Genomic DNA, 113,954 nt, shown 5'->3' on the forward strand with positions numbered 1-113,954 from the left:
ATGTATCTGCGCAAGGCGCGCGAGACAGGCATCGTCAACATCTCGACCTCGACGCAGCTCTTCACGGACGACGTCATGGCGCGTAGGCTGGAAGATGCCCTGAAGCTCGACGCCGTCTGGATCGCGCCTGAGAACGCCTATCTCGCCGACCCCTCGACCGATATCGCGGTGCTGGCGGCAAGCGTTTTCCTGGAACTCGTCGGGAAAGGCGACCGCATCGGCGTCGCCTGGGGCCGCACCGTCTACACCATCGCCGACATCATGTCCTATGCCGACCTGCAGGACGTCACCGTGGTGCAGCTCTGTGGCAATCTCGGCGCACCCTATTCCTACCGGCCCGATCAATGCACTATGGAAATCGCGCGCCGGCTCAATGCCAAGGGCCTCAACTTCTACGCGCCCCTGGTGCTGTCGACCGAGGAACTGGCGCAAGGCCTGCGCGCCGAACCTGTGATCCGCGACCAGCTTGCCGGGATCAGCGACTGCGATCTTGCGCTCTACTCCATCGGCGCGGTCGATGCCGACAGCCATCTGGTGAAGTGCGGCGCGCTGACGGCAGCCGAGATGGCGGCGCTGCGCAGGGAAGGTGCCGCGGGTGTCATTGCCGGGCAGATCATCGATGCCCGTGGCGAGTTGCTCGACTGCAGCTACAACCGGCGGGTCATCTCGGCGGGGCTTGCTTCACTGCGCGTCATCGGTAAGCGGCTGATGGTCGTGCAGGAAGACAGCAAGTTCGAGCCGCTGCTCGCCGCGATCGCCGGCGGCCTCTGCACGCATCTGGTGGTCGGCGCGCATATGGCGCAGCGGCTGCTCGATCATGCCGGAACGTCAGCAGAAAAGGCGTCCTGAAAACCAATCCTTTGCCGACGCATTTGTCATCAAGGCGTCGCGGCATTCCTGTTCACCATCAAAGACAGCAACTGGACGAAGCGAACATGAAGAATCTGTGGAACGACGACGTGGCCGAACAACTCGTTGCCGACTATGCGAAGAAGGGCGTCGGCCGCGATCTGGCGTTGCGTGTCTACACGACGCGGCTTCTGGGCGGAGTGCCGCAACTGGTCCTGCATGGCGGCGGCAACACCTCCTGCAAGATCAAGGCAACCGATCTCGTCGGCGACGAATGGGACGTGCTGTGCGTCAAGGGCAGCGGCTGGGACATGGCCGTCATCGAGCCGCAGGGCCTGCCGGCGGTCAAGATGGGCGCCCTGCTCAAGGCGCGCAAGCTTGACAGGCTTTCCGACGAGAACATGGTCGCATTGCAGCGGGCCAACCTGATCGACCCCGCCTCGCCCAACCCTTCGGTCGAGACCCTGCTGCATGCCTTCCTGCCGCACAAGTTCGTCGACCATACCCACTCGACCGCCATCCTGGCCATCGTCGACCAGGAAGACAGCAAGCCGCTGGTGGCAAAGGTGTTCGGAGCAAAAATGGGCTATGTGCCCTACATCATGCCGGGCTTCGATCTCGCCAAGGCGGCGGCCGATGTCTTCGACGCCGACCCGACGGTAGAAGGCCTGATCCTCGACAAGCACGGCATCTTCACTTTCGGCGAGGATGCCAGGCAGGCCTATGACCGGATGATCCACTATGTGAACGTCGCCGAGGATTATGTGGCCGAGCATGCCAAGCCGAAAGCTGCAAAGACAGCGCTGCCGGCAAGACTAGCGTCACCAGCGGCGATCGCGCCCATGCTGCGCGGCGCTGTAGCGGCCCCACGCGGCGAAGGCCGCTTCGACCGCATGATCTCTGACTTCCGCACCTCGGACGCGATTGTCGATTTCATCAATTCCGCAGAGATCGCCGACTATGCCGGACGTGGCGTGTCGACGCCGGATCTGTCGATCCGGATCAAGACCGGACCGATGGCCGTGCCAGCGCCCGATGCCGACAAGATCGGCGACTACAAGGCCGTAATCCGGAACCATGTCGACGCTTTCGCCAAGGATTACCGCGCCTATTTCGAGACCAATGACGCGCTCGACGACGTCAAGCGCACCATGCTCGATCCGATGCCCCGGCTGACGCTGGTGCCGGGGCTCGGCATGTTCGGCCATGGCCGCACGCTGAAGGATGCCAGGATCGCCTCGGACGTTGGCGAGATGTGGATCGAGGCCGTGCGCGGCGCCGAGGCCGTCGGGCGTTTCCACCCGCTATCCAAGGCCGACCTGTTCCCGCTCGAATACTGGTCGCTGGAACAGGCCAAGCTCGCCTCCAACAAGCCGAAGCCGCTGACCGGCCAAGTGGTGCTGATCACCGGCGGTGCCGGTGCGATTGGTGCGGCGACCGCAAAACTGTTCGCCGACAATGGCGCTCATGCCGTCGTCGTCGATCTCGACGCCGAAAAGGCCGCCGATGCCGCCAGGAAAGCTGGCAACAATTCGATTGGCGTCGGCGCCGACATCACCGACCCGGACCAGATGCGTGCCGCCTTCGACAAGGCGGTCGCCGTCTTCGGCGGCGTCGACATATTGGTGTCCAATGCGGGTGCTGCCTGGGAAGGCCGCATCGGCGAGCTTGACGATACGCTGCTGCGCAAGAGCTTCGAGCTCAATTTCTTCGCTCACCAGTCGGCGGCGCAGAACGCCGTGCGCATCATGCTGGAACAAGGTACAGGTGGGGCGCTGTTGTTCAACACCTCCAAGCAGGCGGTCAATCCGGGTCCGAAATTCGGCGCCTATGGCGTGCCGAAAGCGGCGACGCTGTTCCTGTCAAGGCAATACGCGCTCGACTACGGCGCCCATGGCATCCGTTCCAACGCCGTCAACGCCGACCGCATCCGCTCCGGGCTTTTGACCGACGCCATGATCGCCAGCCGCTCGGGCGCACGCGGCGTGTCGGAGAAGGAATACATGTCCGGCAATCTGCTCGGCCAGGAAGTGACCGCGCAGGACGTGGCGCAGGCCTTCCTGCACCATGCCCTGGCCGACCGGACGACCGCCGATGTGACGACGGTCGACGGTGGCAACATCGCGGCGGCGCTGCGATAAGGCAATCTCTGCTATCCTTTTAGCGCCAGGCAGGATCGAGACGAAGACTAGTAAACATTGTTAGTCCTTGTGAGGTGCGCTATATATAGTCGGTATGAAAGCTGAACCTATGCGCACCCTGACCATATCGCTTACGCCGCAGCAGGTCGCCCGCCTGCAGAGCGCCGTCGAGGGCGGAGGATACGCCTCGAACAGTGAAATCGTCCGCGAAGCCTTGCGCCTTTGGGAGCAGCGCGAGCAATTGCGTGCCCTGGAACTGGATCAGTTGAAACGGGCCTACGCCGACGGCATGGCCAGCGGCAACCCAGTCGAAGTCGAACCCGTCGAGTTCATTCGGGGCCTGAATGCAGAACGCCGCGCCGGTGGCTAAATACAGGCTTACTCCGCGCGCCTCGCAGGATTTGCGCGACATCTGGCACACCATCGCAATCGACAATGAAAAGGCAGCCGATAAGCTGCTGATGCGCATTTTCGACAAGATGGAACTGGCGGCAGGGCATCCCAAGATGGGTTCGGCCCGGCCGGAATTGAGCGCGACGGCCCGCGTGCTCATCGAAGGCCGCTATATCGTCATCTATGAACCACAGCCGGACGGTGTACTGGTCGTAGCGATCGTTCATGGAATGCGCGATCCGGAACACTGGTTGTAACCGGAAGGCTGAACATCGATACGAAAGGGCGGTTCATAGCCGCCCTTTCGCTTTCCTATTGGTGCCGCGCTACTTCGCGTTCGGGTTCGGCATCCATGTCGGCATGGCGACATCGGCATGGGCGAACTGCGGCAGCTTGGCCGACAAGTCTTCCATGTTCTTGATGTCCTTGTCGATCAGCTCCTTCTGGGTGATCAGCGTCGGCGGCACGATGACGTTGTGGCCGGGATCTTCGCCGGCGAGCAGTTGCGCCAGGGCGCGCACCGAGACCTGGCCGACGACTGCCGGGTTGGTCGCCGCCGTAGCCGCCCAGGCACTGTCGGGCTCGCGCATCGCCGCGATGTCGGATGTCGAAATGTCGGCCGAATAGATCTTGATCTTCTTGTTCAGGCCGGCTTCGTCGACGGCGATCTTCACGCCCTTGGCGAACTCGTCATAGGGCGCGAACATCACGTTGATGTCGGGGTGCGCCGACAGCACCGAGCGCGCCTGGTTGGCGACGGAGTTGGCGATCGGATTGTCGAGCGTGCCGAACATGGCGGCCTCCTTTATGCCTGCATATTTTTTCTTGACGTCGACCCAGGTCTCGTTGCGGCGGTCGAGCGGAGCGATGCCGGCGACATAGACATAGCCGGCGTTCCAGCTTTCGCCATTGTCCTTGACTGCCTGTTCGAGCGCCAGCCGTGCCAGATCTTTGTCCGACTGTTCGATTTGCGGGATCTTGGGGTTTTCGACATTGACGTCGAATGCCACCACCTTGATGCCGGCGTCGACGGCGCGCTGGGCGGCGTCCTTCATCGATTCCGTCAGGCCGTGCTGGATGATGATGCCCTGCACGCCGAGCGCGATGGCCTGGTCGACCATGTCGGATTGAAGGGCGGCGTCCTGGCGGCTGTCGAGCACGCGCAGGTCGATACCGAGCGCCTTCGACTGCGCCTCGACGCCCGACAGATACGCCTGGAAGAAGTCGCCGGTCGAGAGATAGCGAACCAGTGCGATCTTGACGCCGGGTTTGTCGAACGGCGCCGGCTTGTCGGCGGCAAATGCCCCCTGCATCAGCATGGTTGCGCCGGCGAGCCCGAGCGCCACTTTCCCCAGAAGTCTTCTAGTGATGTTCACCTTGTTTTCCTCCACTTTTGTTGAACCCAAAATCCTATCCGGCCGAATGCTAGTTCCTGCCCCTGCCCGAAAGGGCAAAGGTGAAGACAAGGGCGACGACCAGAACCACGCCCTTGACGAAATCCTGCGTGTAGTAAGGCGCGTTCATCATTGTCAGGCCTTGCAGCAAGATGCCGACGAACAGCGCGCCGATGGCGGTGCCAAAGGCGTTCGGCTTGGCGGCGCCGAGCACCGCGTAGCCGATCAGCGCCGCGGCAACCGCATCGAGCAGCAGATTATTACCCGAGGCGATGTCGCCGCGTCCAAGCCGGGCCGCGAGCAAAATGCCGCCGATCGAGGCAAAAACGCCTGAAATAACGTAGGCCCAGATCTTGTATGCCTTGACAGGCGCGCCAGCGAGTTCGGCGGCGCGCTCATTGCTGCCGACCGCATACATCATGCGGCCGAAGCGGGTGTATTCGAGGAAGAACCAGATCAGCACGGCCAGCACCAGAAGCACGACGACCGAGACCGGGATGAGGTTTGGGATGAAGAAGTCGAAGCGGTGGCGGCCGAGCGCCAGGAAGGCATCGGAGAACTTGCCGCTGGCGACCGAGCCATCGGGCATGGTCATGCCGGTGGCGATCGAGCGGCCTTCCGTGGGGATGCGCTGCAGGCCGACCAGCAGGAACATCATCCCGAGCGTCGCCAGCAGATCGGGTACACGCATGTAGACGATCAGCCAGCCATTGATCAGGCCGACAATGGCGCCAATCAACAGGCAGACGATGACCGCCACGAACGCGTTTTGCTCCAGCACCACCATCACATAGGCCGCAGCCATCATGGCAGAGGTTGCGACCGAACCGATCGACAGGTCGAAGCCGCCGACGACAAGCGTGGCGGTAACACCGAGCGCCAGCACACCGGTGATGGCGACAGACTGGAAGATGAAGACGGCACTTTGCGGCGAAACGAACCCGTCGGCGGCGATCGCGAAATAGGCGACCAATCCGAACAGCAGCACGATGAACCCATAGCGGATGGCGTAGTCGCGCAGCGTCATTCGGCGCACCCCGGCGCCGCTGCCCCATTTACCCAACTCGCAGCCATGGTCTCTCCATTCTAATTCCATCGGCCGCCACGCTCAGGCAGCGCTGTGCAGCGGTCCACCGGCAACCTCGGCCAGCAGGCGGTCGAGGTCGACATCGGCATTGCGGTGTTCGCCGACGATCGTGTGCTCCGACATCACCAGGATGCGGTCTGCCGTCTCCAGCGCTTCGTCGAGTTCGGTGACGAACAGAAGCGTGGCGCGGCCATTGGCGCTGGCCCTCAGCTTGGCGGCGATGTCGCGCCGGGCCGAAATGTCGACGCCCTGGAACGGCTCGTCGAGGATGAACAGCGCGGCATTCTGCGCCATCCAGCGGGCGACCATCACCTTCTGCTGGTTGCCGCCCGACAGCGCCGACATCTCGTCCTTCTCGGAGCGGCAGACGATGCCCAGTTGCTCGATCTGCCTGCGCGCGGTGGCGCGTTCGAGGCGGCGCCTGAGCACGCTCAGACTGGACATGCGCTTCAGAAACGGCAGGCTGACATTGCGCTCGATGTTGAAGCCGTCGACGATGCCGCTGGTCGCACGATCCTTGGCGACGAGGAACACGCCGGCGGCGATCGCGTCGCCCGCCGAGCGCGGCGCATAAGGCTTGCCGTTCATCGTCATGGTGCCGTCGAGCGGCCGGCGCACACCGAACAGCGTCTCGGCAAGCGCGGTCTTGCCGACGCCGACGAGGCCGGTGATGGCGACGACCTCGCCATCGCCGAGTGTCAGCGACATCGGCTTGGCGCCCTGCGCGATGCGCAGGCCTTCGACGCTCAGGACCGCCCTGGCGGAACTCCTGGCCACGATCCGGTCGAGATGGATCTTGCGGCCGAGCATGGCGTTGACCGCGCCTTCATAATCGAGCGGCTTGGCATCGAAGGCGCCCGAGACGACACCGTCGCGCATCGAGACGATGCGGTCGGCGAGCCGCCTGATGTCCGACATGCGATGCGAGATGTAGAGGATCGCCACGCCCTGCTCGCGCAGACGGTCGACCAGCGCGAACAGCCTGTCGGCCTCGGCACTGGAGAGCGACGAGGTCGGCTCATCGAGGATCAGCACTTTCGGCTGGTGCGCCAGCGCCCGGGCAATCGCCACCATCTGGCGGTCGGCCAGCGAAAGATCGCTGACGCGCGCCTTCAAATCGATGGCCAGCCCCATGCGGTCGGCGACCGCCTTGGCCTCACGGCGCACGCGAGCGGGATTGAACAGGGTCGGCACGCCCCGGCCGCTCAGCCGGTCGAGCGTAAGATTGGTGGCGACATCGAGATCGGCGACCACGCCGTCATTGATGTTCTGGTGCACGGTGACGACACCCGCGCGGATCGCTTCCGCCGGCGTGTTCGGCGCGAACTCCGCACCGGCGAGGGTCATAGAGCCGCCGCCACGCTCGTAGACGCCGCTGATGATCTTGACGAGGGTGGATTTGCCGGCGCCGTTGGCGCCCATCAGCACGGTCACTTCGCCGGCATGGAGGTCCAGCGCGATGCCGCCAAGCACCTCGTTGCGGCCAAAGGATTTCCTCAGTCCCTCTACGCGGAACACGGCATCGCCGACCATGCGTTCCTCCCTGGTCATGACGCTATGGTCAATGTAGGCAATTGTCAACACGATTGACAATTGCCAGACAGCTTCCTAGCTTGGCCCCGCCGCTTGGGCTCCTTATGATCGGAGCACATAGGCGGGAGGAACAAGGATGACTGGGAACTTGCCGTTCGAAGCATTGTCGGTGGAGACGCTCGCAACCCGTCTCGGCACGAACGAAGCGCTGTGCGCGAAGATCGGCAAGGATGCGAGCGCCTGGAAAGTTCGCGAGGTTGGCGACGGCAATCTGAACCTGGTGTTCATCGTCGAAGGCGCCAGTGGCGGCGCCATCGTCAAGCAGGCCCTGCCCTATGTCCGCCTGGTCGGCGACAGCTGGCCGCTGCCGCTAAAACGTTCCTTCTTCGAATACCACGCACTGACCCGGCAAGAGGCGCGCGCGCCGGGCTCGGTGCCGGAGATCTACTACTTCGACGAGGTCCAGGCGCTGATCATCATGGAGTATCTGGCGCCGCCACACATCATTCTCAGGCGCGCCCTGATCGACGGGCGCCGACTGCCGAACATTGCCAGGGATATCGGCCTGTTCATGGCCCGCACGCTGTTTCGCGGTTCGGACCTGTCGATGGTGACCAAGGAGCGCAAGGCGGATTTGGCGCTGTTCGCCGACAATGTCGAGCTTTGCGACATCACCGAGAACCTGGTGTTTTCCGACCCCTATTTCGACGCCAAGATGAACCGCCACACCAGTCCGCAGCTCGATAGGCTGGTGGCGGAACTGCGGGCCGACCGCGACCTCAAGGTGGAGGCGCAGCGGCTGAAGCATATGTTCGCCGCCAATGCCGAGACGCTTTTGCATGGCGACCTGCATTCCGGCTCGATCATGGTCACCGATCAGGAAACGCGGATGATCGATCCGGAGTTCGCCTTCTACGGCCCGATGGCCTTCGACGTCGGCATGCTGCTCGCCAATTTCTGGATGTCCTTCTTCTCGCAGCGCGGGCATGAGCAGAACGGCAGGCGCGATGCCATGCGTGCCTATCTGCTCGGCGTCACGGCTGAAACCTGGGCCGTGTTCCGCGCCGAGTTCTCGCTGTTATGGCGGACGGAGCGCACCGGCATGCTCTATCAAAAAAGCCTGTTCGAGGATCAGGGCGACCGGCTGGGCGCCGAGCAGGCGCTCGATAATGTCCTGCACCAGATATGGGACGATCTGCTCGGCTTCGCCGGCATCGAGGTGCACCGGCGCATCCTCGGTCTCGCCCACAATGCCGACTTCGAGACCATTGCCGATGAAGATCTGCGCGCCAGTTGTGAGGCGAAGGCACTGAAATTCGGCCGTCACATCGCCGTCAACCGGCGCCAGATCCACAGCATCGACGAGGTCAACAATCTGGCCGCGCTGATCGAACAGGAGAACAGCATTTGAACGTCGGTGACCGCCACTTTCGGACCATCTGGCTGAGCGACGACGGCCGCTCAGTTGATATCATCGACCAGCGCTGGCTGCCGCATGAGTTCCGCATCGAGAAGCTCGGCACGGTCGCCAGCGTCGCCACCGCGATCCGCGACATGTGGGTGCGTGGCGCACCGTTGATCGGGGTCACCGCGGCCTATGGCGTCGCCATGCAGATGACGGATGATGCATCCGACGAAGCGCTCGACACTGTGTGGGAGGTACTGCACGATACCAGGCCGACGGCAATCAACCTGCGCTGGGCGCTCGACGAGATGCGGCGCACCCTGCGGCCACTGCCGCTTGGTGAACGCGCCGCGGCCGCCTACCGGCGTGCCAATCAGATCGCCGACGAGGATGTCGGGCTCAACCGCGCCATCGGCGAGAACGGTCTCGCCATCATCAAGGATATCGCGGCGCGCAAGCAGCCGGGCGAGACGGTCAATATCCTCACCCACTGCAATGCCGGCTGGCTGGCGACGGTCGACTACGGGACAGCCACTTCACCGATCTACCTCGCTGTCGAAGCCGGCATTCCGGTCCATGTCTATGTCGATGAAACACGCCCACGCAACCAGGGCGCCCAGCTCACCGCCTGGGAGATGGCTGGCCACGGCGTGCCGCATACGCTGATCGTCGACAATGCCGGCGGCCATCTGATGCAGCGCGGCGCAATCGACATGGTCATCGTCGGCACCGACCGCACCACCGCCGACGGTGACGTCTGCAACAAGATCGGCACCTATCTGAAGGCGCTCGCCGCCGCAGACAACGACGTGCCGTTCTACGTTGCGCTGCCTTCGCCGACCATCGACTGGACGGTGGGCGACGGACTTGCCGAAATCCCGATCGAGGAACGTTCCGGCGACGAGGTTTCGCTGGTGTGGGGCAAGACCGCGAGCGGCGAGATCGCCCAGGTACGCGTCTCGCCCGAAGCAACGCCTGCGGCAAACCCCGCCTTCGACGTGACGCCGGCGCGGCTGGTGACCGGGCTGATCACTGAGCGCGGCGTCGCCAAGGCGTCGCGCGAGGGGCTGAAGGCGATGTTCCCCGAGCGGGGATAGGCGGGCCGCGCTCAGAACTCGGCATTGTCCAGCGCGTTCACGAATTCCAGCGAGCGCCGCAAGGCGCCGCGAATGGTCGCGATGTCGACGGGTGTATTGCGCCGCTGGGGATCACGGCGTCGCGAGCGCTGCAGCCGCAACGGCAGTTCGATGCTGACTGGCAGCGTGGCGGGCAGCACGGCCCAGTAGGATGCATAGTCGACAGAGCCGTCGCCGATGGCGCAGAAGGCCCATCCCTCGCCGGTGCTGACGACATCCTTCAGATGAGCATGTCCAACCGTATCGATGGCATCGGCGATATCTTGCGCCGGCTGCATCGTCTCGCCGCTGTAAGTGAAGATGTTGCCGGCATCGTGGTTCAGGCGGACGTACGGCGATCCGATGTCGCGGACGAAGCTTTCCCCCGATCGCGCGCTGCCGAGCAGATCGCCACTGCCATGTCCGGGGTTTTCTAGCGCCAGAACCATGCCGGCCTCCTCCAGCCTCGGCAGGAGAGCGTCGATCGTCGCGCGGATCGCCGCGCTGTTTCTCGCCGGGCCGGCATTGGTGATCAGGAACGACGCGCCGAGACCGGCGGCAAAGCCGATGCGCCGGGACAAGGCGTCGGCGGCATCGGCCCCCGACAGGTCGAGATGAGCCGACACGGCGTTGATGCCCAGCCCGGCATGTTCCGCTGCCCGGCGCAGCTTCGCGGCGTGCGCAGCCGCAAACAGACCCTCGTCGAAATCGACATAGCCGCTGATAAAGGCCGGCTCGACATGGGCGGCACCCACAGCGGCAATCTCCTCGACGGCCAATTCCATGGAATAGCCGTCGAAGAGAGCGGTCGATACCGACATGATCCGCGAAGGCAGGGCTCAGGCTCCCTTGCCGTAGACGATCAATTCCGAGGCTTCCTTCACCTTGGCCGGCGACAGTGCCTCGCGCCAGTCGTCACGGACCACGACGCCCTTGGCGAAGCGCATCAGGCGCAGTGCGGCGTCGGACGGCACTTTCGGCGAGAAACCGAACCACATGGCGATCTCGACATTCAGATGACCGATCAGGAAGTCGAGCGCGGCTTGCCTTGGAATGCCATATTTGCGCTCGCACTCCTCGACGGCCTCGACCATCGTGTCGACGAAGGGCATGGCAACCATCTCGGACAGGCCAGGCTCCAGGATCGCCAATTGTTCGACCGTGACGCGATGGCTGTCGATGATCGGCGACCACATCGCCTTGCAGACCTCCTCGCCAAGCGCGTAGTCCTCTTCAGGTCCCTGCATCAGGGCGCAGACGATCGACTGCCTGGCGATGCCGCCATGATAGTCGCGACGCGCGGCCCACTCCGTCTCGTCACCGAACAAGGGCGGGTGGCAGGGATGACCGACGAAATAGGTGAGATCCGGTCGATCGCCGGGCAGGTCGCCGGCATAGGGTGCGGCCGCATCCAGAACGAGGATCATGGTGCCCTTGGCAAGCATCGGCGAGATTTGCCGCGTCACCTGGCCGATGATGTTGTCCGGCAGAGCCATCACCACGACCTTGGCGCCGGGAATGCCTTCCTCCATGGCGACGGCGGCGATATCGGCTTCTCCCAACCGCTTGCGGCCGGCCTCGCCGATCTCCACGGCGCGGACATCGTAACCTGCTTCGATCAGCTTGCGTGTCACGCGGAAGCCCATCTTCCCTCCGGCTCCAAGCACCGCCACGGATGTCGTCATTTGCTTCTCTCCCATTTCCTCTTGATGGCGCGCCGATGGCGCAGATTCAGCCGAACGCTTGCAGCGCGGCCTCGAGCTCCGGATGCGTGGCGGCGTAGTCGCGCGCGGGAATGCCTGCCGCCGCGGCTTCGAAAGCATCGTGCAGGCTTTGAACGCCGGCGGCCGGACCGCCGGGATGCGCCATGATCCCGCCGCCGCAGCAATAGATGAAATCGTTCGTGCCGAGCCTTCCATAGGTCTCGCCCGCCTGCACCGCGGTCTGTCCGGACGAAAACACCGGCATCACCGTATCGGGCCGGTCGGCCCGGCCGAACATCGGAGTGAGGCAGGCGTGGGCGGATGCCATCACCGAATCGTCGGGCTCGCAGAACTTGTTGGACAGCCCGTTGACGTGCATGTGGTCGATGCCGGCCAGGCGCCAGAATTTCTGGTAGGCGAGATAGCTCATGCCGACATCAGGAGAACGGCTGAAGAGACCCCAGCCCGCCCGATGGCCGTGCAGCGCGACGGCGGAATGCCGGCGCATCTTGACGACACCCGACAGGCCGACGGAATTGAGGACAAGCATGGCGCAGGTGCCGCCACGGCGCTCGATCAGGTCAAGCTGGCGGCGCATGGCGTCGATGTCGCCGGAAATGTTGGCCGCGTACATGACCTTGCGCCCAGTCCTGTCGGCGTGCCGGTCGATGACAGCCATGACCGCCTCGAACCGCTGTTCGAACGGCGAATGCGGGGGATCTCCCATCAGTTCGTCGTCCTTGATGAAGTCGAGGCCGGCTGAGATCAGCGTATCGGCCAGGGTCGCGGTCTCCCGCGGCGTAAGGCCGACGCTCGGTTTGACGATGGTGCCGATCAGCGGCCGTCCCGTGACGCCGGTCAGACGACGCGTGCCTTCGACAGCGAAAGCCGGCCCCGGATAGGCATCAGCGAAGACATCGGGAAAGCTGACGTCGAGCAGACGCATGGCCGAGAAATGATGCAGCTCGAACAGATTGCCGAGCACCGTCGACCAGACCGAAGCCAGCACGGTGCCCATGTTCTCGATGTTCCAGGAAAGACCCACTTTGGCCCGGCGCGGCCTGACGGCCGCCGCATCTCCGGGCGCGCGCGAAAACGGCAACGCCTCGCCATCGACCTCGCCAAGATCCTCGATGAATTCGACGCGCGCGCCAAATCTGAGCAGCAGTTCCGGCGTCTCCCCAGGGATCGGACGGAATGTCCCGCTCGATTGCTCACCCGCCATCGCGGCCGCGGCGACCTCCATGGGATAGCGGGTTTCGATCAGGTAGGTGGCGTTAAGACGACCGGTCAATGCAGGCTTCCCGGCTGGAATGAACTTCATAACGGGAGCGATAGCATCAAAATGATATCATGTCATCACATGAGTTTTCCCGGTCAAAAAATTTGCGACTGTCAGTCCCCGCCGTCGTTGCCCGCCAGTTTCGAATAGAGTTCGTTGGCGCGGCCTATATGGTCCGCCATGGCGGCGCTGGCGCCTTCGGCGTCGCCGCTGGCGATCGCCTTGTAGATGCGTTCGTGTTCCTCGACCGTCAGACGCTCGGCGCCTTTCACGGCCACGAGATCGCGCTTGAAGCGCGACAGCCATTCGAGCATGCCCTTGGCCACGGCCGCGATCATCGAATTGCCGCTCATTTCCGCTATGACGGCGTGGAATTCCATGTCGGCGGTTACGAACCGAGCCTGGTCGCCCTTCGCCTCGCGTAGGTGGCGCAAGGTCCCGGCAAGCCGTTCCAGGCTCTTGGCCGTGGCGCGTCGCGTGGCGATCCGAACCAGGCCCGTTTCCAGCAAGAGCCTGACTTCTTTGAGTTCTTCGAGGCCGCGCGAATTCGTCGCCAGCATCATGACCATTGCCGCGGAGACCTGATCGACGATCACCTCCGGCGTCGGGTTGATGACGCGCGCCCGTTCGCCGTGCGATATCCGGATGAGCCCCATCTGCTGCAGCGTCAGCATCGCTTCCCGGATCGACGGCCGCCCGACGCCGATCATCGTCATCAGTTCCTTTTCCGACGGCAATTGGGAACCGGGCGGAAATTCGGATGTCGAGATCGCCGCCATCAGCCGATCGAGCACCTCGACATACAACTTCTTCTTCTGGACCGGTTCCATCCGCATCTCTCCTGATCGTTTCCCGGGGGCAATCGATCCCGAGTCGCACCAACAGGCAAGGTCCCCGCTAATAATTGACATTACATATATGATGACCTAGCGTCCAGTGTGGCCAGTCTCAACGCGGCGCGTGACGGCAAACATAGTGTCGGCATGGCCCGACTGGCCAGGGATGAGACGGAGAACCCGGCGGGCGCGTTGCTCCCGTGGACGCGGTCAAATGAGGTTCCGAGTGGCTTGCCTATTTGGTATGCTGGTATAACATGTAGCTGGTATGGTGTCCTTCGGAAGAGACACCTTTACGGAGTGACAGACGAGCCGATCAGGTCGGCCGATTTTTGGGAGGAGAGATCATGAAGTTTTCAATTGTGGCGGCGCTTGCCGGCGCCGCGCTGGCCAGTGCTTCTGTTTTGCCGGCGATCGCATCGTCGGACAAACCGGTGATCGCGCTCGCCAACGCCTATTACGGCAACACCTGGCGCCACCAGATGGTGGAGGCGTTCGAGGCCTCGGCCAAGGAAGCCAAGGCGGGTGGCCAGATCGCCGATTACATCATCATGAACGGTGACGGCTCGGTGGCGCAGCAGAACAGCCAGATCGCCGAGCTGATCCTCAAGAAGGTCGATGTGCTCGCCGTCGACGCCGCCTCGGAGACCGCGGTCAACGGCATCATCGAAAAGGCCTGCAAGGCCGGCATCATCGTCGTTTCCTTCGATTCGGTTGCTTCGGCGCCCTGCAACTACCAGCTCAACTTCGACTTCAAGGGCTACAAGGCGGCCCAGGCCGAAGCCGTCTTCAAGATGATCGGCGGCAAGGGCAACGTCATCCAGGTGCGCGGCGTGAAGGGCTCTGCGCCCGACAACGACATGTTCAATGCGCAGCAGTCGGTGCTGGCGAAATATCCCGACATCAAGGTTGTCGCCACCGTTTACGGCCAGGCGACCGCCTCGGTCGCGCAGGCGGCGATCGCCAACGTCCTGCCCTCGCTGCCACATGTCGACGCCGTGCTCGGCCAGGGCGGCAGCGATGATGTCGGCATCGCCCAGGCCTTCGTCCAGTTTGGCGGCGATTATGCCGGCAAGATGCCGATCATCGAAGGCGGCGGCGGCACCGACTTCGTCAAATGGTGGGCCGAAGAGAATGCCAAGAATGGCTACCAGACCGTCTCGATGAACACCACGCCGGGCATTGGCGGCGCCGCGTTCTGGCTCGGCCTTTCGCTGCTCAAGGGCGGCAAGGCACCGAAGCTGATGATCATGCCGGTGGCGACGGTCGATGCCAGCAATCTCAAGGAGTATGCGAAGCTGCCGGGCGGCCAGATCATCAGCCCTACCTATTCGCTCGACTGGGTCAAGCAGAACCTGCTCAGCAAGTAGGGCTGCCATTGCCAGGGACCGGGCGCCGCCAAACGGCCGCGCCCGGTCCCTGCCCGTAAGAATCGGAGGACGAATGTCCCATCTTGCCGTAACCGATCCGGAGGGCGCTGCCGCTACGGTGCCCGACACCATGCCAAACGTCGTCTCGCTGTCGCGGATCACCAAGAGCTTCGGGCCGACGCTGGCGAATGCGCAAATCGACCTCGCCGTCTCGGCCGGCGAAATCATCGGCCTGGTCGGTGGCAATGGCGCCGGCAAATCGACGCTGATGCGCATCCTGTGCGGGGCGACGCCACCGACCCTCGGCTCGATTTCGTTCACCGGCCAGGATGTGGGCTTCGCCGACTACGACACGGCGGAGGCGCAAAGGCGCGGCATCCGCATGGTGCATCAGGAACTGTCGCTGTGCGCCAACCTTTCCGTGGCCGAGAACTTCTTCCTGGAGACGCCAGGCGACGCAGGCAACCGGCCGGGCTGGCGCGTGCTCTATCGAGCCCGCGCCCGGGCGGCGCTGGACGCCGTCTTTCCCGCCAACGGCATCGATGTGAACGCCGAAGTCGGCCATCTCTCCATCGCCGAGCGGCAGATGGTCGAGATCGCGCGCGCCGCCGCCACGCCGGGTGTCAAGCTGATCGTGCTCGACGAGCCGACCTCCTCGCTCGACCTCGACCGCTCGAGGCAGTTGCGGGCCTTCATCCGCGAACGAGCCAAATCCGGCCTTGCCTTCATCTTCATCAGCCACAAGCTGCAGGAAATCATCGACATCGCCACGCAGGTGATGGTGCTGCGCAACGGGCGCACCGCCTGGCGCGGCGATGTCGCCGGCACTTCGATTGGCCAACTTGTGCAGCTCATGGGCGGCGACGCCAATTCGATCCACCAGCACAGCGCGACTGCCGCCAGCAGCGGCGAGGCGCTGGTCAAACTGTCCGGCTTCCTGACTGCCGGGCTCGGCCGCGACATCGAGATCGGCCGCGGCGAGATCATCGGACTGGCAGGGCTCGAGGGCAGCGGACAGAAGGAGTTGCTGCACGCCATTTTCGAGCCGGATTCCGCCAGAGGGGCCGCGGTGACCCGGAGCGGCGATGCCGGTTTCATTGCCGGCGACCGCCAGAAGGAAGGCGTGTTCCCGCTGTGGAGCGTGCTTGGAAACATCAGCATTGGCAGCCTTGCCCGCCGTCCGGCACTGGGGCTGGTTTCGCAGCGTGCCAACCGCGAGGCGGCGGCCGAAGCGGCCGGCCGGCTGCGGCTCGACGACAAGCGCTTCGGCTCCAACATCCTCGAACTCAGCGGCGGCAACCAGCAGAAGGCGCTGGTTGCCCGGGCGCTCGTCGCCGACACGCCGATCCTGCTGCTCGACGATCCGACGCGCGGCGTCGATATCGCCACCAAGCAGGACTTCTACAGGCTCTGCAACGAGATCGCGCGCAGCGGGCGCACGCTGGTGTGGCACACCACCGAAGATGCCGAACTCTTGGCCTGCGACCGCGTGCTGGTGTTTTCCGGCGGCCGCATCGTCAAGGAATTGGCCGGCGAGGCGATCACGGAATCAGCCATCGTTGGAGCGTCCTTTGCCCAGCAGGCGGACAAAGCCATCGGCGCCGGTCGCAGCGGCTCTGCCGGCGCCGGGCTTGCCCGCCGGCTGGTGAACGCGGCTCCCTTCATCGGCCTCGCCGCCGTGCTGGCGGTGATGATCTCGGCCAACCCGGCGGTCGCTTCGATCTTCGGGCTCGACCTGCTCCTGATGCCGGCGCTGTCGCTGGTGCTAGTGACGGCGGCGCAGATGTTCATCGTCGGCGGCAGCGAGATCGATCTCGGCGTCGGCGCCTTTGCCGGCCTGGTCAGCGTGCTTTCCGCCACGCTGCTCTACGATCAGCCATGGCTCGGCGCGCTGGCGCTGGTGGCGGCGGTCGCCGCCTATGCCGGGCTTGGCGGCCTGATCCAGGCACGCAAGATCCCAGCCATCGTCGTCACGCTTGGCGCCTCTTTCATCTGGATGGGACTGGGCTACGCGCTGCAGCCGACGCCGGGCGGCGCCAGCCCCGAATGGCTGTCGGCGATGTTCAGCTGGTCACTGGGTTTCCTGCCCACCTCCATCATCTTAATCGCCGCGGTCGCGCTGGTGGTGCTGGTGATCGACCGGCTGCCGCTCGGCGTGGTGCTGCGCGGCTTCGGCAACAATCCGACCGCCATGATCCGCTCCGGCTGGTCGCCGACGCGCTATGCGCTGGTGCGCTACCTCGTCGCCGGACTGTTCGCGGCTGCCGCCGGCCTGTCGCTGACCGCGATCAACACGGCAAGCGATATCAATTCCGGCAATTCGTTCACGCTGCTCAGCGTCGCCGCCGTGGTGATGGGCGGCTGCTCGCTGCTGGGCGGCGTCATCTCGCCGGTCGGCGCCGTCGCCGGGGCGGTCACGCTGGCCTTGATCGGCGCCTTGCTCGGCACGCTGAACGTGAGCAGCGACTTCAACGCGGCAACGCAAGGGCTGATCCTCATCGCCCTGCTGACGCTGCGCAGCCTGACCGCCGACCGCAGGAGCGAACAATGAACGGCCTCGCCGCCTTCAGCCTGTGGGCGCAGAAGAACCGCTGGGTCTGGTCGGCGATCGGCGTGCTCGTGCTTTGGCTGGTGCTGTCCATCGTCACCAACCGGTTCAGCCTCTCCAGCCTGTCGGGCATCATTCTATCGGCGTCGTTCCTGACCGTTGTCGGCATAGGCCAGATGTTCGTCGTCACCACCGGGCGCGGCAATATCGACCTTTCGGTGGCGTCGGTGATCACGCTCAGCGCCTTCGTGGCGCTGCTCACCATCAAGGGCCAGGATGCCAACCTCGCCATCGGCGTGGGTGCGGCGATCCTGCTCGGCCTTGCGGTCGGCGGCTTGAACTCGCTGCTCGTCGTCGGGCTGAACATACCAGCCATCATCGCCACGCTGGCGACGGGTTATGTGCTGGCGACGGCAACGCTGCTGTCGAACCGCGCCATATCGGGTTTCGCCGTCAGCCCGCTCTTGAAGACGCTGGCGACGGGCCGCGTCTCCGGCGTGCCGATCATGGCCGTCATCGCCATTGTCGGCGTGGCCGCGACCGCGTTCGTGCTGCGCTACACGGTGTTCGGACAGTTGCTGTCGGCGGTCGGCCAGAATCGCACCGCCGCGCGACTGGCGGCGATCCGCAACAACCGGATCATCGCGTCGGCGTTCATCATCTCGGCGGTGCTGGCTTCGCTCAACGGGCTGCTGCTCGGCGCTTATATAGGCGGCGCCTTCCTCGAAATGGGCCAGCCCTATCTCCTGCAGTCGATCGCTGCGGTGGTTCTGGGCGGGACGCTGATCTTCGGCGGCTCGGCCAGCGCCGTCGGCACGCTGTTCGCCAGCATCCTTTTGATCCTCATCGTCACCACCATGCAGATCGTCGGCCTGCCGCCAGGTGCGCAGGACATCGTGCAAGGCATCGTCGTCATCTTCGTTCTGGCGCTGGCCGGCCGCCAGGTGCTGTCGAGGCGAGCCGCCGTCGACCGCGCAGGCGACGACGGCACGCTGAAATCCGAGTGATGATTTCTCTTGCCAAGCTGTGGTAGAGTGATCATACCAGTAGATAAGGTGACGATCGGCAATGCCGGCGTCCGCGACCAAGGAGCAAGGGCTAGATGACGACGATTGCGCTGTTCGGTGCCGGTGGCAAAATGGGCTACCGCCTTTCGACCAATTTCCGCGGTTCGCCCTATACAATCCGCCATGTCGAGGTCAGCGAGGCCGGGCGCGAGCGGCTGAAGACCGGACTGGGCTTCGACACGGTCAGCGCCGACGAGGCGCTGGAAGGCGCCGACGTGGTGATCCTGGCCGTGCCGGACACCCATATCGGCAAGGTCGCGGCCGGCATCGAGAGCAAGCTTGCGCCGGGCACGATGGTCATCGTGCTCGATGCCGCCGCACCGTTTGCCGGCCATCTGCCTAATCGTCCCGACCTGACCTACTTCGTCACCCATCCCTGTCATCCGCCGATCTTCAACGACGAGACCGACATGGCGGCCAAGAAGGATTATTTCGGCGGCGTCAAGGCCAAGCAGCACATGGTCAGCGCACTGATGCAGGGACCGGAGGCCGACTACGCCAAGGGGGAGGCTATCGCCAAGATCATCTGGGCGCCGGTAATGCGCTCGCACCGCGTTTCCGTCGAACAGATGGCGCTGCTCGAGCCGGGACTTTCGGAAACGGTGTGCGCCTCGCTGCTGGTCGTCATGAAGGAAGCGGTCGACGAGGTGGTGGCGCGCGGCGTCGACCAGCAGGCGGCACTCGACTTCCTGCTTGGCCACATGAACGTGCTCGGCGCCGTCATCTTCGGCGAAACCAAGGGGGTGTTCTCGGATGCCTGCAACAAGGCGATCGAGTTTGGCAAGCCGGTGCTGATGCGCGACGACTGGAAGCGCGTCTTCGAGCCCGAAGAGATCGCGGCCAGCATCCAGCGGATCACTTGAGCGTCTCTAGGTTGCCTTAGGTACAGATCACCTGAATTTGTGGTTGACTCATCATACCAGTTAGCTAAGCTAATGTTCGCTCGGATCACGCTTCGCCGGGAGTTCGATGCTGAGACGGGTGGAGGATGGGGGAATAGGAACTTGCCTTGGCGGAGCTGGTGGGCTTGAGCCCGGGCGTTCCGCAACCTTCACACGCTGACGAATTCAAACACAGACAAGTGGCTCGAACGATCGAGACACAGGCTTTTCAAACGGGAGGACTTCATGAAACTGACACGCAGAATGACGCTTGCCGCCTTCGCCGGCGTGCTGGCGCTCGGCACGGCGATGCCCGCCTACGCGGCGGACCTCATCGCCATCATCACCCCATCGCACGACAATCCGTTCTTCAAGGCGGAAGCCGTCGGCGCCGAGGCCAAGGCCAAGGAACTCGGCTACGAGGCGCTGGTGCTGGTGCATGACGACGACGCCAACAAGCAGTCCGAGCTGATCGATACCGCGATCGGCCGCGGCGCCAAGGCGATCATCCTCGACAATGCCGGCGCCGACGCGACCGTCGCCGCCGTGCAGAAGGCCAAGGACGCCGGCATTCCCTCCTTCCTGATCGATCGCGAGATCAACGCCACAGGCGTTGCCGTGGCGCAGATCGTCTCCAACAACTACCAGGGCGCCCAGCTCGGCGCGCAGGAGTTCGTCAAGCTGATGGGCGAAAAGGGTAATTTCGTCGAGCTGGTCGGCAAGGAATCCGACACCAATGCCGGCATCCGCTCCAAGGGCTACCATGACGTCATCGACGATTATCCGGACCTGAAAATGGTCGCGCAGCAATCGGCCAACTGGAGCCAGACCGAGGCCTATTCCAAGATGGAATCGATCCTGCAGGCCAACCCCGACATCAAGGGCGTCATCTCCGGCAACGACACGATGGCGATGGGCGCCTATGCGGCGCTCGCGGCGGCGAACCGCAAGGATGTCATCGTCGTCGGCTTCGACGGTTCGAACGACGTGCGCGATTCCATCACCTCGGGCGGCATCAAGGCGACGGTGCTGCAGCCGGCCTACGCCCAGGCGCAGATGGCGGTGGAACAGGCCAACGACTTCATCAAGAACAAGAAGTCACCCGAGAAGGAAAAGCAGCTGATGGACTGCGTGCTCATCAATGGCGACAATGCCGCCAAGCTGGAAACCTTCGCGCTGAAGAACTGAGCCGGCACGATATAATTGCGAGGGGCGGACACGCGTTCGCCCCTCAGTGCTTTATTTTGATGCAATTCCGGACGGGAAACCGTTTCACAGTTTTCCTGGAATTGCTCTAATTTCACGTTCCGGGTGCTTTTGACCGCCATGCCGAAGACATTGACCTGGCTAACCCCTTTTAGTTGGCTGACGCTTGTCGCGCTCGCGGGCCTTGGCCTCGGCGGTTGCAAAATCCTGCCGACGCCGGTGGCGCAGAGTGAAAACAGCGCGTCTGCCTTTAACCCGGACAAGATGGTCGAGGACATCTGGGCCCCGAAGGTCATCCCCTACCTCAGGCAGAAGGCTGGGCCGTTCGCCGAGGTCCATGCCTTGGCGAAAACCGATCCGGCGGCGGCCGGCGCCAAATACGGCAATCCAAGGAAGCAGGCGAATTCGCCATGGACCTTCGCGGTCCGCGTCGAGGGCAAGATCGTCGCCGCCAACACGCAGTCGCGCGCGGCAACGATGGATGTCGACGTGGACGGCGACGACAAGGCCGATGCGCGCGTCCAGATCGGGCCGGCGATACGCGGCACTGCACTTAGAGACAGCCTCGATTTCGTCCAGTTCAACGACTTCACCAATCAGATCGACTTCGCCCAGTTCGGCAAGGCCTTCAACGCCTATGCCGGTAAGACCGTGCTGTCCAAACTGCCTCGCGAGGCGCTTGAGGGCCGCACCGCCAAGGTGATCGGCGCTTATACGATCGAAGGCGGCCAGGACCTGCCGCTGGTGACCCCGGCGGAGGCCGAGATCGGGCCGAAGCCATGAGCCCCGCTCACGAGGTTATCCTCAAGCTGGAGGACGTCTCGAAGGTTTATGCCGGCACGGTCGCGGTCAAGCAGGCGAACTTCGAGGTGCACAAGGGGGCCGTCAACGTGCTGGTCGGCGAAAACGGCGCCGGCAAGTCGACGCTGATGAAGATCATCGCCGGCGTCGAGCAGCCGACCCTCGGCCGTATCCTGCTCGAAGGCGAAGAGGTTTCCTTCTCCTCGTCGGGAGACGCGGTCGCGCGCGGCATCGGCATGGTGTTCCAGGAGCTGAACCTGTTCGGCAATATGACCGTGGCCGAGAACATCTTCGCCACACGCGAGATCACCAACCGGCTGGGCAAGATCGACCGCAAGGCACAGGAAAAACGGGCGCGCGAATTCCTCGACCGGCTAGAAGCCGGGATCCGGCCCGAGATGCTGGTCGAGGACTTGCGCATCGGCCAGCAGCAGCTGGTCGAGATCGCCAAGGCGGTTTCGCTCGACGCCAAGATCCTGATCATGGATGAGCCGACCTCGGCGCTGAGTGCTACGGAAGTCGAAATACTTTTCAAGGTGATCGCCGACCTCAAGGCGCGCGGCGTCGCCATCGTCTACATCTCGCACCGGCTGGAAGAACTGATCCGCATCGGCGACACCGTCACCGTGCTGCGCGACGGCCGCATCACCGGCCAGGAGGAAATGAAGAACGTCGACACGCAGTGGATCGTGCGGCAGATGATCGGCTCGGATGCCAAGGATTTCGCCAAGGCCGACGGCCACCAGCCAGGCGAGGAAATCTTCCGCGCCGAGGAGATCTGCCTGCCGCGCGTTACCGGCGGACTGGCGGTCGACCATGTCTCGCTGTCGCTGCGCGCCGGCGAAATCCTCGGCATATACGGGCTGATGGGCGCCGGGCGGAGCGAGCTGTTCGACTGCATCATGGGTCGCCACGGCCATGCCAGCGGCAAGATCTTCATCGCCGGAAGGCAAGTGAAGGAGCGCGACACGACGCGCCGTATCCAGCGCGGGCTTGCACTGATCCCCGAGGACCGCCAGCGCGAAGGGCTGGTGTCGATCCTCTCGGTGGCCAGCAACCTGACGCTGGCGAGCCTGTCGCGTTTCGTGCGCTTGTTCCACATCCGCGGCGGCGCCGAGCGGCGGGCCGTGATGCAGATGGTGCGGGAACTCGCAATTAAGGTAGCCGACCCGGCGCAGGAAGTCTCGTCCCTGTCGGGCGGCAACCAGCAGAAGGTGGTGATCGGCAAGGCGCTGCTCACCGGACCGAAAGTGCTTCTGATGGACGAGCCCAGTCGTGGCATCGATGTCGGCGCCAAGGCCGATGTCTTCCGCACCATGCGCAAGCTTTCGCGCGACGGGCTGGGCATCCTGTTCGCCACCTCCGACCTCGACGAGGTGATGGCGTTGTCCGACCGCATCGCGGTGATGAGCAATGGCAGATTGACCGGCATGTTCGACCGCGCCGAAGCGACGGAGGCGGCGATCGTCGCCGCGTCGGCGCTGGGCCACGGACCGGCCGCACATGGGGAGCAAAGCTGATGACTGACATTCCGGCCAAGGCGGCCGCTCCTTCCGCTACCAGCGGCTCGGCGCTGCTGACGCTGATGAAGCTCAGGACCTTCATCGCGCTGATCGCGGTCCTGGTGTTCTTCTCGATCGCCGCGCCGAACTTCCTGTCGGCGGCGAACCTGATCCTGATGGCCAAGCACGTGGCGCTCAACGCCTTCCTGGCCATGGGCATGACCTTCGTCATCATCACCGGCGGCATTGATCTTTCGGTCGGCTCGATCGTCGGCCTGTGCGGCATGGTGGCCGGCTATCTCGTGCTCAACGGCATCGACCTGCAGATCGGCTACACCATCTATTTCAACGTCGTCGAGATCGCCCTGATCACGCTTCTGGTCGGCATAGCGATCGGCGCCGTCAACGGGCTGCTGATCACCAGGCTCAACGTCGCGCCCTTTATCGCCACGCTCGGTGTGCTCTATGTCGCGCGCGGTTTCGCGCTGCTGTCCTCCGACGGCCGCACCTTCCCCAACCTGGTCGGCAAGCCGGAACTCGGTACCACCGGCTTCGGCTTCCTCGGCGCCGGCCGGCTGCTCGGCCTGCCGGTGTCGATCTGGATTCTGATCGTGGTGGCGCTGGGGGCTGCCTATCTCGCGCGCTACACCCCGCTCGGCCGGCACATCTTCGCCGTCGGCGGCAATGAGCGGGCGGCGCGGATCTCGGGCGTGCGCGTCAACATGGTCAAGATGTTCGTCTACATGTTTTCCGGCTTCTGCGCGGCGATCGTCGGCCTGATCATCTCCTCGGAGCTGATGGCCTCGCATCCGGCGACGGGCGAGAGCTTCGAATTGAACGCCATCGCCGCGGCGGTGCTCGGCGGCACCTCGATGTCGGGCGGGCGCGGCACGATCGGCGGCACCATCGTCGGCGCCTTCGTCATCGGCATCCTGTCGGACGGGCTGGTGATGATGGGCGTAAGTTCGTTCTGGCAGATGGTGATCAAGGGGCTGGTCATCATCGTCGCCGTCGTCGTCGACCAGGCGCAGCGCCGGCTGCAGCAGCGCGTCACCCTGATGCAGATGGCCAAGGCGGGTTGAGCATGGCGAGCTTAAGTGGAGCGCTGATCGGCTGCGGCTTCTTCGCCGTCAACCAGATGCATGCCTGGCACGACATAGAGGGCGCTTCGATCGTCGCTATCTGCGACCGCGATCCCGAGCGGCTCAAGATAGTCGGCGACCAGTTCGGCGTGACGCGGCGCTACAGCGACGCGGCGGAACTTTTCACCGCCGAGACGCTCGACTTCGTCGACATTGCCACCACGGTCGGCAGCCATCGGCCGCTGGTCGAGATGGCGGCCGCGCACGGCGTTCCCGTGATCTGCCAGAAACCATTCGCGCCAACGCTTGGCGATGCCAAGGCGATGGTGAAGGCCTGCGCGGATGCCGGCGTGCCGCTGATGGTGCACGAGAATTTCCGCTGGCAATCGCCGATCCAGGCGGTGCGCGCGGTGCTCGACAGCGGCGAGATCGGCACGCCCTTCTTCGGACGCATCTCCTTCCGCTCCGGCTATGACGTGTTTTCCGGCCAGCCCTATCTCGCGACGGGCAAGCGCTTCATCATCGAGGACCTCGGCATCCACATCCTCGATATCGCCCGCTTCCTGCTCGGCGATGTGTCGAGCCTGACCGCGCGAACCAAACGCATCAACCCGGCCATCGCCGGCGAGGATGTCGCCACGATCCTCATGGACCACGCTGGCGGCGCCACCTCGGTGGTCGATTGCAGTTATGCGACCAAGCTTGCCGCGGAGCCGTTCCCGGAGACGCTCATCGAACTCGATGGCAGCGACGGCACGATCCGGCTGGCGCAAGGCTACCGGCTGACCGTCACCGGCAAGAGCGGAACCAGGGTGAGCGACGTCTCGCCGCCGCTGCTGCCCTGGGCCTCGCGGCCCTGGCACAACATCCAGGAAAGCGTGCTGGCCATCCAGCGGCACTGGGTCGACTGCCTTGCATCAGGCCAGGAACCGGCGACGTCAGGCGCGGACAATCTGAGGACATTCGCCCTGGTCGAGGCCGCCTATGCGGGTGCCGCCAGCCGAGAACCGGTGCAGATCGAAGCCTTGCTGAGATGACGGCAGACGCTTTCCAGCTCTACGGCACGCGCGCGGCCGAGCCCAAGCCGGTCACGCTGCATGCGGGCGCATTGAGCGCGGAACTGGTCAACGGCAATCTGCGCACCATCCGCCACGGCGGCACCGAAGTGCTGCGCGCCATCGCCTATATCGTGCGCGACCGCGACTGGGGCACCTATGAGCCCGACCTGACGGACCTGACCATCGACCAGACGGACGACCGTTTCTCCGTCAGCTACGCGGCAAGCTGCCTCGGTCCGGACGGCAGCCGGCTCGGCTTCCACGCGACGATCGAAGGGTCCGCCGACGGCAGGCTGGTCTTCGATGTGACCGCGCTCCCCGAGAGCGATTTCGAAACCAACCGCTGCGGCTTCTGCATCCTGCACCCGATCGCCGGCCTCGCCGGCAGCCCGATGACCGTCGAGCACACCGACGGCAGCGTGGTCGAGACGGAACTCCCCGATCTGATCGACCCCTGGCAGCCGTTCAAGGATTTGCGCGCCATCACGCATCAGGTGCGGCCCGGCGTTGTCGCGCAATGCCGGATGGAAGGCGACGCATTCGAGATGGAGGACCAGCGCAACTGGTCCGACGCCTCGTACAAAACCTATGTGCGGCCGCTGGCGCTGCCATGGCCGTATGTGCTGCCAGCCGGCGAACCGATGCGCCAGACGATCAGCCTGCGCATCACCGGCGATGCCAATGTGCCTGCCTCGGCGGCGCCGGCCGAACCGGTCCGCGTCGAGCTCGGGCAAGCCGGCGCGAAGCTGCCCGATATCGGCATCGTGGTCTATCCCGAGGAGATCGAGGCGGCATTTGCCGACCTGCCGTTGCTGCGAGGGCTCGGTCCCCGGCAACTGCTTTTCCACTTCGACCCGACGCGTGGTCACGGCCTCGAGGCGCTGCGCGCCCATGCCCGGCTGGCGGCCGCCTATCCTGTTTCGACGACGCTGGAGTGCGTGGTCGCTTGTGACGGCGATCTGGACGCCGAACTTTCCGAGATCGCCGACATGGTGCGCCGGGCAGGCCTGCGGCTCGACGCCATCGCGGTGTCGCCTGCGGTCGACCGGCAATCGACGCCGCCGGGCAGTGCCTGGCCGGCATGCCCACCGCTCGAGGACGTCTACGCGGCCGCCCGCCGGGGCTTTCCCGGCCTCCGCCTCGGCGGCGGCATGTTCAGCTATTTCACCGAACTCAACCGCAAGCGCGTTCCAGCCGGCCAGCTCGATTTCATCACCCACTGCACCAATCCGATCGTGCACGCCGCCGACGATCTCAGCGTGATGCAATCGCTGGAGGCGCTGCCCTTCATCACCCGGTCCACGCGGGCGATCTTCGGGACAAAGCCGTACCGGATCGGACCATCGACGATCGCCATGCGCCAGAACCCTTATGGCGGCGCGACCAAGGACAATCCTCAGGGACAGCGCATCGCCATGGCGAACCGCGACCCGCGCCACGCCGCGCAGTTCGCCGCCGCATGGACGATCGGCTATGCCGCGCGGGTCGCGCCGGCGGGACTGGAGATGCTGACTCTGTCCAGTTTCGCTGGACCGTTCGGCGTGGTCGCGGGATCGGGCGAATCCGCCGCAGAGGGATCGCCGCGGCCGATTTTCCAGGCCATTGAAGGGCTTTGTGAGTTGGCCGGGCTGACGCATGTTTCCGCCACGACGAGCGACGAGACGCGGGTCCTGGCGCTGGCCGGCCGCTCCGCGTCGGGCGAGACCATCGTCTGGCTGGCGAACCTGACACCGAACGACATGCGGGTCGACGCTTCCGCGCTTGGCCGGGGCGATCTCGTGATGTCTCCCTATGCGATTACCAGGATCGGTTACTTCTCGGAATTCATCACATAGAGCGCACGCGAGCGCTCGAGGTGCTTGATCATCGCCTTCTCGGCGCCGTCGGCATCCCCGTGCTCGATGCGGTCGATGATCTCTTCGTGCTCGGTCAGCGTGTATTTTTCCTTGCCGGTCCAGATCAGCATTTCGGTGTGGTATTCCTTCAGCCAGCCCAGTGTGGCTTCGCTGACCGCGACATAGATCGGATTGCCTGAAATGGACGCGATCTGGGTATGGAATTTCATGTCGGCGGAGATGAAGGCTTCGGAATCGCCGCGCGCGGCGCGCTGCTCGGCCACGGTCGCCTTCAGCAATTGCACATCCTCTGATTTGGCCCTTTCCGCGGCTTCCCTGACCATGCCGCGCTCGAAGAAGATGCGCGCGGTCTTCAGGTGCTCCAGCGTGTCCCGGGACGAGGACAGGATGATCTTGGCCGCACCGTCGACCTGCTTGATGATCGACTTGGCGGTGAGTTGCAGCACCTTGGCGCGCTCGCCATGCGAGATGGCGACCAACCCCATATTGCTCAGCGCCTGCATGGCCTCGCGTATCGCCGGCCGGCCGACCTCGAAGCGCTCCATCAACTCGCGCTCGGACGGCATGTCGTCGCCCGGCTGCAGTTCGCCGCTGGTGATCAGCCGCTTCAGTCTTGCAAAGACTTCGTCGGAAAGTTTGCGCCGGACGATCGGCTCCGAACGGTTCATCGCGACGAATCACTCCCTGGCCCGATTCCTGTTTAGCATTCCCGGCAGGATTACCGGAATGCCCGCGCCTGGAGCGGGTTCGCTCCAGCTTTGCCGCAGCCCACCGCTCTTGTCGAGGCGCGGATATTTCTTGCAATACTTATGTACTCATTATACCAGATTTCCTGCGCGACGAAACTTTTTTCGAACCCTTTTCGAGCGGCCGACCGACCATGATCACGCTTACCTATCGCATCGAAACCCCTGGCAGCATCGAGGCGCTGGCCGCCAAGATCGCCAGCGACCAGTCGACCGGCACCTTCGTCGCGCTGCCGGGCGAGACCGAGGAGCTGAAGGCGCGCGTGGCGGCGCGCGTGCTGGCGATCCGGCACCTGCCGGATGCCACGCAACCCTCTCTCCCGGGATCCGGCAGCGGGCCCTTCCGGCGCGCCGATGCCGACATCGCCTTCCCCTTCGACGCCATCGGCACCGACCTGTCGGCACTGATGACCATTGCCATTGGTGGCACCTATTCGATCAGGGGCCTGTCCGGCATCCGCCTCATCGACATGAAGCTGCCGGAACAATACCGGGGTGCCCATCCGGGTCCACAGTTCGGCGTTGCGGGCAGCCGCGGGCTGACCGGTGTCGAGGGCCGCCCGATCATCGGTACCATCGTCAAGCCGGCGCTTGGTCTCAGGCCGCACGAGACGGCCGCGATGGTGGGCGAACTGATCGAGGCCGGCGTCGATTTCATCAAGGACGACGAGAAGCTGATGAGCCCTGCCTATTCGCCGCTGGCGGAGCGGGTGAAGGCGATCATGCCAGGGATTCTCGACCATGAGCAGAAGACCGGCAAGAAGGTGATGTATGCCTTCGGCATCTCGCATGCCGATCCCGACGAGATGATGCGCAACCACGATCTTGTGCTCCAAGCCGGCGGCAATTGCGCGGTCGTCAACATCAACTCGATCGGCTTCGGTGGCATGGCTTTTCTGCGGAAGCGTTCCGGCTTGGTGCTGCATGCCCATCGCAATGGCTGGGACATTCTCACACGCCACCCCGGCCTCGGCATGGACTTCAAGGTCTGGCAGCAATTCTGGCGGCTGCTCGGCGTCGACCAGTTCCAGATCAACGGCATCGGCTCGAAATATTGGGAGCCGGACGATTCCTTCATCCGCTCCTTCGAGGCAGTGACGACGCCGCTGTTTTCATCAGACGATTGCGCGCTGCCCGTGGCCTGCTCGGGCCAATGGGGCGGCCAGGCACCCGAAACCTATGAGCGCACCGGCCGCACGGTCGACCTCCTCTACCTCTGCGGCGGCGGCATCGTCAGCCATCCGGACGGACCCGGTGCCGGCGTGCGGGCCGTGCTGCAGGCCTGGCAGGCGGCGGTCGAGGGCATTGCGCTGGCGGACTATGCCCGCGATCACATCGAACTGGCCCGATCGATCGAAAAGTTCGGCGACGGCAAGGCAGCATGAGCATGGCCGCGCAAAACCTGCTCCTCAGTTATTATGGCGACGACCTCACCGGCTCGACGGACGTCATGGAGGCGCTTGAGCTCGGCGGCGTGCCAACGGTGCTGTTCATGCACCAGCCCGATCCTTCCTTGCTGGCGCGATTTTCGCATTGCCGCGCGGTTGGATTGGCGGGCACCAGCCGAAGCGAAACGCCGCAATGGATGGAGGAAAACCTGACGCCGGCCTTCGAATGGCTGAAAGGCCTCGGGGCGGCGATCTGCCACTACAAGATCTGCTCTACCTTCGATTCCAGCCCGGCGGTCGGCAGCATTGGCCGCGCCACCGAAATCGGCAGGCGTATTTTCGGCGGGGCGAGCGTGCCGATGGTGGTCGGGGCGCCGCAGCTCAAGCGCTACACCGCCTTCGGCAATCTTTTCGCGGCGTTCCGTGGCGAGTATTTCCGCATCGACAGGCATCCTGTGATGAGCAGGCATCCGGTGACGCCGATGAACGAAGCAGACCTGCTCGCGCATCTCTCGCATCAGACCAGTCTCAGCGCCGGCCTTGTCGACCTGGCGGCATTGCAGGCCGACGATGTTGCGCAAACGGTCGACCAGGCGATGAAAAACAGGGCGATCGTCCTGTTCGATGTTGAAAGCCGCCAGACACAGAGACGCGTCGGCGAGCAGATCTGGCGCATCCACGATCAAGGCCATGGCTTCGTTGTCGGATCCTCGGGCGTCGAATATGCCTTGCTTGCCGAATGGGCCGGCAAAGGCATCGTCTCCGGGCACGCGTCGTTCGCGCCGCCCGGCCCGGTGGACCGCCTCGCGGTCGTCTCGGGCAGCGTTTCGCCTACCACCGAGAAACAAATCCGCTTTGCGCTCGCCCACGGTTTTGACGGCGTCGAAATGGATGCGATGCGACTGGTCTCGGAGGGCGCCGGCGACGCGATCGAGCAGGCGGTCGCCACCGGGCTGGCAAGTCTGGCCAAGGGCCGCAGCGTCATCCTCTACACCGCGCTTGGCCCGCAGGCCGACCGGGGCGCCGAGATCGACAGGATCGAAGGCGCGCGAAACACGCTCGGGCGAGCGCTGGGGACCATCCTGCGCCGGCTGATCGTGGAACAGAAACTCAAGCGCGCGGTGATCGCCGGTGGCGATACGTCCAGCCACGCGCTCGGACAATTGGCCATCGACGCGCTGACCGTGCGCATGCCTTTGCCGCAATCGCCGGGATCTCCGCTCTGCGTCGCCCATGGCGGCGGTGAGATCGATGGCCTCGAAATAGCGCTGAAAGGCGGCCAGGTCGGCACCGACGCCTATTTCGAGACGATCCGGCTGGGAAGCTAAGCGACGAGCCAGGTCGTTCAATACAACGGCTTGCCCATGTGCTTCGGCGTCGGCCACTGCGCCGTGATGCCGGGTTGCACCGGCCGTTCGAGATAGGTCGCCAGAACCACGTAGCTGCGCGTCGAGGTGACGCCTGGTGTTTCGTAGAGACGCAACAGCAGGCCTTCGAGCGCCTTGGTGTCCTCGGTGCGCACCTTGAGTAGTACGCATGTATCGCCGGCGACGGTGTGGATCTCCTCGACCTCGGGATATTCCGAGATCGCCATCAGTTCAGGGGTCTTGCCCCAGCCGCTGGTGTCTATGTGAACGAAGGTGAGCAGCGGTTTTCTCACCGCGTTGGGATCGATGATGGCGGCCGTATTGCGAATGGCGCCGCTGCGCCGAAGCCGCTTGACGCGCTCGTGCGCTGCCGGCGGCGACAAGCCGACGCGATCGCCGAGTTCGGCATAGCTGACGGTCGCGTCTTCGACGAGAACGCCTAATATTTTTCGGTCGGTCGCGTCGACATCCCGGGCCGCCGGCCTGTTCCGCGGAATGCCATCTGTTTCTTCATCCATAGCGGTATTCCCGATTGTCACGGAATTTAATACGGCCATTATGATGATATGTCGAACAACGATCAAGCTACAGCCTTGGGCGCGGACACCAGGCTGCCCATCCCGGCCCTCGCCTATCTGCTGACCGGATGCATCGCCGTGATCGGCTCGAATTCGCTGGTGCTGGGCCCGATCGCTCCGGCAGTGGCCGTGTCGTTCTCGACCAGCGTCCCCATGGTGATGATGGCGGCGGCCGCGTTCGGCCTCGGCACATCGGCGAGCGCCCTGTTCCTGGCACGCCATATCGACCGGCTCGGCGCGCGCCGGATGTTGCGGGCGGCCTTGCTGCTGCTGGCATTGGCCTTGGTCGCCAGCGCGGCCGCGCCGACGGTGAGCGCGCTGGTTGCCGCGCAGCTTATCGCTGGGATCGCGGCCGGCGTCGCCATGCCGGCAATCTATGCCAGTGCCGCGGCCATCGCCCCGCCCGGGCGGGAAAGCGGCACGATCGGCGTGGTGCTGACCGGGTGGACGCTCAGCATGGTGGCCGGCGTTTCGCTGTCGGCGGTGCTTGCCGATCTCGTGCACTGGCGCGCCGTCTTTGTCGCCGTGGCCGTGCTGGCGACGCTGGCGCTTGGCGGCCTCAGCGCATCGTCGCTCCCGGATGTCCGGAAGGCCGGACCGGCGCCCGCCCCGCTGGCGGCGTTGAACATCCCCGGCATTGTGCCCCTCCTGGTTGCCTGCAGTGCTTTCATGACCGCCTTCTACGGTGTCTATGGCTATCTTGGCGACCACCTCCACAGCGGGCTGGGGCAGCCGGTCAGCGCCAACGGGCTGGCGGCCCTCGCCTATGGCGCGGGATTTGGCACGGCGGCGCTCTTCGACGGCATCATCGACCGGCTGGGCGCCGGGCGTGTCATGCCTTTCGCCTATCTTCTCGTGGCCATCGTCTACGTGGCGATCGCCGCGACCAGCGGCAGCTATGGCTTGACGCTCGCCATGGTCGCCGCCTGGGGGCTTGCCAATCATTTCGGGCTGAACGTGCTGGTGATGCGCCTGTCGGCGCTCGATCCGTCGCGGCGGGGCACGATCATGGGGCTGAACAGCGCGGTGACCTACCTCGCGGTGTTCGTCGGCACCACCGGCTTCGGGCCGCTCTATTCCGGCTTCGGCTTCGCCACATGCGCGGCAGTTGCGGCCTTGCTGATGCTGATTGCCGCTGGCGCGGCGGCATGGCGCACACGCTAGAACTTTCCTCCCGTCGCATTGCTCCAGTCGGCACAACGTGATTGGCCAGCGGCCTGTCGCGTAGTTGACAGCGGCCCCACCATCCTTCCATACAAAACGCGTTAATGTTCTCAGGGCGGGGTGAAAGTCCCCACCGGCGGTAACGGCTTCGGCCCAAGCCCGCGAGCGCTTTCCGCTATCGGAGAGGTCAGCAGATCCGGTGTGATTCCGGAGCCGACGGTTACAGTCCGGATGAAAGAGAACGAAACGGAAGACGGACCGCCCCGGCGGGCCGCATTTCGTATCGTGCGTCCTGATTCTGGTTCGAAACGGAAGGATGGACCCATGAATCAGCATTCCCACAAAGACTATGAAACAATCCGCGTCGCCGTCATCAGGGCGCGCTGGCATGCCGACATCGTCGACCAGTGCGTGCAAGCCTTTGGGGCGGAACTGGCCGAGATTGGCGGCGGACGCTTTGCCGTCGACATCTTCGACGTGCCCGGCGCCTACGAAATTCCGCTCCATGCCAAGACGCTTGCCGGGACCGGCCGCTACGCCGCGATCCTCGGCACGGCATTCGTCGTCAATGGCGGCATCTACCGGCACGACTTCGTCGCCAACGCCGTTATCGACGGCATGATGAACGTGCAGTTGTCGACCGGCGTGCCCGTGCTTTCGGCGGTGCTCACGCCCCACAATTTCCACGACAGCACCGAGCATCATCGCTTCTTCTTCGAGCATTTCACGGTCAAGGGGAAGGAAGCGGCAAACGCCTGTGTGCAGATACTCGCCGCGCGGGAAAAGATCGCGGCCTGAAGCGGCGCTGCCGGGGTGGAAATCCCGGTAACGGGCTGTAGTATCCCGGAAAATACTGAGTTCGGGAGGATGCCGGTGCAGACCAAGAAGATCATCAATGACGGCAACCGTGCCGTCGACGAAATGCTCGAAGGGATCCTCGCCGCGCATCCTCGCCATCTCGGGAGCGTGGACGGCAGTCCGCGCTCGATCATCGCCCGCGATGGACCGAGGCCCGGCAAGGTCGGGCTGGTGATCGGCGGCGGCTCCGGCCACGAGCCGACCTTTCTCGGCTTTGTCGGCAAGGGGCTGGCGGACGCGGCGGCTGTCGGCAACGTCTTTGCCTCGCCGCCGCCCGATCCGATCCTCGAATGCACCAAGGCGATCAGCGGCGGCGCCGGCGTGCTGTTCATGTACGGCAACTATGCCGGCGACGTGATGAATTTCGACATGGCGGCCGAGATGGCCGCCATGGACGACATCGAGGTGCGCACGGTGCTGACCACCGACGACGTCGCCTCGGCGCCGCGTGACCAGCGGCGGAAGCGCCGTGGTGTCGCGGGTAATTTCTTCATCTTCAAGGCGGCCGGTGCCGCCTGCGACCTGATGCTCTCCCTCGACGAATGCGAGCGCGTCGCGCGCAAGGCCAACGACCGCACCTTCACGATGGGCGTGGCACTGTCGCCCTGCTCGCTGCCGCAGACCCGGCGGCCGAATTTCGAGATCGGCACGGACGAGATGGAAATCGGGATGGGCATCCATGGCGAACCCGGCATCGCCCGCGGCAAGCTCGGGACCGCCGACGAAATCACCGACGAGATGCTGGACAAGATTTTCGCCGAGATGGCGCCGAAGCGCGGCGACAAGGTCGCGGTGCTGGTCAATTCGCTGGGTTCGACGCCGCTGATGGAGCTCTACATCATGAACCGCCGGGTCAAGCAGAGGCTCGACGCCATCGGCGTTTCGGTCCACGCGACCTGGGTCGGCAACTACTGCACGTCGCTGGAAATGGCCGGCGCTTCGGTGACGCTTTTCCATCTCGACGAAGAATTGCAGGCGATGCTCGACCACCCCTGCGACTGCGCCATGTTCCGTGCCGGCTGAGGAGCGCTCCATGACCATCGCCGCGTTCGACCTGAAAAGAATGTTCGATGCGATCGCCGTGGCGATGGAAGCCGACAGGGACCGGCTTTGCCAGCTCGACGGCGTCATCGGCGACGCCGACCACGGCATTGCCATGGCGCTCGGGTTCAACGCCGCGCGCGATGCTCTGGCATCGCTCGACCTTACGGCGGCCGAGCCGACCGCGCTCCTCAACGCCGCGGCGAAATCGTTTCTCAATGCCGTCGGCGCGTCCTGCGGCCCGCTCTATGCCACCGCCTTCATGCGCGCCGCCGCCGCCGTCAAGGGCAAGGCGACGCTGGCGGATGCCGATGTCGTCGCGCTGCTGCAGGCCATGGCGCAAGGCATCAAGGATCGCGGCAAGGCCGAAACCGGCGAAAAGACAATGGTCGACGCCTGGCAACCGGCGGCGGAAGCGGCCGGCGCCAGCAATGCAGCAGGAAAAAACCTTGCCGAAAGCCTCCAGGCCGCTTTTGCCGCCGCCGAGCGCGGCGCGGAATCGACCAAGGACATGATCGCCGCCAAGGGCCGCTCGTCGCGGCTCGGCGAGCGCTCGCTCGGCCATATCGATCCCGGTGCGGCTTCGGCCGTCACCGTCATCGGTGCGATGCGCGACAGTCTCGCTTAGCCCTTCGCCGCGTCGAGCTTGTCGATCGCCTGGACGTTGCCGGCCGACGGTCCCTTCTCGTCGAACTCCGAGGCCAGCCAGGTATCGACAATGGCCTTGGCGAGTTCCGGGCCGATGACGCGGGCGCCCATGGTGATGATCTGGGCGTTATTGGATTTCGCCGCGCGTTCGGCCGAATAGGTGTCGTGGGTGAGTGCGGCGCGGATGCCCGGCACCTTGTTGGCCGAGATCGAGACGCCGATGCCGGTGCCGCAGAACAGGATGCCGCGATCGTTCTCGCCGTCGATGATCGTCTGGGCAAGTTTCCGCGACAGATCGGCATAGAAGCCGGCCTGGCTGAGGTCGCTGACGGTGAGCCCCGGCTTGGTCGCCAGATGCGCTGATATGACGTCGAGCAGCGGCTTGCCGGCGCTGTCGGCTCCAATGGCTATTTTCATTTTTTGTCCTTTCCAGTTCGATGATTCAGATGGCGGCCGACGCGCGGCGCAGGATGTCGATGTAGCCTTCGGCCTGCCAGGCCGAGCGGCCGATGAACAAGCCGTCGATGTTGGGCTGGGCGATCAGTTCCGCGGCATTGCCGGGATTGACGCTGCCGCCATAGAGCACCGGCGGCACGGACGGCAGCAGGCCGCCGGCGACCGTCTTGATCAGCGCCTGCTGCCTGTCGGCATAGTCGGAACTGGCCGGAATGCCCTTGTCGCCAATCGCCCAGACCGGCTCGTAGGCGAACAGGATTTTTGCTCCCCTCGCCTCGCCCTCGAGGAATTGCAGTGCACCCTCGACCTGGCTGGTCAGCACCGCATCGGCCTTGCCGCCTTCGCGCTCGGCCAGCGTCTCGCCGACGCAGATCAGCGGTATCAGTGCGTGCTTGACCGCCGCCGCCGTCTTCAGCCCAACCGTGCGGTCGGTCTCGCCGAAGTGCTCGCGCCTTTCGCTGTGGCCGAGTTCGACCAGGTCTAGGCCACAATCGTTCAGCATCACCGGCGAAATCTCGCCGGTCCAGGCGCCGGCGTCGGCCCAATGCATGTTCTGCGCGCCGACCTTGACGCGCGTCGTCGACAGCGCCTGCCCGACCTCGCGCACCGCCGTGAAAGGCGGGACGACGAAAGGCTGGATGCGATCGTCGAAACCCGCCACGAAGCCGGCCAGTGCGCCTGCAAAGTCAAGCGCCTCCGCGAGCGTCTTGTTCATCTTCCAGCTTGTACCGACCCAGTAAACCACGCGTACACCCCTTGATCATCAATCCTTGTCGGCGACCACCGTCAGCGAGACGCCGGCCGCATCCAGCGTGTCGCGCATTCCGGGCTCCGGCCCGCGCCCGGTGAAGACGGCGTCGAATGCCTTGAGATCGGCCAGGAAATGCAGCGCGCTGCGGCCAAACTTGCCGTGATCCACCAGCAGATATGTGCGTGTCGCCGCGGCCATCATCAGTCGCTTGGCCTGCACCACTTCCTGGTCCTGATGGAAGGCGGAGGCGCCATGGATGGCGGACGACGACAGGAAGGCGACATCGGCGCGCAGCGACCGCAGCGAAGCCTCGGCGAGCAGGCCGAAGAAGCCGTGGAATTTCTTCGAGTACTGGCCGCCAAGCGCGATCAGGTTGATGCCTGCGGCACCGGCCAGATCCTGGATGACGGCGAGATTGTTGGTGATCACCGTCAGCGGCCTGAGATCGGCGAGATACCGCGCGATACCGCCCGCGGTCGAACCGTCGTCGATGATGACCGTCTGGCCGGGTTCGATCATGGCCACGGCCGCCGCCGCAAGGCGCTGTTTTTCCCCGATCGCCTGCTTCTGCCGGTAGCGGAAATCGCTTTCAAACAGACTGCTCGGCTGGATCGAGGCGCCGCCGCGCACCTTGCGCAGCAAACCGCTCTCCTCGAGCTCGTCGAGGTCGCGATGCACGGTCATCCTGGAGACGCCAAAGCGGGAGGCAAGATCGTCGACGCTCGCCGCGCCGGCATCCACCAGGAAGTCCATGATGCCTTGGCGTCTGTTGTCGCTCTTCATTCTCGCCGACCCGCCAACGCAGAAGCCTGGCTCCTTGATCGAACGAAGATATAACAGATATGATCGCATAGGTATCATGATTTTTGTGATAATGGGATATTTTTGTGGGATATTTCGCCGGCTTTTATCGCGCCGCTGTAACAAGAATTGCTGCCGGGACGGTCTGTCACGGTTGCGGTTGCGCGGGATTCCGGCCAGAAGCATCGGTGGGCTGAACGATGCGCGGGCGGCCCGCAACCACAGGTTCGAAACCAGATACGGGAGACTAATCGTTGGCTCGCATCACACTGAGACAATTGCTCGATCACGCCGCCGAATACGGCTATGGCGTGCCGGCCTTCAACATGAACAACATGGAACAGGGCCTCGCCATCATGGAGGCTGCCGAGGAGACCAAGTCCCCGGTCATCCTGCAGGCGAGCCGCGGCGCGCGCGCCTATGCCAATGACGTGGTGCTGGCCAAGCTGATCGACGCGCTGGTCGAAATCCATCCCGACATCCCGGTCTGCATGCATCTCGACCATGGCAACAACGAAGCCACCTGCGTCACCGCGATCCAGCACGGCTTCACCTCGGTGATGATGGACGGCTCACTCAAGGAAGACGGCAAGTCGCCGGCCGACTATGCCTATAATTCCGGCATCACCAAGCGCGTCGTCGATATGGCGCATTGGGGCGGCGTGTCGGTGGAAGGCGAGATCGGCGTGCTGGGCTCGCTCGAGAGCGGCGGCGGCGAGCAGGAAGACGGCCACGGCGTCGAAGGCGCGATCAGCCACGACCAGCTCCTGACCGATCCGGTGCAGGCCGAGCAGTTCGTGCGCGACACCCATGTCGATGCGCTGGCGGTGGCCATGGGCACCAGCCACGGCGCCTATAAATTCTCGCGCAAGCCCGACGGCGCGGTGCTGGCGATGAACGTGATCGAGGAGATCCACCGCCGCTTGCCGAACATGCATCTGGTCATGCACGGCTCGTCCTCGGTGCCGGAGGACTTGCAGGAGATCATCAACAAATATGGTGGCCAGATGAAGCCGACCTGGGGCGTCCCGGTGGAAGAGATCCAGCGCGGCATCAAGCATGGCGTGCGCAAGATCAACATCGACACCGACAACCGCATGGCGCTGACCGGCGCGATCCGCAAGGTGCTGACCGAAAATCCCAGCGAGTTCGACCCGCGCAAATTTCTGACGCCGGCGATGGCGGCGATGAGGAAGCTCTGCAAGGAGCGCTTCGAGCAGTTCGGCACCGCCGGCAATGCGCCGAAGATCAAGCCGCTGCCGGTTTCGGAAATGGCCAAGCGCTACAAGTCGGGCAGCCTCGACCCGAAATTCGCCTGAGCTCGATCCGGTTGCATTTTATGGACAGGAGCCGCATCGGCTCCTGTCCGATTTCTATCCGGCCTTCGGCGAAATCCCCGCCCTGCCGGCGTCGATGAACGGTGCCCAATAATCGACCGACTCGCGGATCATGGCGACCACCTGATGGTCGACCGGCTCGCGCTCGCGGAAGGATAGTTCGAGGCAGATTTCGTTGTCGGTGCCGCCGCCGCGTCGTACCGTCTCCAGCAGCTTCTCAGGCGTGATGCGGCCGTCCTTGTTGTGGGCCGCGGTGAATGGCCAATGGCCACCCTTGTTCATCGACGATTGCTTGATGTGGATGATCGGCGACTTCAGGGGAAAAGCTTCGGCCCAGGCATAGGGATCGACGTCGGCCGGATTGGAGGAAGTGACGTCGCCATGGTCGATGTCGACCATCATCTCCAGCGGAATGGCCATGCCGGCCGCGTCGATCGCGTCCTGCAGCATCCGGCAATTCTCGATCGTGTGACCGAATTCGCGACCGACCGACATCGGCTCCCAGAACAGATAGGTCAGGCCTGCCGCTCGGGCGTGCTCGGCGACCTCGCGCCAGCAGTCCAGCGCGATGTCGAACAGTCTGGCGCGACGGGCGGGATCGTCATAGTCCCGATGCGTGAAGATGGCGAACTGCGTGCCCATGCCGCCGGCGCCAAGCTCGGCCGAGATATCGGCGAAGGTCTTGAACCAGTCGACATAGTAGCGGCGCACATCGGCATCCGGATGGCCGAAATGGTTCAGCCGGCCATAGGGGCCGGTCATGCCGGAGGTGACGCGCACGCCGGTGCGATCCAAGGCGTTGCGGAACAGGCGGACGAACTTGACGATCGTCGCCGCCGGCCAGCCTGGGTTGACGAATTCATGCGTGAGCTGAACGTCGCGAATGCCGATCTCATAGGCGACGGTATCGATCAGATCGTCCGGCTCGGCGAAGCGGTTGACCAGCGGATTGGTGTTGAGGGAGAGCGTGAAAGCCAAGGTCGCGATCCCGTCAACGCCGGCGCAGAACAGGGGCGATGAGCGCCATCAGCCTGCCCTCGCCTGCCGGCTCGCGCACCAATGCTCGAAGGCCGACTTCTCCTCGGCGGACAAATGCAGGCCATGCTTGGTGCGCCGTTCGAGAATGTCGGCCGCGTCTTCCGCCCATTCCTGTTCAAAGAGGTAGTTCGCCTCGCGCTCGAAGAAATCCTTGCCGAAGCACCGCCCCAGTGCGGCGAGCGATCGGGCGCCGCCGACCACGGACCGCGTCCTGGTGCCGTAGAGCCGGCCGTAATGCTTGAGCAGCGATGCCGGCATCCATGGATACTCGCTTGCGAGGTTGCCAAGAAATTGTTCGAAGTCGGCATTGGCGATGTCGCCGCCGGGCAGATGCGCCCTCGCGGTCCAGGCTTTGCCCATGCTGGGAAAGAACGGTGCGATCCTGTCCAGCGCATGCTCGGCCAGTTTGCGGAAGGTGGTGATCTTGCCGCCGAAGACGGAGAGCAGCGGCGCCTGCGCGTCCGGCGCGTCGAGTTCGAAAATATAGTCGCGCGTCACCGCGCTCGGATTGTCGGCGTTGTCGTCATAGAGCGGCCGGACACCGGAGAACGAATGGACCACGTCGCCCCGCGCAAGGCCGCGCTTGAAATAGCGGTTGACCACCTTGATGAGGTAATCGATCTCGCTCTCATCCGCCCTCACATCCTCGGGCCGGCCCTCGTAGGGGATGTCGGTGGTTCCGATCAAGGCTAGATCGTTCTGGTAGGGATTGATGAAGATGACGCGCTTGTCGTTGTTCTGGACGAGATAAGCCTGCCTTCCCTCCCAGAATTTGGGCACGACGATATGGCTGCCCTTGACGAGGCGGACGTTGCGCCTGGAATTCTGGCCGGCAACGCGGCTGACGATGTCGTTGACCCAAGGGCCGGCGGCATTGATCAGCGCGCGGGCCCGTACGCTGGTCTTGATGCCGGTCCTGACGTCGCGCATCTCGACAACCCAGAGGCCGCCCTCGCGGCGGGCCGCGGTGCAGGCGGTACGGGTGAGGACCTTCGCTCCCCGTTCGGCGGCGTCGAGCGCATTGATGACGACGAGGCGGGCATCGTCGACCCAGCAGTCGGAATATTCGAAGCCGCGCTTGAAACTGTCCTTGATCGGCGCGCCCTCGGGCGCGGTGCGCAGGTCGAGCGTCCGCGTGGCGGGCAGCCGCTTGCGGCCGCCGAGGTGGTCGTAGAGGAAGAGGCCGAGCCGCACCAGCCATGCCGGCCGGTCGTCCGGGCTGTGCGGCAGCACGAAGCGCATCGGCCAGATGATGTGCGGCGCCGATTCCAGCAGCACCTCGCGCTCGATCAGCGCCTCGCGCACGAGGCGGAACTCGTAGTATTCGAGGTAGCGCAGACCGCCATGGACGAGCTTGCCCGAGCGTGAGCTGGTGCCTTCGGCGAGATCGTCCTTTTCGCACAGGATGACGGAAAGCCCGCGGCCGGCGGCGTCGCGCGCGATGCCGGCGCCATTGATGCCGCCGCCAATGACGAAGAGGTCGACTATGTCAGGGCCGACGCTCATCTTGCCGTCGCCCCACTGCCTGATTTTCGCATCATGGCCATCGCTCTCAGCACGGATTGACCGGAGGCAGGCCGGCCAGGTAGCGGCGCACTTCCTCGGCGGCCTGCTCGGCGGCATAGGTCACGGTGCGCACCGAAGCGCCGGCGATATGCGGCGTCAGCGTCACGTTGGGCAGCTGCAGCAAGGGCCAGTCCGAGGGCACCGGTTCGACCGCGAAGGTTTCCAGCATGGCGCTGGCGATCTGCCCTGAAACCAGCGCCTCGTAGAGTGCGTCGTAGTCGACCAGCGGGCCACGCGCCGTATTGACGAAGATCACGCCCGGCTTCATCCGCGCGATGGTGTCCTTGCCGATCAGACCGCGTGTCTCCTGCGTCACCCGCGAATGCAGCGTGACCACATCGGAGCGCGACAGGAGGTCGTCGAGCGCAACCAGTTCGACGCCAGCGTTGCGATCCTCGGCGCTCAGTTGCACATAGGGATCGCTGACCAGGACGTGGCAGCCGAAGGCGCGCAGCAGGCGCACCACCTTCGTGCCGATATTGCCGTAGCCGACCACGCCGACGGTCATTTCGCCGAGCTCGCGGCCGGTGCGGTCGGCGCGGTAGAGATCGCCGCGCCATTCCCCCTTGCGCAAGGCCTCGTGGCCGACCCGGATCAGCCGCGTCTCGGCCAGGATGGCGCCGATGGTAAACTCAGCCACGGCAGTGGCGTTGCGGCCGGGCACATTGACCACGGTGATGCCGTGCACCCTGGCCGCTTCCATGTCGATGTTGATCGGGCCGCCGCGCGACACCGCGACCAGCTTGAGCCCCGGCAGGCGCCGCATCATGCCCTCCGACAGGGGCGCAAGCTGGGTGACGAGGATTTCGGCATCGCCGATGAAGTCGACGACCTCGTCGGGATGGCCGAAATATTCCTTGACCTTGTCGAGGCCGAGCGCGGCGTTGCCGAACTCCATCGGCTCGTCGGGCCAGGCCGTCTGCAATGTCCTGATATCGAGGTCGCCACTGGCGACCTTCTCGATTTTGGCGCGAAACACCTCCGGCAGCATGAAGTTGTCGCCAATGATCGCTATTTTCCTCAGCATACTCGACTTCTCAATTTTCCTGCGATGTCGCCATGGCACGCCAGACCGGCCGCAGGGCCTGGTGCGCCAGCATGTAGGACGGGGTCATCCTGTCGTAGATCGCGGCGAGATCCGGGTCGCTCGGCTCGGCCTCGCCGAGCAGCGGCGTCACCCATTCGCCGACGCATTCGTCCATGGAGGCGTATTGGCCGACGCAGACCGCCGCGATCATTGCGGCACCGGCCGCACCGGCCTCCTCGCGCGCGCTGGTGCGCGTGTCGGCACCAATGGCCGCACCCAGGATCTTGCGCAGCGCCGGGCTTCTGGCGGCGCCGCCGGTCAGGCGAATTTCGCGTGGCAGCGGGCCCATGGCGGCGTAGCAATCGCGCGCCGCGAAGGCCAAGCCTTCGAAGACGGCGCGCACCAGATCGGCGTAGCCGTGGCGCGACGAAATGCCGACGAAGCCTGCCCTGGCATTGGCATCGACGAACGGTCCGCGCTCGCCGGCTTCCGACACGTAGGGCTGGTAGAGGAGCGAAGCCGGCTGCGAGGCCGCGATCCAGGCATCGACCAGCGCGATCATCTCGCCATTGCTGCGGGTTATGCCTTGCGAGGCGAGAATGCCCGAAGCGAGGCCAAGCACCCAGTCGATGTTGAGCGTCGCCGCCATGTTGGACTGCATCTGCGCGAAGACACCCGGCGCCGGCATCGCCATCGTATAACCGGTCGCCGCTTCGTTGAGCTGCACATCATCAGGGGTCTCGGCCAGCCGCATGTGCATGCCGGTGGAACCGATGATCGAGCAGCCGGGCTTGCGCTCGCGGTCGAGGAGGCCGGCGCCGAGCGCGGTGCAGACGACGTCGACATAACCGAGCACGACGGGTGTGCCGGCAAGCATGCCGGTGACTTCGGCGGCGGCCGGCGACAGTCCGGCGCTGTGGCTCGTGCCGTCGACGATCGGCGGCAGCAGGTGCCTGAGATCGGCGACGCCGAGGACGTCGAGCACGTCCCCACTGTAGTCACGGGTGCGGAAGTCGCCGAAAGTGAAGGTCCCTTCGGACGGATCGGTGGCGCGTTCGCCGGTCAGCTTGAAATAGAGCCAATCCTTGCAGTGGAACGCGGTCGCCGCCTTGCCGAGCATTTCGGGCATGGTGCGTTTCATGAAGGCGAACTGCGAGCCTTGCTGGCAGGCGGCGAGCCCGCTGCCGGTCTTCTCGAAGCGCAGCCGGTCATCGGGCCGCGCACGGATTTCCTCGACGACGCCGGCGGCGCGCGCGTCGAGCCAGAGCCAACCCTTGGCCACCGGCTCGCCCTTGCCGTCGATCAGCCAGGTGCCGTCGCCCTGCCCGGTCACCGCGATGGCGACGGTCCGGCTGGCGAGATCGGGCACCTTGTCGGCAAGCTGGCGCAAGGTGGTGGCGGCATCGGCCCATGTGCGGGCCAGATCCTGTTCGGCGCCGCCGCCCGGCAGCGTCTCGTAATGGTTCGGCGTTGCCGCGGCCGCGATCTGGCGGCCCTTCGTGTCGAAAGCGATGGACTTGATGACGGAAGTGCCGGCATCGATGCCGATCAGTACGTCACGCATCACGCGATCTCCATGCCGTGCGAGATCGCCTTGCCGCTCGCCTGGTCGAAGACGTGCAGGTTTTTGGGATCGATGCTGACGTTGATGGGCGCGCCGAGGTCGAGCCGGGTGCGGTCATGCTCCACCAGGACCAGCGAGCCGCCGGCGAAGTCGGCGGCGATGTGGGTCTGGTCGCCGAGCCATTGGTTGGCCGAGACCCTGGCCGGAACTCCTTCCTTCGAACGCCGGACCGCGTAGGGCCTGATGCCGATGACCACCCGCTCGCGGCTGAGCAGCTGGTCGCGAACCGGAGCGCTGAAGGCGTCCTTGTCGTAGTCGAGCGACAGACCGTCGGGCAGCCTGAGACTGATGCGGCCGGCGGTCGTGCCGACAAAGGCCTCGAAGACGTTCATCGGCGGCTCGCCGACGAAGGTGCCGGTGAACAGGTTGGCCGGGCGCTCCTTGATCCGGTCCGGCGTGTCGAACTGCTGCAGCACGCCGCCCTCCATCACCGCGATGCGGTCGGCCAGCGCATTCGCCTCGGTCTGGTCGTGGGTGACCAGGATCGCGGTCAGGCCACGCTCCTTGATGAAGTGCTTGATACGGCCGCGCAACACGGCGCGAAGCTGCGGCTCGAGCTGGCCCATCGGCTCGTCCAGCAGATGCAGGTCGGCTTCCCGGATCAGCGCCCGGCCAAGGCTGGCGCGCTGCTGCTGGCCACCCGAAATGGAGCTAGGATAGCGCTCCAATATGTCCTCGATCTCCAGCAGCTTTGCGATGCTGGCGACCTTGGCGTCGACCTCGCTCCTGGGCAGCCTTGCGGCCTTGAGCGCAAAGGCCATGTTCTCGCGCACGGTGAGCGGCGGATAGAGCGAATAGCCCTCGAAGGCCATTGCCACATTGCGTTTGACCGGCGGCAAGGTGTGTACCTTGCGGCCGGCGACCGCGATCGCGCCACGCGACACCTCCTCGAAGCCGGCAACCATGCGCAAGGTCGAAGTCTTGCCGCAGCCCGACGAGCCGAGCAGCGCCACGATCTCACCCTTGCCGATATCCATCGTCAGGTTCTTGACGGCGTGAACGCCCCTGTCGATCGGGCCATAGAATTTGTCGACGCCTGATATGGTGAGCGCGCTCGGGCTCATGCCGCTTCTCCGTTGCGCAGTTTGACGACATTCCTGGCGCCGATGCGCTCGCCGCTCGCCCGATCGAACAGCAGGGCGCTCTTGCCGTCGACGGCGATATGCGCCTTGCCTTCGCTGCGCCCCGGCGTTCCGGCCGGGCGCGAGACCAGGATTTCACGGCCGCGCACGGTGCGCACCAGGGTGACGATCTTTTCGTTGAGCGGCGTCTCCGCCTCGACCTTTACCGGAATGGCGCCGGGTTCGTTTTCGCCAACGAAATGCAGGGCCTCGGGTCTCAGCCCGATGATGCAGTCGCGGCCGATGGCGGCCTCCGGAGCATCGGCGAGATGGACCTGTACGTTGGACAGGCCGACATAGACCCCCCGGGCATCGCGCGCGGGCTTGACGTCGAGCAGGTTGATGGTCGGATCGCCGAACAGCCGCGCGATCTCGATGTTGGCCGGCTCACGATAGATCTGCTCGGGCGTACCAAGCTGCCTGATGACGCCTTGCGACATCACCGCGATGCGGTCGCCGAGCGCCATGGCTTCCTTGTAGTCCTGGGTAACGTAAACGACGGTGGCGCCGCGATCGGCGAGCAGCCGCGGCAGTTCGAGCCGCATCTCGAAACGCAGCTTGGCGTCGACATTGCGCAAGGGATCGTCGAGCAGAAGGAGCGGCGGCGAACCGACCAAAGCGCGGGCAAGGGCCGTGCGCTGCTTCTGGCCGTTGGAGAGCGCGCGCGGCTTGTGGGAAAGCACATGGCCGATCTTCAACAATTTGGCGACGCTCTCGACACCGGCCTTGATCGCGCTCTGCGACGAGCGCTTGGCCGCCAGCGGCGTCGCGATATTGTCGAAAGCGCTCATATGCGGAAACAGCGCGAAATTCTGGAACGCCATGCCGACGCCGCGGAATTCCGCGTCGACATCGGTCATGTCCTCGCCGCCGATGAGGATCTTGCCTTCGTCCGGATCGATGACGCCGGCGACCAGCCGCAACAGCACCGTCTTGCCGGCGCCCGAGGGACCAAACAGCACCAGCGTTTCGCCATCGGCGACGGTCAGCGACAGATTGTCGAGGACGGTCTGGCTCTTGTAGCGCTTGACGACGTTTCTGAGTTCGAGGCTGGCCATTTCTATCCTTTCACCGCGCCGAGCGACAGGCCCTCGACCAGATAGCGCTGTGCGTAAAGGGCGAGCGCCAGCGTCGGCGTGATCGACAAGACTATGGCCGCCGAAATCTGGCCGTACTGGATGCCCGATGAAGTGATGAAGGCCAACGCGCCGACCGTCACCGGCTGCTTGTCGGCCGAAGCCAACACCAGCGCGAAAACGAAATTGTTCCAGGCGAAGATGAAGGCGAGCAGGCCGGCCGCCGCGATGCCAGGGCCGGCGAGCGGCAGCGCGATCTTGCGGAAGGTGGCGAACCAGGAATGGCCGCCGATGCGGTAAGCATATTCGATGTCGGCCGGAATATCCTCGAAATAGCCGCGCACGATCCACAGGATCAGCGGCAGGCAGATCAACTGGTAGACCCAGATCAGCCCGATATAGGTGTTGGCCAGGCCGAGCTTCTGGAAATAGAGGGTCAGCGGCAGCAGCACCAGAAGTGCCGGCGCGAACTTGAACGACAGCAGCGTGAAGGCGATGTCTTCCGAACCGCGAAATTTGTGGCGCGCGAAGGCGTAGGCCGCCGGCACGCCGAGCAGCAGTGAAACCGCCACCGAGGTCACCGACAGGAATACCGAGTTCCAGAGGTTGCGCATGAAGGCGATGTCGAGCGTGCCGGCGGCCGTCATCAGCTTGCCGGTGATCAACGCCGTGTAGTTGGCGAGCGTCGGTTCGAAGATGAGCTGCGGCGGGATGCGCAGAATGGTCTCGTTGGTCTGGAACGACATCATGAAGATCCACAGGATCGGGAACATGAAGAAGATCACGACCAGCGTCAGTGCCGCGCCGCGCAGGATGCGTTCGAAAAGCGAGGTATGTTCCATCGCCGCCTCCTATGCCTGGCCGCGGGCGCGTTCGCGCAGCCTGAGCCAGTTCTTGATGAAGATGTTGGAGAGGAAATAGGTGATCGCCCACAGGATGATCATCAGCGCCGCCGAGCGGCCGACATTGGTCGACTGGAAGAAGTTGAGATAGGCCTCGACCTGGAACACGGTCAGTGTGTCGCCCGGCCCGCCCTGTGTCATGGCGTAGATGATGTCGAACTGCTGGATGGAATCGAGCAGGCGAAACAAGGTCGCCGTCAGGATGTAGGGCGTCAGCATCGGCAAGGTGATGCGGAAGAAGACGAAGCTCCTCGGCACGCCGTCGAGCGCGGCGGCCTCGAAGGGCTGCGTCGGCAGGCTGCGCAGGCCGGCAAGCAGCAGGATCATGATGAAGGGCGTGTAGACCCAGATGTCGACCAGCACGACGGTGAACAGCGCCGTGGACGGTGACGACGCCCAGCGAAAATCCTGCAGCCCGATGAGGCTGGCGAGATAGCTCAGCACGCCGAAGCCCGGATTGGTCATCAGCTTCCACATCAGTGCTGCCAGCGCGGGCGCCGTCATCAGCGGCATCAACAGCATGATCGAGATGAAGTTGTTGAGCGTCGAGCGCTTCTGCAGCAGCAGCGCGATGGCGAGACCGAGAAGCAGTTCCAGCACGACCGTGGTGCCGGCATAGAGCAGCGACACTTTCAACGTATTCCAGAATTTCGGGTCGGTGAAGAAGGAGATGTAGTTGTCGCCCCAGTTGAACTGGCGCGCCCAAGGCTGGCTCAGACGATAGCGTTGGAACGAGTAAACGACCGACGTCAGGAACGGGATCAGGATGCCTATGCAGACCAGCAAGGCCGGCAGGCTGAGCACATAGGGCAGCACCCGCTTGCTGATCCTGAAGCCGGATGGCTTGAGCCTTTGCGATACCACCGCAGTCATCGAGCTGCTCCGTTGTTGCTGTCGCTTCGCCCTGCCGGCCGCCCAAGGGAGCAAGGCGGCCGGTGGGGCGAAATGGCGGTCACCTTTCGGCACCGCATCGCAAACATGAAAGATGTGGCGAGGGCCGAACCGCCAAGCAGGCCGGCCCTCGTTGCGACTTAACCGAGGCCGGCTTCCTTGAGCTGGCCGTTGATGCTCTCGGCGAGCTTGTCGAGGCCCTCGTCGATCGGCACTTCCTTGGACACCATCTTCTGCAGCGTCGCCGCCCATTCGGTGGTGAGATCGAAGAACAACGGCTGCGCCGTGAACTTGATCGAGGCGCCGGGTGCCGAGGCGTCGAACATCTCGACATAGCCCGGATAGCTCTTGTTCAGCTTCTCGCGGAAGACCTCATCTTTCCAGACCGACTGGCGGACTGGGTTGACAAAATCCATCTTGGTGGCGCCGAACAGCGCATGCTCAGGTCCGGAGGCCCATTGCATGAAGTACCATGTGGCGTCCTTGTCCTTGGAGAAGTTGGACATCGACAGCGACCAGATCCAGATGTTCGGCGTTGGTGCCTTGGCCTCCGGATTCGCCTTGAAGGCGGCGAAGGCAAGCTTGCCGGCCATCTTGTTGTCGCCACCATTCATGAAGTAGCCAAGGATATCGGCGTCGAAGATCATCGCCGAGGCGCCGGCGCCCAGATCGGTGCCGACCTGGTACCAGGTGTAGGTCGACCAGTCCTTCGGGCCGCTCTCCTGGATCATCTGCACCCACTGCTTGTGGAAAGCCTTGGACTGGGCGGTGTTCATGGCGGCCGACAATTTACCGTCGGCCGACACGTTCAGGTCCTTCTGATCGAAATTGGCGTAGGCCGACAGGAACCCCGGGTGTATGGTCGCCCAGGAGCGCGAGCCGCGCACACCAATGCCGTAGACGCCGCCGCCGACATCCTTGGTGAGCTTGGCGGCAGCGGCCACCATCTCGTCCATATTGCCGGGAACCTTGACGCCCGCCTTGTCGAACATCGCCTTGTTGTAGGTGATGTTGTTCTGCTCGAACCCCCACGGAATGCACCACTGCTTGGCGTCTTCCGATCCCAAAGCTCCGCCCGGCTTGCCGTTCCAGGCGCAGGAATTCTTGACGCCTGGCAGGAAGTCGTCCCAAGCATAGTTCGGGTTGGTCTTGGCCGGATCCTTGATCCATTCGTTGAGGTCGGTGATCCAGCCGGCTGGGCCATAGGTCCAGGTCATGTACGCGCCGGTCATGAAGGCATCATATTCGGGCGAGCTCGCCGACAATGCGGCCGTCACCTTGTCGAAATAGACGTCTTCGGGGAATACGTCGTAGACGACGTTCATGCCGGTCAGCTTCTTGAAGTTCTCAAGATTGGCGATCATGGCGTCGGCATAGGGATGCTTGTTGAGCAAGAGCTTGATGGTCTTGCCCTTATGCGCCTGCCAGTCGAAGTCGGCGGCAAGCGCGCGGGTCTGGCCGAGGTTGAGCAGCGAGCCGGCGGTGCCGGCGGCGAGACCCATGGCACCCAGGCCCTTGATCAGTCCACGACGGTCGACTTGTCCGCGCAGGAAGGCATCTATCAGGTCTTTCTCTTTCTCATGCATTTCGTCTTCTCCTCCACAGGGTAGTTTCAACTGGACTGTTGCCGGCTACCCGACCGGCGTCTCTTCCACGAGCGATCGCGCCGTGCGCTCGTCCGTTATCAGGCCCTTGAGATAGCGCCCCTCCAGCACCGACTTGATTGCGCGAACCTTAATCCTGCCGCCGGCGACGGCGACAATCCGGCGGCTGGCGATATCCTCGCGCGCCAGTGCCAGCGCCCGGTTGGAAACGGTCGTCGCCACTGCCTTGCCGGCCTCGTCAAAGAAATGGCCGAGCAATTCGCCGACACCGCCATTGCGACGGATCTCCTCCATCTCGCCCTTCTCGATCATGCCGGTGGCGACAAGCGAAGCCTCGCGTTCGGCGGTGCCGATGCCCGCAAACAACAGGTCGGCGGATCTGGCGAGATCGAAGACCTCACTAACGCCCTTCTGGCCCAGCAGCACGATGCGGTCCTCCGCCGTGTTGGCGAACATCGGCACCGGCATCACATAGGCTTCGGCACCGGTGCGTTCGGCGAGACGGTGGATGACATCATGCGGGTTGGCCGAGAATTTCCGCGTCAGGCCACCAAGCAGCGAGACGAAACGGATGCGGTCGGTGGTGGTGCGCGGCAGATATTCCACGCAGGCCGCGAGCGTGCGGCCATGGCCGACGCCGATCAGCGCCTGCTCGCCGCGCTCGATCTCGCGCTTGAGGAACTGCGCGCCGGCGATGCCGAGCGCCTTGAGCGGCAGATCCTCGGAATCGAAATCCGGAACCACCTCGCAATAGTCGAGGCCGTAGCGGCGGGACAATTCGTCCTCGAGCTCGACGCATTCCGACACTTCGCCGTCGATATAGACCTTCACCAGGCCTTCCTGGTTGGCCTTGGTGATGAGGCGGTGCGCCTTGAGGCTGGTCAGCCCCAGCCGCTTGGCGACCTCGGACTGGGTCAGGCCGCCGGCGTAATGAAGCCACGCGGCCCGCGCCGCCATGCTGGCATCATCGTCCCGCAAAAGGCCGTTTCCAAAACCAACCACGTTTCCATCCCGGTGATATTTTTATCAGTTGCTGCAAAATTTTTCACACGGATCGGACGAAGTCAAGCGCCACCTTCAAATTGCATGGCGTTTGGTCGGCTGCCGCGCGACGGTTCGCCGGGAACCTCAGGAAGGCAAAAAGGTTCTTACATCGACAGCCCGAGGTCGCGACGTACCGGCCAGCCGCAAGCAACGTCGTCAGCGAGGGCGCCGAAATCCTGAGAAAAATGGAGGGCGGAGCACCAGCGCCGCCCTGACAGGGCGATGTTCGAGCCGCTTTGCTGCGATATGCCACTTCATCCGACATGGCCCGATCTTGTCGCCCGGTTGCTGCTTGCGCTGCTGGCTGGTTTCCTCATCGGCCTGAACAGGGAAGCGCGCGGCCACACCGCCGGGCTTCGCACGACCATCCTGGTCGCCCTGGCGGCCGCTGTGGCCATGATCCAGGCCAACATACTGCTTGATACCACGGGCAAGGGAATGGACTTCTTCGCCAGCATGGACGTGCTGCGTCTGCCGCTTGGCGTGCTGACCGGCGTCGGCTTCATCGGCGGCGGCGCCATCCTTCGGCGCGGCGATCTCGTGACTGGAATCACCACCGCGGCCACCATGTGGATCATGACGATGATCGGACTTGCCGTTGGCGGCGGCCAGTTTGGTCTTGCGGCAATTGCGACCGTGCTGACGCTACTGACACTTCAGGTGTTGAAATGGGTCGACCTCAAGTTGCCGCGCGATCACCATGCGATCCTGTCGGTTTCCTGGGCAAAAGAATCCCCACCTGACCTTCCGGAGATGGTGCGGCCGCTCGGCTACGGCGCGCGCCTTGCCAAGATCGAGCATGATCCCGGCCGCAACCGCTTCGTGTACTCGTTCAATCTCGAATGGAGGCAGTCCGACGCCGCCGAACCCTCGACGGAAATCCTGGCGCTGGTCGCGCGCGAATGCGAGATCGAGCGATTCGAGTTCATCGGCGAGAAGGCGTCCTGAAGAGCAATTTTTCCGCCCCGGGGACGCGGCAGATACCGCGGGTCGCCTGCCCGGGAGGTCAATCGAAGAGAAAGGTTACTGCAAGGTCCGTGCGGCGGACGGCACGGAATGGCCATGTGCCATGCCGGCATCGGCATCACCCTCGCTGAGCGAACGATCGAGGCCCGTCGCCACCACCGAGACCCTGAAGCGGCCTTCCATGCTCTTGTCGAAGATGGCGCCGACGATGATGTCGGCGTCCTCATAGACCTCTTCACGGATGCGCGTGGCCGCCTCGTCGACCTCGAACAGGGTCATGTCCCGGCCGCCCGAAATCGACACCAGCACGCCCTTGGCGCCCTTCATCGACATTTCGTCGAGCAGCGGATTGGCGATCGCGGCTTCCGCCGCTTTCATCGCCCGGCCGTCGCCCGAAGCCTCGCCGGTTCCCATCATGGCGCGGCCCATGCCGCGCATCACCGATTTGACGTCGGCGAAGTCGAGATTGATCAGGCCTTCCTTGACGATGAGGTCGGTGATGCAGCTGACGCCGGAATAAAGCACCCTGTCGGCGATGACGAAGGCATCGGCAAAAGTGGTCTTGGCATCGGCGATCCGGAACAGGTTCTGGTTGGGAATCACGATCACGGTGTCGGCGGCCTCGCGCAGCCGCTCGATGCCCTCTTCCGCCATCTGCATGCGGCGCCTGCCCTCGAAGGTGAACGGCTTGGTGACGACGCCGACCGTCAGGATGCCGGCCTTGCGCGCCGCCTGGGCGATGATCGGGGCCGCACCGGTTCCGGTGCCGCCGCCCATGCCGGCAGTGACGAAACACATGTGGGTGCCGGCCAGATGATCCATGATCTCGTCGAGCGATTCTTCGGCCGCGGCACGGCCGATCTCGGGCAACGAGCCGGCGCCAAGGCCTTCCGTGACGTGCGCGCCAAGCTGGATCAGCCGCGTCGCCTTCGACATGGTCAGCGCCTGGGCATCGGTGTTGGCGGCAATGAACTCGGTTCCCTGAAGCTGTTCCACGATCATGTTGTTGATCGCGTTGCCGCCGCCGCCGCCGACGCCGATCACGGTGATCTTGGGTCTCATCTCGGAGATTTCCGGCTTCTTGAACTCGGCCATGCCTGCTTCTCCTTCGCCAATTGCGTGCGCTTCACGACCCACAAGCAGACTGCCTGCAAGACATTGCAATCGAGCGGCATGACGCGAATCAGTCCGTTCGGATGGGTACCCCAAAAAGCCAGAGAGCGGCCGGACGTGCAAGTGCGTGAAGGTCAAGTTTTGTGATGAAGAGGCCGACCTTCGAGAACGACTGTCCGGTTTCGGACGATCGCGATAATGTCGTCGTGGATCAGGCACCAAGCGGATGCCTGCGACGGATGCCTAGAACTCGCATTTGCCGAGGCCATCGATGGCTGAGCGAGATTCCTACGGACTTAATCAGCAAGCAAGGCCGAGGGGATATATGCGCCCTCCTGACCCAAAGGTATGAAAGAATTGTCCAGTTTGCCATCAATGAGAGTGCGACAGCCGGGGAGAGTGCGACAGCCGGGATCGCGACGCGGATTTTTGCGGCGATGAAACGCCCCGTCGACCACGGCGCCATGGCCGTCTCAGGCTATACCGTTCCTTGGCATACAGCGGCAGGAACACCAGTCGCCCTCCATGTCTCGTCGTCGCGGCCGGTACGCGACGTGCACGTCGTGCGGCTCGACACGCAAGCGGCCGAGCCGATGGGCTGGCGCGTCGAGCCGACGGGAAATGCCGTGTCCCGTCGCGATTTCGATCACGGATCCTTCCTCAGGGTCGCGGCGGCGGAACTTGCCAAGGCCACCGAGATCGAAGGCGTCGCCTTCGAAGTATACTTGACCCGCAACGATGGCGCCCGCGTGCTGTTCGAAGCGGAAACCTGCGCCTCGGCTTGCAGGACGGGCGGCTGATATCAGGCGACGACGGCAACTCGCCCGATAGCGACGTGGTCTTGCCGGCAAACACCTGGCTCAAGGTCGAGATTTCGTCGAACGACGGCGCGACCGTGCTGCGGATCGATTCGGACGATCTCCTGTCGCCGTTTCGCCTGGATCGTCGATTCGACCTGCCGTGGCGGCTCCTGACCGGTGACATGGTCTTCGGCACCAGCACGGCAAACGATGTCAGGTTGCTCAACGCGAAATTCTCGACGATCTCGCTGCAAACCGCGGCTGGCCGTATCGCCTGGACGTTTCCGACCCTGCTGCCGAGAGGCCCGCTCGCCTCGACAGGCACCGATCGCGTCCTCTTCCTGGAAACGGTCAACCAGCCCGCCTTCTGCATGACCTCGCGCCGCTGGGACGGGTCGAGTTTCGACCCCCGGCTGGTGCCGTCGCATTACGACGCCGTGCATTGCCACGACGACGACATGGAGGCGTTGCAGTGGCCGGCCTCATACCAATTGCAGGTTCCCGCCGAGGCGCCCGCCGGGGTCTATGCCTTCGAGGTCGGTCACGATGAAGGATCGGAGCGTATCGTCTTCTTCATCACTTCGTCGGAGCGCCGGGCGCCGTTGTTGTTCCTGGTGCCGACGGCCACCTATCTCGCTTACGCGGACGAATTCCTGCCGGCGCATCTCTACGAATGGATGTGCGAAGATCGCGGCCATCGCTTCGCGATCGATAACAATCTGAAGTCGCTCTACGACTATCACAGCGACCTCAGCGGCGTGTCGATCTGTTCCACCAGGAAGCCCAAGGCGACGCTGCGTGACGACTACAAGTATCCGCTCTGCGGCTGCCCGCACAATCTGCCGGTCGACCTGCATTTTCTACGCTTCTGCCACAACAATGATATCGCCTTCGATCTCATCACCGACCGCGACCTGCACGAACTGGGTCTTGCCGGCCTGCAGGAGTATCAGGCGGTCATCACCGGCAGCCATCCCGAATACATGTCGGTCGAGATGGAGCATGCGCTGCGCCAATTCGCGGCGGCGGGCGGCAGCATCGCCTATCTCGGCGGCAATGGCTTTGCCGGCAAGGTGGCGTTCCAGGACGATCTGATGGAATTGCGCCGCTCGCCGCTCGAGGCGGGCCGGACCTGGGACGGCCCCATCGCCGAACAGTCACTGTCGATTACCAACCAGCCGGGAGGCTACCTGCGCGCCAGCGGGCGCGGCGAGTTCTCGCTGACCGGCGTCGCCATCTCGCTGATGGGTTTCGATGGCGCGCGGCCTTTCACGCGTACGCCGGAAAGCCGTCAGCCCTCGGCCGCGTGGTTGTTCGACGGCGTCACCAGCGAGACCTTCGGCGACGAGGGCATCGTGCTTGGCGGCGCCGCCGGCTACGAGGTCGATGCCACCGACCCGCATCTGGGCACATCCCCCGACACCATGGTCATTGCCCGTGCGACCGGGTTCCCGGACAGCTTCGTCCATGACGCGACGCGCTGGTACGAAGGAGGTGACAGAGAGCGCGACGAGCGCCGCTGCGCGGAGATGACGCTGCGCCATCTGCCCTCGGGCGGCCTGATCTTCTGCGCGAGTTCGGTCGCCTGGTGCGGCGCCTTGCCCGCGGGCGATGCCATGAACGACGTCGGCCGGATCACCAGGAATTTGCTGACGCATCTGGCGCTGGAAAAGAGCGGGCCGGCCCCGGATCGATAGCCGGAAAAGAAGGCAGCCCGCCGCACCGCGCCGGCTCCGGCGGTTGGCTTGCCGCGCAACGACCGAAGCGTCTATCATGCCCGATCAATCGGCGGCTTGGGTGTTCCCGCCGTGCCGGGCCTAAGCTTTGTCCACGGCGCGTGTCGTCAGGTCATTTTCAGAACGGATGAAGGTGCGCCCCGCCAATGGCCGGCAGAACACATTTCGGTTTGACCGCCGTCGACACCGTGCCCTTGCACGAGAAGGTCTATCTGGAGCTTGTGCGAGCCCTGATGTCGGGCCAATTCCTGCCCGGCCAGAAGCTGACCTCGCGCAAGCTCGCCAGGGAACTCGGCACCAGCGACATGCCGGTGCGCAGTGCCTTCATGCGGCTGCAGGCATTGCGTGCACTGAGCCCGATGCCGAATGGCAGCGTCGAGGTGCCGGTGATCTCGGCCGAGCGATTCTCGCAATTGACCGCCGTGCGCACACTGCTCGAAGGCCCGGCGACCGAGCTTGCGACGAAACTGATCAACGGCAACAATCTGCGGGCGATCCGACGCCATTGCACAGAACTGACCCTGACGGCCCGCAAAGGCGATATCGGCGACTATCTCAGGAAGAACCACGATTTTAAGTTCTCGATCTATCGCCATTGCGGCAACGAGCAGATGATCTTCCTGATCGAGACGGTGTGGATGCAGGTCGGCCCGTTTCTCAGAAACCTCGCCGTGGGGTTCGAGGACGACCTCTCCTCCATCCTGGACATCGACTATCACGAGGAAGTCGTTGCCGCGATCGAGGCGCAGGACGGTGCGCGAGCGCGGGCGGCCATCGTTCGCGACATCGACGAGGGTGCTGCCCACATCCTGCGGCAGGTCAGATTCCCGGAAGCGAGGAGCTAGGCCGGTGTCTCCTGCACCCCAGATGCCGCTTGGCTTTCCCTTGCCTTGTCGCTATGTTGCGATCGCAGATCGCGCAATTGGTTCCTGAAATGCCTCCCGACATACCGGCTAACCGCTTGAAAAAATGAAGGAAACTTTTCCGACCGATGTCGGAGATGCCTTCATGAACTCATCAGCTGCTTTGTCGTAGAAATAGGGTGCTCGCCTCAGACGCGACACCGCAGGGAACCAGAGGTTTGAAATTGGGCGATGCAATTGCGGACGTTTTGAACTGGCTTGAAAGCCGAAGCGACATCCAGAGCCTGAGGGCCGCGGTGTGCGACCTCAACGGCATCATGCGGGGAAAACGCATCCCCGTCGAGCAGGCCCGCAAGGCGCTGGAGGGCAAGCTGCGCATGCCCTACTCGCTGATCGGGCTCGACGTCTGGGGCGAGGACATCGAAGGCAACAGCCTGGTCTTCTCGACCGGCGATGCCGATGGCCTTTGCCAATGGACGGGTCGCGGCATTCTGCCGGTGGAATGGACGGCGCATCCGACGGCGCTCGTCCCGCTCTGGCTCGCCGATGAGAGCGGAGCGCCCTATCTCGGCGACCCCCGGCGGGCACTGGCCCGCATCCTCGATCGCTACAAGGCACTCGGCCTGACGCCGGTCGCGGCGACCGAACTGGAATTCTACCTGGTCGATCCGCAATCGCAGCGGCCGGTCGGGCCGGTCTCACCGGTCACTGGGCGGCGTCTCGATTCCGACGCGGCGCTGTCGATCGACGAGATCGACGATTTCGAAGCCTTCATCCACGACATCTATGAAGCCTGCCGCGCGCAAGGCATTCCCGTCGATACGGCAATCGCCGAAAACGGCGTCGGCCAGTTCGAGATCAACCTGAACCATGTCGCCGATGCCTTGCGGGCCGCCGACGATGCGGTGTTGTTCAAGCGCACGGTGAAGGGCATTGCCCGCAAGCACGGCTTTGCCGCCTGCTTCATGGCCAAGCCCTATGGCGACCGCGCCGGCAACGGCTTCCATGTCCATTTCAGCCTGGTCGATGCCGATGGGCGCAACGTGTTCGACGACGGCACCGACCAGGGTTCCGACACCATGCGACACGCGGTCGGCGGGCTGCTGGCGGCGATGGCCGAAAGCACGCTGGTGTTCGCGCCGCACTTCAATTCCTACCGCAGGCTGCGCCCGAGATCCTACGCGCCGACCGCGGTCGCCTGGGGTTACGAGAACCGCATGGTCGCGATCCGCATCCCCGGCGGCCCGACCGGCGCGCGCCGCATCGAACATCGCGTCTCGGGAGCCGACGCCAACCCCTATCTCGTGCTTGCCGCCATACTGGGCGCCGCGCTGATCGGCATCGAGAAGCAGATGTCCCCAGGCGACCCGGCGGGGAATGACGGGCAAGGCGTTGCCCCGGCCAAACTGCCGCCGGACTGGGCGTCGGCGATCGCAACCTTTGAAGGCGGGACGCATGTGGCGGAGATCTTCCCGGCGATCCTGCGCGACTCCTTCGTCGCCTGCAAACGCCAGGAATTGAATACGTTTGCCCTCAACGTCAGCGATTTCGAGATCGAGACCTATCTCGAAAGCGTCTGAGGCCTTTACGACGAGCGCTCGGCCTTCAGCACCGTGACCGCCGCCTCGCTGTTGTGAACGTAGTCGTTGGCGTCGGGCTGCTTCTGTACCAGCAGGATGAACAGAAGGTCGGTCAGCGTCAGCTGCGCGTCGCGCGCGGTGATGGAGGAAGAGCGCGCGCGTTCCTCGTCGGCGAGGGTGTAGAGGCGGATGTCGGCGACGCGGCTCAGCGGATTGTCGTGCAGGCCGGTGACGGCGATCACCGTCGTGCCACGCTTGCTGGCAAGCTCCGCGATACGCAAGGTTTCGATGCTGGCGCCGGAATAGGACAGCGCGAACAGCACATCGTCAGGCCCGAGCGTCGAGGCGTTGGCCATCTGGATGTGGCTGTCGCTGTCATGCAGCACATTGCGGCCGAGCTTCATCAGCTTGTATGAAAAATCGCGCGCCACCAGCGAGGAGGCGCCGACGCCGACCAGATGGATGCGCCGCGCGCCATCAAGCAGGTCCAGCGTCCTGGAGAGGATGCGCTCGCTGTTGGCGGCGACGGTCTGCTGCATCGACAGCAGCTTGCTGCCGATCAGCTTCTTCAGGATGACCGGAAAAGTATCACCCACCTCGATCGAGCCATGGATGACGCCGGCCGGCACCTGCCAATCCTGCGCCTTGGCCTCGCTGACGGCGAGCTTGAGCTCCTGATAGCTGGCATAGCCGAGCTTCTGGCTGAACTTGACGACGCCAGACTGGCTGCGGCCGATCTCGGCCGCAAGCGCGGCCGTCGACAGCCGCAGCATCTGGTCGGGATTGTCGATGATATAACGGCCGATCTCGCGATCGCCGGGCGCCATGCCGTCGAGCTCGGCACTGATCCTGCTTAAGACGGACACGGAAACCCCTCGCTCTTCACTGCAAGACGAGGAATAAATTATTCCAATTTTGATTGACAGCCAAGAACGCAGAATGAATTCTCGACCGACCCGAGGTCATCGCTCGGGATCCCGGGCAGGTCACCGGACGTGGCCGTCAAGGTTTCAGCCATGGACAGATTGCGGATCGTCGGCGGACAGAGACTGGAAGGCGCGGTCACCATATCGGGCGCCAAGAATGCCGCTTTGCCGCAGATCGCGGCCGCTCTTCTCAGCCCCTACCCGCTGGAACTGACCAACCTGCCCGATGTGACCGACGTCGAAAACATGCTCGGCGTGGTGCGACTTCATGGCGCCGAAATCACCCGGTCCGCCCATGCCGCCACAATCGACACAAGTACCGCCGTTTCCAAGGAGACCTCCTACGACACGGTACGAAAAATGCGGGCGACGGTGCTTGTCCTGGCGCCGTTGCTGGCGCGGTTCGGCCATGCCCGGGTTTCGCTGCCGGGCGGCTGCGCGATCGGCGCGCGGCCGGTCGACATGCATGTCGCCGCACTCGCCGCGCTTGGCGCCAGGATCGCCGTCGAGAACGGCCTGATCGTCGCCTCGGCCCCGAACGGGCTGACCGGCACGCGCATCGTGCTCCCCTCGCCATCGGTCGGGGCGACGGAAACCGCCATGATGGCGGCGACCGCGGCCAAGGGCGAAACCGAGATCCTGAACGCAGCGCGCGAGCCGGAAGTGGCCGATCTCGCCGCCTGCCTCGTTGCCATGGGTGCGCGCATCGAAGGCGCCGGCACGCACCGTATCCTGATCGCGGGCGACACCAGCTGGCACGCCGCCAGGCACGACATCATCCCCGACCGCATCGAGGCCGGCACTTATGCCATCGCGGCCGCCATCACCGGCGGCCAGCTCGAACTGACGCACGCCCGGCTCGAGCACATGGCCTCGGTGGTGCAATTGCTGGAGGCGACCGGCGTCAGCGTCTGGCCAGGCGATCGCGGTCTGATCGTCTCGCGCGACCGGCCGCTCAAGGCCGCGGATCTGACGACGGAACCCTATCCGGGCTTTCCGACCGACCTGCAGGCGCAGTTCATGGCGCTGATGTGCTGCGCCCAGGGTGCGTCGCTGCTGCGCGAAACCATTTTCGAGAACCGCTTCATGCATGTGCCCGAACTGATGCGGCTCGGCGCCAACATCAAGCTGCAAGGCACCATGGCGCTGGTGCGCGGCGGCGAGAAATTGCACGGCGCGCAAGTGATGGCCACCGATCTGCGGGCTTCGGTGTCGCTGGTGCTGGCGGCGCTGGTCTGTGAAGGCGAGACGACAATCAACCGCGTCTATCACCTCGACCGCGGCTACGAGCAACTGGACCGCAAGCTGCGCCTGTGCGGCGCCGGCATCGAGCGGCTGGGCGCATGAATACCGAAGCGGATTATTTTCTCGGCGTCGATGGCGGCGGCACCGGTTGCCGCGCCCGTCTCGAGGACGCGCAAGGCACGGTGCTGGGACAGGGCCTGTCGGGGCCGGCGACGACGCGGCTCGGCATCGAGGCAGCCTGGGCCTCCATCGCCAAAGCTTTCGGCGCGGCGATCGAGGAAGCAGGTTTCGCGCCAGCCGAAACCGCCAAGATCCATGCCGGCATCGGCCTTGCCGGCATCGGCCGCAAAGGCGCGCTTGAGGCGTTGCGGGCAATCGCGCATCCCTTTGCCAGCATCGACTTCGTCAGCGACGGCATCGGTGCCTGCCTTGGCGCGCATTCCGGCCGGGACGGCGCCATCGTCATCGCCGGGACCGGCTCGATCGGCCTCGGCTTCGTCGAGGGCCGCGACCTGCGCGCCGGCGGCTACGGGTTTCCGATCTCCGACGAGGGCAGCGGCGCCGACCTTGGATTGAAAGCCGTGCAACTGGCATTGCGCGCCCATGACGGCCGCCACGAGCGCACGGCGCTGCTGGCGGAGGTCATGCAGCGCTTCGCGGGCGACCCCATGGAGGCTGTCGCCTGGATGGACCGCGCCAGCGCCACGGACTATGCCGCGCTTGCACCCATGGTGATGCGCCATGCCGACCAGGGCGATCCCGTGGGGCGCCGCATCGTGCAAGGTGCCGCCGAACAGATCGACACGCTGGTGCGGGTATTGTTCGAAAAAGGCGCGCTGCGCGTGACGTTGCTGGGCGGCCTCGCCAGCCCGCTGGAGCCCTGGCTTTCTCCCGATGTGCGCCGCCGCCTGAAGCCCGCCGACGGCGACGCCGTATCCGGCGCGATCATTCTTGCCAAGCGTTCGGTTTGCAAGGGATAGCCAATTTGGGCAGGAATAGAATATTCCAAATCTCCGTTGACGATACGAATATCAAATTCTAGAAAGTTAACAAAGAAAAACTGCGATGACGGACCCCAAGGTCCGTCCGCACTGGCTGCCCGTCGAGTCATGCCGGGCGTCGTGCGGCAGAATTTTTGAAAGCGCTGGGATGACCGAGCAAGGATTGATGTCTGAGCTGGATCGCTTGGTTTCCGAGGGTCGGAACCCAAGGACCGTCGACATCGATCTGCTGCCGACCCTCGACGTGCTGCGCAGGATCAATGACGAGGACAAGATCGTCCCAGCGGCCGTCGAAAAGGTGCTGCCCGAGATTGCCGCCGCGGTGGACCGGATCGTGCTTGCCTTCCAGAGGGGCGCGCGCCTCATCTACATGGGCGCCGGCACCAGCGGCCGGCTTGGCGTGCTCGACGCTTCGGAATGCCCGCCGACATTCGGCGTGCCCGAAGGCATGGTGGTCGGCCTGATTGCCGGCGGGTCCGACGCGCTGGTGCGCTCGCTCGAAGGCGCCGAGGACGACCCGAAGATGGGCGCCAAGGCCTTGCAGGGGATCGGACTCACACCCGACGACGTGGTGGTCGGCATCGCGGTCAGCGGACGCACGCCCTATGTCATCGGCGGGCTGACCCATGCCAGGCAGATCGGCGCAACGACGGTCGCCCTCTCCTGCAATCCGGCATCGGCCATTGCCGGTATCGCCGACATCGCGATCTCGCCGGTCGTCGGCCCCGAAGTGCTCACCGGCTCGACGCGGCTGAAATCGGGAACCGCGCAGAAGCTGGTGCTCAACATGCTGACCACGGCCTCGATGATCCGGATCGGCAAGAGCTACCAGAATCTGATGGTCGACCTGAACCCATCGAACAGGAAGCTGGTGGCCCGGGCGATCAGGATGGTCATGCAGACGACCGGCTGTACCGCGCCGCAGGCGCGGCAGGCGCTCGACCGGACCGGCAAGGACGTCAAGTTGGCGATCCTGGTGACCATCACCGGCCTCGACGTGGACGCGGCGCGGGCCGCTTTGTCCAGGGCCGGAGGGTTCCTGCGAAAGGCGATCGGCGACGAAGCAACCTGAAGCCACTTTAGACAAGACGGCGTCAAGCCGCATAGACTGGGCCGACACTCTATAGCATGTGTGCCTTGGAAGCGGTCCTCGGAAACTGCAAGGCACCGAGTTCAATAATGGGAGACGAGAATGGTTCATCTTACAAGAAGGCTGCTTTCGGGCATCACCCTTGCCGCGATGCTCGGCATCGCGACGGTTTCGGCGCAGGCGGCGACGCTGCACATGGCCTGGTCCCAGGACGCCACCGGGCTTGATCCGCACAAGCAGACGGCCTTTTCCTCGCTGCGGCTTTTGGAGCTGATCTATGAGCCGCTGGTGCGCGTCGACGCCAGCCTGCGGATCATTCCCGCCATCGCCTCCTCCTGGGAGTTTTCGAAGGACGGCAAGGGGCTGACCTTCAAGCTCGATCCCAAGGCGAAATTCCAGGACGGCACCGCCGTGACATCCGCCGACGTCAAGGCGTCGTTCGAGCGCATTCTCGACGAGAAGACCGGTGCCGCTGCCCGCGCCAACTTCCTGTCGATCGCCAGCATCGACACGCCGGATGCGGCGACCGTCGTGTTCCACCTGTCGCAGGCCGACGCGCCTATCCTGACGGCGATGAGCGACGTCAACGCGGCCATCGTTCCGGTGGCCGAGATCAAGGCCGGCTCGATCGGCACCAGGACGGTCGGTTCGGGCCCGTTCAAGCTCGACAAGTGGGATCCCAACGCCAAGGAAGTCTTGAGCGCCAACAAGAACTGGGCCGGCGGCGCGACCGGCGTCGACGGCATCGAGATCAGCGTGCTGCCCGACGAGGCGGCGATCCTCGCCGCCATGCGCACCAAGCAGATCGATTTCGCGCTGCTGAATGACCCGCTCGTCGCCACGCTGGTGCCGAAGGAAGCCAACTTGCAATTGAACCGCGTGCCGGTGCTGGCCTACAACGTGCTGCAGCTCAACCCGTCGCGGAAGCCGATGACCGAGCTCAAGGTGCGCCAGGCGATCTCCTGCGCCATCGACCGGCAGGAGGTGCTGGACACCGCCGCGCTGGGCGAAGGCAAGGTCACCGGACCGCTGACCATCCCGGCGCTGGCCACCGATCCCAGCCAGTTGTTCTGCTACAAGCGCGATGTCGAAAGGGCCAAGAAGCTGATGGCCGAGGCCGGCTTTGCCGACGGCTTTTCGGCGACCGTGATCGGCGCCACGGGCGAGCCGCCGACGGCAGCCGCGGAAGCCCAGGTCATCCAGTCGCAGCTCGCCGAAATCGGCGTCAAACTCGATATCAAGATGATGGAGCTCAACGTCTATGTCGACGCCTGGCTGAAGGGCGATTTCGACATGGCGATCGCGCTCAATGGCGGCCGGGCCGACCCCTATACCATGTACAACCGCTACTGGACCAAATCAGGCAATCTGCAAAAGGTGGCGAACTACATCGACGACACGCTCGACAGCCTGATGCAGCAGGGCCGCGCAGAGACCGATCCGGCCAAACGCAAAGCGATCTTCGCCGAATTCGAGAAGCACCTCGCCGAAATGTCGCCGTGGATCTGGCTCTACACCTCCTATAGCTATACGGCGCAACAGAAGAACATATCCGGGTTCGTGCCGACCCCGACCGGCACGCTGTTCAGCCTGAGCAAGGTGACGATCCAGTAGCTTCGGCAATGGGACGAGAGGTCTTCCTGGCGTGAACTATCTCCTGCGACGGCTGGCGACGTTTCCTCTCGTGCTGCTTGGCGTGTCCATCCTGGTCTTCGTCGCGATCCGGATGGTGCCCGGCGATTCGATCACGGCGATGCTGGGCACCGAGGCCGGCCTGCTGACGCCGGCACAACGGGATTCGCTCGCCGCCTATTTCGGCATCGACCAGCCCTGGTTCGTCCAATACTGGCGCTGGATCGGCGGCATCCTGCACGGCAATTTCGGCATATCCGTCACCTATGGCAGGCCGGTTCTCGACGTCATCCTCGAGCGCTTCCCGCTGACCTTGGAGCTGGCGCTCCTCTCTATGATCATCGCCCTCCTGGTCGGCATGCCGGCGGGAATCTACGCCGCCACCCACAGCGAGAAGCTGTCCGACCTCGGTGTGCGCGTCGTCGCCATGATCGGCCAGTCGACGCCGAGCTTCGTGCTTGGCCTGTTGATCATCTACACGCTGTCGGCGGGCTTCGGCGTGCTGCCGGCGATGGGCGAATTCGTGCCGATCTGGCAGGATCCCTTGCGCAATCTCAGCCAGTTGATCCTGCCCGCCATCACGCTCGGCTTTGCCTTCGCGGCATCGGTCACCCGCATTGCGCGCTCGGCAATGCTCGACGTGTTGAGCGACGATTATGTGCGCACCGCGCGCAGCAAGGGCGCTTCGGCGCGCAGCGTCATCTGGCGGCACGCTTTGCCCAATGCACTGATCCCGGTGGTGACGCTGAGCGGCATAGAATTCGGCTACCTCCTGGGCGGCGCCGTCATCGTCGAACAGATCTACGCCCTGCCCGGCCTCGGACGCATGGTGCTCGACGCGATCCTGCAGCGCGATTACGCGCTGGTGCAGGGCAGCGTGCTGTTCATCGCCTTCAACTTCATGATCGTCAATCTCCTGGTCGACCTCGCCTATGTCGCGCTCGATCCGCGCATCCGGCTGGGGGAACAGTGATGCGCATCCTGCGTGCCATCTTCGGCCATGGCAGCGGCCGCATCGGCGGCGTCATCGTGTGCGTCTATCTGCTGCTTGCCATCCTCGGCCTGCTCGGGCTGACGCCGCACAATCCGATCACGCAGTACCGTATCGACCGGCTGCATGCGCCCAGCGCCGCCTACTGGATGGGCACCGACCTGTTCGGCCGCGACGTCGCCAGCCGCCTGATGGCGGGCATCGGCCAGTCGTTCACGGTCGCCTTCTTCTCGGTGGCCTTCGCGGCGCTTGCCGGGACAGTCCTGGGGCTTGCCGCCGCGTGGCTCGGGCGCCGCTGGGACGGCGTCGTGATGCGGATCATGGACGTGCTGCTGGCCTTCCCGGCGATCCTTCTGGCACTGCTCATCGTCACCGTCGCCGGACCCGGCACCTGGACCAGCGTCGTTGCCATCGGCATCGTCTACACGCCGATCTTCACCCGCGTGGTGCGCGGCCCCGCGCTGTCGCTCAAGACACGCGAATTCGTCGACGCCGCGCTTACCTTCGGCAGCAGTTCAAGCTACATCGTCACGCGCCACCTGCTGCTCAACCTGGTGGCGCCGCTGACCGTGCAGGTGACGCTGGCACTGGCCTGGGCGCTGCTGACCGAAGCCGGCCTGAGTTTTCTCGGCCTCGGCACGCAGCCGCCCGCCGCGTCGCTCGGACTGATGCTGAGCGACAGCCGCAACCTGATGGAGACAGCACCCTGGCTGATGATCTTCCCGGGCCTGGCGATCATGATCAGCATTCTCGGCTTCAACCTTCTGGGCGACGCCTTGCGCGATATTCTCGACCCGAGGATGCGGAGCGCGTTCGCATGACCCCGCTCTTGTCGGTTTCGGACCTGCGCGTCGGCTTCGGCCGCGATCCCTTGGCCAACGAGGTGGTGCGCGGCGTCAGTTTCGATATCGCCGATGGCGAGACGCTGGCCATTGTCGGCGAAAGCGGCTCGGGCAAGTCGGTGACGGCGCTGTCCATCAACCGGCTCGTCGATTTCGGTGGCGGCCGCATCACTGGCGGCTCGATGAAGCTCAAGCGGGCCAATGGGACCATCTTCGAGTTGACGACCGCGACCGAACCGCAATTGACCGGCATTCGCGGCGCCGAGATCGGCATGATTTTTCAGGAACCGATGACCTCGCTCAACCCGGTGCTGACCATCGGCACCCAGATCGAGGAATCGTTCCGCCTGCATCGCGGCCTGACCGGCCGGCAGGCTACTGCGGCAGCCATGGACGCGCTCGACCGCGTGCGCATTCCCGATGCCGCGCGCCGGCTGAAATACACGCCCAACCAGCTGTCCGGCGGCATGCTGCAGCGGGTGATGATCGCCATTGCACTGGCCTGCAACCCGCGCCTGCTGATCGCCGACGAGCCGACGACGGCGCTCGACGTTACCGTGCAGGCACAGATCATGGCGCTGCTTGCCGAGCTGAAGCGCGAAAGCGGCATGTCCGTCATCTTCATCACCCACGATATCGGCCTGGTTGCCGGCATCGCCGACAAGGTGATGGTGATGCAGAACGGACAGGCCGTCGAACAGGGTGAGCTCAACCGGATCCTCGACAGCCCCCAGCATCCCTACACCCAGCATCTGCTGCACGCCGTGCCACATTTCGCCAGCGGTCGCGCGACGCGCTCGGATGGGCAACGTGACAACGGCGCGAGCGCCGAACCGGCCTTGAAGGTCGATGGCCTCGTGGTTCGGTTTCCCCTCAAGAGCAGTTTCTTCAGCCGCGCCACCGGCGCGGTGCATGCCGTCGACGGCGTCGATTTCGACCTGATGCACGGCGAGACGCTGGCCATCGTCGGCGAGAGCGGTTCGGGCAAATCCACTGCCGCCAAGGCGGTGCTGGGGCTTGTGCGGCCGGCGCGCGGCAGCTTCTCGGTCGGCGCCCGAGCGGCCTCGCCGAGGCGCAGCGCCAGGCCCATGCAGATGGTGTTCCAGAACCCTTATGCCTCTCTCAATCCAAGGCTGGCGATCGAGAGCATTCTGGCGGAACCCGTGATCGCCACCGGCGGCCGGGTGGATGCCGAAACGCGGGCCAGAATGGCGCGCCTGCTGGAACGCGTCGGCCTGCCCAAGAACAGCCTCGAGCGCTATCCGCATGAGTTCTCCGGTGGCCAGCGGCAAAGGCTGTGCATCGCCCGCGCGCTGATGCTCAACCCGTCCGTCGTGGTCCTCGATGAAGCAGTGTCGGCGCTCGATGTGTCGGTGCAGGCCAAGGTGCTGGAGCTGCTGGTCGACCTGCAGCGCGAGTTTGGGCTGGCCTATCTCTTCATCTCGCATGACATGGCGGTGGTCGAGCGGATCGCGCACCGCATCGCAGTCATCTATGCCGGCCAGATCGTCGAGATCGGCGACGCACAGTCTGTGCTGTCGAAGCCGAGACATTCCTATACGAAGAAGCTCATATCAGCCGTTCCGGCCATCGACCGGCGGCATGAGCGTTTCGAACTGGATACGCGCCAGGTGCCTTCGCTGGTGCGCCCGCCAGGGTTCGAGCCGGCGCCGGCGAAGTGGGAGCGGTTTGGGGTGGATCATATGGCGAGGGCGGAGGTGTGATGGACGGTGCACTGGGATATGCAAGGTCGGCGGGACAGCACCCCCCTCTGGCCTGTCGGCCATCTCCCCCGCAAGGGGGGAGATTAGCAGCTTCGGCATCCCGCCCCTTCCTGCGACGTCGGCGATTGGCGAAAGCCGCTATTACGGCCAATCTCCCCCCTTGCGGGGGAGATGTCCGGCAGGACAGAGGGGGGTGCGAAGGATCGCCGACTTTTCCGTTTGACGACATGCCCACGTGCGGTGGCCGGCATTGAGCCCCCTTGCCCAGCTCTTCGATCGCGCGTTCCAACCGCTCGCAGCGGCAGTGGCGGCCAAGCGCATTCCCGGCGGCGTGCTCGGCCTCGTCGGTGGAAATGGCGAGCGCATCACCAGAGCGATCGGCTCCGCGCAGCTTGTGCCTAAAGTCAGGCCGATGACGGTTGAGACCTGGTTCGACCTGGCGTCGCTGACCAAGGTGATCTTTACCACGCCGCGTATCCTGGCGCTGGCGCAGGACGGCATCATCGATCTCGACGCGCCGCTGATTTCCCTGCTTCCCGACCTTCGCCAGTATGACGCGAACGCATGGGAGCGGGAGGTGACGTTTCGCCAGTGCCTCGGCCACCAGACGCCCTTCCCGGCCGTCGAGCCGATCTACACCTATGGGCGGGACCGCGAGCTGCTGCGCGCCTTCGTCCTGCAGCGCGAATGGCGGGCGCGCGACCCTGTCTATTCCGACATCAACTTCATCCTGCTCGGCTTTGCGATGGAGCGGCTGTCGGGCAAGAGCATCCGCGCCATGGAACCCGGCCCAGGCTTTGCCTGGTTCGCGGAACCCGATGCCGCCGCGGCGACCGAGGACTGCACCTGGCGCCATCGCGTGCTGTCCGGCGAGGTCCACGACGACAATTGCTCGGCGCTGCAGGGTGCGGGTCATGCCGGCCTGTTCGGCACAGCTGCTTCGGTGCTCGATTTCGCCTGGGGATTGCTGGACGGAACCGGCGCATCCGAACAATCGATCGCGCTGATGCGCGAGCCCCTGTCGGCCACCCGCACCCATGGCTGGGAGCGCCCTTACCAAGGCTGGTCCGGCGGTGCGCTGTGCGGTCCGGGAACGATCGGCCACACCGGCTTCACCGGCACAGGATTGTGGATCGACTTCGACAAGGGCAAGGCGTGGACCTTGCTTACCAACCGGATCCATCCGACGCGTCATTTCGACAGCGGCATCGTTCAGCTTCGGCAAGCGGTCGGCGACCTCATCAATGGAGCTCAATGATGGAACCAATCTGGGCCGTCGGCCTGATGACCGGCACGGTGCTTGACGGCAACATCGATGTCGCCCTGATCAAGACCGATGGCGAGCGGATAGACGATTTCGGCACTTACCGGCTGATGCCTTATCCCGCGTCGATCCGGTCGCTGCTGGAAGAGACGCTGGCGGCGGCGCGGGCCTGGAATTTCACCGGGCCGGAACCTGCGATTTTTCGCAAGGCCGAAGAGGCGCTGACGCGCGCGCAGTCGGCGGCGGTGAAGGAACTCGTGGAAGGTTACGGCATGACGATGGCCGAGATCGGGGTCGTCGGCTTTCACGGCCAGACCGTGCTGCATCGCGCGCCGCAGGTCGGACGGTTCGGCCAGACCCGGCAGCTCGGCGACGGCGAGCTCATGCATGCCATCCTCGGCACCAAGGTCGCCTACGATTTCCGCTCGGCCGACATGCGCGCCGGCGGACAAGGCGCGCCTTTGGCCGCTGCCTATCACACCGCGCTGATGCGCGGCGCCGGCGCCAGTGGCGAGGTGGCGGTGCTCAATCTCGGCGGCGTCGCCAACATCACCTGGTGGGACGGCGCCGACAATGTCATCGCCTTCGACACCGGCCCCGCCAATGCGCCGCTCAACGATTTCATCAAGTCGAAAGGGCTCGGCGAAATGGACCGCGACGGCGCGCTTGGCCGCGCGGGAAAGGTGGACGAAGCCCGGCTCGCCAAGCTGTTGCAGCATCCCTATCTGACCAAGGCCTATCCGAAATCCCTCGACCGTTTCGATTTCGGCGCGGCCATGGCCGACGGCCTGAGCGCCGAGGATGGCGCGGCCCTGCTCACCGCCTTCACCGCGTCCGCTGTCGGCAAGGCGCTCGACCTTCTGCCCAGCCGGCCGAAGAAGCTGGTGGTCAGCGGTGGCGGCCGCCACAATCCGACAATGATGGCGATGCTCGCCGGCCGCGCCGGCGTCGAGGTCGTGCTGGCCGAAAGCCTCGGCTGGAGCGGCGACGCGGTGGAGGCGGAGTGTTTTGCCTTCCTCGCGGTTCGCGTGCTGCGCGGCCTGCCGATCAGTTTCCCGAGCACGACGGGCGCGCCGCGGCCGATGCGTGGCGGAAAGCTGGCTGGCTGATCAGTCGACCAGTTTCTTCCGCAGGAAGATGCGGCTGCGGCCGACCGGGAAATCGGCCAGCGTCCCGAAAGGCTGGTAGCCTTGCCTCTGATAGACCTTGGCGGCGTTGGGATTGAATGTGTCGATCCAGGCGTTTTGGCAGCCGCGCGCCACGGCTTCGCGTTCGGCCGCGTCGAGCATCCGGCCTGCCATGTGCTGGCCGCGCAGCCTTTCGTCGACCCACAGCCACTGCACGTAGAGCCAGCCCCAGGCGGTGTAGCCTGAAATGCCGGCGACGATCGCCCCGATCTCGTCGCGCACGAACACCGCCAGCGCCTTCCTTTCGGACGCGCCGACATCGCCGTCGTTGAACGCCGTCAGCCGTTCGCTGAGAAAGGCGAGTTCTTCCGGCAGGGGATCGGCGGTCGTTTCAAGTGTCGTGTTCATGGCTTTCGCGATACTCACTTGGAAAGATCAAGAGGGACGGAAATCAGATGCGGCGATGCCATAGCGCTTGAGCTTGTCGTAGAACGTCTTGCGCGGCACGCCGAGCGCGTCGATGGCGCCGCGCACGTCGCCGCCATGGTCGCGCAGCGCGTCGCGGATGAGCTGCGCCTCGTAATGCCCGACCCGCTCCGGCAGTGCGGCGGCGGGCGCTGGCAATCGTGCGGGCGAGAACCTGGTTTCGTCATCGGGACCAAGACCGAGCGCGACGCGATCGGCGAAATGGGCGAGTTCGCGCACATTGCCCGGCCAGTCGTGCGACTGGAGATGATGGCTCACGGCGGCGTTCACCTTGGCGACAGGCCGGCCAAACCGTTTCGCCGCCTTGCCAAGGAAGTGGCCGAACAGCATCTCGATATCGCCGCGCCGCTCGCGCAGCGGCGGAATGCGCAGCGTCACCACGTTGAGGCGGAAATAGAGATCCTCGCGAAAACCGCCGCGCTGGTCCTGCCGGCTGAGATCGACCTTGGTCGCCGCGACGACCCGGAGATCGAGGCGCCTTGTTTCGTTCGAGCCGAGCGGGGTGAGGCTGCGCGTCTCCAGCACCCGCAACAGCTTGACCTGCAGGGCCGGCGGCATGGATTCGATCTCGTCGAGGAACAGCGTGCCGCCGCTGGAATGCTCTATGCTGCCGATCCGCCGTCGCTGCGCCCCGGTAAACGCGCCGGCCTCGTGCCCGAACAGCTCGCTTTCGATGACGGTCTCGGGCAGAGCGCCGCAGTTCAGTGCCACGAACGGCTTTGCACGCCGCCGGCCCCACCGGTGCAGGAGGTCGGCCACCACTTCCTTGCCGGTTCCGGTCTCGCCCTCCACCAGCACGTCGACGTCCATGTCGGCGATCTGGCGCAAGGTCTCGCGCAGCCGCCTTATGGCCGGCGCTTCGCCGATCAACGGCATGCCGTCCGCGGCAAGTGCGGCGGCTTCGCGGAGCCGCCGGTTTTCCATCACCAGCCGCCGCTTCTCCGATGCACGCTTCAGCGCCTCGACCAGACGCTCCCCCGCATAGGGTTTCGGAATGAAATCATAGACCCCGTCCTTGAGCGCGGCGACCGCAAGATCGACATCGCCATGCCCGGTGACCAGGATCACCGGCAAGTCGGGATCAACAGCCTTGACGCGGTCGAAGAGTTGCAGCCCATTCATGCCGGGCATGCGGATGTCGCTGACGACCACACCCTCGAAGTCCCTGTCGACGACACCAAGCGCTGCCTCGGCGGCGTCGAGCCCGATCACCGTGAAGCCGGCAAGTTCGAGCAGTTGCGTGGTGGCATGCAGCAGATCCGCATCGTCGTCGACAAGCGCGACCAGCCCCGATCCCTGCGTCATTCGATCCGCCTCAAGTCGATGGTAAAGGATGCGCCGCTGGCGGTGTCGGGGTCGAGCCGCAGCGTGCCGCCCAATTCCTGGGCGATCTCCTGCGAGATCACCAGGCCAAGGCCAAGCCCCTTCTCCTTGGTGGTCTGGAACGGCATGAACAGATTGGCGGCCGCGTCCGACTGGAGGCCGGGCCCATTGTCGCGCACCGAAATCAGCACGCGGTCGCCGCGTTCGGCGAGGTCGATCTCAATGCGGGGATCAGGCCGGTCCTTCATGGCGTCCAGCGCGTTCTGCAACAGGTTCACGAGGATCTGCTCCAGCCGGATGCGGCTTGCCATCACCAATGGCGATGCGGTGCCGCGCGGCTTGACGATGGTGACGCCGGAATCGCGGATGCGGCCGGACAGCAGCGACAGCGCGCCCTCGATCGCCTCGCGTACCGGCAAGGGCGAGGCAGCGACGCCAGGCCGTCGCGCAAAGGTGCGCAGCGTGTTGGTGATCGCGCCGATGCGCTCGGTCATCGAGACGATCGAGGTCAGGTTGCCGCTTGCCGGTTCGGTCTTGCCGGCCGCGAGAAAGCGGCCGGCATTCTCGGCATAGGTGCGGATGGCGGCGACCGGCTGATTGATCTCATGCGCCACGCCGGCGGCGATCTGGCCGAGGATGGAGAGCCGGTTGGCCTGGGCAAGATCGTCGCGCAGCCGGCGGACCTTGGCCTCGGCGTTTTCGCGCTCGGCGATTTCGCCGGCAAGGGCCGTGTTCGATCGCGTCAGTTCGGCGGTCCGGGAACTGACCCGGCTTTCGAGTTCGGCATTCATGCGCGCCAGCGCCTCCTGCCGCAGCCGGCGTGTGCGCCGGCGCCGGGTGAACACATAGGCAAGCAGCCCCATCAGCAGCAGCCCGAGCAGTGTCGTCAGGCGCGCCGTGTTGGCGGCGGCGGTCAATGCGGCATCGGCGGGCGTCAGCAGCCACAGGCGCCAGCCGGGGACGGCACCGGGCAAGTCCTGCACCACCTCGACGAACCGACGCGATTTTCCGGCTTCTTCGATCGTCGCCAGGCCGTCACCGGCGCCACGCCGTATCGGCAGCGGCTCGAAGGCGGCGTCGACCAGTTGAAGCTGGTCATGCGCCGCGGCGGCATCCGCGGCGGAGAGCGGCGCCAGCGCATGGAACCGCCAGTCGGGCTGGCTGGTGGCCAGAACGACGCCGCGCTCGTCGGTGACGAAAACGAGAAAGCCGCTCGCCCGCCAATTGGCTTCGACACCGCCGAGTTCGACCTTCAGAACCGCGACGCCAAGCGGTTTGCCACCGTCGTCGACACGGCCGGCAAGGTAGAGTCCCGGCTTGCCGCTGATCGTGCCGAGGCCATACTGGCTGGCTGCGCCCTTGGCCATCGCATCGGTGAAATAGTGGCGAAAATTATAATCGATACCGACAAAGCTGTCCGGCTGGCCGGCATTGCTGGCCGATATCGCCATGCCCGCCGTGTCGATGACATAGATGGCGGACGCCGACGCATCGCCGGCTATGGCCTTCAGCTTGGCGTCGAGCGCTGTTTCCTCGACTTTCCCGGAACGGTGCAGCGCATCACGCACCGCATCGTCGCGCGCCAGCACCAGCGGCACGAGACGTTGCTTTTCGATTTCGCCGGTCAGGGTTCCGGCCGCCAGCGGCAAGGCGGCCAATGCCCCGTCGCGCAGGTCATCGGCGGCCTGACCCTCGGCGATGCGCCCGGCGGTGGCAACCGCGCCGGCAAGCACAGAGAGCGCTATTGCCGTAAACAGCCAACGGCCACGCAGGCGCGCTACCGCTTCGCGCAGCAGGTCGCGGCCGGCAAACCCGGGGGATCCGCTATCGATGCGCTGTTGTGGCGTCGGCCCTCTCCCTTTGCTCCCCGGCTTTGCCCCCAGTCTAATGCGAAATTCCGCCCGGGCAAACAAGGCCTGTGCGGAAATCCGCACAACTCCCCGTCAAAGGCAAGGCAGGAACGGCTGAACCCAGGGATTCCGGCCTATCCGGCATCTGGCACAGCGCTTGCAAAGTTCTTGCAGCGGCGGGCGACCGGAACGCCGCGATGGGAGAAGTCACGCAGGGCGGGTTCCGTCCATCCGGCCAGGGAGAGTTCGATGCATATCGCAGACCAATCCGCCGCGCCCGCCGCGCAGCGCAAGCCCCTCTATGCCCAGCTCTACGTGCAGGTGCTGGTGGCGATCACCGTGGGCATCCTGCTCGGCCACTATTATCCGTCGATCGGCGAGAGCATGAAGCCATTGGGCGACGCCTTCATCAAGCTGGTCAAGATGATCATCGCCCCGGTCATCTTCCTGACGGTGGCAACCGGCATCGCCGGCATGAGCGACCTGCAGAAGGTTGGCCGCGTCGCCGGCAAGGCGATGCTCTACTTCCTCACCTTCTCCACGCTGGCGCTGATCATCGGCCTTGTCGTGGCCAATGTCGTGCAGCTAGGCGCCGGCTTCAACATCGATCCGGCGACGCTCGACGCCTCGACGGTCAACACTTACGCGGCCAAGGCACATGACCAGTCGGTCACCGGCTTCCTGATGAACATCATTCCCGGCACGATCGTCGGCGCCTTCGCAGACGGCGACATCCTGCAGGTGCTGTTCTTCTCGGTCCTGTTCGGCATCGCGCTGGCGCTGGTCGGCGACAAGGGCACGCCGGTGCTCAATTTCCTGCAGGCGCTGATGGCGCCGATGTTCAAGCTGGTCAGCGTGCTGATGAAGGCAGCCCCGATCGGCGCCTTCGGTGCGATGGCCTTCACCATCGGCAAATACGGCATCGGCTCGGTCATCAAGCTCGCCATGCTGGTCGGAACCTTCTACGCGACCTCGTTCCTGTTCGTGTTCGTCGTGCTCGGTGCCGTCTGCCGCTACAACGGCTTCTCGATCCTGTCGCTGATCCGCTACATCAAGGAAGAGCTGCTGCTGGTGCTGGGCACCTCATCGTCGGAAGCGGCATTGCCCTCGCTGATGGAGAAGATGGAAAAGGCCGGCGCCAAGCGTTCGGTGGTCGGCCTGGTCATCCCGACCGGCTATTCCTTCAATCTCGACGGCACCAACATCTACATGACGCTTGCCGCCCTGTTCATCGCCCAGGCGACGAACATCCATCTGTCGATATCAGACCAGATCCTGCTGCTGCTGGTGGCGATGCTGTCGTCCAAGGGTGCCGCCGGCATCACCGGGGCAGGCTTCATCACCTTGGCCGCCACGCTTTCGGTGGTTCCCTCGGTGCCGGTCGCCGGCATGGCACTGATCCTCGGCGTCGACCGCTTCATGTCGGAATGCCGGGCGCTGACCAACTTCGTCGGCAATGCGGTGGCGACGCTGGTCGTGGCGCGCTGGGAAGGCGAACTCGATGAGGCCAAGCTGGCGAGAGCGCTGGCTGGGAGCGCCGACGACAGCCTGCCGGCGGACATCGTTCCCGCCGAGTGATCCACCGTTTCATACGACGGATAATGGCCGCAAGCACGCCGCTTGCGGCCATGGTCATGTTTCATCGCTATCAGACGGCTTTGCGCAGCGGTGGCACGGCCTTGCCACCCCCCGCGAAGGGGTCGCAGCGCGACGGACCGGCTTGCGGCGAGACAGGGCCGCGCAAGCTTGAGCTCAGCCGTTGAAGTCCTTCCGCGTGTCCGGATATGTGCTTGGGCCGACCGGCATGGGAGCCGCCAACGTGCCCAAATCATCGGACAGGACGAGGCTCGCCGCGCCGACCAGCCCGGCGTGGCGGCCGAGCTGGGCCTGGACGACCGGCACGTCGCGATAGGCGCGCATGGCGCGCTGGCGGATGGTCGCCTCGATGACGGGTGCCATCAGGTCCAGGCCATTGGCGATGCCGCCGCCAACGACCAGCACGTCGGGCGAATAGAGGTGCAAAAGGTTGGTGAAGCCAACGCCCAGCCAGCGCGCCTCCTCCTCGAGCAGAGCCAGAGCGAGGTCGTCCTGCAGCCCTGCGGCCTCGACCACGTGGCGACCCGTGACCTCGGCGTTGGCCGAGAGGCGGCGCAGCGTCGAACCGTCCAAAGGAGACGTTGCGGCATTGGCGCGGCGGCCGAGCGCGGTTCCCGAAGCGATCGCCTCGAAGCAGCCGACGACGCCGCACACGCAGCGCTCGCCTTCGTTGGTGATGGTCATGTGGCCGATCTCCGCGGCAAGACCGCGACGGCCGTGCAGGATGCGTCCGTCGGCGACGACGCCACCGCCGATCCCGGTCGAGACGGTGACGAAGACCAGGGAGCGCGCACCGTGGCCGGCGCCGAAGCGCCATTCGCCGAGCGCTGCCGCATTGGCGTCGTTCTCCAGCCGCACCGGCAGGCCGAGCCGCCGCTCGAGGATGTCGGCCAGCGGCACGTCCTGCCAGCCGGCCAGCGTCGGCGGTCCGACGGCGATGCCGGCCAGCGGATCGAGCGGGCCCGGCGCGCCGACGCCGACGCCGAGGATCGACAGCCCCGGCGCTTCGGCATGGACGGCCACGGCTAGCGCCTCGATCTGGGCGATCACCACGTCGGGGCCGGCCTGCGCCTGCGTCGGCACAGCCGCGAAGGCCAGGATCTTGCCGTCACGGTCGACCAGGGCGGCACGAAGCTCGGTGCCGCCAAGATCGATCGCGAGGGCGACTTCAATGCTCATCAGGCCGCGACCTTCAGACCACGCAACCAGCCGATGCGGCCGGCGAGATCCTTGTCGCCGAAAGCGAGCGAACCGAGCACCACGGTCTCGGCGCCGGCGGCGCGCAGCAGCGGCACGGTTTCGTGGCGGATACCGCCATCGGCGGCGAGCACCACGGCCGACTCACGACCAGCGTTCCTCAGGATGGCGCGGGCTTCGCCCAGCCTGTCACAGGCCTTCTCCGACAGGCCCTGGCCCTTGACGCCGATCGCGGTTCCAAGAAGCGTGACGAACGCCACTTCGGAGACGAAAGGCTTCATCGCCTCTACAGGGGTCTCCAGCCTCAGCACAACGCCGGCCTCGGCGCCGAGTTCATGCGCCAGCCGCACCGCGCGCAGACCCGCCTCGCCGTTCTCGGCATGGACGCTGATCATGTCGGCGCCGGCCTCGATGAACTGGCGCGTCTGTTCTTCGACGATTGCTTGGTCGACCATCAGATGGACGTGGACGGGCCTGGCCGTCAGTTTGGCGATACGGGCGACGAGATCGGGGAAGAACAGGAAGGACGGCGCGAAATGGCCGTCCGCGACGTCGATGTGGTGCATATCGGCATAGGGTTCGATGCGCTGCAAGTCGCTCTCGAAATTGGCGAGATTGGCCGACCACGATGAGAATTCGGCGATCAGACGGTCGCGCGGCAGTGCGGCGATGGCGGCCGGGCCTGACAAAGGTTTCGAGATCATGATTGGTCCTGGTTGTTGAAATTTCTATCGAGAAAGCCGCCGATGGCGGCGCGGATTTCGGTGAAATGGCGATCCTTGTCGGCGGCTTTCGGCGTCACCTCGGTGAAGGCGGCGCCGGGGATGGTCTCAGCCAGTTCGCGGGCGGTCGCCAAGGGATGGACGAGGTCGATGCCGCTGCCGATGACAAGCGTCGGGATTGCGAGGCCGGTCGCCATCGCCCGCGTCACGCCCGGCCCGTCATTTGCGATCGCCTGCATCACCTCGGCAAAAACGCTCGCGTTGTCACGCGCGAAGAAGCCGAGCAACGAGGCGAGATTGTCCGGCGCCTCGCTGCGAAAGCGGGCCGCCGTTGCCGAAGCCGCGAAGATGTCGCTCGCCCCTTCCAGCGGGTGGTCGCGGATGAGTTCCGCCACTTCGACGTAAGGGCGCATGTTTTGCGGGGCCGCGTCGAAGGTCCAGGCCGGGCGCACCAGGACAAGACCGGTGACGCGAGCCGGGTGGCGGGCCGCCAGGTGCAGTGCAATGGCGGCGCCCATCGAGATGCCACCGGCAACGAAGCGCTCAATGCCAGCTGCATCGGCAGCGGCGAGCACATCGTCGGCGAACATCCCGATCGAAAACGGACGCTTGCCGCCGGCACCTGAGCCGCCCTGCGCGCGGCATTCCACCGTCAGCCGGCGGCGCGACGGACTGTCGGGAAAGTTCAGCGCCACCTGCGCGGCATCGCCGCCGAGGCCATGCTGGAAGACGATGGGAAGCCCCTGCCCCGTGTCGAAGACGTGGGTGTCCAAGACCTGGGTGTCGAAGACCTGGGTGTCGAAGACGTGGAGCGCAGCGTCGTCGCGCAGCATGATCGTCGGCGCGGCACCCATCAGAGCAGCCCCCGCAGGAAGATTGCGACGCCAGGAGCCTCGTCGGCGGACAAGCCGTGGGTGACGAGCGCGCCATCGAAACCCACCCCCTTCAGCCGCGCTACGAAATCCGGGAAGTCGACGACACCCTGGCCTGATGTGGCGAAGCGGCCGTCGGCAAAACGATCCTTGGCGTGCGCCATGGCGATGTGGCCAGCGGCCTCATCGATCGCGGCGGCGACGATGGCTCTCGCTTCATCGGGCTTTGCATGCTCGAACAGGTTGGCGGGGTCGAGCACGATCTTCAGATGCTTCGAACCCATCTCGGCAATCAGCCGGGTCGCATCCATGGCCGAGGTGACGATGTTGGCCTGCTCGGGCTCGATGCCGAGATCGACGCCGGCCTCCTCGGCCAGCGCCAGTCCCTTCGCCATTTCGACGGCCATGTCGAACCAGGCCGACGGATCGGCATTGTCGGGATGGTATGCCCATTGGTCGGCTGCGTTGCGCGAGCCGGTGCAGAGCGTCACCAGTGGGATGTCGAGCTTGGCTGCAGTGTCGATGACCACCGCCAGGCGCCTCAGCCCGTCGTCGCGCGCAGCCTTGTCGGGATGCGCCATGTTGTAGGTGCCCGACAGCGCGGCCAGCGAAACGCCTGACGATCGCGCGGCGGCACCAATGGCGGCGACGGCATTCGCCGGCACGGCATCCGGCATCGACGGCAGGCCGGCGCAGGCGAGATTGAACTGCGTCGTCTCGTAGCCGGCCTGCTTCACGGCAGCCAGCACGGTGGCCGGGTCGGTGCCCGCAAATGTCTTGGCGAAGATGCCGAGGCGCATCAGACCGCACCCGAAACCGAGGCAAGCTCGATCCGCTCGCCAGTCTCCACAGAGCGCGCAATCGCCACCATGGCGCGGATCGACGCGATGCCGTCCCCGACATTGGCGCCGCGCATCGGCGCGCCGGTGAGCACGGTGTCGGCAAGGCCCTCGAGCTGGCGGCGGAAGAAGTGGCCGTCGGCGCCAAGCGGTTTTCGCGAGGTCGCGTCCTTCTCATGGAAGATGTCGACCTCGCTGGCGCGGAAATACCAGGGGTTGAAGGTCCTGGCGATGACGGAGCCGTTCTCGCCATAGAGCTGAAACCCTTCGTGCCAGTCCATGCGCACGGCCACGGTGAGGTCGAGATGGCCAAGCGCGCCGCTGGCGAATTCGGTTTCGACGAACCAGCAATAGGCGCCGAAGCGCTCGTTGAGGCGCGCGCGCACGGCAACGATGTCGCCACAGAGGAAGCGGGCGGTGTCAACCAGATGCGATCCGTGCGCCAGCATGAAATATTGCCTGAGATCAGCCTTGGGATTTCCGCCGGGCTTTTTCGCGAGCTTGCTGGTGACGGGCAGCGGCTGCACGGCGTCGGTGTTGGTGTAGCGGTGGGTGGAATCGCAATACCAGGCCTTCAGTGCCAGAACCTCGCCCATCTCGTCGCGGACGAAGTCGCGGGCGGCCTCCAGCGCCGGATCGAAGCGCTTCATGTGGCCGACCTGCAGCACCTTGCCGGAGCGTTTCACCGCCTCGGCCAGCGCCTCGCCTTCCTCGACCGAGGTACCGATCGGCTTTTCGCAGAGAACATGCTTGCCGGCATCGAGCGCCTTGATCGACATCGGCACGTGATAGGCATCCGACGTGGCGACGATGACCGCTTCGAGCTCGGGATCGGCGAGCATGGCGTCATAGTCGGCATACATCTTCTTTGGTTCATAGGTGGCGCCCATGCGGGCGAGCAAATCGGGTGCCGCATCGCAGATGGCGTAGAGGTCGGCATTGCCGGCCTTGACGCAGGATTCCAGATGCGCGAACTGGGCGATCGGGCCGCAGCCGAGCACACCGACCCTGAGGCGTCTGTCCTGCTTCTTGATCATCGTCTCAGGCCCCGTAGCCGCGCATGGTCCGGCGGTTGGTCTTGACCGCGCCGGCCGGATCGGCGGCGGCCGTACCGAGCCCGCGGTCATGCCGGCGAGCACGCTGATTACCGATGCCGACACGGCTCTCGGCGGCTTGGTAGCGCATCAGGTCTTTGTCGGAGCGCATGCGATCGACTCTTCACTGGATGTGGTCGACGTGAACGAAGACATTGGCGCGAACGAAGCGAATCTTGGTGCGGCATGGCCCGTCGCGTTGTCCTCTTGGCGGATTCGAGCAAATGGTCAGCGGGACCTCCAAGGCCTTTTCGCTGTCGGGGGTCGATGTGGTGATCACCGACGATGGCCTGCCCGGTCCAATACGCAGCCAGCTTGATAGGATCGGGGCCATGGTGATCCATGCCTGAACCCGTCGCGGTCCCTGGCCGCCCTCGAAATACCGAGGCGCGGATGACCCACGGGCTTTTGCGCCCACGATCGGCCGTTTTTCATGTCCGTCATTTTCTCCTCCCAGGGCCAGCAGCCTCCCGATACCGTGCGAGCATTCCCGCATGTTCTATAGAAATTTTACGCGCGTCAATATTTAAAACGTTGTATAGCTATATGGAGCGCGATCCGGCACCGTCGCGGTCGATTGAGTGCGCGGCAGCGCTACGTTTCATGGCGCTGGGGAAACTCGGCATCGACCCTACCCGCATTGCCGTCGCCGGCGACAGTGCCGGTGGCAACCTTGCCGCCGTGCTGGCACCTATGCCGAGCGCCTGCGCGCCGACGGAGTGCCGCTGGCGTTGCGACACTGGCCGGGTCAGATCCACGGCTTCGTCTCGATGGGCCGCCACATCCTGGCCGCGCGGCAAACGGTAAGCGAGGCGGCGGCCTGGCTCCGCCTACGGACGCCGGAGCCGATCACTCAGGCCGACTGACGCATCACCAGGGTGGCGCCAAGCTTGACGTTGCGCGCCAGATCATGGCCGGACGGATCGGCCTCGTCCAGCAACGCCAGCAGGATCTCGACGCTGCGGCCGGCCATGGCGGCGAAGTCCTGTGCCATGGTGGTCAGCGCGGGACAGGTGTAGCGGCTCAACGGATGATCATCGTGGGCGGCGACGCGAAAATCGCAATCGGCGCGGCGGCCGATCTTCAGCCCGCGCGAAAAGGCGGCCGCCATCACACCGAAGGCGAGACGGTCATTGGCGCAGAGCAGCGTGCGGGCCGGCAGGCCGCCTTTCTCCAGCGTCCTGTCCATCCATTCGTGGCCGATGCGCTCGAAGTCCCAGCTATAGTCGCCCGCCGCCTTGAGAACGGTGGGCTCCAGGCCCGCGGCCTGCATCGCGTCGATATAGCTCTGCAGGCGTTCGCCCGAATTGTGGTTGACGTGCGGGATGTCGACATAGACAGGCGGTTCGCCGGACCGGCAGAGATAATCGACGATGGTCGAGGTGCTCTGGTGGTTGTCATTTCCGACGAATGGCGTGTCGCCTTCGATATAGGTGTCGAAATAGACGATCGGGATGTCCTCGCTCATCCGTTCGAAGACGCCGGGTTCGGAGACCAAGCCCAAGGGCGCGACGATAGCACCCGCGACCTTCAGCGACATCAGCGTCCTGACCGATTCCGCCTCCAGTTTCGGCGAACCGTGCGAGGAGATGACGATCGGCCAAAACCCTTCGTCGCGACAGCGCCGTTCGATGCGGCTGACCATCTCGGCGTAGAACGGATCGGTGATCGCCGGTACGACGATGCCGACATTGCGGGTGCGCTTGCGGTTGAGGTTGCGGGCAAAAACATTCGGCTGATAGTCGGACGAACTAAGCGCCGCCTCGATGCGCGCCCGGGTCGCCGGCTTCACGCTGGCCGGATCGTCGAAATACTTCGACAGGGTCGGCCGCGAAACGCCGGACGCCCTGGCGAAATCATCCATCGTTCGGTGGGTCTTTTCCGCCATCTATATTTCAGGCCCCTTATCCTCGATGCCAGCCTTAACGCTCTGGCGAGAATCAGTCTTGCGATCGTCGCGGTGAGGCAGCATTGCTTGAGCCAACTTATTCAGTCAAATTTCCACGGTTTCCAGTACAACGCAGAAGCATTGCGCACGTCAAATTATTTATTGACGCTCCGAAAACGACAACTTAGGTTTTGAACATGCACGGATAAAGGAATTTCTGGCCAAGCGGAGGCCGTCCGTCCGGCAGATGGTGAGGACATGAAGAAACTGGTTTGTGCCGGCGAGATCCTGGTCGAGATCATGGCCGAGCGGATCGGCCAGAGTTTTCGCGCTCCCGGCCCGCTGGTCGGTCCGTTTCCCTCGGGCGCTCCCGCCATCTTCGTCGATCAGGCGGCGCGGCTCGGCCAGCCGGCGGGGCTGATCGCGGCAGTGGGCGACGACGATTTCGGCCATTTGAACATCGAGCGCCTGCGTGCCGACGGCGCCGACATCTCGGCCATCACCGTCCATCAGGGTGCCGCGACCGGAACCGCCTTCGTCACCTATGAGAGCGATGGCAGCCGGCACTTCGTCTACAACATCAAGCAGAGTGCCGCCGGCCTGATCGAGATGGGCGCGGAAGCGCGCGCGCTGCTGGCCGGCGCCGACCATTTTCACGTCATGGGGACATCTCTGTTCTCGCCCGAGGTGATCGAAATTGCCCGCAACGGGATCGAAGCCGTCAAGACGCGCGGCGGCACGGTCTCTTTCGACCCCAACATCCGCAAGGAGATGCTCGATCTACCGGGCATGCGCGACGCCTTGCTCTTCGTGTTGTCAAAGACCGACGTGTTCCTGCCGAGCGGGCCGGAACTCTTCACCTTCGCCGAGGCAAACGACGAGGAAAGCGCGGTACGCGAAATGCTGGACCGCGGCATCTCCACCGTCGTGGTCAAGAAGGGCGCGCAGGGCGCCGTCCACTACGACCAGTCAGGGCGCACAGCCTCACCCGGCTTCGTCGTCGAGGAAATCGATCCGACCGGCGCCGGAGACTGCTTTACCGCGGCCTTCGTCTCCTTCTGGCTGCGTGGAGAGGCACCGGAAAGGGCACTGCGAATAGCCAATGGCTGCGGCGCGCTGGCGGTGACGAAGAAGGGACCGATGGAGGGTATCGCCTCGCTCGCCACCGTTGAGGCGTTCATCGAGACCGCCCGGACCGGAGCACCGGCATGAGCCAGGCGACCGATCGACTGGCTGGCATCGCCACGCGCCGTGCGGCCGGCGAACGCTGTGGCATCACCTCGATCTGCTCGGCCCATCCGCTGGTCGTCGAAGCGGCGCTGCGCCACGGCAAGGCGCGCGGCGCCGATGTGCTGATCGAGGCCACCTGCAACCAGGTCAACCACGAGGGCGGCTATACCGGCATGACACCGCGCGATTTCCGCCGCTTCGTCGAGACGATCGCCGGAAAGGCCGGCTTTCCCCTGGACAGGCTGGTGCTCGGCGGCGATCATCTGGGCCCCAATCCCTGGAAGCACCTGCCGGCGCCCGAGGCGATGGAAAAAGCCGCACGCATGGTGGATGCCTATGCCGAGGCCGGCTTCACCAAGATCCACCTGGACGCCAGCATGGGCTGCGCCGGCGAAGGCGCGGCACCGCCCGACGCCACCATCGCCGCGCGCGCCGCCGAACTGGCCGAGGTGGCGGAGGCCGCGGTTGAACGAACAGGCGGCACCAGGCCTGTCTACGTCATCGGCACGGAAGTGCCGGTGCCGGGCGGCGCACAGGAGGCCATGGACCATCTGGCGGTGACGACACCGGAGGCTGCGGGTGAGACGGTTCGCATCCACCACGATGCCTTCAGCCGGCGCGGCCTCGACCAGGCTTTCTCGCGGGCGATCGGCGTCGTCGTGCAGCCGGGCGTCGAATTCGGCAATGCCGAGGTCATCACCTACCGGCCGGAACGCGCCCGGGCGCTTGCCGGCACGCTGCGAGACCTGCCGCAATTCGTCTTCGAGGCCCACTCGACCGACTACCAGCCCGCTGCGGCGTTGAGCGCGCTGGTCGACGATGGTTTTGCCATACTCAAGGTCGGGCCCTGGCTGACCTTCGCGCTGCGGGAAGCCCTCTACGGCCTGAGCCACATCGCCGACATTCTGGTTCCCGATCCATCGCGGGAAAGCCTGCCGGCGGCCATGGAGCGCGTCATGCTGGCGGCGCCCGGCAATTGGAAGAATTACTATCACGGCTCCGAGGCCGAGCAGCGGATCGAGCGGCATTTTTCCTACAGCGACCGTATCCGCTACTACTGGCCTGCGCCGGCGGCGCGGCAGTCCGTGAACGCGCTGATGCAGGCGCTGGGCGAGCGCGACATCCCCTCACCCCTGATCAGCCAGTATCTCGGCCGCCTCGACAGCGCGGTAGCGAGCGGATCCGTCGCGCCAAAGGTCAGGGAACTCCTCATCGCAGGCGTGACGGACGTTCTCGACATCTATGCCAGCGCAACCGGCTGATCCCGACTTTCATGGCTGTGGCACCAGGGCGCGCGGGGTGCGGCGCAACGCCAGATCGCGATGCGCGTCAGCGGCGGCGTCAAGGGCTCCGGCTATGGTTGCTTCGGCGGCAAGGCCTCGATCGCCGAATTCACCGATTTGCGCCGCGTGACGATCGAGGACCCGGGCCAGCACTATCCGTTCTGACCTGGCCTCGCGTCGAGCAAGCCGCGGCGAAGATCAAACAGCGAGCGACGGTATAAAGCGGACGCTTGCGGATTGTTTCTGGCCAGGGGCCAGCACAATGCAACCGGTGTCGATCTCCTTGTCGCCCCTCCGGTTGAAAGCATCGGTAATGTTGCTGACCGGCTCGGCGCAAAAGAACGGTTCGCCCGGCGGCGTGTAGAGGGCGAGGAAGTCGAGCGGCGCCTCTGCCTCGATGTCCAGCTGCCGTCCGTGTTCGGGCCAGGTAATCCGGGCGCGGCGCGCCCATCCGGTGAAGACCGTGTCGAAGTCCACTTCCGATACGTCAAAGCCGATCGACGGGTCGGCCCCCACGGGCGGCGGGACATGCCGGATGGGCAGCACCTCCGCATCGGTTTCCCACATGCCTGATACCCGTGCCTGGACATGCGTCCACGGTGTCGATGGGAAGTAAGGATGGAGACCGAGGCCAACCGGCATCGGCGCGTCCGACAGGTTGCCCATGGTAATGGTCATGCAAAGCCTGCCTTCGGCCAGCGAGATCACTTGCTCGGCTTCGTAGCTCCATGGCCAGGAATCGGCGGTATGGCGATAGCGCAGGACGATCATGCTCGCTTCATGGCTCACGACGGCCCACGGGTGACGCCAGCCATGGCCGTGCTCATGATGTGGATCGTCCGGGGCCGTCGGCAATTGAATGGGGCGCCCCGCGAATTCAAAGCGGCCATTCCTTATGCGGTTGGAATAGGGCACGAGCGGAAAGCAGGCCATGGCGCCGGCATCGCCACGGCCGATCGCCGCTGGGTGAGCCGCACGCAGCCAATCCACGGCCGAACCATCCCGCCACCATCGATACGACGCCAGCGCTCCACCAGCGGCGGGAGCAATTTCGACCGTCGCGATGCCGTCGCTGATCGAGACCAGTTCCGTGTACTGCGCGACGGCCACAGCGAAATTCTTTGTCATCGGCACTCCCCCAATCCCTTGACTCCAATCCCCACGCCTATAAGACATATCATATGAATAGTATGAAGAATAGAAAATCATTCAGCACAGCCCGCACGTCACGAGTCGCGGTCGCGGTTTCCAGCGGCTCCACCGCGCTGCACGCCACCGTCGTCGAGCAGATCGGGCTGCGCATCGTGCAAGGCGACTTCCTGCCCGGCGAGGCGCTGCCCAATGCCGACGATTCCAGCGAGATGCTGGGGGTCAGCCGCACAGTGCTGCGCGAGGCGATCAAGGTCCTGGCGGGCAAGGGGCTGGTCGAATCCAGGCCGAAGACCGGCACGCGGGTGCGTCCTCGCGCCGACTGGAATTTCCTCGACCCCGACGTCCTGTCCTGGCGCTATACCGGCGGTGTCAGTGCGGAGGATGTGCGGGCGCTGTTTGAACTGCGCCGCGCCATCGAGCCGATGTCGGCGGCCCTTGCCGCGCAGCGTGCGACGCCGGCTCAGATCGCCGAGATCCATGCAGCGCTGGCTGAAATGGAAGCACTGAGCGATGACGGAGACCGCTTCGCCAAGCCCGATCTGGTGTTCCACCAGACCATATTGCGCATGACCGGCAACGAGCTGATCGGCTCGCTGGCCGCACTGGTCGAGACCGCATTGGTAATGAGCTTTCGCCTCTCCAACGACAATCCGGAAGGGCAGCGCCATTCCTTGCCGCTGCACCGGGAAGTCGCCGAGAAGATTGCCGACGGCGACGCCGCCGGCGCGCAAAAGGCATTGCTGGTGCTTATCGACAATGCCGAGGATGACGTGCGCCGCAGCGTCGAGAACCGCAACAAACGCCGCAACGAGCGGGGCCTGCAATCGTGACCGAGACCAAACGCAAATTGCGGTCGGAAGCCTGGTTCGGCGGTGAAGGCAAGAACGCTTTCATGCACCGCAGCTGGATGAAGAACCAGGGCATTCCCGCTGACGCTTTCGACGGCCGCCCGGTGATCGGCATCTGCAACACGTGGTCGGAACTGACCCCCTGCAATGCGCATCTGCGGGCGCTCGCCGATCACGTCAAGCGCGGCGTCTATGAGGCCGGCGGCCTGCCGTTCGAATTTCCCGTGATGTCGCTGGGCGAGAGCAACATGCGCCCCACCGCCATGCTGTTTCGCAACCTGGCGAGCATGGATGTCGAGGAATCCATCCGCGGCAATCCGATCGACGGCGTCATCCTGCTTGTCGGTTGCGACAAGACCACGCCGGCGCTCTTGATGGGGGCTGCCTCGTGCAACCTGCCAACCATCGCCGTCTCCGGTGGGCCGATGCTGAACGGCAAGTTCCGCGGACAGGATATCGGCTCGGGCACGCATGTCTGGAAATTCGCCGAGGAGGTCAAGGCCGGCCGCATGCCGGTCGCCGACTTCCTTGCCGCCGAGCAGGGCCAGAGCCGGTCGGCCGGCAGCTGCATGACGATGGGCACCGCCTCGACCATGGCCAGCATGGTGGAGGCGCTCGGCATCGGCATGCCCGACAACGCCGCGATCCCGGCGGTGGATTCGCGCCGAAGCGTGCTTGCCCAGTTGGCCGGACGGCAGATCGTCGATCTTGTCCACCGCGACGTGACGATTGCAAAGATCCTTACCAGGCAAGCCTTCGAGAATGCCATTCGCGTCAATGGCGCGATCGGCGGCTCGACCAATGCGGTGCTGCATCTGATCGCCATCGCCAACCGGGTCGGTGTCGATCTGGGCCTCGATGACTGGGACCGCCTTGGCCGCGGCGTGCCAACCATTGTCGACCTGATGCCGTCGGGCCGGTTCCTGATGGAAGATTTCTACTATGCCGGGGGGCTAGCTGCGGTCATGGCGTCGCTTGATGAAGTGGGGCTTCTTCATCGCGACGCCATGACCGTCAGCGCCAAGACCATCGGTGAACTGATCGACGGCGCGCCCAACTACAACCGTGAGGTCATACGGCCGCTGCGCGAGCCGCTGACCAAGGAGGGCGGCATCTCGATCCTGCGTGGCAATCTGGCGCCCAACGGAGCGGTCATCAAGCCGTCCGCGGCAACGCCCGAACTGATGCAGCATCGCGGCAAGGCGGTCGTTTTCGAGAACATCGAGCATTACCATGCCCGCATCGACGATCCGGAGCTGGATATCGACGCCTCCTCGGTGATGGTGCTGAAGAATTGCGGACCGCGCGGTTATCCCGGGATGGCCGAGGTCGGCAACATGCCGCTGCCAGCCAAGCTGCTCAGAGAAGGCGTTTCCGACATGGTGCGCATTTCGGACGCGCGCATGAGCGGTACCGCCTACGGCACGGTGGTGCTGCATGTGGCGCCGGAGGCCGCGGCCGGTGGCGTGCTGGCCCTGGTGCGCGACGGCGATCTCATCGAGCTGGACGTCGCCGGCCGCCGTCTCGAGCTTTTGGTTTCGGACGAGGAACTGGCGATCCGCCGGCGTGACTGGAAGCCGCCGGAGCCGCCGCAGGGTGGCTACCAGAGCCTCTATGTCGAGCGCGTGCTGCAGGCCGACAAGGGCTGCGACTTCGACTTTCTCGTCGGCCGGCGCGATGCCGGCATCCCCCGGCATTCCCATTAGAGAGGCGCGCGGTGACGGATCAGATCGGCAGCTACGCGACCTACCCCAGCCTGAAGGGCCGCAGCGTGTTCATAACCGGCGGCGGCAGCGGCATCGGCGAAAGCCTGGTGCGCCATTTCTGCGCGCAAGGCAGCCGCGTCGCCTTCGTCGATCTGGCCGAGGAGCCTTCACGGCGCCTGGTCGATACGATCGCGGCCGAAGGGCATGCCGCGCCGCTGTTCATTCCCTGCGACCTGCGCAATGTCGAGCAGCTGCAGGCGGCGACCGTCGAGGCGATGCGGCACAACGGCCCGATCCAGGTGCTGTGCAACAATGCCGGCAATGACGACCGCCACCAGACCAAGGACGTCACGGTGGCCTATTGGGACGACCGCATGGCGGTCAATCTGCGCCACCAGTTCTTCGCCGCCCAGGCGGTGCGTCCGCAAATGGGCTCGCTGGGCGGCGGCTCGATCATCAATTTCGGTTCCATCACCTGGATGGTCGGCGATCCCGACTGCCCTGCCTATGTCACCGCGAAAGCCGCTGTCTACGGCATGACGCGGGCGCTGGCCCGCGAACTCGGCCCCGAGCGCATCCGCGTCAACTGCATGATGCCTGGCTGGGTGATGACAGAGCGCCAGATGCGGCTATGGCTGAACCCCGCCGGCGAACGCCAGATCGCGGAGCGGCAGTGCCTGCCCGACCGGCTGCAGCCATCCGACATTGCGCGCATGGCGCTGTTCCTCGCCGCCGACGACAGCCTGATGTGCACGAGCCAACAGTTCATCGTCGACGCGGGCTGGGTGTGACCCCGTACGGCCTCTAGGGAAGAAGGGTATTTCATGCGTCTTGTTCAGTACACAACGATCGATGGCGGCAGGCGGGTCGGCCGCGTTTCCGATGACGGCAATCGCCTGCATCCACTCGACAAGACAAGCACCGTGCTGGAGCTCGCCGAAGCGGCGATCGCCCAGGGTGCATCGATCGCGGCGCTGGTCGAGAAGCGGACGGGTGCGGCCACGATCGATTATGGCGAACTGCTGCGCGATGGCCGCGTGCTCGCTCCCGTCGACCATCCGGAACCGGCGCGCTTCCTGGTCACCGGAACCGGCCTCACCCACACCGGAAGTGCCGCCGCGCGCGACAAGATGCATGTGCTGACCCATGGCGAGGACGCCGAGGAATCGGATTCGCTGAAGATCTTCCACATGGGCCTGGAAGGCGGCAAGCCCGGCGCCGGCAAGATCGGCATCCAGCCCGAATGGTTCTTCAAGGGCGTCGGCACCTGTGTCGTGCCGCCTGGCGCCGATCTGCCGATGCCTGCATTCGCGAAAGCTGGCGCGGAAGAGGCCGAGATCGTCGGCCTTTACGTCAATGGGCCGGATGGCCGCCCCTATCGCATAGGCTATGCGCTGGGCAACGAATATTCCGACCATGTGACGGAGGCCGAGAACTACCTCTATCTCGCCCACTCGAAACTCCGCTCCTGCTCGATCGGACCGGAGCTTTTGATCGGCGACCTGCCCGAAGAAGTGCGTGGCCATTCCCGCATTCTGCGCGATGGCACTGTTATCTGGGAACAGGAATTCCTGTCGGGCGAAGCGCACATGTCGCATTCGATCGCCAATCTCGAACACTTCCATTTCCGCTACCCGATGCACCGCAGGGCGGGCGACCTGCACGCCTATTTCTTCGGAGCGGCGGTGATGAGCTACGCCTCCGGCGTCAAGACGGCTTCCGGCGACGAGTATGAAATCCAGGCACAGACATTCGGCAAGCCGTTGCGCAACCGGATGGTGTCGGTGCCGGACGAGGGACTGGTCGCAGTCACCCAGCTGTGACGGCGATAGCCCCGGAAATTACGGTCCACCAGAACGACAATGGGAGATTAAAAATGGGACTGAAGAAAGCGTTTCTGAGACTAGCGACCATCGGGCTCGGCATCGGCCTGATGACGTCGGCGGCGCTGGCCGCGAACCTTCGCGTGCTGGCCTGGGACGGTTATGCCGACCCGGACTGGGTGAAGGACTTCACCGCCGCCACCGGCATCGGCGTCGATGTCGTCTTCATCGGCAGCGATGACGAAATCTGGGCCAAGATCAAGGGCAGCGAAGGGCAGGACTTCGACGTCTTCGCCGTCAATACCGCCCAGTTGCAGCGCTACATCAAGGCCGATCTGGTGTCGCCGATCGACATCACCAAGCTGCCGAACCAGAAGGACGTGCTGCCGCGCTTCCGCGATCTGTCTCAGGTCAGCGGCGACACCAAGGACGGCAAGGTCTACGGTATTCCGTTCTGCTTCGATTCCATCGGGCTGATCTACGACACCGACAAGGTCAAGCCGGCGCCGACCTCGATGTCCGTCCTGTGGGATCCGGCCTACAAGGGCAAGATCCTCGCCTACGACAATGGCGAGCACAATTTCTCGTTCACCGCGCTGACGCTCGGCTACAAGGATCCGTTCAACCTCGACGAAAAACAAATGGCGGCGGTCAAGGCCAAGCTGGTCGAGCTCAAGCGCAATGTGCTGAGCTTCTACACCACCGCCGACGAGGCGCAGCAGATCTACCAGAACAATGATGTTGCGCTGATCTGGGCCAATTATGGCCAGCAGCAGGTGAAGGCACTGCAGAAGATCGGCGCCCATGTCGCCTACGTCAATCCGAGCGAAGGCGCACTTGCCTGGCTCGACAACTGGGTGATCTCCAAGGGCGTCCGCGACAATGCCGCGGCCGAGAAATGGATCGACTTCATGCTGACGAAGAAGGTCAGCGGCGCGCTTTCCGAGCGCACCGGATTCGGCAACACGGTGGTCGAGTCGAGCAGTGCGGGCGGCAACGACAAGCTGGTCTGGCTCAACAATGTCGAGGATCCGCTCAAGCGTTCGGACTTGTGGAACGAGGTCAAGGCGACGCCCTGATCCCTTCCGCGCCTGACTTCGAAGGACCCGGCGGTCCGGACGTTCCGGACCGCCGAAGCGTATGCGAGAATATCCCATGAGCCAGAACACCGACCTCTTGACGCTGCGGTCCGTCTCGAAATCCTACGGCACGGTTCCCGTGCTGCACGGCATCGACCTGTCGCTCCGGGACGGTGAGTTCCTCACCGTTCTTGGGCCGTCGGGTTCGGGCAAGACCACGGTCCTGCGGCTGATCGGCGGGCTGGAGCCGCTGACGTCCGGCGAGATCCGGCTGGACGGCCAGGACATCAGCCGCATGCCGATCAACAAGCGGCCGTTCAACACGGTGTTCCAGGACTATGCGCTGTTCCCCCATATGACCGTCTCCGGCAATGTCGGCTATGGGCTTTCGGTGCGCCATATCAAGCGCAAGGAGATCGCCAGCCGCGTGGCGCAAGCCCTCGATCTGGTGCAGCTCGGACGTTTCGCCGAGCGCTTTCCGGCACAGCTTTCCGGCGGCCAGCGCCAGCGTGTCGCGCTCGCCCGGGCGCTGATCTGCCAGCCGCGCCTGATCCTGCTCGACGAGCCGCTGGCGGCACTCGATCTCGAATTGCGCCGGCAGATGCAGGAGTTCCTGAAATCCATCCAGCGCGAGATCAAGACCACCTTCCTGTTCGTCACCCACGACCAGGAAGAAGCGATCGGCATGGCCGATCGGATCTGCGTCATGCAGGCCGGCCATATCCGCCAGCTCGGCACGCCGCATGAGCTCTACTACAAGCCGAATTGCGAATTCGTGGCGCGCTTCTTCGGCGAGAACAATCTGGTGGCTGGAAAACTCGGTCCAGTGCAAGGCGAGCAGCGACCGATCGAGACGGCACTCGGACGGCTGGTCTGCTCGATCAGCGACCAGCCGCATCTGAAGATTGCCCCGGATGGCGCCGCGGCTTTCGCGGCGTTCCGCCCCGAAGCCTTGCATCTCGCGGACGCCCGTGATGGCGCCAATCGCTTTTCCGGTGCCATTGTCGATCTCGCCTTTGCCGGCTCGTCGACGGTCGCCACGATCATGGCGGGGGCGGACGATGCCGCGCAGCGCCTGCGGCTGCGCATGCCGAGCCGGATCGACGGCAGCATCTTGAAATCCGGCGAGACGGTCTGGCTTTCGTTTGCGCCGCATGAAGGCCATCTGGTGCTGGCATGAGCGGAACCGGCTCGACACACGCCGCGCAACGGCGGCTGTCACGGCTGGTGACGGTGCTGGCATTCGCCTTGCCGGTTATCTTCGTTCTCGTGCCGCTGGCAATCTTCCTGGTCTACAGTTTCTTCAGCGTCGACCAGGGTACGATCGTCCATGCACCGACGCTCGGCAACTATGTCAGGTTCTTCACCGACCCGATCTTTCTGCCGGTGTTCTGGAACACCATCGTGCTGTGCGTATCGGTGGCCGTGATCTGTATCCTGCTCGCCTATCCCGCCGCCTACTTCCTGACGACGCTGAAGGGGCGGTGGCGCTACGCCCTCCTGATGTTGCTGCTGGTGCCGCTGCTGATGAGCTACGTCATCAAGATCTACGCGATCCGCAGCATCCTCGGCCTCAACGGCTTCCTCAACAACGCGCTGGTGGCGCTCGGCATCCTGGATCAGCCGTCGACGCTTTTCGTCTTCAACATGAACGCCATCCTCTTGACGCTGAGCCTGCTTTTGATCCCGTTCGCCATCCTGCCGATCTTCCTGTCGCTGGAGCGGATTCCGCAGACCTTGCTGCGCGCCTCGGATGACCTGGGCGCCAGCAGCCTGCAGACATTCCTGCGCATCACCTTGCCGCTGAGCCTGCCCGGCGTCGCCTCGGCGGCGAGCTTCGTCTTCGTACTGGCGATCGGCGATTTCCTGACACCGCAGATGGTCGGCGGGATCAGCGGCTTCACCTTCGGCCGCATCCTCTACAGCCAGTTCGGCACGGCCTATAACTGGCCGTTCGGCGCCGCGCTGTCGGTGGCGCTTGCGATCGTGGTGATCGCCGCCATTCTCATTGGCGAACGGTTCGGGCGCAGCCGGGGGACGTCGGTATGAGCGCGCTGCCCCGGCCGTCCACCATCTTCCTGGCCGCGATTACGACGCTGGTCGCGGTGCTGCTCTACAGCCCACTGTTCGTGCCGATCGTGTCGTCGTTCTTCACCATTTCGCATGGCAATGTCGACTGGTCGTCGCCGACCTTTTCGACCTATGTGGCGCTGGCTGAAAACCATGACATCCTGACCGCGTTGCGCACCACGCTGATCGTCGGCGTCTGTACCGTGATCCTGTCGGTGGTCAGCGGGACGCTGCTGGCGCTCTACTATCACGGCCGCCGCTCGGGACGTTCGGTTCTGCAGTTCATCATCTTCCTGCCATTCCTGATGCCGCCTATCATCAGCGGCCTGGCGCTGCTGATCTTCTTCCGCGAGATCGGCCTCGAACGCTCGCTGCTGACGGTTGTCATCGGCCACACCGTGTTCGTGCTGGCGATCGTCTACCGCACTGTGCTGATGCGGCTGCAGTCGATGAGCCGCACGCTGGTCGAAGCATCCTACGATCTCGGCGCCAGCGGTTGGCAGACCTTCTGGCGCATCATCCTGCCGAACCTGTCGAGCGCCATGGTCGGCGGCGCCATCCTGGCCTTCGCGCTGTCGTTCGACGAGACGATGATCACCATCCTGGTCACCGGCACGCAAAGCACGCTGCCGGTGCGGCTGTGGGCGATGATGCGGCTAGGCTTCTCGCCCGACATCAACGCGCTGGTGGCGCTGATCCTGATGTTCACCGTGCTGCTCTGCGTGCTCGCCGCCCGTTTTCTCATTCCCAGGCAAATGGCGACGGAACGTACCTGAGTTTCAAACGGTTGGGTCAAGGTCGAAGACTCGTCCGGGATTGAGGATGTTCTTGGATCGAGCGCCGTCTTCAGCCGCCGCATCGTGGCGATCTCGGCGTCACTGCGCACCAGATTCAGCCACTGCTTCTTGTCGAGGCCGATGCCATGCTCGGCCGACACGCCACCTCCGGCCGCCGCCACGCCGCGATAGATGATACCGTAGGCCGCCGCCGGGTCCGCCGTCAGCACCTGATAGTGCAGGTTGCCGTCCCCGAGATGGCCGAAGACGTAGATGTCGGCACCGGGATCGACCGCGCGGATGGCGGCATCCGCTTCTTGCAGGAACGCCCCCATTCGCGCCAACGGGATGCTGATGTCGACGCCGATCAGGCCTTTCATCGAAAACAGGACGCGGTTGGCGTCCTCCCGCACATCCCACAGCGCGCGGAATTCGCGCGGCGATTGGGAGACGACAACATCGTCGACGACGCCGTCCTCGACCGCCTGCATCAAGACCTCGGCGAAGCGCTCGCCGTCACGTTCTGGCTCACTGCCCTGGATTTCGGCCAGCACATAGACGGGTGATCCGGCCGGAAGCGGCGCCGGCATGGTCATGCTGGCGACCATGACGTCATAGAGCGGCGCGACATTGACCTCATAGGCGGACAAAAGCGGGCCGAGCTTTTGCCGCAGCAGCCCAAGCAGGCCAATCGCCGCATCGAGCGAAGGCAGCGCGCAGAAGGCGTTCACCTCGGATGCGGGCTTGGGATGCAGCCGGAGCGCGGCGCGGGTGACGACGCCAAGCGTCCCTTCCGCGCCGATGAAGAGTTGGCCGAGGTCGTAGCCGGAATTGTCCTTGGGCAGGCCCTTGAGCGACGTCAGCACGGTGCCATCGGCGAGTACCGCCTCCAGCCCCAGCACCTGTGCCCGGTACATGCCATAACGCAGCACGCGGATGCCGCCGGCATTGGTGGCGATGTTGCCGCCGACCGTGGCGGAGCCGCGCGCGCCGATATCGACGCCGAACATCAGCCCGACGCCGTCGGCCGCTTCCTGCACCGATTGCAGCGTCGCGCCAGCTTCGGCGACGATGGTGGCGGTTTGACGATCCGGGGCGGCAAGGCCGGTCATGCGTTCCAGCGATAGCACGACCTCGCCCGGCTGGACGCGCGCGCCACCGGCCAGCCCGGTGCGCCCGCCCTGGACGATGACCGGCTGGCCAAGAGCGTTGCACGCGGCGAGTGCCGCCGCGACACCCTCGGCATCGCGCGGGCGCAGCACGGCTTCGGGAAGCACGCCGAGCTTGCCGTCGGGATCGTCACGATAGCGCTGGTCCACGTCGGAGCCGGCGAGCATGCCGCCCGCGCCCAGCCTGTTGCCAAGCGCGGAGAGAAGCCGTTGTGTTTCAGGCGACATCCGGCTCAGGGGCCTGCGTGACAGGGCGCAGCGTCAGCATCCAACAACCGGATCGCCCGATGAGTATCCTTGTCCAGCACGCTCGCCATCCCTTGAACTGCAGCCGGCCGATCCTAATCGCGCCCGCTTGTCGTGCAAGCGATATCGAGCTGTCTCAGACTATGCCGGCATCGATCGCGATGGGCGAGATCGATGCCGGAAGTACAGCGTCGGCTTACTGAAGCTTGGCCTGCAGCGCGTTGACGTCGTCGGTGGTCATTTCACCATCAGTCGTCACCTTGCCGTCGGCGATCTTCCACAGCCGGAACGGGCCAGTGATGTCGCCAAACTTGTCGAAGGCGACGGGACCGATGACGCCTTCATAGCGGATCGGCTTGCCGTCCTTGATCAGGCCGAGCGCCTTGGCGAATTCTTCCTTGCCGGCATAAATCGGCGTGCCGGCGGGATCGACTGCCTTGTACATGGCGTCCTTGATCTTGGCCGGGTCCTCGGAGCCGGCAATCGCGATGGCGAGCCCGACAATGGCGCCGGCATCATAGGAGCGGTCTGCCGCGGGATTTGACGGTTCGATGCCGGAAAACGCCTTGTAGTTCTTGGTGAAATACTCCGTCGAGGCGGTCGGGCTGGTGCCGGAAGACGTGCCATAGGCGTCCTTCAGATAATCGGCGCCGACGGACTCGATGAAATCGGGGCTGTTCATGCCGTCATTGAGCAGGAATTTCTGAACGCCGCCCTGCGAAATCCAGGTGCGGGCGATGGTGGCGCCGTCGACGGGCGTGCTGACCAGGTACAGTCCATCCGGTTCGCCACCCATCGCCGCGGTGACTTCCGAGGCGTAGCTCGACTGCTTCTCGTTGTAGGGCGTGTCGGAGACGATGGTGCCGCCGAGCGCTTTGTAGGCACGCGAGAATTCGGCCACCATGTTGACGCCGAAGTCGTTGTTGACGTGGATGATCGCCAGCTTCTTGAAACCCTTGTCGACGGAATATTTGGCGGCGGCCACGCCCTGCAGCGCATCCGAGGTGATGGTGCGGAAGAAGATACCGTTGGTCTTGCCGTCGCGGCCGAGTGTCGTCAGCGTCGGCGAGGACGACGCCGGCGAGACCTGGACGATCTTGGCCGGCGCGGTCACCGAGGTCAGGATCGGGATCGACACCGAGGAAATGATGCCGCCGATGATCACAGGCACTTTCTTGACCTGAACCAGCTGGGTGGCGGCATCGACCGCGATGTTGCCCTGGCTCTGGCTGTCGCGCGTGTCGGTGACGAGATCGCAGCCGCGCACGCCGCCGGCTTGGTTGATGTCGCGGAAGGCCATTTCGACCGATTTGGCGCCGGCCTGGCCGTATTCGCCGGCCGGACCGGTCAGTTCCATGACGAGGCCGACGGTGATCTTGCAGTCGGCGGCCTGTGCGGCACCCGCCATCGTCACGAGAGCAAGTGCCGTGGTGAACTGGAGTATCGTCTTTCTCATTGTTGTTCCCCTTGAGTTACACGAACTGATTTGACGTCTGGAAAGTCTCAGTGTTCCGGCACCTGCAGCCAGGTTTCATGCAGATGCCGCCATTGGACGCCGTTGGGCGCCGATGAACGGGTGGTGAAGACCGCGCTCGACTGGCGGCGGCTGTGCTTGCCCGCGCGCAGCTGCGCCTCGACATAGAGGACGACGATCGTGTCGCCATCCTGCCAGCCGGGCCGGATGTCCTCGATCGAGATGGCAAAGCCGTCGTCGCAAGTGGCGCGGCTGGAGCGCACATGGTCGATCACGGCATCGCGGTCGAGGATCTGGCCGCCTGGTGCGATCATGGTCAGGCCTTCGCCCATGACGGCTTCGAAGCGGCCGAAATCCACCTTGTCGGCGCGCGAGGCGACGAACCAGTCGACGAAAAAGCGATGCAGATCGACGACTTCGGCGCTGGCCTGCGAAAACAACCTGTCGTCCATGGTCTTCATATCCGGCCCGCGTTGAGATTGTAGTGCATGATCGAGCCGTGGCGGCCGTGGCGGTCGCGCTCCAGCGTGTAGACATCTCCCTCAAGGCCGTTGCCCCTCGCTATCACGGCTGCAATCCGCGCACGGTCATCGGCGTCGAGTACGACATCCATGATCTTGGCGTTGGCCAGCGCATGCGCCTGGTTGCGGGCACCGACGATGACCGCGGCCACTCGCGGCTGCTCCAGCACCCAGGCGCTGGCGATGGTGGCGATGTCGACGGCGTGGCGGTCGCCCACCACCTTCAGCGCGCGAAGCAGTTGCTGGAACAGGTCCCAGCCGCCGAAATCGTCGATGATCAGCTTGTACTTGACCAGCGAGCGGTTTTCGAGCGGCGTGCCGGGTTCGGCGACACCAAGCCATTTGTCGCTGAGAAAGCCGCCGGCCACAGAACCGTAGCAGAGGAAGCTGACGCCGTTTTCCTCCGCAAGCGCCGCGAGGCTGTTCGCCGGACGCTGGTCGAGCACCGAATATTGCAGCTGCTGGCTGACCAGCGGTATGCCGGCTGACAGAATTTCGGCAAGCCGGGGCGTATCGAAATTGGTGGTGCCGAGATTGCGCAGCTTGCCCTCGCGCCGAAGCTCGTCGAGCCAACCCATCGCCTCGACATAGCGCGGCTGCGCATAATCCCACCAGTGAAACTGCACGAGGTCGAGCCGCTCGGTCTTAAGCCTGCGCAGCGACTGGTCGACGATGCCCCTGATATAGTCGCGGCTGATCGTAGCGAGCCGTTCAAGGTCGGGCACGAGCTTGGTGTGCACCTTCATTTTGGCGGCTGCATCGAGACCACGCTCATTGGCCAGCCGCAAGCGCGCGGCGCCGATCAATTCCTCGACGCCGGTGTAGATATCGGCGCAATCATAGGTCCAGATGCCGGCATCGAAGGTGGCGATCAGGTCGCTTACGGCCTGACTGCGATCGATGGCGCCATGGCCGCCGGCCAGTTGCCAGCCACCGCGTATGACGCGCGAAATCGCGTAGCCGGGGCTGAGCTCGAATGTCTTGGCGGTCATGTCAGGTCATTCCCTTTCGGCAGCGGCACGGCCGTGGTTTCGGCATGGCTGAATCGCCGCTTGGCCAGCCTGACGATCCGCAGCCTGCTGGCACAGTTGGGATCGGGACAGGCGATCTCCGCGTCCGAGGTCATCCAGTCGTTCGGGTGGGTCGGGCGCTGCTTCGCCGCCAGGAGCGGCAGCACCGCCGAGATCGAATAGATCGAAAAGCCCTGCCCGGCTGGCATCGACAGCATCTCGCCCTTGAGCTCGAAATAGTCGCCGGCCCTGGCGCCGCAATAGATCGGCTTGCCCCGCGGAATGACCGCCTCGACGCGGAGATCGAAGAGTTCGAAACTGTCGTCAGCCATTTCAGGCCTCCACCAGGCTGAAGGTGATGTCGCAGGCGCCGTTGCGGCGGATGATGCCGCAGGCAGCCGCGAATTGATCGCGCTCCTCGGGCTTCACCTGCGCGACGACGCTGCCGGCCAGCCAGCCGATCGGGAACAGCAGACGCGCGCCCTGCCCGTAGAACAGGCCGATGTCGAAGATGGCGTTGGGGTGGCCGCCCCACATGCGCGGCGGCACGTAGGACAACACGATGTCACCTGGCTGCGGCGTCAGGGTCGCGTTCTCCGCCGGCAGCGGCTGGGCATAGGCCTGCCCCTCGAGATCGGCTGATGGAACCGGAGAGGAGATCTCAGGTCCCGTCCACATGGCGTGAATGGCGGGGACGACACGTGGCGTGGCGAGATAGGCTGTGAGAAAGGCCGCATTCTCCGGCGCCTTTTCCGGCAGCAGCAGCGCAGTGACGGAAAGCTTGGAGCGGGGCTCGCTGATCCTGATGGAGGTCATATCTGGCCTTTCGCGGCGGCGGATTGCAGTTTGCTGCGCAGGAAGGTGAAGGGCCGGCTGATGTCGGCGACCAGTGCTTCGCGCGCCGCCCGAGCATCCTGCGTGGCCAGCGCCTCGACGATGCGGCGGTGATACTGGGCGGTGTCGACCTCGCCGGCTTCCGAGAAGGCGTAGATGGCGACGCGGATGCATGGACCTGATTGCAGCCACAGGCTCTCGATCATCGGGATCAACACGGCCGAGCCGCAGGAGCGATAGATCTCGAAGTGAAAGCTCTGGTTGAGCGTCACTTCGCGGTCGACATCCTTCTTGTGTTTCAGCGCCCGCATCTCGTCCCACTCGCCGAGAATGGTTTCGATGGTGGAGATCTGGCGCGGTCCCATGCGGGCGGCAGCCAGCGCGATCGCCTCGCCCTCGATCAGGACGCGGGCACGCAAGAGATCGTCGAGGCGCTCCAGCGTGATTGGCGGCACCCGCACCGAACGGTTGGGCAGCGCCTCCAGCGCCTTTTCCGTGATCAGCCGGCCAAGCGCCTCCCGCACCGGCATTGTCGAAGTGACCAGCGCATCGGCCAGACCACGGATAGTCAGCACCTGGCTTGGCTCGAACAGGCCGCCGATCAAGGCCCGACGCAGCTCGGAATAGACGCGATCCTGCACCGTCTCGCGGCCGACCGGAGCCAGCTGGGCCGCGATCGCCTCGTTGTTTTTCTCGATGGCAGCCTTTTGCATGGAATTCCGTTCTCGGCGGGTTTTCGGCTTGCGGATGAAATTAAAGCCGAATAGCGTGATCAAAGCAAGTGTGATCACAAATCATAATCAGAAGACGGCGACGACCGTCTTCGGCCAGAGGGTTTGATGAGCGAGGCAGCGGAAAGGCAGGGGAAGGAGACCCGTGTCCCGGTTCTGACGGCAAGCAACGTCGTCAGGCGGTTCGGCGGCCTTGTCGCCGTCAACGATGTCTCGTTTCATGTCAAAGCCGGCGAAATCCTCGGCCTGATCGGACCCAACGGGGCCGGCAAGACGACCATGTTCGACCTGCTCGCAGGCAGCATCCTGCCGACCAGCGGCGACATCCTTCTCAACGGCACGCGCGTCTCGGGCGAAGCCGCTCATTTGCGCATCGGCAGAGGGCTCGGCCGCACCTTCCAGATCCCGCGCCCGCTACCCAATCTGACGCTGATCGAAAACATCATGCTCGCGGCACAGGGCCAGGCCGGCGAAAAGCTGCTGGCTAACTTCCTCACGCCGTGGCGGGTGGCGGCACAGGAAAAAGCCGCCCGGACGAAAGCCCTCGACCTGCTCGAACTCGTCACCCTCAGCCATCTCGCCCATGAGCCGGCGCGCGTGCTGTCCGGCGGCCAGCGCAAGCTGCTCGAACTTGCCCGGGTCATGATGGCCGACCCGGCGATCATCCTGCTTGACGAACCCGCCGCCGGCGTCAATGCGACGTTGCTCGAAGTCATCATCGACCGCATCCGCGACATCAACGCGGGCGGCATCACCTTCCTGCTGATCGAGCACAACATCGACATGGTGACGCGACTCTGCCACCGCGTCCTTGTCATGGCGAGCGGCCAACTGCTGAGCGAAGGCACGGCGGAAGAGGTCGCGCGCGACCCGCGCGTCATCGAGGCCTATCTCGGAGGCACCGCATGAGCGAGACCGTTCTCGATGTCCGCGACCTCGAAGCCGGCTATGAGCCCGGCGTGCCGATCGTGCGCGGCGCCTCGATCACCGTCGACAGAGGCGAGATCGTCGTCGTGCTCGGCCCCAACGGCGCCGGCAAGTCGAGCTTCATCAAGGCGATCGCCGGCCTCGTGCCGATCACCGGTGGCACGGTGCTGCTGGACGGCAGGGACATCACCGCCGCGCCCGCCCACACCATGGTGCGGCTTGGCCTCGCCTTCGTGCCGCAGACCGAGAACATCTTTCCGCTGATGTCGGTGGAGGACAATCTCAAGGTGTCCTGCGGCATCCTCGAGCGGCGCGAAATCCCGGCCCGCATCGAGGAAATGTACGCCGCCTTCCCCGACCTTGTCCGCCAGCGCCGTACCGCCGCCGGCAATCTGTCGGGAGGCCAGCGGCAGATGCTTGCCGTGGCGCGGGCGCTGATCGTCCATCCCAAGGTGCTGGTGCTGGACGAGCCGTCCGCCGGCCTGTCGCCGAAGTTCGTCGCGATGGTATTCGAGATGCTGGCCGGCATCCGCAAGTCCGGAGTCACCATCCTTTTGGTCGAGCAGAACGCCAAGGCAGCGCTTGCCATCGGCGACCGCGCCTATGTGCTGGCCGAAGGCAAGGACCGGCACGAAGGCATAGCCTCCGAATTGTGGAACGACCCTGTCGTCGCCGAACTCTATCTTGGCCAGCGCCCTTCTCACGTAGGTAAGGGAGGCGCGGCATGAGCCTGCAATTCATCGTCGACGGATTGCTGACCGGCTCGATGATCGGCCTCGGCGCAATCGGCGTGACGCTCACCTATTCGATCCTGCGTTTCTCCAACTTCGCCCATGGCGACTTCATGGCCTGGGGTACCTATGCGACGCTGGCCGTGGTCAGTGCCATCGGTGCGATGTTCGGCAAGGTGGCGCCGATCGGGCCGCTGTCCTTCGGCTGGCCGCTTCTTGTTGCCCTGATCGTCGGCATGGCATTCACCGCCTTGCTCGCACTGCTGCTCGACAAGATCCTGTTTTCGCGGTTGCGATCGCAGGGCCAGGCGATCATCGTGGTGATGGCGAGCTTCGGTGCCTCGATGGCGCTACGCAGCCTGCTCGAATTCACCTTCACCTCACGGCCGACCTATTTCAGCCGGGCGATCCAGATCGCCATGCCGGTCGGCTTCGGCATCCGCATCACGCCCGACCAGATCGCATTGCTCGTGTTGACCGCCATACTCGTGCTCGGCGTGCATCTGTTGATGACGCGCACGCAGACTGGCCGCGCCATGCAGGCCTTGAGCCAGAACGCGGCACTGGCCCGCGTCGTCGGGATCGACGTTGCCAGCGTGGTGCGGGTGACGTGGATCATCGGCGGCGCGCTCGCCTGCGTGGCTGGCGTGATGATCGGCATCCTGGTGCAGATCCGCCCGTTCATGGGCTTCGACATGCTGCTGCCGATGTTCGCCGCCGCCATCCTCGGCGGCATCGGCAGCATCCCGGGCGCGGTGCTCGGCGGCCTGATCATCGGTCTCGCCGAAGCCGGCGCGGTGCAGCTGATCGGCGCCGAATGGCGCGCCGCCGTTTCCTTCATCATCCTGATGGCTGTGCTGTTCGTGCGGCCGATCGGCCTTTTCGGAGTTCGGGAAAGATGATCGATCTGGTCGGATACGGCGCCTTCTTCCTGACCACGGCGCTGATCTTCTCACTGGTCACGCTGGGGCTCAACCTGCAATGGGGCCAGACCGGCCTGTTCAATGTCGGCCTGGCGGGCTTCGTCGCCATCGGCGCCTACACCTCGGCGCTGCTGACGACACCGGACGATCCCGCGCGGCTCGGCGGCTTTGGCCTGCCCATCCTCGCCGGCTGGGTGGGTGCCATGATCGTTGGCGGCATTGCGGCCGCGCTTACCGGCATGGCGACGTTGCGTCTTAGATCCGACTATCTGGCGATCACCACCTTCGGCGTGGCCGTCGTCGTGCAACTGGTCACACTCAACGCGCAGAAACTGACCGGCGGCCCCTTCGGCATCGGCTTTATCCCGCGCCCCTTCGGCGGCCTTTCGGAGACGCCGCTGCTGTTCAACCTGTCGAACCTCGCCGTCGTCTGTGCTGTGACGCTGATTGCCTATCTCGCCTTGGAGCACCTGTCGCGCAGTCCGTGGGGCCGTGTGCTGAAGGCGCTCCGCGAAGACGAGCGGGCGGCGATTTCTCTCGGCAAGAGCGCGCGCTTCTACCGCGTCCAGGCGTTTGCCGTCGGCGGCGCCATCATGGCGCTGGCCGGCGCGCTGCAGGCGCATTTCACCGGCTTCATCGCGCCGGACAATTACCTGCCGATCCTCACCTTTCAGGTCTGGGTGATGCTGATCGTCGGGGGCTCGGGCAGCAATCTCGGCGCGGTCATCGGCAGTGTCCTGGTCTGGGGGATTTGGGCCGGATCGGGCACGCTGACCAGCGTGTTCTTCCCGCCCGAGCAGCAGGCGCGCGCCGCTTCGCTGCAGATCGTCGCCATCGGCGTGATGCTCTGCGTGATCCTGCTGATGCGGCCGAACGGATTGTTCGGCGACAGGCCGCTGCGGACGCGCTTCGGCAAGCGCACGCGGATCGCCACGGACAAAAGCAGTTCCGGTTCATGAATGCCCCGGTCCGGCAGGGTGCGAACGGCACTTCGCTTTGGCATGCCATCAGCCGCGATCGCCGCAAGCGGCCTGCGCTGAGTGGCAACCTCGATCTCAACCTTGCCATTGTCGGCGGTGGATTTTCCGGTCTGTCGACCGCGCTGCACGCCGCCGAAAAAGGCATCTCGGTCGCAGTGCTCGAAGCCGAGATCATCGCCTGGGGCGCGACTGGCAGGAATGCCGGTTTCGTCGTGCCTAACTTCGCCAGAATGGATCCAGAAGGCATCCTCGCGCATCTCGGCGCCGAGCGCGGCGAACGGCTCATCGATTTTGCCGCCGGCAGTGCCGACCTCGTCTTCGGCTTGATCCGGCGGCACGGCATCGACTGCGACGCGGTGCAGAACGGATGGATCCAGCCGGCGCACTCGCCGGCGGCCCTGGAGAAGGTCAAATCCCGCGCGGACCAATGGGCGCGGCGCGGCCGGCCTGTCGTCACCCTGGATCGGCAAGAGGTCGAGGCGCTGACCGGCGCGCGCGGCTATGTCGGTGGCTGGATGGATCGTTCCGGCGGCGTGCTCAATCCGGTCGCTTATGCGCTGGGGCTCGCCGATGCGGCGGAGAAGGCCGGCGCGAAGATCTTCGAGCACACGCCGGTCGCCTCGATCGATCGCGTCGCCGATGGTTGGGCACTTCAAACACGATTGGGCTTGATACGCGCGGCCAAGGTGCTGATCGCTACCAACGCCTATGGCGGATCGCTCGATCCGTTGCTGCGGCGAACTTATATTCCGCTGAAGGTCTTCCAGATCGCGACCGCGCCCCTGCCGCATGAAATCCGAACGCGTCTGCTGCCTGGCGGACAAGGCGTCGGCGACACCAGGCGCAACCTCTTCACCTTTCGCTTCGACGCCGACAACCGGCTGATCAGCGGCGGCATGCATATTCTTGGCGCCGGCGCCGATACGCGCGTGCCGCAAACAATCTGGCGACGGCTCGGCCGGCACCTCGACCTGCCTGATTTGCCCCCCCTTGCCTACAGCTGGTCGGGGATGGCGGCGGTCGAACCGGATTTCCTGCCGCATCTCCTGGATCTCGGACCGGGGCTGATTGCCGGTCGCGCCTGCAATGGACGCGGCATCGCCATGACCACGGCGATGGGCAAGGTGCTGGCCGACTGGGCCGCTGGAGCCGAAGCGCGTGATGTGCCGGTGCCCTTCGCACCGCCGGCGCCAATTCCGTTCCATGCCCTGCTGCGGCACGCGCCCAACATGCTGCTCGGCTGGAGCATCCTGCGCGACCGGATGGACGAGACGGCATAGGCCGACCGAGCCTGCCCGCGATCAGTGCGCCATGTGGAGATTGTCGCAGAGGACCGCGGCCGCCACGGAGATATCCTCTTCAAGGGAAGCCCGAACGGTCGGGCCGTTGCGCTGTTCCAGCGCGGCGACGATCCCGCGGTGTGCGTCATTGGATTGCGGAATGTAGCGATCGGCCCGCATCAGGAGCTTGAGATAGGGTCCGACGCGCCCCCAGAGATCGCGGATCATGTTCAAGAGGATCGGCGCGCCGGCGTGCTCATAAATAGCAAAATGGAAGGCTTCGTTCAGGGCCAAATAGGCCGTGGCGTCCTGCGCCTCGATGGCCCGCTGCATGTCGCCGAGCGCGGCTTGGATGTCGGCCAGCCCGCTTTCGGTCATCCGTGACGTGGCCATCTCGCCCGCCAGTCCCTCAACGGCGATGCGGATGCGCGTCAGTTCCGCGAAAGCGGGCGCGGAGAGCATGGGCACGATGATCGAGCGGTTGTTCTGCATTTCCAGAAGCCTCTCGGCGACCAGTCTTTGCAGCGCCTCGCGGATCGGTGTGGTCGAAATGCCAAAGGTCTCAGCAAGCTTGCGGATGACCAGTGTCTGGCCCGGGCTGAAACCGCCCGAGATCAATTCCTGCTTGAGCGCGCCGTAGGCGCGGTCGTTGAGGGTTTGATGCTCGAGCTTCAGCATGCGTGCCCGCTCAGCTCACCAGTTCGACAGTGCGCGATCGAGCGCCTCGGCCAGCTGCTCGGCATTGTCCCTGGCAAAGGGCAGTGGCGGCCTGATCTTCAGCACATTGCCGCGTGGACCGCACGACGAGATCAGCACGCCGTCCTCGCGCATGGCTTCAACGACGGATGAAGTCTTGGCAGCAGCAGTGGCCTCATCCTCCGCCATCAGCTCGACACCGAAATAGAGGCCGTTGTGCCTGACATCGGCGACCATGCCGTGCCGGCTCTGCAAGGCGGCCAGCAATTCTCCTGTATAGGCGCCAACCGTCCGCGCGTTCTCGATCAGCCCCTCGCCCTCGATCACATCGAGCACGGCGATGCCGACCGCGGCGGCGACCGGATTGCCGCCGAAAGTGTTGAAGTAGCCGGTGTTCGAACCGAACGAGCTCACCAGCTGCGGCCGCACGATCACCGCGCCCATCGGATGTCCGTCGCCGATCGGCTTGCCCATGGTGACGATGTCAGGCGCGAGGCCATAGTTGGCGAAGCCCCACATGCCCTGGCCGAGCCGGCCGAAACCGGACTGGACCTCGTCGGCGATGACGATGCCGCCGGCCTTCCTGACATGATCGGCCGCCTCGCGCATGACGGAAGCCTCGGGCAAGAAAATGCCGTCGCTGGAAAAGGCGGAATCGAGCAGCAGCGCCGCCGGGCGGATGTTTTGCGCGCGCATATCCTCGATGGCAGCGGCGACATTTCTGGCGAAATCATGCGCGGCGCGGCCGCCGTCGCGGAACGTGTCCGGCGCTGCCACGGCCCGATGCTGCGCGGGCACGCCCGCTGCCCCGACCGCAGCCGGCGACAGCTGTGCTGTCGCGATGGTCGCGCCGTGGTAGGCGAAGTCGGTGATGATCACGCCGGTGTTGCCGGTCGAGTGCTGGGCGATGCGGATGGCGAGATCGTTGGCCTCGCTGCCGGTGCAGGTGAACATGGCATGGCCGAGATGGGAGGGAAGCGTGCCGAGCAGCCTTTCCGCGTAGTCGAGGATGATCTCGCTGAGATAGCGCGTGTGCGTGTTGAGCGTGGCGGCCTGCCCAGACAGCGCCTCTACGACGCGCGGGTGGCAGTGTCCGACGGAGGCGACGTTGTTATAGGCGTCGAGGTATTTTCGGCCTTGGGCATCGTAGAGCCAGACACCGCTGCCACGCACCAGATGGATCGGGCTGCGGTAGAAGGCGCGATAGGTCGGCCCGAGCAATCTGGCGCGACGTTCGAGCAGCGCTTGCTCGGATGCCGCCGAATCGACATTTGCAGGATGTGGCGAGGACAGGGACACGGCATCTACTCCGGCTTGGAATGGTCGAGAAAATAGCGGCGGGCGTCCGCGGACGACAGTCCGTCCAGCCGCTCAAGCGAGGCCCAGACCTCGGTGATGAGGCGCAGGACATAGTCGCGCTTGGCTGGAAAACGCTCGGCCTGCCAGCTGGCGATGTTGGCGATGAGTGCGAGGCGGGCACGAATGAGGTGAAAGAGGATGCCAAGTTCTTCGATCTCGAGCGGCTGCACGGACTGATAGCCGGCGACGAAGCGCGCGGCGGGCGCCAGCGGATGACCTTCGGCCGGCCAGCGATAGACGGCCCCGATGGCGAGATCGCAGATCAGCGGCGAATGGATCATGTCGCCGAAATCGAGGATGCCGTTGACCATTTCCGGTCGCGAAGCGTCCATCACCACATTGTAGGAGTTCATGTCGTTGTGGACGATCTGGGCGCGCAGTCCGGGAATAACCGGCGCCGCGTGCTCCTCGTAGGCGTCAATGGCGCGCTCGACCATGGCGCGGTGGCCGGCATCAACGATATGCGCCAGCATGGGCCGCGTCTTGGCGACCTTGCGGATGTCCCACAAAAGGTCGCTGCCGGCGGCCGGATGGAAGAAGCCGCGCAGCGCCCGGCCAAGCCGGGCGAGGAAGATGCCGAGATTGCGATCCTGTGCCGATGAGGTGGGCGAGCGCGAAAGCAGCTGGCCCGGCAGATAGGTGACGAGCCGCACGATGCGCGGCACCGATCCGCCGAGGTCGACCATGAACTGCGCTTCGCCTTCAAGGCTCTTGCGCACCGAGGGAACCGGCAAAGCCGGGTCGACGATCAGTATGTGGTCGAGCGCCTTGTTCTGGAAATCGGTGAAATCAGCCTCTTCCGCCGGATGCGAGACCTTCAGGACAAATTCGCCCTCGCCTTCCGTCTGGATGTGAAAATTGTGGTCGCGTTCGCCTGGCAGCGTGCGCGCGCTGCCAGTGAGCCCATAGTGCCGACGCAACAGGGCAAGCGCCTCGGCGATCGAGACATCGGGCGCATCGTCCGCGAGCGTCTCGCCGAAAGCATCCGATATGGCCGCGTTCATGGCCTGACCTCGGCATCGATGGGTTCGAGGCCGCACCAGTCGGCGATGAAGAGCGCAATGGTCTGGGTGACCTTGCGCACGGAATCGAGATCGACAGCCTCGTCATAGCCGTGCGGCATGCGGCAGATCGGGCCGTAGACGATTGCCGGCGTGTCGGCATAAAGGCCGAAGAAGCGCGCATCGGTGGTGGCCGAGGTGACATGTTCCGTCAACGGCTCACCCCACACGGCGGTATGGCTGCGGCGCAGCACGGCTTCCATCTCGTCGGCGCCTTCCAGTATATAGCCCTCGGCCATGAAGCCGTTATAGGCCATCCTGGGTGGGCGATTGGCGAGGAACGGATCGGCGCGGGCGGCATCGGCGATGCAGGCCTCGAGTTCGGCCCTGGCGTCCTCGAGCTTCTGGCCGGGATAGGTCGCGACCCGCATCTCGAAGACGCAGCGCGCCGGAACGCTCGATGTCCATTCGCCTCCTTCGATCTTGCCGAGGTTGAATCGGATCGGGTGCGGATGATTACAGAAATGCCTGTCGTCAACCTTTCTGGCATTCCAGACGATTTCGAGTTGCTTCAGCGCCTGGATGATGAGAAACGCCTTCTCGATGGCATTGGCGCCGGCGGAAAAGGCGCCCGACGCGTGCTGCGGATCGCCGTCGACCTCGACCCTGAACCAGATCGGCCCAACCTGCGCCCGCATCAGTCTTGGTTCCAGCGGTTCGGGAATGAAGGCGGCGTCGGCGCGATAACCGCGCTGCAGGCAAGCAAGCGCGCCATTGCCGGTGCACTCCTCCTCGACCACCGACTGCAGGAACACTTTCGCCGCCGGCTGATAGCCGAGGCCGCGCAAGGCGGCCAGCGCATAGAGACAGGCCGACAGGCCGGCCTTCATGTCGCCGGCGCCGCGCCCATGCATCCAGCCATCCTCGATCGCCGGATCGTAGGGATCTCGCACCCAGCGGTCGAGCGGTCCGGTCGGCACCACATCGATATGGCCGTTGAGGATCAGCGAGCGACCGGTGGCGTTTTTCGGCGTGTGGGTGGCGACGACGTTCAACGCGTCATCGTACGAAACCGCTACGGGCGAGAATCCAGGCAGGTCGCGGATCGCATCGACATCCACACGCCACATATCGACCACATAGCCATTGGCTTCATAGGCGGCCGCCATGAAGGATTGCGCGGCGTGTTCCTCACCACGCTGCGAGGGAAAGCGTACGAGGTCCGCCAAGAAGGCGAGCTGGCGGTCGAAGCCATCGTCGACTGCCCGCAAGATGGCCTCGTCCGCAATTCGCTCAGGCATGATATTCCGCTTCTCCAGGGATGGTGTATCATATCTCATATGCCATTCTCCGAAAAGGCAAGGCGGCAGGCGAGCCAAAATGATGGCCCACCTCTGGAGCCACTTGGCAGGCGGCCGCAGAGTTGGCATCAGCTTCTTGAGATGCCGGCCAGGCTGCGCGGCGGAAGACCGAGGACAGATGCAAGTCACTGAAGGCTCATTGCCGGATGAAACCACCGATCTCGCGCCGGGCTACCGGCGCGTGCCGGCAGGCAAGATCATCAATGCGGTGACGTGGATGGAGGCGCGTGCAGCGATGCCCGGTCTCGCGCATCCGCTGGCGATGACCCGCGTCACCAAGCCCGATCCCGCCGTCTACCGCGCAGTCTTCCTCGAGATCGGCGCTCCCTGGCTATGGGACCGCGCCGCCGAAATGTCGGACGCCGACATCGCGGCGCATTTCGCCGACCCAAGTCAGCATCTCTACTACGGCCATGATGAGAGTGGGGGCCATGTCGGCATGGTCGAATTCTCGGTCGCCGACAGCAACGAGATCGAGATCACCTATTTCGGCCTGTTTCCCTCCTTGACTGGCCAAGGCTTCGGCAAACGGCTGATGGCGGGCGCGCTCGACCAGGCATGGCGCCTAGGCCCCATCCGCATCTGGCTGCACACCAGCAGCTTCGATCATCACAGCGTTATCGGTTTCTACCGGGCTTGCGGATTTGAACCCTATGCAACCGGTTTCGAAATCACCGATGATCCCAGGATCAAGGGCACCCTGCCGCGCGATTGCGCGCCGCAAATTCCGCTGATCGAAACGGAATGGGTGCCCGGCGCCAGATGAGACCGTCGTCGCAACCCGCCAGCCTGGCATCGCCTCACCATCGCCGGTGGGTACGGCGCGAGAGCATCTTGTCGAGGCTGGAGCGGCATGTCGACACGCGCATCGTGCTGTTCGCCGCGCCCGCTGGCTTCGGCAAATCGACGACAATGGCGCAATGGGCGGCCGAGGTCGCGCGCCACGGCCGGCTGACGGCCTGGCTGTCGTGCGAGGCGACGGACAATGACGAAGGCGCCTTCCTGTCGCATCTGGTGGGGGCGTTGCGCCATCTCGTCCAGAACCCGGCCGAGCTCGACCTCGCCTTCCAGTCGAGCCCCATCCCGCAACTCGACGTGGTGCTTGCGGCACTCGTGTCGGGTTTGGCGGCACGCCACGCCGACATCACCCTGTTCTTCGACGACTATCACGCCATCGATGCACCGGCGGTGAAGCGGTTCATGGAACGGCTGACCCGGCAGGCACCAACCAACGTCGTCTTCGTCATCGGTTCGCGCAACCTGCCCGAGCTGCAGCTCGGCAAGCTCAGGGTGCTCGGCGATATCTTTGAAATCGGCCCGGACGATCTGCGTTTCGCCTCGTCGGAAGCCGAAGCCTTCTTCAACGACAAGCTTGGCCTCTCTGTCAGCAGCGGCACGGTGGAAACACTGTGCTCGCGCACCGAAGGCTGGGCCGCCGGCCTGCAGCTCGCCTCGCTGTCGCTTGGTGCGGCCCATGCGCCCGAAACAGTCATCGGCAATTTCACCGGCGCCAACCGCAACGTCGCCGACTTCCTGATGGGAGAAGTGTTCCTGGAACTGCCGCCGGCGCTGGCGAAGTTCCTGCTCTATTCCTCGATTTTCGAGCGCTTCAGCGCCGAGGCCTGCCGGGCGGTGATGCGGGCGGCGGACGCCGAGGTTGCCATCACCGAGATCGAGACCCGCAACCTGTTCCTGGTGCCGCTCGACGAGGAACGGCGCTGGTTCCGCTATCATCACCTTTTCCACGACTTCCTCAGCCGTGAAATGGAACGGCGCGAGCCGGAGATGATCGCACCGCTGCACCTGGCGGCTTCGGAATGGTTCGGTGAACGCAAGATGCTGACCGAGGCCATCGGCCATGCGCTCGCCGCCGGCGACGAAGCCCGCGCCGCGGTGTTCATCGAGAACAACGCGCTCGAACTCATCGCCCAATGCCAGCTTCTCTATGTGCGCCAGCTGCTGGCGCTGCTGCCAAGGAAACTGATCGACCAGCGCATCCGGCTGCAACTCGTCGTGCTGTGGCTTGCGGTGCACAGCAGCCAGCCCGAGATTGCCCAGCAGACCCTCGCCAATGCGCGCCAGCTCGTCGAAACCGGGCCGACCGATAGCAAGGACCCGGGCACGCTGACCGGCACGACCATCGAGGCGGAACTCGAGGTCCTTGCAGCGGCCGTGCACAGCACGCTGGAACAGTTCGAGGACGCGCGCGACACCGCACTGGCGGCCCTGCGCATCATCGCCCCCGACGCGTGGTTCATGGAAGGCGCGACTGCAAACGTCATCGGCTACAATCTCTACGCGCTGGGCGACCTTGAGGGGGCACGCGCTGCTGTGGACGCGGCGCGCAAGGCCCATGAGCGAAGCGGCAGCCTGCTCGGCGTCACCATCGCCAACTGCTACATGGCCGTCATGGAGCGCTCGGCCGGCCGCCTGCCCGCGGCCGAACGGCTGCTGCGCAACGCGATCATCGAGGCCAGGACGCGGATCGGCGCCAACTCCTATGCCGAGGCTCTCGCCGGAACGCTGCTTGCCGAACTCGCCTATGAGACCAACGCATCCGGCGAAGCACTGGCGCTGGTCGAGAATCTCGGGCCGCTGATCGAGGGCGCAGCGGTCATTGTCTATCCCCTGGCCAGCGTGCCGACCTATGCCCGGGTGCTGCAGCTGACCGGTCGCGGCCAAGCCGCCCTCGACATGCTGGAGCGCGTCTACCAGCGCGTGCGCGGCTCCGTCTACCGCCGCCTCGCTTCGGTGCTGGTGCACGATCGCATCCGGCTGCTTCTTGACCAGAACCGCACCCCGGAAGCCCGCGCGCTGCTCGACGAGCATCGCCGCGAAAGCGCTGAAACCGCCTCTACCGTCGCCAACGAATTCGAGTTCTTCGCCGAAGGCCGGCTGCTTACGGCGGAAAAATCCTACGCGGCGGCGGCGGCGATTTTCGACGCGCTGCTGGAGCGAACGAAAAGCAGCGGGCGCATGCGCCGGCACATACTGGCGCTGATCCTGCGCGCCAAGAGCGCCGGCCATGACCAGCGGGAAGCAGACCGCCATCTGCACGAAGCATTGCGCCTTGCGCAACCCTCGGGCTTCATCCGCTCCTTCGTCGACGAAGGCAAGTCTGTCGTCGAGGGTTTGATGCGGCTGCGGGCGGCCCAGGCAAAGGCCGACCCGTCACTGTCGGCCTATGCGACGCGCATCATCGATGCCGCGCAGACGATGCCCGTGACGACGCGCAAAACAGCCGCCCCGACGGTCGAGAAAGAACAGCTCACCCAGCGCGAGTCCGAGCTGCTGCACTTTCTGTCGGAAGGCATGTCAAATCGCGATATCGCCGTTGCACTGTCGGTAAGCGAAACGACGGTGAAGTGGCATTTGAAAAACATCTTCGGCAAGCTCTCGGTGTCGAACCGCGTCCAGGCAGTGCGCGCCGCGCAGGTCGCCGCAAACCTCCGCACCCCTCCGAAAGGAGGGGCATAGATGACTGACATGGCCCCTCTTTAGGGTCGGGCCGGGCGATTGTTAGCCTGCTAGCGTCTGGTTTTTAGAGGATGCCGCGGATGGCGACGGGCTACGTTTTTCACGAACAGCTGATGTGGCATGATACCGGCTCCAGCGCCGACATGATGCCTCCCGGCCGTTTCGTGGAACCCGGACGCCACCTGGAATCGCCTGGATCGAAACGACGGCTCAACAATCTCATCCAGGTCAGTGGCCTGGCACGCCATTTGGTTCCGATCATTGCCGAACCGGTAACGGTGGAAGACCTGCTGCGCGTCCACACGCAACGCCACGTCGATGATATCAGGATGCTGAGCGAAGGCGGATCCGGTTTCGCCGGGCCTCAGGCACCGATCGGCCTCAACAGTTTCGACATCGCGCTGTTGTCCGCCGGCACCACCTATGCCGCGATGCGTGCGGTGCTGACCGGCCGCGTCGACAACGCCTATGCGCTGGCGCGGCCGCCCGGGCACCACGCCGAACCCGACCAGGCCATGGGCAATTGCCTGTTCTCCAACATCGGCGTCGCCGTGCGGCGGCTGCAGCACGAGGGCCTGCTCGGCCGTGCCGCCGTGGTGGACTGGGACGTGCATCACGGCAATGGCACCGAGACGGTGTTTTATTCCGATCCGTCGGTGCTGACGATTTCGCTCCATCAGGACAATCTATACCCGACCGGACGCGGCGCGCTCGTCGACAACGGCAAGGGACCCGGCGAAGGCTATAACATCAACGTCCCGCTGCCGGCCGGCAGCGGCACAGGCGCCTATGAAGCCACGTTCGACCGCGTCATCGGTCCTGCCTTGCGCGCGTTCAAGCCCGACCTCGTCATCGTCGCTTCCGGTTTCGACGCGTCCGGCTTTGATCCGCTCGGCCGCATGATGCTCAACAGCGAATGTTTTCGCCGCCTTGCCGCGCGCATGGTGGCGTTTGCGGCCGAAGTTTCGAACGGACGGCTGATGATGAGCCATGAAGGCGGCTATTCCGAGGGCTATGTGCCATTCTGCGGCCACGCCGTCATCGAGACGCTGGCCAATCACCGCACCGAGGTGGTCGACCCGCTGTCGGACCATATCGACGAGTGGGCGGGGCAGGACCTGCAGCCGCATCAGGCGGCGGTGATCGATGCCGCTGAAGGCCTGCTCGCGGGCTTGCGCCAACGCCTCGCCAGCGCGGCCTGAAGCGATGGATTTCGCCATCACGACATTGCTCAATGCGCTGACGCTGATCAGCATCCTGATGCTGGTCGGGCTCGGGCTCGCCATCAGCTTCGGCCTGATGAACGTGACCAATCTGGCGCATGGCGAGTTTGTGACCGTCGGCGCCTTCGCGGTATACTTCATCCAGAGTATGGGCGGCTCGTTCTGGCTGGGCCTGGCTGCGGCGCCGATCGCCGGCGCCGTGGTCGGCTGCATCCTGGAATTCGCCGTCATTCGCCACCTCTATTCGCGGCCGGTGTCGACGGTGCTTGCCACCTGGGGCGTCAGCCTCATCCTGCAGCAAGGGCTGGAATTGACCTTTGGCCTCGGCGCCAAGCCGGTGACGCCGCCGGTCGAGGGCACGCTCGACCTCTTCTTCACCGTCTATCCGGCCTACCGGCTGATCCTGATTGCCATCGCCATGCTGACCCTGCTCGGCGTCATCCTGCTGATCAGCCGGACGTCGTTCGGGCTCGACATCCGCACCGTCATCCAGAACCGCGAAATGGCGGAGGGCGTCGGTATCAACACGCGCCGCACTTACGCCATCGCCTTCACCTTCGGCGCGGCAATCGCGGGGCTGGCTGGGGGACTGGTCGCGCCCCTGGCGATCGTGCTGCCGCAGATGGGGGTGAACTATCTCGCCAACGCCTTCTTCGTCGTCATCGTCGGCGGGGTCGGCTCGATTGGCGGCCTCGTCGCCGGCAGCGTCTTCGTCGGCGGGCTGACCAGCATCCTCAACTACCAGATCTCGCCATCGCTGGCGCAGGCGGTCGTGCTGCTGGCGGCCATCGTCGCCGTGCGGGTGCGGCCCAACGGCCTGTTCAACGGGGCGTCGCGATGATCGCCCGCGACCGCAACTGGCTGCTGATCTTCGCCGTCTGCGTGGCGCTCGCGATCCTCTATCCCTTCCTCGCCGACGGCTACCAACTGACGGTGATCCGCGACGCGCTGATCTTCGGCCTGTTCGCGGCGAGCCTCGACTTCTTCTGGGGCCGCACCGGAATCCTGTGTTTCGGCCACGCCGCCTTCTTTGGCATCGGCGGCTACATCATGGCATTGGTCACGCTCAATGACGCGATCCCCTTCGCCAGCCTTGTCGGCATCACAGGCGCGGTCGCGGGGGCGGCCTTCGTCGCCGCC

At 64.7% G+C, this 113,954-nt stretch carries 103 protein-coding genes, 3 pseudogenes and 1 riboswitch (2 of these 107 running past the window's edge); of the genes and pseudogenes, 61 read left to right on the plus strand and 45 right to left on the minus strand.

The window, feature by feature from the left end; translation table 11 throughout:
• The 4 genes from LB516_RS12465 to LB516_RS12480 all read left to right on the plus strand — a co-directional run.
• On the plus strand, window positions 1-849 hold the 3' portion of the coding sequence (locus LB516_RS12465) for a sugar-binding transcriptional regulator (RefSeq protein ID WP_140715138.1). 117 nt of this gene lie to the left of the window's left edge; 849 of the gene's 966 nt are visible here — the last part of the coding sequence; the start codon falls outside the window, past its left edge; its stop codon occupies window positions 847-849.
• An 86-nt stretch (window positions 850-935) separates the two neighbouring features.
• On the plus strand, window positions 936-2,990 hold the full coding sequence (locus LB516_RS12470; RefSeq protein ID WP_224719645.1) for a bifunctional aldolase/short-chain dehydrogenase: 2,055 nt from the start codon (window positions 936-938) through the stop codon (window positions 2,988-2,990).
• Between the two features lie 109 nt (window positions 2,991-3,099).
• The gene (locus LB516_RS12475) at window positions 3,100-3,360 is read left to right on the plus strand and encodes a type II toxin-antitoxin system ParD family antitoxin (protein ID WP_181171256.1); all 261 of its coding nucleotides are present in this window, start codon (window positions 3,100-3,102) and stop codon (window positions 3,358-3,360) included.
• Complete coding sequence (locus tag LB516_RS12480; protein WP_224719646.1) at window positions 3,335-3,640, plus strand: type II toxin-antitoxin system RelE/ParE family toxin; 306 nt, start codon at window positions 3,335-3,337, stop codon at window positions 3,638-3,640. Before LB516_RS12475 ends, LB516_RS12480 begins: the two co-directional genes overlap by 26 nt.
• 69 nt (window positions 3,641-3,709) lie before the next feature.
• On the opposite strand, the gene LB516_RS12485 is transcribed toward LB516_RS12480, so the two are convergent.
• The 3 genes from LB516_RS12485 to LB516_RS12495 all read right to left on the minus strand — a co-directional run bounded on the left by LB516_RS12485 (window position 3,710) and on the right by LB516_RS12495 (window position 7,397).
• Window positions 3,710-4,759, minus strand: coding sequence for a substrate-binding domain-containing protein (locus LB516_RS12485; protein ID WP_015318930.1), 1,050 nt, complete (start codon window positions 4,757-4,759; stop codon window positions 3,710-3,712).
• Window positions 4,760-4,808: 49 nt separating this feature from the next.
• Window positions 4,809-5,804 (minus strand): ABC transporter permease, encoded by a 996-nt coding sequence (locus LB516_RS12490; protein ID WP_140823384.1) that lies wholly within the window; start codon window positions 5,802-5,804, stop codon window positions 4,809-4,811.
• An 81-nt stretch (window positions 5,805-5,885) separates the two neighbouring features.
• On the minus strand, window positions 5,886-7,397 hold the full coding sequence (locus LB516_RS12495) for a sugar ABC transporter ATP-binding protein (RefSeq protein WP_224719752.1): 1,512 nt from the start codon (window positions 7,395-7,397) through the stop codon (window positions 5,886-5,888).
• A gap of 136 nt (window positions 7,398-7,533) precedes the next feature.
• On the opposite strand from LB516_RS12495, the gene mtnK reads away from it, so the two are divergent.
• Both mtnK and mtnA read left to right on the plus strand, forming a co-directional pair.
• Entirely contained in the window at window positions 7,534-8,808 is a 1,275-nt protein-coding gene (gene mtnK, locus LB516_RS12500; RefSeq protein ID WP_140661486.1) for an S-methyl-5-thioribose kinase, read from the plus strand.
• The gene (mtnA, locus tag LB516_RS12505; protein ID WP_224719647.1) at window positions 8,805-9,899 is read left to right on the plus strand and encodes an S-methyl-5-thioribose-1-phosphate isomerase; all 1,095 of its coding nucleotides are present in this window, start codon (window positions 8,805-8,807) and stop codon (window positions 9,897-9,899) included. The genes mtnK and mtnA overlap by 4 nt, the downstream gene beginning before the upstream one ends.
• 11 nt (window positions 9,900-9,910) lie before the next feature.
• Here the strand turns inward: mtnA and LB516_RS12510 are convergent, their stop codons facing one another.
• From LB516_RS12510 to nanR, 4 genes are all read right to left on the minus strand, one after another.
• Window positions 9,911-10,738, minus strand: a complete 828-nt coding sequence (locus LB516_RS12510; RefSeq protein WP_224719648.1) for a sugar phosphate isomerase/epimerase family protein — start codon at window positions 10,736-10,738, stop codon at window positions 9,911-9,913.
• Window positions 10,739-10,756: 18 nt separating this feature from the next.
• Window positions 10,757-11,602 carry a phosphogluconate dehydrogenase C-terminal domain-containing protein gene (locus LB516_RS12515; RefSeq protein ID WP_015318936.1) on the minus strand — a complete coding sequence of 282 codons (846 nt, stop codon included), beginning with the start codon at window positions 11,600-11,602 and terminating at the stop codon, window positions 10,757-10,759.
• A gap of 46 nt (window positions 11,603-11,648) precedes the next feature.
• Window positions 11,649-12,944, minus strand: coding sequence for a ribulose-bisphosphate carboxylase large subunit family protein (locus LB516_RS12520; protein WP_140715146.1), 1,296 nt, complete (start codon window positions 12,942-12,944; stop codon window positions 11,649-11,651).
• 71 nt (window positions 12,945-13,015) lie between these two features.
• Window positions 13,016-13,732: a transcriptional regulator NanR gene (gene nanR, locus LB516_RS12525; RefSeq protein ID WP_015318938.1), complete on the minus strand. Its 717-nt coding sequence runs from the start codon at window positions 13,730-13,732 to the stop codon at window positions 13,016-13,018.
• Window positions 13,733-14,085: 353 nt separating this feature from the next.
• Here nanR and LB516_RS12530 point away from each other — a divergent pair, with 353 nt between their 5' ends.
• The 10 genes from LB516_RS12530 to LB516_RS12575 all read left to right on the plus strand — a co-directional run bounded on the left by LB516_RS12530 (window position 14,086) and on the right by LB516_RS12575 (window position 27,088).
• On the plus strand, window positions 14,086-15,108 hold the full coding sequence (locus LB516_RS12530; RefSeq protein WP_015318939.1) for an ABC transporter substrate-binding protein: 1,023 nt from the start codon (window positions 14,086-14,088) through the stop codon (window positions 15,106-15,108).
• Window positions 15,109-15,181: 73 nt separating this feature from the next.
• Window positions 15,182-17,659: an ATP-binding cassette domain-containing protein gene (locus tag LB516_RS12535; protein WP_224719649.1), complete on the plus strand. Its 2,478-nt coding sequence runs from the start codon at window positions 15,182-15,184 to the stop codon at window positions 17,657-17,659.
• Window positions 17,656-18,663 carry an ABC transporter permease gene (locus tag LB516_RS12540; RefSeq protein ID WP_140617393.1) on the plus strand — a complete coding sequence of 336 codons (1,008 nt, stop codon included), beginning with the start codon at window positions 17,656-17,658 and terminating at the stop codon, window positions 18,661-18,663. Before LB516_RS12535 ends, LB516_RS12540 begins: the two co-directional genes overlap by 4 nt.
• 95 nt (window positions 18,664-18,758) lie before the next feature.
• Entirely contained in the window at window positions 18,759-19,586 is an 828-nt protein-coding gene (locus tag LB516_RS12545) for a phosphogluconate dehydrogenase C-terminal domain-containing protein (RefSeq protein ID WP_015318942.1), read from the plus strand.
• A gap of 264 nt (window positions 19,587-19,850) precedes the next feature.
• Window positions 19,851-20,792 carry a D-ribose ABC transporter substrate-binding protein gene (locus tag LB516_RS12550; protein WP_015318943.1) on the plus strand — a complete coding sequence of 314 codons (942 nt, stop codon included), beginning with the start codon at window positions 19,851-19,853 and terminating at the stop codon, window positions 20,790-20,792.
• Window positions 20,793-20,930: 138 nt separating this feature from the next.
• Entirely contained in the window at window positions 20,931-21,593 is a 663-nt protein-coding gene (locus tag LB516_RS12555) for a DUF2291 family protein (RefSeq protein ID WP_015318944.1), read from the plus strand.
• The gene (locus tag LB516_RS12560) at window positions 21,590-23,131 is read left to right on the plus strand and encodes a sugar ABC transporter ATP-binding protein (RefSeq protein ID WP_224719650.1); all 1,542 of its coding nucleotides are present in this window, start codon (window positions 21,590-21,592) and stop codon (window positions 23,129-23,131) included. The genes LB516_RS12555 and LB516_RS12560 overlap by 4 nt, the downstream gene beginning before the upstream one ends.
• The gene (locus LB516_RS12565) at window positions 23,131-24,195 is read left to right on the plus strand and encodes an ABC transporter permease (RefSeq protein WP_224719651.1); all 1,065 of its coding nucleotides are present in this window, start codon (window positions 23,131-23,133) and stop codon (window positions 24,193-24,195) included. Before LB516_RS12560 ends, LB516_RS12565 begins: the two co-directional genes overlap by 1 nt.
• Before the next feature lie 2 nt (window positions 24,196-24,197).
• Window positions 24,198-25,232 (plus strand): Gfo/Idh/MocA family protein, encoded by a 1,035-nt coding sequence (locus tag LB516_RS12570; protein WP_224719652.1) that lies wholly within the window; start codon window positions 24,198-24,200, stop codon window positions 25,230-25,232.
• Window positions 25,229-27,088: a hypothetical protein gene (locus LB516_RS12575; protein WP_224719653.1), complete on the plus strand. Its 1,860-nt coding sequence runs from the start codon at window positions 25,229-25,231 to the stop codon at window positions 27,086-27,088. The genes LB516_RS12570 and LB516_RS12575 overlap by 4 nt, the downstream gene beginning before the upstream one ends.
• Here the strand turns inward: LB516_RS12575 and LB516_RS12580 are convergent.
• Window positions 27,064-27,777, minus strand: a complete 714-nt coding sequence (locus tag LB516_RS12580; protein WP_140617398.1) for a transcriptional regulator NanR — start codon at window positions 27,775-27,777, stop codon at window positions 27,064-27,066. The two genes, LB516_RS12575 and LB516_RS12580, sit on opposite strands and share 25 nt — an antisense overlap.
• 212 nt (window positions 27,778-27,989) lie before the next feature.
• Here LB516_RS12580 and oiaX point away from each other — a divergent pair, with 212 nt between their 5' ends.
• Entirely contained in the window at window positions 27,990-29,240 is a 1,251-nt protein-coding gene (gene oiaX / locus LB516_RS12585; protein ID WP_224719654.1) for a 3-oxo-isoapionate-4-phosphate decarboxylase OiaX, read from the plus strand.
• 2 nt (window positions 29,241-29,242) lie between these two features.
• Entirely contained in the window at window positions 29,243-30,571 is a 1,329-nt protein-coding gene (locus LB516_RS12590; RefSeq protein WP_224595688.1) for a four-carbon acid sugar kinase family protein, read from the plus strand.
• A 17-nt stretch (window positions 30,572-30,588) separates the two neighbouring features.
• On the opposite strand, the gene LB516_RS12595 is transcribed toward LB516_RS12590, so the two are convergent.
• The gene (locus LB516_RS12595; protein ID WP_015318952.1) at window positions 30,589-31,128 is read right to left on the minus strand and encodes an Lrp/AsnC family transcriptional regulator; all 540 of its coding nucleotides are present in this window, start codon (window positions 31,126-31,128) and stop codon (window positions 30,589-30,591) included.
• 48 nt (window positions 31,129-31,176) lie between these two features.
• On the opposite strand from LB516_RS12595, the gene LB516_RS12600 reads away from it, so the two are divergent.
• The 4 genes from LB516_RS12600 to dhaL all read left to right on the plus strand — a co-directional run bounded on the left by LB516_RS12600 (window position 31,177) and on the right by dhaL (window position 34,879).
• Entirely contained in the window at window positions 31,177-32,352 is a 1,176-nt protein-coding gene (locus tag LB516_RS12600) for an MFS transporter (protein WP_224622723.1), read from the plus strand.
• Window positions 32,353-32,454: 102 nt separating this feature from the next.
• Window positions 32,455-32,599: riboswitch (FMN riboswitch) on the plus strand.
• 77 nt (window positions 32,600-32,676) lie between these two features.
• Window positions 32,677-33,150 (plus strand): 6,7-dimethyl-8-ribityllumazine synthase, encoded by a 474-nt coding sequence (locus LB516_RS12605; protein WP_140715170.1) that lies wholly within the window; start codon window positions 32,677-32,679, stop codon window positions 33,148-33,150.
• Between the two features lie 75 nt (window positions 33,151-33,225).
• Window positions 33,226-34,233, plus strand: a complete 1,008-nt coding sequence (locus tag LB516_RS12610) for a dihydroxyacetone kinase subunit DhaK (RefSeq protein ID WP_140715172.1) — start codon at window positions 33,226-33,228, stop codon at window positions 34,231-34,233.
• 10 nt (window positions 34,234-34,243) lie between these two features.
• Entirely contained in the window at window positions 34,244-34,879 is a 636-nt protein-coding gene (gene dhaL, locus LB516_RS12615) for a dihydroxyacetone kinase subunit DhaL (RefSeq protein ID WP_140617403.1), read from the plus strand.
• Here dhaL and LB516_RS12620 read toward each other — a convergent pair.
• Genes LB516_RS12620 through LB516_RS12630 form a run of 3 tightly spaced genes read right to left on the minus strand, consistent with a single transcriptional unit; the run spans window position 34,876 to window position 36,889 of the window.
• Window positions 34,876-35,316 carry an RpiB/LacA/LacB family sugar-phosphate isomerase gene (locus LB516_RS12620; RefSeq protein ID WP_140715174.1) on the minus strand — a complete coding sequence of 147 codons (441 nt, stop codon included), beginning with the start codon at window positions 35,314-35,316 and terminating at the stop codon, window positions 34,876-34,878. The genes dhaL and LB516_RS12620 overlap by 4 nt on opposite strands.
• 25 nt (window positions 35,317-35,341) lie before the next feature.
• A complete protein-coding gene (locus tag LB516_RS12625; RefSeq protein WP_140823401.1) occupies window positions 35,342-36,100 on the minus strand; it encodes a triose-phosphate isomerase in 759 nt (252 codons plus the stop codon).
• An 18-nt stretch (window positions 36,101-36,118) separates the two neighbouring features.
• Window positions 36,119-36,889: a DeoR/GlpR family DNA-binding transcription regulator gene (locus LB516_RS12630; RefSeq protein WP_224719655.1), complete on the minus strand. Its 771-nt coding sequence runs from the start codon at window positions 36,887-36,889 to the stop codon at window positions 36,119-36,121.
• 272 nt (window positions 36,890-37,161) lie between these two features.
• Between LB516_RS12630 and fba the strand changes: the two genes are divergently transcribed.
• Window positions 37,162-38,226, plus strand: a complete 1,065-nt coding sequence (gene fba, locus LB516_RS12635) for a class II fructose-bisphosphate aldolase (protein ID WP_140715178.1) — start codon at window positions 37,162-37,164, stop codon at window positions 38,224-38,226.
• A gap of 54 nt (window positions 38,227-38,280) precedes the next feature.
• Here the strand turns inward: fba and LB516_RS12640 are convergent, their stop codons facing one another.
• The 10 genes from LB516_RS12640 to LB516_RS12685 form a co-directional block, all read right to left on the minus strand.
• Window positions 38,281-39,222, minus strand: coding sequence for a sugar phosphate isomerase/epimerase family protein (locus tag LB516_RS12640; RefSeq protein ID WP_140617408.1), 942 nt, complete (start codon window positions 39,220-39,222; stop codon window positions 38,281-38,283).
• A 48-nt stretch (window positions 39,223-39,270) separates the two neighbouring features.
• Complete coding sequence (locus tag LB516_RS12645; RefSeq protein WP_140715179.1) at window positions 39,271-40,788, minus strand: glycerol-3-phosphate dehydrogenase; 1,518 nt, start codon at window positions 40,786-40,788, stop codon at window positions 39,271-39,273.
• A 46-nt stretch (window positions 40,789-40,834) separates the two neighbouring features.
• Window positions 40,835-41,875 (minus strand): 2-hydroxyacid dehydrogenase, encoded by a 1,041-nt coding sequence (locus LB516_RS12650; RefSeq protein ID WP_181172955.1) that lies wholly within the window; start codon window positions 41,873-41,875, stop codon window positions 40,835-40,837.
• A 10-nt stretch (window positions 41,876-41,885) separates the two neighbouring features.
• Window positions 41,886-43,439: an FGGY-family carbohydrate kinase gene (locus LB516_RS12655; protein WP_224719656.1), complete on the minus strand. Its 1,554-nt coding sequence runs from the start codon at window positions 43,437-43,439 to the stop codon at window positions 41,886-41,888.
• On the minus strand, window positions 43,439-44,563 hold the full coding sequence (locus tag LB516_RS12660; protein WP_140661510.1) for an ABC transporter ATP-binding protein: 1,125 nt from the start codon (window positions 44,561-44,563) through the stop codon (window positions 43,439-43,441). Before LB516_RS12660 ends, LB516_RS12655 begins: the two co-directional genes overlap by 1 nt.
• Window positions 44,560-45,678 carry an ABC transporter ATP-binding protein gene (locus LB516_RS12665; RefSeq protein WP_224719657.1) on the minus strand — a complete coding sequence of 373 codons (1,119 nt, stop codon included), beginning with the start codon at window positions 45,676-45,678 and terminating at the stop codon, window positions 44,560-44,562. Before LB516_RS12665 ends, LB516_RS12660 begins: the two co-directional genes overlap by 4 nt.
• Before the next feature lie 2 nt (window positions 45,679-45,680).
• The gene (locus LB516_RS12670; RefSeq protein ID WP_140715182.1) at window positions 45,681-46,538 is read right to left on the minus strand and encodes a carbohydrate ABC transporter permease; all 858 of its coding nucleotides are present in this window, start codon (window positions 46,536-46,538) and stop codon (window positions 45,681-45,683) included.
• Between the two features lie 9 nt (window positions 46,539-46,547).
• Entirely contained in the window at window positions 46,548-47,471 is a 924-nt protein-coding gene (locus tag LB516_RS12675) for a carbohydrate ABC transporter permease (RefSeq protein ID WP_015318968.1), read from the minus strand.
• Window positions 47,472-47,629: 158 nt separating this feature from the next.
• The gene (locus tag LB516_RS12680) at window positions 47,630-49,075 is read right to left on the minus strand and encodes an ABC transporter substrate-binding protein (protein WP_140877996.1); all 1,446 of its coding nucleotides are present in this window, start codon (window positions 49,073-49,075) and stop codon (window positions 47,630-47,632) included.
• A 45-nt stretch (window positions 49,076-49,120) separates the two neighbouring features.
• The gene (locus LB516_RS12685) at window positions 49,121-50,095 is read right to left on the minus strand and encodes a sugar-binding transcriptional regulator (protein WP_181178420.1); all 975 of its coding nucleotides are present in this window, start codon (window positions 50,093-50,095) and stop codon (window positions 49,121-49,123) included.
• Window positions 50,096-50,359: 264 nt separating this feature from the next.
• On the opposite strand from LB516_RS12685, the gene LB516_RS12690 reads away from it, so the two are divergent.
• A complete protein-coding gene (locus tag LB516_RS12690) occupies window positions 50,360-51,085 on the plus strand; it encodes an MgtC/SapB family protein (protein ID WP_224719658.1) in 726 nt (241 codons plus the stop codon).
• Between the two features lie 75 nt (window positions 51,086-51,160).
• On the opposite strand, the gene ftsZ is transcribed toward LB516_RS12690, so the two are convergent.
• Window positions 51,161-52,198, minus strand: a complete 1,038-nt coding sequence (ftsZ, locus tag LB516_RS12695; RefSeq protein ID WP_015318972.1) for a cell division protein FtsZ — start codon at window positions 52,196-52,198, stop codon at window positions 51,161-51,163.
• Between the two features lie 455 nt (window positions 52,199-52,653).
• Here ftsZ and LB516_RS12700 point away from each other — a divergent pair, with 455 nt between their 5' ends.
• The 4 genes from LB516_RS12700 (at window position 52,654) to LB516_RS12715 (ending at window position 57,195) form a co-directional block, all read left to right on the plus strand.
• On the plus strand, window positions 52,654-53,016 hold the full coding sequence (locus LB516_RS12700) for a hypothetical protein (protein ID WP_224719659.1): 363 nt from the start codon (window positions 52,654-52,656) through the stop codon (window positions 53,014-53,016).
• Window positions 52,998-54,713: a N,N-dimethylformamidase beta subunit family domain-containing protein gene (locus LB516_RS12705; protein WP_224719660.1), complete on the plus strand. Its 1,716-nt coding sequence runs from the start codon at window positions 52,998-53,000 to the stop codon at window positions 54,711-54,713. Before LB516_RS12700 ends, LB516_RS12705 begins: the two co-directional genes overlap by 19 nt.
• A gap of 185 nt (window positions 54,714-54,898) precedes the next feature.
• A complete protein-coding gene (locus LB516_RS12710) occupies window positions 54,899-55,597 on the plus strand; it encodes a GntR family transcriptional regulator (RefSeq protein WP_015318974.1) in 699 nt (232 codons plus the stop codon).
• Between the two features lie 242 nt (window positions 55,598-55,839).
• Window positions 55,840-57,195, plus strand: a complete 1,356-nt coding sequence (locus LB516_RS12715) for a glutamine synthetase family protein (RefSeq protein WP_015318975.1) — start codon at window positions 55,840-55,842, stop codon at window positions 57,193-57,195.
• Between the two features lie 5 nt (window positions 57,196-57,200).
• On the opposite strand, the gene LB516_RS12720 is transcribed toward LB516_RS12715, so the two are convergent.
• Window positions 57,201-58,061 carry a MurR/RpiR family transcriptional regulator gene (locus LB516_RS12720; RefSeq protein ID WP_224523710.1) on the minus strand — a complete coding sequence of 287 codons (861 nt, stop codon included), beginning with the start codon at window positions 58,059-58,061 and terminating at the stop codon, window positions 57,201-57,203.
• 150 nt (window positions 58,062-58,211) lie between these two features.
• Between LB516_RS12720 and murA the strand changes: the two genes are divergently transcribed.
• The 9 genes from murA to LB516_RS12765 all read left to right on the plus strand — a co-directional run bounded on the left by murA (window position 58,212) and on the right by LB516_RS12765 (window position 69,019).
• Entirely contained in the window at window positions 58,212-59,468 is a 1,257-nt protein-coding gene (murA, locus tag LB516_RS12725; protein WP_224523713.1) for a UDP-N-acetylglucosamine 1-carboxyvinyltransferase, read from the plus strand.
• Entirely contained in the window at window positions 59,465-60,346 is an 882-nt protein-coding gene (locus LB516_RS12730; RefSeq protein ID WP_140617419.1) for an N-acetylglucosamine kinase, read from the plus strand. Before murA ends, LB516_RS12730 begins: the two co-directional genes overlap by 4 nt.
• 169 nt (window positions 60,347-60,515) lie before the next feature.
• On the plus strand, window positions 60,516-61,439 hold the full coding sequence (gene murQ / locus LB516_RS12735; protein WP_140724567.1) for an N-acetylmuramic acid 6-phosphate etherase: 924 nt from the start codon (window positions 60,516-60,518) through the stop codon (window positions 61,437-61,439).
• A gap of 120 nt (window positions 61,440-61,559) precedes the next feature.
• Entirely contained in the window at window positions 61,560-63,071 is a 1,512-nt protein-coding gene (locus LB516_RS12740; RefSeq protein WP_015318980.1) for an ABC transporter substrate-binding protein, read from the plus strand.
• 31 nt (window positions 63,072-63,102) lie between these two features.
• Window positions 63,103-64,062: an ABC transporter permease gene (locus LB516_RS12745; RefSeq protein WP_224683340.1), complete on the plus strand. Its 960-nt coding sequence runs from the start codon at window positions 63,103-63,105 to the stop codon at window positions 64,060-64,062.
• Window positions 64,062-64,901, plus strand: coding sequence for an ABC transporter permease (locus tag LB516_RS12750; protein WP_224683341.1), 840 nt, complete (start codon window positions 64,062-64,064; stop codon window positions 64,899-64,901). Before LB516_RS12745 ends, LB516_RS12750 begins: the two co-directional genes overlap by 1 nt.
• Window positions 64,898-66,646 carry an ABC transporter ATP-binding protein gene (locus LB516_RS12755; RefSeq protein ID WP_224683342.1) on the plus strand — a complete coding sequence of 583 codons (1,749 nt, stop codon included), beginning with the start codon at window positions 64,898-64,900 and terminating at the stop codon, window positions 66,644-66,646. The genes LB516_RS12750 and LB516_RS12755 overlap by 4 nt, the downstream gene beginning before the upstream one ends.
• A 250-nt stretch (window positions 66,647-66,896) precedes the next feature.
• Entirely contained in the window at window positions 66,897-67,904 is a 1,008-nt protein-coding gene (locus tag LB516_RS12760) for a serine hydrolase domain-containing protein (RefSeq protein ID WP_224683343.1), read from the plus strand.
• On the plus strand, window positions 67,904-69,019 hold the full coding sequence (locus tag LB516_RS12765; RefSeq protein WP_224683344.1) for an anhydro-N-acetylmuramic acid kinase: 1,116 nt from the start codon (window positions 67,904-67,906) through the stop codon (window positions 69,017-69,019). The genes LB516_RS12760 and LB516_RS12765 overlap by 1 nt, the downstream gene beginning before the upstream one ends.
• Here the strand turns inward: LB516_RS12765 and LB516_RS12770 are convergent, their stop codons facing one another.
• From LB516_RS12770 to LB516_RS12780, 3 genes are read right to left on the minus strand one after another with little or no spacing between them, the layout of a single operon-like run.
• Window positions 69,020-69,445: a GNAT family N-acetyltransferase gene (locus LB516_RS12770; protein ID WP_224683345.1), complete on the minus strand. Its 426-nt coding sequence runs from the start codon at window positions 69,443-69,445 to the stop codon at window positions 69,020-69,022. It abuts the gene before it with no gap.
• A gap of 27 nt (window positions 69,446-69,472) precedes the next feature.
• Window positions 69,473-70,828 (minus strand): sigma-54-dependent transcriptional regulator, encoded by a 1,356-nt coding sequence (locus LB516_RS12775; RefSeq protein ID WP_224683346.1) that lies wholly within the window; start codon window positions 70,826-70,828, stop codon window positions 69,473-69,475.
• Window positions 70,825-72,642 carry a sensor histidine kinase gene (locus LB516_RS12780; RefSeq protein WP_263492536.1) on the minus strand — a complete coding sequence of 606 codons (1,818 nt, stop codon included), beginning with the start codon at window positions 72,640-72,642 and terminating at the stop codon, window positions 70,825-70,827. The genes LB516_RS12775 and LB516_RS12780 overlap by 4 nt, the downstream gene beginning before the upstream one ends.
• A gap of 303 nt (window positions 72,643-72,945) precedes the next feature.
• Here LB516_RS12780 and LB516_RS12785 point away from each other — a divergent pair, with 303 nt between their 5' ends.
• The gene (locus tag LB516_RS12785) at window positions 72,946-74,274 is read left to right on the plus strand and encodes a dicarboxylate/amino acid:cation symporter (RefSeq protein ID WP_224719662.1); all 1,329 of its coding nucleotides are present in this window, start codon (window positions 72,946-72,948) and stop codon (window positions 74,272-74,274) included.
• Between the two features lie 174 nt (window positions 74,275-74,448).
• Here the strand turns inward: LB516_RS12785 and LB516_RS12790 are convergent, their stop codons facing one another.
• The 5 genes from LB516_RS12790 to LB516_RS12810 are packed head-to-tail and all read right to left on the minus strand — an operon-like array spanning window position 74,449 to window position 78,959.
• Complete coding sequence (locus LB516_RS12790; protein ID WP_224683348.1) at window positions 74,449-75,471, minus strand: ROK family protein; 1,023 nt, start codon at window positions 75,469-75,471, stop codon at window positions 74,449-74,451.
• A complete protein-coding gene (locus LB516_RS12795) occupies window positions 75,471-76,193 on the minus strand; it encodes a ribulose-phosphate 3-epimerase (RefSeq protein ID WP_224683349.1) in 723 nt (240 codons plus the stop codon). Before LB516_RS12795 ends, LB516_RS12790 begins: the two co-directional genes overlap by 1 nt.
• Window positions 76,190-77,065, minus strand: coding sequence for an alpha/beta fold hydrolase (locus LB516_RS12800; protein WP_224719663.1), 876 nt, complete (start codon window positions 77,063-77,065; stop codon window positions 76,190-76,192). Before LB516_RS12800 ends, LB516_RS12795 begins: the two co-directional genes overlap by 4 nt.
• Window positions 77,065-77,883 carry a sugar phosphate isomerase/epimerase family protein gene (locus LB516_RS12805; RefSeq protein WP_224683351.1) on the minus strand — a complete coding sequence of 273 codons (819 nt, stop codon included), beginning with the start codon at window positions 77,881-77,883 and terminating at the stop codon, window positions 77,065-77,067. Before LB516_RS12805 ends, LB516_RS12800 begins: the two co-directional genes overlap by 1 nt.
• A complete protein-coding gene (locus tag LB516_RS12810) occupies window positions 77,883-78,959 on the minus strand; it encodes a Gfo/Idh/MocA family protein (protein ID WP_140617434.1) in 1,077 nt (358 codons plus the stop codon). The genes LB516_RS12805 and LB516_RS12810 overlap by 1 nt, the downstream gene beginning before the upstream one ends.
• A gap of 64 nt (window positions 78,960-79,023) precedes the next feature.
• On the opposite strand from LB516_RS12810, the pseudogene LB516_RS29135 reads away from it, so the two are divergent.
• A pseudogene (locus LB516_RS29135) lies at window positions 79,024-79,366 on the plus strand (DeoR family transcriptional regulator); the annotation flags it as partial.
• Between the two features lie 214 nt (window positions 79,367-79,580).
• A pseudogene (locus tag LB516_RS12820) lies at window positions 79,581-79,882 on the plus strand (alpha/beta hydrolase); the annotation flags it as partial.
• Here LB516_RS12820 and LB516_RS12825 read toward each other — a convergent pair.
• Window positions 79,870-80,904: a LacI family DNA-binding transcriptional regulator gene (locus LB516_RS12825; protein ID WP_015319005.1), complete on the minus strand. Its 1,035-nt coding sequence runs from the start codon at window positions 80,902-80,904 to the stop codon at window positions 79,870-79,872. The pseudogene LB516_RS12820 and the gene LB516_RS12825 sit on opposite strands and share 13 nt — an antisense overlap.
• A gap of 258 nt (window positions 80,905-81,162) precedes the next feature.
• Here LB516_RS12825 and LB516_RS12830 point away from each other — a divergent pair, with 258 nt between their 5' ends.
• The 3 genes from LB516_RS12830 to LB516_RS28850 are packed head-to-tail and all read left to right on the plus strand — an operon-like array spanning window position 81,163 to window position 83,582.
• Window positions 81,163-82,116, plus strand: coding sequence for a sugar kinase (locus LB516_RS12830; protein WP_224719665.1), 954 nt, complete (start codon window positions 81,163-81,165; stop codon window positions 82,114-82,116).
• Window positions 82,113-83,396 carry a D-tagatose-bisphosphate aldolase, class II, non-catalytic subunit gene (locus LB516_RS12835; protein ID WP_224719666.1) on the plus strand — a complete coding sequence of 428 codons (1,284 nt, stop codon included), beginning with the start codon at window positions 82,113-82,115 and terminating at the stop codon, window positions 83,394-83,396. Before LB516_RS12830 ends, LB516_RS12835 begins: the two co-directional genes overlap by 4 nt.
• Window positions 83,397-83,456: 60 nt before the next feature.
• Window positions 83,457-83,582: a hypothetical protein gene (locus LB516_RS28850; RefSeq protein WP_263492543.1), complete on the plus strand. Its 126-nt coding sequence runs from the start codon at window positions 83,457-83,459 to the stop codon at window positions 83,580-83,582.
• Window positions 83,583-83,615: 33 nt separating this feature from the next.
• Here LB516_RS28850 and LB516_RS12840 read toward each other — a convergent pair whose 3' ends face one another.
• Complete coding sequence (locus LB516_RS12840) at window positions 83,616-84,545, minus strand: aldose 1-epimerase (protein ID WP_224719667.1); 930 nt, start codon at window positions 84,543-84,545, stop codon at window positions 83,616-83,618.
• Window positions 84,546-84,598: 53 nt separating this feature from the next.
• Between LB516_RS12840 and LB516_RS12845 the strand changes: the two genes are divergently transcribed.
• The 8 genes from LB516_RS12845 to LB516_RS12880 all read left to right on the plus strand — a co-directional run bounded on the left by LB516_RS12845 (window position 84,599) and on the right by LB516_RS12880 (window position 92,871).
• Window positions 84,599-85,399, plus strand: coding sequence for a FadR/GntR family transcriptional regulator (locus LB516_RS12845; RefSeq protein WP_224595545.1), 801 nt, complete (start codon window positions 84,599-84,601; stop codon window positions 85,397-85,399).
• Window positions 85,396-87,123, plus strand: coding sequence for an IlvD/Edd family dehydratase (locus LB516_RS12850; RefSeq protein WP_224582764.1), 1,728 nt, complete (start codon window positions 85,396-85,398; stop codon window positions 87,121-87,123). The genes LB516_RS12845 and LB516_RS12850 overlap by 4 nt, the downstream gene beginning before the upstream one ends.
• 11 nt (window positions 87,124-87,134) lie before the next feature.
• The gene (locus LB516_RS12855; RefSeq protein WP_224719668.1) at window positions 87,135-87,914 is read left to right on the plus strand and encodes an SDR family NAD(P)-dependent oxidoreductase; all 780 of its coding nucleotides are present in this window, start codon (window positions 87,135-87,137) and stop codon (window positions 87,912-87,914) included.
• Window positions 87,915-87,947: 33 nt separating this feature from the next.
• Window positions 87,948-88,946 (plus strand): AraD1 family protein, encoded by a 999-nt coding sequence (gene araD1, locus LB516_RS12860; protein ID WP_224719669.1) that lies wholly within the window; start codon window positions 87,948-87,950, stop codon window positions 88,944-88,946.
• 53 nt (window positions 88,947-88,999) lie between these two features.
• Window positions 89,000-90,025, plus strand: coding sequence for an ABC transporter substrate-binding protein (locus LB516_RS12865; protein ID WP_023782299.1), 1,026 nt, complete (start codon window positions 89,000-89,002; stop codon window positions 90,023-90,025).
• Between the two features lie 76 nt (window positions 90,026-90,101).
• Entirely contained in the window at window positions 90,102-91,205 is a 1,104-nt protein-coding gene (locus LB516_RS12870; RefSeq protein ID WP_140877954.1) for an ABC transporter ATP-binding protein, read from the plus strand.
• Complete coding sequence (locus LB516_RS12875) at window positions 91,202-92,074, plus strand: ABC transporter permease (protein ID WP_140823430.1); 873 nt, start codon at window positions 91,202-91,204, stop codon at window positions 92,072-92,074. The genes LB516_RS12870 and LB516_RS12875 overlap by 4 nt, the downstream gene beginning before the upstream one ends.
• Window positions 92,071-92,871 (plus strand): ABC transporter permease, encoded by an 801-nt coding sequence (locus tag LB516_RS12880; protein ID WP_015319016.1) that lies wholly within the window; start codon window positions 92,071-92,073, stop codon window positions 92,869-92,871. Before LB516_RS12875 ends, LB516_RS12880 begins: the two co-directional genes overlap by 4 nt.
• Before the next feature lie 3 nt (window positions 92,872-92,874).
• On the opposite strand, the pseudogene LB516_RS12885 reads toward LB516_RS12880, so the two are convergent.
• The 7 genes and pseudogenes from LB516_RS12885 to LB516_RS12915 all read right to left on the minus strand — a co-directional run bounded on the left by LB516_RS12885 (window position 92,875) and on the right by LB516_RS12915 (window position 98,838).
• Window positions 92,875-94,268: pseudogene (locus LB516_RS12885) on the minus strand (FAD-binding oxidoreductase).
• Between the two features lie 214 nt (window positions 94,269-94,482).
• On the minus strand, window positions 94,483-95,742 hold the full coding sequence (locus LB516_RS12890) for an ABC transporter substrate-binding protein (protein WP_140724489.1): 1,260 nt from the start codon (window positions 95,740-95,742) through the stop codon (window positions 94,483-94,485).
• A 47-nt stretch (window positions 95,743-95,789) separates the two neighbouring features.
• Window positions 95,790-96,212 carry a DUF4440 domain-containing protein gene (locus LB516_RS12895; protein WP_015319019.1) on the minus strand — a complete coding sequence of 141 codons (423 nt, stop codon included), beginning with the start codon at window positions 96,210-96,212 and terminating at the stop codon, window positions 95,790-95,792.
• Window positions 96,213-96,217: 5 nt separating this feature from the next.
• Window positions 96,218-97,273, minus strand: coding sequence for an aldo/keto reductase (locus LB516_RS12900; RefSeq protein ID WP_140877952.1), 1,056 nt, complete (start codon window positions 97,271-97,273; stop codon window positions 96,218-96,220).
• A complete protein-coding gene (locus LB516_RS12905) occupies window positions 97,270-97,623 on the minus strand; it encodes a TIGR04076 family protein (protein ID WP_140617451.1) in 354 nt (117 codons plus the stop codon). The genes LB516_RS12900 and LB516_RS12905 overlap by 4 nt, the downstream gene beginning before the upstream one ends.
• Before the next feature lies 1 nt (window position 97,624).
• Window positions 97,625-98,107 carry a DUF3830 family protein gene (locus tag LB516_RS12910; protein WP_224683362.1) on the minus strand — a complete coding sequence of 161 codons (483 nt, stop codon included), beginning with the start codon at window positions 98,105-98,107 and terminating at the stop codon, window positions 97,625-97,627.
• Window positions 98,104-98,838 carry a GntR family transcriptional regulator gene (locus LB516_RS12915; RefSeq protein WP_140617453.1) on the minus strand — a complete coding sequence of 245 codons (735 nt, stop codon included), beginning with the start codon at window positions 98,836-98,838 and terminating at the stop codon, window positions 98,104-98,106. The genes LB516_RS12910 and LB516_RS12915 overlap by 4 nt, the downstream gene beginning before the upstream one ends.
• 126 nt (window positions 98,839-98,964) lie before the next feature.
• On the opposite strand from LB516_RS12915, the gene LB516_RS12920 reads away from it, so the two are divergent.
• Genes LB516_RS12920 through LB516_RS12940 form a run of 5 tightly spaced genes read left to right on the plus strand, consistent with a single transcriptional unit; the run spans window position 98,965 to window position 103,697 of the window.
• Entirely contained in the window at window positions 98,965-99,765 is an 801-nt protein-coding gene (locus LB516_RS12920; protein ID WP_140661551.1) for an ABC transporter ATP-binding protein, read from the plus strand.
• On the plus strand, window positions 99,762-100,511 hold the full coding sequence (locus LB516_RS12925) for an ABC transporter ATP-binding protein (protein WP_140823437.1): 750 nt from the start codon (window positions 99,762-99,764) through the stop codon (window positions 100,509-100,511). Before LB516_RS12920 ends, LB516_RS12925 begins: the two co-directional genes overlap by 4 nt.
• A complete protein-coding gene (locus LB516_RS12930) occupies window positions 100,508-101,416 on the plus strand; it encodes a branched-chain amino acid ABC transporter permease (protein ID WP_140617455.1) in 909 nt (302 codons plus the stop codon). The genes LB516_RS12925 and LB516_RS12930 overlap by 4 nt, the downstream gene beginning before the upstream one ends.
• Window positions 101,413-102,396, plus strand: a complete 984-nt coding sequence (locus LB516_RS12935) for a branched-chain amino acid ABC transporter permease (RefSeq protein ID WP_224719670.1) — start codon at window positions 101,413-101,415, stop codon at window positions 102,394-102,396. Before LB516_RS12930 ends, LB516_RS12935 begins: the two co-directional genes overlap by 4 nt.
• On the plus strand, window positions 102,393-103,697 hold the full coding sequence (locus LB516_RS12940) for an NAD(P)/FAD-dependent oxidoreductase (RefSeq protein ID WP_224719671.1): 1,305 nt from the start codon (window positions 102,393-102,395) through the stop codon (window positions 103,695-103,697). Before LB516_RS12935 ends, LB516_RS12940 begins: the two co-directional genes overlap by 4 nt.
• 21 nt (window positions 103,698-103,718) lie before the next feature.
• Here LB516_RS12940 and LB516_RS12945 read toward each other — a convergent pair whose 3' ends face one another.
• From LB516_RS12945 to LB516_RS12960, 4 genes are read right to left on the minus strand one after another with little or no spacing between them, the layout of a single operon-like run.
• On the minus strand, window positions 103,719-104,375 hold the full coding sequence (locus tag LB516_RS12945; RefSeq protein ID WP_224719672.1) for a GntR family transcriptional regulator: 657 nt from the start codon (window positions 104,373-104,375) through the stop codon (window positions 103,719-103,721).
• A 15-nt stretch (window positions 104,376-104,390) separates the two neighbouring features.
• Complete coding sequence (locus LB516_RS12950; protein WP_224719673.1) at window positions 104,391-105,692, minus strand: aspartate aminotransferase family protein; 1,302 nt, start codon at window positions 105,690-105,692, stop codon at window positions 104,391-104,393.
• A gap of 5 nt (window positions 105,693-105,697) precedes the next feature.
• A complete protein-coding gene (locus LB516_RS12955) occupies window positions 105,698-106,756 on the minus strand; it encodes a phosphotransferase (RefSeq protein ID WP_224719674.1) in 1,059 nt (352 codons plus the stop codon).
• The gene (locus LB516_RS12960) at window positions 106,753-108,054 is read right to left on the minus strand and encodes an ArgE/DapE family deacylase (protein ID WP_224719675.1); all 1,302 of its coding nucleotides are present in this window, start codon (window positions 108,052-108,054) and stop codon (window positions 106,753-106,755) included. The genes LB516_RS12955 and LB516_RS12960 overlap by 4 nt, the downstream gene beginning before the upstream one ends.
• Before the next feature lie 178 nt (window positions 108,055-108,232).
• Between LB516_RS12960 and LB516_RS12965 the strand changes: the two genes are divergently transcribed.
• The 5 genes from LB516_RS12965 to LB516_RS12985 form a co-directional block, all read left to right on the plus strand.
• Entirely contained in the window at window positions 108,233-108,880 is a 648-nt protein-coding gene (locus LB516_RS12965; RefSeq protein ID WP_224582730.1) for a GNAT family N-acetyltransferase, read from the plus strand.
• Window positions 108,881-108,948: 68 nt separating this feature from the next.
• Complete coding sequence (locus LB516_RS12970; protein ID WP_224719676.1) at window positions 108,949-111,591, plus strand: LuxR C-terminal-related transcriptional regulator; 2,643 nt, start codon at window positions 108,949-108,951, stop codon at window positions 111,589-111,591.
• A gap of 80 nt (window positions 111,592-111,671) precedes the next feature.
• Entirely contained in the window at window positions 111,672-112,793 is a 1,122-nt protein-coding gene (locus LB516_RS12975; RefSeq protein WP_140661556.1) for a class II histone deacetylase, read from the plus strand.
• A gap of 4 nt (window positions 112,794-112,797) precedes the next feature.
• Window positions 112,798-113,655 carry an urea ABC transporter permease subunit UrtB gene (gene urtB, locus LB516_RS12980; protein ID WP_140617460.1) on the plus strand — a complete coding sequence of 286 codons (858 nt, stop codon included), beginning with the start codon at window positions 112,798-112,800 and terminating at the stop codon, window positions 113,653-113,655.
• On the plus strand, window positions 113,652-113,954 hold the 5' end (the start) of the coding sequence (locus tag LB516_RS12985; protein WP_140617461.1) for a branched-chain amino acid ABC transporter permease. It continues 681 nt past the right edge of the window; the window shows 303 of its 984 coding nt (coding positions 1-303); its start codon is at window positions 113,652-113,654; the stop codon falls past the right edge of the window. Before urtB ends, LB516_RS12985 begins: the two co-directional genes overlap by 4 nt.

Origin of the sequence: Mesorhizobium sp. CO1-1-7 (assembly GCF_020164885.1) — a bacterium.
Lineage (GTDB): Bacteria > Pseudomonadota > Alphaproteobacteria > Rhizobiales > Rhizobiaceae > Mesorhizobium > Mesorhizobium australicum.

What these genes read in the sequence shown, in the direction of transcription:
- LB516_RS12470 (WP_224719645.1), top strand. Translation starts at nt 936, where the DNA reads ATGAAGAATCTGTGGAACGACGACGTGGCCGAACAACTCGTTGCCGAC.
- LB516_RS12475 (WP_181171256.1), top strand. Translation starts at nt 3,100, where the DNA reads ATGCGCACCCTGACCATATCGCTTACGCCGCAGCAGGTCGCCCGCCTG.
- LB516_RS12480 (WP_224719646.1), top strand. Translation starts at nt 3,335, where the DNA reads ATGCAGAACGCCGCGCCGGTGGCTAAATACAGGCTTACTCCGCGCGCC.
- LB516_RS12490 (WP_140823384.1), bottom strand. Translation starts at nt 5,804, where the DNA reads ATGACGCTGCGCGACTACGCCATCCGCTATGGGTTCATCGTGCTGCTG.
- LB516_RS12495 (WP_224719752.1), bottom strand. Translation starts at nt 7,397, where the DNA reads ATGGTCGGCGATGCCGTGTTCCGCGTAGAGGGACTGAGGAAATCCTTT.
- mtnK (WP_140661486.1), top strand. Translation starts at nt 7,534, where the DNA reads ATGACTGGGAACTTGCCGTTCGAAGCATTGTCGGTGGAGACGCTCGCA.
- LB516_RS12510 (WP_224719648.1), bottom strand. Translation starts at nt 10,738, where the DNA reads ATGTCGGTATCGACCGCTCTCTTCGACGGCTATTCCATGGAATTGGCC.
- LB516_RS12515 (WP_015318936.1), bottom strand. Translation starts at nt 11,602, where the DNA reads ATGACGACATCCGTGGCGGTGCTTGGAGCCGGAGGGAAGATGGGCTTC.
- LB516_RS12520 (WP_140715146.1), bottom strand. Translation starts at nt 12,944, where the DNA reads ATGAAGTTCATTCCAGCCGGGAAGCCTGCATTGACCGGTCGTCTTAAC.
- nanR (WP_015318938.1), bottom strand. Translation starts at nt 13,732, where the DNA reads ATGGAACCGGTCCAGAAGAAGAAGTTGTATGTCGAGGTGCTCGATCGG.
- LB516_RS12530 (WP_015318939.1), top strand. Translation starts at nt 14,086, where the DNA reads ATGAAGTTTTCAATTGTGGCGGCGCTTGCCGGCGCCGCGCTGGCCAGT.
- LB516_RS12535 (WP_224719649.1), top strand. Translation starts at nt 15,182, where the DNA reads ATGTCCCATCTTGCCGTAACCGATCCGGAGGGCGCTGCCGCTACGGTG.
- LB516_RS12540 (WP_140617393.1), top strand. Translation starts at nt 17,656, where the DNA reads ATGAACGGCCTCGCCGCCTTCAGCCTGTGGGCGCAGAAGAACCGCTGG.
- LB516_RS12545 (WP_015318942.1), top strand. Translation starts at nt 18,759, where the DNA reads ATGACGACGATTGCGCTGTTCGGTGCCGGTGGCAAAATGGGCTACCGC.
- LB516_RS12550 (WP_015318943.1), top strand. Translation starts at nt 19,851, where the DNA reads ATGAAACTGACACGCAGAATGACGCTTGCCGCCTTCGCCGGCGTGCTG.
- LB516_RS12555 (WP_015318944.1), top strand. Translation starts at nt 20,931, where the DNA reads ATGCCGAAGACATTGACCTGGCTAACCCCTTTTAGTTGGCTGACGCTT.
- LB516_RS12560 (WP_224719650.1), top strand. Translation starts at nt 21,590, where the DNA reads ATGAGCCCCGCTCACGAGGTTATCCTCAAGCTGGAGGACGTCTCGAAG.
- LB516_RS12565 (WP_224719651.1), top strand. Translation starts at nt 23,131, where the DNA reads ATGACTGACATTCCGGCCAAGGCGGCCGCTCCTTCCGCTACCAGCGGC.
- LB516_RS12570 (WP_224719652.1), top strand. Translation starts at nt 24,198, where the DNA reads ATGGCGAGCTTAAGTGGAGCGCTGATCGGCTGCGGCTTCTTCGCCGTC.
- LB516_RS12575 (WP_224719653.1), top strand. Translation starts at nt 25,229, where the DNA reads ATGACGGCAGACGCTTTCCAGCTCTACGGCACGCGCGCGGCCGAGCCC.
- LB516_RS12580 (WP_140617398.1), bottom strand. Translation starts at nt 27,777, where the DNA reads ATGAACCGTTCGGAGCCGATCGTCCGGCGCAAACTTTCCGACGAAGTC.
- oiaX (WP_224719654.1), top strand. Translation starts at nt 27,990, where the DNA reads ATGATCACGCTTACCTATCGCATCGAAACCCCTGGCAGCATCGAGGCG.
- LB516_RS12590 (WP_224595688.1), top strand. Translation starts at nt 29,243, where the DNA reads ATGGCCGCGCAAAACCTGCTCCTCAGTTATTATGGCGACGACCTCACC.
- LB516_RS12595 (WP_015318952.1), bottom strand. Translation starts at nt 31,128, where the DNA reads ATGGATGAAGAAACAGATGGCATTCCGCGGAACAGGCCGGCGGCCCGG.
- LB516_RS12600 (WP_224622723.1), top strand. Translation starts at nt 31,177, where the DNA reads ATGTCGAACAACGATCAAGCTACAGCCTTGGGCGCGGACACCAGGCTG.
- LB516_RS12605 (WP_140715170.1), top strand. Translation starts at nt 32,677, where the DNA reads ATGAATCAGCATTCCCACAAAGACTATGAAACAATCCGCGTCGCCGTC.
- dhaL (WP_140617403.1), top strand. Translation starts at nt 34,244, where the DNA reads ATGACCATCGCCGCGTTCGACCTGAAAAGAATGTTCGATGCGATCGCC.
- LB516_RS12620 (WP_140715174.1), bottom strand. Translation starts at nt 35,316, where the DNA reads ATGAAAATAGCCATTGGAGCCGACAGCGCCGGCAAGCCGCTGCTCGAC.
- LB516_RS12630 (WP_224719655.1), bottom strand. Translation starts at nt 36,889, where the DNA reads ATGAAGAGCGACAACAGACGCCAAGGCATCATGGACTTCCTGGTGGAT.
- LB516_RS12645 (WP_140715179.1), bottom strand. Translation starts at nt 40,788, where the DNA reads ATGAGCGTCGGCCCTGACATAGTCGACCTCTTCGTCATTGGCGGCGGC.
- LB516_RS12650 (WP_181172955.1), bottom strand. Translation starts at nt 41,875, where the DNA reads ATGCTGAGGAAAATAGCGATCATTGGCGACAACTTCATGCTGCCGGAG.
- LB516_RS12655 (WP_224719656.1), bottom strand. Translation starts at nt 43,439, where the DNA reads ATGCGTGACGTACTGATCGGCATCGATGCCGGCACTTCCGTCATCAAG.
- LB516_RS12660 (WP_140661510.1), bottom strand. Translation starts at nt 44,563, where the DNA reads ATGAGCCCGAGCGCGCTCACCATATCAGGCGTCGACAAATTCTATGGC.
- LB516_RS12665 (WP_224719657.1), bottom strand. Translation starts at nt 45,678, where the DNA reads ATGGCCAGCCTCGAACTCAGAAACGTCGTCAAGCGCTACAAGAGCCAG.
- LB516_RS12670 (WP_140715182.1), bottom strand. Translation starts at nt 46,538, where the DNA reads ATGGAACATACCTCGCTTTTCGAACGCATCCTGCGCGGCGCGGCACTG.
- LB516_RS12675 (WP_015318968.1), bottom strand. Translation starts at nt 47,471, where the DNA reads ATGACTGCGGTGGTATCGCAAAGGCTCAAGCCATCCGGCTTCAGGATC.
- LB516_RS12680 (WP_140877996.1), bottom strand. Translation starts at nt 49,075, where the DNA reads ATGCATGAGAAAGAGAAAGACCTGATAGATGCCTTCCTGCGCGGACAA.
- LB516_RS12690 (WP_224719658.1), top strand. Translation starts at nt 50,360, where the DNA reads ATGTTCGAGCCGCTTTGCTGCGATATGCCACTTCATCCGACATGGCCC.
- ftsZ (WP_015318972.1), bottom strand. Translation starts at nt 52,198, where the DNA reads ATGGCCGAGTTCAAGAAGCCGGAAATCTCCGAGATGAGACCCAAGATC.
- LB516_RS12700 (WP_224719659.1), top strand. Translation starts at nt 52,654, where the DNA reads ATGAAACGCCCCGTCGACCACGGCGCCATGGCCGTCTCAGGCTATACC.
- LB516_RS12710 (WP_015318974.1), top strand. Translation starts at nt 54,899, where the DNA reads ATGGCCGGCAGAACACATTTCGGTTTGACCGCCGTCGACACCGTGCCC.
- murA (WP_224523713.1), top strand. Translation starts at nt 58,212, where the DNA reads ATGGACAGATTGCGGATCGTCGGCGGACAGAGACTGGAAGGCGCGGTC.
- LB516_RS12730 (WP_140617419.1), top strand. Translation starts at nt 59,465, where the DNA reads ATGAATACCGAAGCGGATTATTTTCTCGGCGTCGATGGCGGCGGCACC.
- murQ (WP_140724567.1), top strand. Translation starts at nt 60,516, where the DNA reads ATGACCGAGCAAGGATTGATGTCTGAGCTGGATCGCTTGGTTTCCGAG.
- LB516_RS12740 (WP_015318980.1), top strand. Translation starts at nt 61,560, where the DNA reads ATGGTTCATCTTACAAGAAGGCTGCTTTCGGGCATCACCCTTGCCGCG.
- LB516_RS12750 (WP_224683341.1), top strand. Translation starts at nt 64,062, where the DNA reads ATGCGCATCCTGCGTGCCATCTTCGGCCATGGCAGCGGCCGCATCGGC.
- LB516_RS12755 (WP_224683342.1), top strand. Translation starts at nt 64,898, where the DNA reads ATGACCCCGCTCTTGTCGGTTTCGGACCTGCGCGTCGGCTTCGGCCGC.
- LB516_RS12765 (WP_224683344.1), top strand. Translation starts at nt 67,904, where the DNA reads ATGGAACCAATCTGGGCCGTCGGCCTGATGACCGGCACGGTGCTTGAC.
- LB516_RS12770 (WP_224683345.1), bottom strand. Translation starts at nt 69,445, where the DNA reads ATGAACACGACACTTGAAACGACCGCCGATCCCCTGCCGGAAGAACTC.
- LB516_RS12775 (WP_224683346.1), bottom strand. Translation starts at nt 70,828, where the DNA reads ATGACGCAGGGATCGGGGCTGGTCGCGCTTGTCGACGACGATGCGGAT.
- LB516_RS12785 (WP_224719662.1), top strand. Translation starts at nt 72,946, where the DNA reads ATGCATATCGCAGACCAATCCGCCGCGCCCGCCGCGCAGCGCAAGCCC.
- LB516_RS12790 (WP_224683348.1), bottom strand. Translation starts at nt 75,471, where the DNA reads ATGAGCATTGAAGTCGCCCTCGCGATCGATCTTGGCGGCACCGAGCTT.
- LB516_RS12795 (WP_224683349.1), bottom strand. Translation starts at nt 76,193, where the DNA reads ATGATCTCGAAACCTTTGTCAGGCCCGGCCGCCATCGCCGCACTGCCG.
- LB516_RS12800 (WP_224719663.1), bottom strand. Translation starts at nt 77,065, where the DNA reads ATGGGTGCCGCGCCGACGATCATGCTGCGCGACGACGCTGCGCTCCAC.
- LB516_RS12805 (WP_224683351.1), bottom strand. Translation starts at nt 77,883, where the DNA reads ATGCGCCTCGGCATCTTCGCCAAGACATTTGCGGGCACCGACCCGGCC.
- LB516_RS12810 (WP_140617434.1), bottom strand. Translation starts at nt 78,959, where the DNA reads ATGATCAAGAAGCAGGACAGACGCCTCAGGGTCGGTGTGCTCGGCTGC.
- LB516_RS12825 (WP_015319005.1), bottom strand. Translation starts at nt 80,904, where the DNA reads ATGGCGGAAAAGACCCACCGAACGATGGATGATTTCGCCAGGGCGTCC.
- LB516_RS12830 (WP_224719665.1), top strand. Translation starts at nt 81,163, where the DNA reads ATGAAGAAACTGGTTTGTGCCGGCGAGATCCTGGTCGAGATCATGGCC.
- LB516_RS12835 (WP_224719666.1), top strand. Translation starts at nt 82,113, where the DNA reads ATGAGCCAGGCGACCGATCGACTGGCTGGCATCGCCACGCGCCGTGCG.
- LB516_RS28850 (WP_263492543.1), top strand. Translation starts at nt 83,457, where the DNA reads ATGCGCGTCAGCGGCGGCGTCAAGGGCTCCGGCTATGGTTGCTTCGGC.
- LB516_RS12840 (WP_224719667.1), bottom strand. Translation starts at nt 84,545, where the DNA reads ATGACAAAGAATTTCGCTGTGGCCGTCGCGCAGTACACGGAACTGGTC.
- LB516_RS12845 (WP_224595545.1), top strand. Translation starts at nt 84,599, where the DNA reads ATGAATAGTATGAAGAATAGAAAATCATTCAGCACAGCCCGCACGTCA.
- araD1 (WP_224719669.1), top strand. Translation starts at nt 87,948, where the DNA reads ATGCGTCTTGTTCAGTACACAACGATCGATGGCGGCAGGCGGGTCGGC.
- LB516_RS12865 (WP_023782299.1), top strand. Translation starts at nt 89,000, where the DNA reads ATGGGACTGAAGAAAGCGTTTCTGAGACTAGCGACCATCGGGCTCGGC.
- LB516_RS12870 (WP_140877954.1), top strand. Translation starts at nt 90,102, where the DNA reads ATGAGCCAGAACACCGACCTCTTGACGCTGCGGTCCGTCTCGAAATCC.
- LB516_RS12875 (WP_140823430.1), top strand. Translation starts at nt 91,202, where the DNA reads ATGAGCGGAACCGGCTCGACACACGCCGCGCAACGGCGGCTGTCACGG.
- LB516_RS12880 (WP_015319016.1), top strand. Translation starts at nt 92,071, where the DNA reads ATGAGCGCGCTGCCCCGGCCGTCCACCATCTTCCTGGCCGCGATTACG.
- LB516_RS12890 (WP_140724489.1), bottom strand. Translation starts at nt 95,742, where the DNA reads ATGAGAAAGACGATACTCCAGTTCACCACGGCACTTGCTCTCGTGACG.
- LB516_RS12895 (WP_015319019.1), bottom strand. Translation starts at nt 96,212, where the DNA reads ATGGACGACAGGTTGTTTTCGCAGGCCAGCGCCGAAGTCGTCGATCTG.
- LB516_RS12900 (WP_140877952.1), bottom strand. Translation starts at nt 97,273, where the DNA reads ATGACCGCCAAGACATTCGAGCTCAGCCCCGGCTACGCGATTTCGCGC.
- LB516_RS12905 (WP_140617451.1), bottom strand. Translation starts at nt 97,623, where the DNA reads ATGGCTGACGACAGTTTCGAACTCTTCGATCTCCGCGTCGAGGCGGTC.
- LB516_RS12910 (WP_224683362.1), bottom strand. Translation starts at nt 98,107, where the DNA reads ATGACCTCCATCAGGATCAGCGAGCCCCGCTCCAAGCTTTCCGTCACT.
- LB516_RS12915 (WP_140617453.1), bottom strand. Translation starts at nt 98,838, where the DNA reads ATGCAAAAGGCTGCCATCGAGAAAAACAACGAGGCGATCGCGGCCCAG.
- LB516_RS12920 (WP_140661551.1), top strand. Translation starts at nt 98,965, where the DNA reads ATGAGCGAGGCAGCGGAAAGGCAGGGGAAGGAGACCCGTGTCCCGGTT.
- LB516_RS12925 (WP_140823437.1), top strand. Translation starts at nt 99,762, where the DNA reads ATGAGCGAGACCGTTCTCGATGTCCGCGACCTCGAAGCCGGCTATGAG.
- LB516_RS12930 (WP_140617455.1), top strand. Translation starts at nt 100,508, where the DNA reads ATGAGCCTGCAATTCATCGTCGACGGATTGCTGACCGGCTCGATGATC.
- LB516_RS12935 (WP_224719670.1), top strand. Translation starts at nt 101,413, where the DNA reads ATGATCGATCTGGTCGGATACGGCGCCTTCTTCCTGACCACGGCGCTG.
- LB516_RS12940 (WP_224719671.1), top strand. Translation starts at nt 102,393, where the DNA reads ATGAATGCCCCGGTCCGGCAGGGTGCGAACGGCACTTCGCTTTGGCAT.
- LB516_RS12945 (WP_224719672.1), bottom strand. Translation starts at nt 104,375, where the DNA reads ATGCTGAAGCTCGAGCATCAAACCCTCAACGACCGCGCCTACGGCGCG.
- LB516_RS12955 (WP_224719674.1), bottom strand. Translation starts at nt 106,756, where the DNA reads ATGAACGCGGCCATATCGGATGCTTTCGGCGAGACGCTCGCGGACGAT.
- LB516_RS12960 (WP_224719675.1), bottom strand. Translation starts at nt 108,054, where the DNA reads ATGCCTGAGCGAATTGCGGACGAGGCCATCTTGCGGGCAGTCGACGAT.
- LB516_RS12965 (WP_224582730.1), top strand. Translation starts at nt 108,233, where the DNA reads ATGCAAGTCACTGAAGGCTCATTGCCGGATGAAACCACCGATCTCGCG.
- LB516_RS12975 (WP_140661556.1), top strand. Translation starts at nt 111,672, where the DNA reads ATGGCGACGGGCTACGTTTTTCACGAACAGCTGATGTGGCATGATACC.
- urtB (WP_140617460.1), top strand. Translation starts at nt 112,798, where the DNA reads ATGGATTTCGCCATCACGACATTGCTCAATGCGCTGACGCTGATCAGC.